The following is a 114626-nucleotide window of genomic DNA, read 5'->3' as shown; positions in this document are numbered from 1 at the left end:
GTGGTCGATGGGCCGGTTGGTGGCGGAGGTGCCGCCCCAGCCGTCGTGGATGGTGCTGGCCCCGAGGTCGAAGCCTCGACCGGCGTAACCTCTGAGTGCCTGCGCGGACGGGCTGTCGTCGTTCGCCACCGAGTTGAAATCCCCGCCCACCACCGTGTTGCCCTGGGACTCGTTGCCCAACAGCTGCCCCAGCCTGTTGATCTGCCCAGGCTGCGGCTTGTCGTCGCCGTGGTTCAGGGTGATGTGCGTGCTGAGCACGTCGAGCTGGTTCCGGTTCGCCTTGAGCAGAGCGTCGACCTTGAGACGGCTCTCGGACCTGGCGTCGGCGTCCCGGTACAACGCGATGGCCATGTTCAGTCGGTCGCGGTCGCTGTCGAGCGTGCCCGAGAACGCCACCAGCACGTCAATCATGACCGACTTGGCCCAGCCATGGGCACCATGGCAGGCCGAGCCCGCCTCCGTGTTGCCGAACAGGGTGGGCGCCGGCGACAGCGAGACGGACGGCGTCAACCGGTTCCCAGTGATCTTCGGCGTCGTATTCAGGGTGGGTACTCCGGAATCACTCCCGCGTAGGGTGTTGATCCCCGCGTCGATCGCGGTCTCCGCCCGTCGCACCTCGTCGGCGAGTTTTTCCAGCTGCGGGTAGTCCACCTTGGTCGTCACGGCTGGAAAGTCTATCAATTTCGCTGGTGTCGGTGGCTCCGCGAACTCCTGCCGGCGCGGGACCCTCCGGGTACTGTTCCCGGAGCCGTCAGTGCGGAGGTGGGGTCATTGCCCGGGCAGCTGAAGACATCGCCGACCGAGGCGGCGGGGCAGGCCATCGCTGGCGTGCTGGCCGACCTGCACGGCGGGCATCATCGTGGGGTGGTGGTCGACTCGCCACCCGGGGCGGGAAAGTCGACGCTGGTGGTGCGGGCGGCGGGGGAGCTGGCCGAGGCGGGCGAGCCGCTGATCGTGATCGCGCAGACCAACGAGCAGGTCGACGACCTGATCGACCGGCTGGCGCAGGCGCGGCCGGAGCTGCCGATCGGGCGGTTGTCGGCTAACGACTACACGGCGACGGACCGGATCAGGAACTATTCGACGGTCCGGGTCGCGGCGAAGGTCGCGGACCTGGGAGCGTCGTCCGTGATCATCGGTACGGCCGCCAAGTGGGCGCTGGTGCCGGAGGGTCGCTGGCCGTGGGCGATCGTGGACGAGGCGTACCAGATGCGCTCGGATGCGCTGCTGCGGGTGGCGGGGCGGTTCGACCGGGCGCTGTTCGTCGGTGATCCGGGGCAGTTGGATCCGTTCTCGACGGTGGAAACCGAGCGGTGGACCGGGCTGACCTGGGACCCGATGCAGTCGGCGGTGGCGGCGCTGCTGCGGCACAACCCGGAGCTGCCGGTACACCGGCTGCCGGTGTCGTGGCGGCTGCCGGCGACGGCGGCCCCGGTGGTGGCGGAGGCGTTCTACCCGTTCACCGGCTTCTCGGCCGGGACGACCGCGGAACAGCGGTCGCTGTCGTTCGCCGCGGCGGGGTTCGGTGGTGGGGCGGTGGACGACGCGCTGGAGATGGCGGCGGCCACCGGGTGGGCGTTGTACGAGCTGCCGGCCCGCTACACGTTGCGGACGGATGGCGAGGCGGCGGCGGCCTGTGCGCGGCTGGCGTTGCGGGTGTTGGAGCGCGGGGCGGTGGCGGTGTCGGAGCGGGCGCCCGGGGGCGCGCCGGTGACCGCCGACCGGATCGCGGTGGGGGCGGCGCACCGGGACCAGGTGGCGGCGATCCGGGCGCGGCTCGGGGCGGCCGGGGCGGGGATCACGGTGGACACCGCCAACCGGTTGCAGGGGCGAGAGTACGACGTGGTGATCGTGCTGCATCCGTTGTCGGGGCGGCGGGACGCGACCGCGTTCCACCTGGAGGCGGGGCGGTTGTGCGTGCTGGTGTCGCGGCACCGGCACGCGTGTGTGGTGGTGGCTCGGGCGGGGATCGCGGAGCTGCTGGACGCGCACCCGTCGACCGAGCCGGTGCACCTGAACGTACCGGTCAGGTTCCCGGACGGCTGGGAGGCGAACCAGTCAGTGCTGGCACACCTTGTCAGTAGCCGAAGCCGTAGCTCCTAACCGTTGCCCAAGATGGACGGTAAGAACGCTGCCGGACCAGCCGCCCCGCAACGGCGGCCACTGGTGAACGCACCGCACTGGGTGATCCACCTACCCACCACCCTCACCGACCACCAGCGGGCCGTCGACCTCCTCACCGCACTACGCACATCCCTCGCACACGTACCCGTACTCGACTTCGGTGAAGCCACCAGAGTTCATGACCTTCATCGCGAACGCCACCGGCGGCGAGGTGCTGGGCAACTTCGTCCGGCGTGACGCGCTTGACGTGACCGCCCGGCAGGAGGATCCGGCCGAGGTGTCGCCGATCGCCGCCATCCTCGGCTTCGACCACCGGGTGACCGCGACGTTCCGGCTGGCGAACCGGGCCACCGAAGAGGCGCGCGACGAGGCCACCCGACTGCCGCAGCCCTTGCTGTAGTTCCCGGCGGTTGATCGGCCCGCCGGCCGACGTCCGGAAGACCGACTCGGGCGGGATGTGCGGCCCAGGTCGCCGCCGAGATCCTGGCCGGCCCGGCACCCGAGAGCCGTCGAGCAGTCGCTGGACTCCGCCACAGCTGAGGTGGGCGATCCTCAGGCCGCGATGTTCCGGGCGGCAGCATAGAGGTCCGGTGGGAGTAGTCTGTCGAGCCGCCACAGCACCCGCATCGGCCGGCTGCCGGTGTGCGAGTCGTAGGTCATCGCCCCGGCGTACAAGTACGCCGGGGCGCCCAGGTCGCCGTCGCGGACCTTGGTTTCCCGGACGAAGAGATGCACCGTCGACCCGCGCTCGACGTGGCGGATGTAGCGCTGTCCGGTCGGTGATGCTACCGAGGTAGTGCTCTGTGACTCCCATTGGAAGAGTTCCTCGGTGATGGCGCGGTCGGCGTACATGGTGGTGGGGGAGTAGTGGCGCTCAGACTTGAGCAGGGTGACGAAAAAGAGATCGGCTTGCTCTCCCGGGACCCACTTCACGCCTTCGCGGAGCTGGGTTGGATTTGGTACCCCGAAACCGGCACAGGCCTCGTCGCGGCTGTAGCGAGCGTGCACTCGTAGCGGGACGGTTGCCGAGACCGGGCCGGTCGTGACGCGGTGGATGCGGTCTTCCAACACCTCAGCAAGCTGACGAAGCTCGTCGCACCGGTCCGGGTGCGCCCAGAGCCGCCGTAATCCATCCTCTTTGCGGTCAAGCGGGATCTTGTTTCCCCAGAGGATGACGTGCAGCAGGTCTGCGAGCCGTCCGGCGCTGCGGCGTCGCCCGGCGGCGACCTGACGAAGCAGGGCGAGCCGGTCCAGGTCGTCCAGGTGCAGCATCCGACCGATCGCGGCGCCAAGTGCGGCATCATCCGGCCCGACAGGGCCACGGCTCAGGCCGGCTCGACGGCGAAGCCCGGTCCACCCGCCGAGACTTCTGCGACGGTAGATGTCATCGGGCTCCACGCCGGTCTCGCGGAGGAAATCGGCGAGGCTGACGTCCCCGAGTTCCCGTAGCTCGGCGGTGAGGCTCGCCGTCGAGTTGGGCAGCGCCGCCCTGAGGTTGGCCAGGATGATGTCCTTCGCTACCCGGTCGAGTTCGATGTGACAGCCGCTGGGCAGGTGGGGGAAGTCGTCGGCGACAGCTTGGGTCAGCGCTCGCCGGCTGACTCCGGTCAGCGCTCGCCATCGGAGGTCGAAGCGGAAGTTGGTGTGCTGCCCGCCGATGAGATCGAGCACGGTGAGGCAGGCTTTGCCTTCGTCGAGGCGCAGTCCTCGACCGAGCTGCTGAAGGAAGATGGTTGCGCTCTCGGTGGGGCGCAGCATCAGGATCGTGTCGACCATTGGCAGGTCGACACCCTCGTTGAACAGGTCCACGGTGAAGAGGACCCGCAACTCGCCACGCCGGAACCGGTCGAGCAACCGCCTGCGCTGATCGGCATCAAGGCGCGAGGTCACGGCTGCGGACGGTACCCCGGATCGACTGAACGACTCGGCCATGTACTCGGCGTGGGCAACGCTCACGCAGAAGCCCAGCGTCCGCATCTGAGCGACGTCGACCTTGTCACGTACCGCCCGCAGGATCTTCGAGACCCGCGCCCGGTTGCCGGTGTAGAGCCGGCTCAGCTCGCTCGGGTCATAGCCCTGGCCGCGCCGCCAGCGCAGCATCGACAGATCCACGTCGTCGTGCAGGCCGAAGTATTGAAACGGTGCGAGGAGTTGTCGTTCGAGCGCCTCCCACAGGTGCAGTTCGACCGCCGTTCGTCCGTCGAACCAGCGGCGCACGTCGCCGCCGTCCGCCCGGTCCGGAGTCGCGGTCAAGCCGAGGAGTTCGCGGGGTTCGAGCCGCTTCAGGACGCGGCCATACGTGGGTGCCTCGGCGTGGTGGAATTCGTCAACGATCACCATGTCGAACCGGTCGGGCGGCAGGTCCTCGTCGCCGAGCCGGTGCAGGGATTGGATCGAGGCGAAGACGTACCGCCAGTCACGTGGCTTCTCACCTGCGACGAGTACCTCGCCGAAGCTGCCCTGACGCAGGACCTGCCGGAAGACCGAGCGGCTCTGCCGAAGGATCTGCTCCTGATGTGCGATGAAGAGCAGGCTGTCGACCTTGCGGCCGTTCCAGAGACGCCGGTAATCCAGGGCGGCGACCACCGTCTTACCGGTGCCGGTGGCCATCACCACCAGGTTGCGGTGGCGACCGTGGACCAGGCGTTCGGCTTCGAGGTCGGAGAGGACCTCTCGCTGGTAGCCGTACGGGTGGACGTCGATGTTCGTGATCTCGATGTCGGTCTCGGCGGTGTCGACCAGGCGTTGACCACGCGGGAGCCGTTGCCGGCGCTCGTGCCGCAGTGCTTGCCGGAGGCGATCGGCGTGCACGGCTGGGTCGTACGCCTCGAAAGCCGGATCGTTCCAGTAGTCGGTGAACGTCGCATCGAAGGTGTCGATGACCTGGGGCTGCTCAAGGCGGGAGACCCGGACGTTCCACTCCAGGCCGTCGACCAGGGCTGTCCGGGACAGGTTCGAGGAGCCGACGTAAGCGGTGACGGCACCACTGTTCCGGCGGAAGAGCCAGGCCTTGGCGTGCAGCCGGGTGGTCTTTGTCTCGTACGACACCTTGATCTCGGCACCCAGCTCAGCGAGCCGATCCACTGCACGCTGGTCAGTAGCGCCGAGGTATGTCGTGGTGATGACGCGGAGGCGACCACCACGAGCAATCAACTCTTGCACGGATCTTTCCAGCAGGCGCACGCCGTACCAGGTGATGAAGGCGCAGAGCAGGTCGACGTGGTCCGCCGAGGCCATCTCTGCGTTGACCTCATGACCGATGCGTGGCTGATGCCGGCCGTTGACCAGGAGGGCGCCGGTCGACAGCGGTGTGGTGGGCCGGACAGGGAAGTGCGGCGCCGCCGGTGGAACCGGAGGGTGGGCGATGGCCGTGAGCAGCTGTTTGTGTGCCTCGGCTAGCTGGTCGTCGTTGCCGGTCGCTTGTGGCTCAAGGTCGGCGATCCTCTCCGCGATGCGGTTGACCATCTCGATCTGTCTGGCAAGTCGGTCGTTCTCGTCACCGCCGACGGCGCATAGCGCTCGTTGAACCAGCCCGGTGATGTGCCGGGCCAGCACGACGTGGGCATCCGCTGGGTCAAGGCTGGCCCGTTCGACCAGTCCGGGGTCGAGGTGTTGGAGCTTGCCGGCGAGCTCGTTGGTGATGAGGCGTTCGTAGATGCCCCGCGCCAGCTCCGTCATCCCGGAGAGGCTAACAACGTCGGGACGAAGCAGAGAGTCGATTCTCTTGTCGATCCCGTCCGTACCCTAACCTCGGCCCTCCGTGGTCCACAGCAGCGGCCCGAGCAGTGACGAGGTGGGCGAGTCCGAGGATCAGCAGTCGACGCGTACCCGGATATGGTGTGACGCCCTGATCGGTGAACCCCGCGCCGGCCCCGGCAGCCGGCGCCGCACCCGGTTCGTCAACCACCCCGGAGCCTGCACGAACTGACCAGGCCCGATCGGATGCGGCGGCCGAGCGGTTGGGCCGTTACCTGCCGTCCGGCGGACGTCGGCTCGCGCGATCCACATCGAACCGCACAGAGCCGTACCACATGTAGCCAAATCAATAACCTCAGGCTGCACCGGACATCCATGTCGAAATGTGTCAGGATAGCCGTACGTGAATGTCTGACCTCTGCGGGAGGATCGGGTGGCGTTCTGGCGCGTCCGGGACCGGATACGCCTCGAAGCGGGGCATGTCCTGGATGTGGCCTCGGGTGGTGACGGCTTCGGCATCCAGTACTGCGAAACGGCGCTCACCGCCAAACGCCCCATGCGAGGCAAGGCCGAGCAGCGGATCCGGTGCGGGCACTGTGGACATGTCATCGTGTTCACGGTCTACTCCGCCGCGCTGACCCGGCGGCATCGTTTCGTCGCCTACGGCCTCGGCGCCGCCCTGCTGGCCGTCGCCGTCCTGGTCTACGGCGTCGGCATCGACGCCGTCGTTTCGGCGACCGGTCCGCTCTGGCCGCTGCTCCTCGCCGTCTCCGAGATCGCGCTGATCGTGCTGGCCCTCGGCTTCCTCGGTTATGCCGCCATGTTCGAGTACGGCGTCCGGTCGCCCCGGATGTGGCGCGGAGGGCCGGCACCGCGCTACTCCCACCTGGCCATGTTCGACCCGCACCTCGGCAACAAGCCGCTGGCCCGCACCGGCCGGGCGAGTTCCACGATCCATCACCAGCACACAGACGACCGTCCGCCCGGGTCAGGGTCGACCTGACCGCACACCCGCCAGTGCGTCGCCGCCCACCGCGATCCACCAGCCATGAGCGGGCGGCCAGCGACGTGTTGTCCGGATCAGACCGAACTGTCGATCACGGTCCCGGCGACGGCCAACCTCGGGGCCGGCCTGCCCGGCGCCACTCTGAGTCGCCGGCTCGGCATGGTCACAGTGCGGGACAGCCGGCCGATCAACCCGAACACCTGGACGGTGACGGTGACGCCGTTCATCACCGGGGCCGGCTCGGCGACGCAGACCATTCCCACCAGCCGGGTGTCGTACTGGTCGGGGCCGGCCGTCCGGCACACCGGGGGTGGCAACCTGGCGCCGGGTCAACCCACCAGTGCGCAGGCGCAGACCCTGACGGTGCCTCGCATCGGCGCTCGCCGGGCATGCGGGAGGCCGAGCGCGTCATCACTGTCGACCAGTGAGGTCCTTGGCAAGGCAGATGGTTCCGTCAACTCCGGCGGGTGATGTCGGCCGATAGCCCTCTTTCTGGTAGAGGTCGATGTTCCGCAGGCTCTTTGCGCCGGTGCACAGGAGGATGCGGCGACACTCGGGGCCGGCGGCGGCCTCGGCGGTACGTAGCAGCCACCGGCCCAGACCTCGGCCGCGCAGGTCGGGCACGACGGCGAGCCGACCCAGGTGCCAGTCGGTGTCGATGCGGCGGGTCCGCACCATGCCCAGCAGCCGGCCGTCGAGCCAGATGCCGGTGGTGTGCCAGCTCCCGAGCCACTCACCCACCTCCTCCAGCGACTCGTGCAGTGCCGGTATGGCCATGGTGTCATTGGCGACAGCCTCTTCCACCCAGCAGCACCGCTGCAGCACGGTGACCTCCGCAGCGTCGTCGGGGGTCAGCCGCCTCGCGTAGGCCCCTGGCAGAAGACCGGACACGGTCCCCGCGGATACGGTCCCGGCTCGCGCGCGTTCGCGCATCGGCCGCAGGGCGTGGGCGAGCCGGACAAGCTCGTCCAGCATGGCCACACCCGCCGCGTCGCGGGCTGCGTCCGGCCGCAGCCGCCCCTCCTCCGCCACCGCATCGCCGATCCGGATCGCGACGGTGGCACCCAACGGGACCATGCGCAGGGTGGTTACCACCTGCTTGGCGTGCTGAACGGAACGGGTACCCGCCGATGTGTTGCCGTAGCTGACAAAGCCGATAGGTTTCCATGCCCACTCGCCGTTGAGGTAGTCCAGCGCGTTCTTCAGGGTCGCCGGCATCCCGTAGTTGTATTCCGGCGTGACCGCGATGAAACCGTCCGCCGCGTCGGCGATGACGCTCCACCGACGGGTGTGCTCGTGCCGGTAGACACCCGACGACGGATGTTCCTCCTCGTCCAGAAACGGCAGGTTCAGGTCACCGAGGGCCACCGGTACGAGCTCGACGCCGAGTTCCGCGGCCCGCGGGGTAACCGCGTCGATCAGCCATCGCCCCATGACGGGGCCGAGGGCGCCCGGACGGGTGCTGCAGATCAGCGCGAGGACGCGAAGCGGTTTCGTTGACATGGAAACGAAGCTTAGATGCTAGATTGATTACATGTCAACGAAGCCGTCGACCGGGGCCGTACGCTGGTTGACCCCCGACGAGGAGCGAGCCTGGCGGGCCTTCCTCCGCGTCATGGTCGCCGTCCGGGCCGGCACCGCGCACGACCTGGCCGCGATCGGCCTTTCCGAGCCCGACTACGAAGTGCTGAGCACGCTGTCGGAGCGTCCCGCGCACACCAGCATGCTGGGGGAACAGGCCGACAAGATGGGCTGGTCGCGCAGCCGGCTCTCCCGGCACGCGACCCGGATGGAAGCACGGGGTCTGTTGCGGCGCACGCCGGACCCGACCGACGGCAGGGGCTGCCTTCTCGTGCTCACCGCGGAAGGTCTGGAAGCTCTGGAGAACGCCGCACCGACCCACGTCGAGTCGGTGCGGCGCCACTTCATCGACCGGCTGGATCCGGAAGACCTCGCCGCCCTCGAACGGATTGCCGGAAAGGTTGGCAGGTCCGAGGTGGTCGCTGATCCCGAGAGCAGCCCATCCGGGCAGCGATCAGCGTGATGATCATGACTGATATCGGTCCAATGCGGTGTCGAGCTGGACCGTCCGGGTCAGGCGCAGAGCCTGTGCCCGGGATGCCCCTGGCGGGCCCTGCCTAGCCTCGGTAGTCATGATCGAGTCGCAGTTTCCCCCGCCCCCACCCGCTGCCAAGCGCCGCAGCGCCAAACGGATCATTCTGCTCGTCGTGGCGATCGTCCTGGCGATCTGCTGCGCGGGCGGTACCGCCATCGGATTTTTGATCTACCGCAGCGTCCAGTCGGCGATGGGGCCGGTCCAGGACGCCGGTGCCCGGTACGTCGCCGACCTGAACGCCGGCAACTGGTCCGCCGCGTACGGGCAGACCTGCGCCGCCACCCGGCGCCTGATGACCGAGCAGGAGTTCATCGAGGCCCAGGAAGCCGCCCCGAAGGCGACCGGATACGAACTGGTCGGCACGAACGTCGGTCACCACAACGGGCGCACGAGGGCGGCGATCAACCTACGGGTCAGCTATCCGGGCGGCGAGGTCAGGGCCGTGCGGGTCCCGTTGGAGCAGGAGGGTGGGCAGTGGCGCCCCTGCCCCTGAGTGGCGAGCCGTGCCAGGCCGGTTAGCCGGGCACGGCACGCTACCGGCCCCGGTCAGCCGACCGGGGCCGGCGTCTTCTCCTCGACCTCGGCCGCGACCGGTGCCTTCGCCTCCACCGCCGCCCGCTTGCGGGCGCGGTGCGCCGCCACGTGAGACCGGGTGGCGCAGCGTTCCGAGCAGAACCGGCGGCAGCAGTTCGACGAGGTGTCCAGATAGACGTTGCCGCAGCGGTCGTCGGCGCAGACCCCGAACCGGGAGCTGCCGTACTCGCAGAGCCAGACCGAGAGGCCCCAGACCGCGCCGGCCAGGAACTCGGCACTCACCGAGGCGCCCCGGCTGGTCACGTGCATGTGCCAGTCCTTGGCGTCGTGCCCGGAGATGCGTGGCTGGACGGGGTAGTTCTCCAGAAGTGAGTTCAGTTCGGTCACGGCGTCGGCGTCCTGTCCCGAGGAACCGAATTCGAAGACGTCTCGCAGGCGTTTTTGTGCCCGGCGGAAGGCGGGGACGTCCCGTTCGGTCACCTCGTCGCGCATCCAGCCGTGCTCATCGGTGAAAACGGCCCGCAGGTCGTCGAGGTCGTCGAGTCGCGCGTTGACTAGATCGACCCCGGTCCGGGCGTACGCGTCGAAGTTCACCCGACAACCGTAGACGACTTACGGCTCCCGTGGCGCGTCCACGTAGTGGGGAAGGAACCGCGCGTAGCCGTCCGTGATCAGGCTCCGGCTCTCCCGTAGCCCGGCACCGGCCGCCTCGCCGGCCACCACCCAACTCCCCAGCACCAGACGATTATCCGAAAACGACGGTAGTGCGCGGAATTGTTGGTAGCACCATCCTTCGTCACCGTAGATCCCCGGATTGGCGATCTCTCCGGAACCGGTGACGATCCGCACCGAACCGCCCTCCCGACCCAACAGTGGCTTGACCACGTACTCGGTCATTCCCCGGGGCGAGTCGAGGTACGCCGGCAGCAGGTAGGGGTGGTCGGGATAGAGCTCCCAGAGCACGGCCAGCAACGCCTTGTTGGAGAGCAGCAGCTTCCAGGCCGGCTCGATCCAGGTGGTCGGGGTACCCGGATCAAGGGCCGACCGGCCGTACGGCTCGGCGAGCATCCACTCCCACGGATAGAGCTTGAAGCAGGTGAGGATCGGCGTGCTCGCCCCGTCCGGGCCGGGCGGGGCGGTGAACCGGCGGCCGTCCCAGCCGATCTGGAGCATCGGCAACAGCTCGGCCTCCAGCCCCGCCTGCCGGGCGGTCTCGGCGAGGTAGCCGGCGGTCATCTGGTCCTCGCCGGTCTCCTCCTCGTCCGACCAGGCGACGTGCACCAGCGGGTCGTGCAGGCCGGCGCCGATCCGCTGCCAGGCCGCGACCAGCCGCTCGTGCACGCTGTTCCACTGGTCCAGCTCGGGGCGGGTCTCCTCCAGCCAGTACCACTGGATCACCGCCGCCTCGACCAGCGCGGTCGGGGTGTCCGCGTTGTACTCCAGCAGCTTCGGCGGCCACGAACCGTCGTACCAGAGGTCGAACCGGCCGTACAGGGTAGGCGGCTGCTCGCGCAGCGACCGGGTGACCGCGTCGGCGGCCCAGGCCGGGATGCCGAACTCGGCGAACCGGTTCTGCGCGACGACATGCTCGGCGGCGGCCACCGACATCCGGTGCAGCTCCTCGGTCGCCTCCTCCAGCCGGAGCACCTCGTCGAGGTCGAAGGCGTAGCAGGCACTCTCGTCCCAGTACGACATGAAGCCGCCGCCCGGCAGCTCGGTGTCGGCGTACACCAGCCCCTGCGCGCGGATCGTCGCCGACCAGTCCGGCCGGGGACGGCAGCTCTCCCGGCGCACCGTCAGCCGCCGCAGGAGGCGAGGTGGGTGCCGAACCCGCCCCGCTCGGGGAGTACGTCCGCGCCGCCGGTGCTCGACCCGGCGGTGGGGCCGTCCGGCACGGTGGCCGGGGCGTACGCCGCCAGGGCGAGCGAGCGGGGCCGCGGCGTACTCCGGCGCGAGTCGCAGTCGTCGTCATCACCGACCTGGTTGCATCCGGAGAGGGTGACGGCGAGGGCGGTGAGCGCGCCCAGTTGCACGCTCGCGGACCGGAGACGGCGTCGCGACAATTTTTCCACGAGATCGTTGTAACCGATCCGCGCCACTGCTGAGCTCCGGTCCCCGGGTACGCGCGGGCGGCTGGCGTTACGCTCGGCTCATGCTCCGATCGGTCATCCTCGCCGCCTCCCGGTCATCCCGGATCGAGCGGCTCGTCGAGACGGCCCCGTTCACCCGGGACGTCGTACGCCGGTTCGTCGCCGGCACCACCACCAACGACGCGCTGCGCGCCACCCGCCAGCTCGTCGCCGACGGCCTCGCGGTCTCCATCGACCACCTGGGCGAGGACACCGTCACCGGAGACCAGGCCACGGCCGTTCGGGACGAGTACCTGGCCCTGCTCGGCGGCCTCGCCGAGGCCGGGCTCACCCCGCCGGCCGAGGTCAGCGTCAAGCTTTCGGCACTGGGGCAGAAGTTCGACGAGCGGCTGGCCCGGGAGCACGCGCAGGCGATCTGCGCCGCCGCCGAGGCGGCCGGCACCACGGTCACCCTGGACATGGAGGACCACACCACCACCGACGCGACCCTGGACACCCTGGCCGAGCTGCGGAAGGACTTTCCGGGTACGGGGGCGGTGCTCCAGGCGTACCTGCGGCGCACCGAGGCGGACTGCCGGGACCTGGCCACCCCGGGATCTCGGGTGCGGCTGTGCAAGGGGGCGTACTCCGAACCCGAGTCGGTGGCGTACCAGTCGGCGCGGGAGGTGGACAGATCGTATGTCCGCTGCCTGAACATCCTGCTCTCCGGCCCGGGGTACCCGATGATCGCCACCCACGACCCACGGTTGATCGCGATCGCCGAGGACCGGTCCCGGTGGTTCGACCGTACGCCGGACCGGTTCGAGTTCCAGCTCCTCTATGGGGTGCGCCCGGACGAGCAGACCCGGCTCGTCGAGGCCGGCCACACCGTGCGCGTCTACCTGCCGTACGGCACCGACTGGTACGGCTACCTGATGCGCCGGCTCGCCGAGCGCCCTGCCAACCTGGCCTTCTTCGCCCGCGCCGTGGCGACGCGGAAGTAGCGCCGCGACGATCTGACAGTAGCGCCGTGGTGATCCGGGGGTAGCGGTGCCCGGCTGGGATCGGTCCACTCGGCCTGGCATCCTCGAACGCCATGGACCTTTCCCGCGCGGTGGCGGCGTTGCGTGCCGCACTCGCCGACTCACCCCGGGCGCAGGGCGATCCCGACCTGGTCGAGCAGATCCTCGCGCTGGTCCGCCCCTCGATCGGGCTTGCCGTTCCGGCCCGGCGCCGCGACGGCGCGGTCGCCGGCTGGTACGGCGGGCTGCCCGGACTGCCGGACGGGGTGCCGTGGCCGCGGCACCGGGGCCGGCCGATGACGCTGCTGGCCCGGCTCGACTGTGCCACCCTGGCACCGCTGCTCGGTCCCGAGTGGACGCTGCCCCGGGACGGGACGCTGCTCTTCTTCGCCGACGAATGGTTCCACGCCGACTTCGGGGCGGGCCCGGGTGACGATGGTTGCGCGGTGCTGCACGTGCCCGTCGACGCGCCGGACCGGGCCGCTCCGGCGGAGGCGGTGCTGATCCCGGCGCTGCCGCTGGTCGCCGCTCCGGTGCTGGCCGCCCCCGACTACTCCGAGCCGGAGCTCGCGGCGGCCTTCTCGACCGACCCGATCCGGGTGATGGGCCTGGTCACCGAGATCCGCGACCGGCTGCCGACCGTGCGGCACAGGTTGCTGGGGTGGCCCGACAGTCCGGTGACGGAACTGGCCGGTCACCGGCTGCTGTTGGCACTGGAGGCCGAACGGGGGACCGCCTGGGGCGAACTGGTCGGTGTCTCGTTCTGGATCGACGGTCCGGACCTGGCGGCGGGACGGTTGTCCCGGGTACGCCGGGTCCTCGACGTGGCCTGAGTCCATTGCCCCCGGCCGGGGGACGCACAGCGCATCCGGCCCGCCGAGGGTCCGATCTGCTGATCGTTGCCCCCGACGGACCGGATGCGTCCGCTCCGTCACCGGCCCGTGGTCTCCGTTGCCGGCCACCCGTCACCGGTCACCTGTGCGCCTCGGGTCACGAGGCTCAGGCGAAGCAGTTCTCGACGGACTCGTCACCGGCGCAGTTGTCCGGCCGGTTCTTGCTGATGACGGTGTCGTCGTCCACCCTCACCCTGGCGTGCTCGGCGAAGAGCCCGCCGCCCTTCTTGGTGGCGTCGTTCTCGACGATCTTGCTCTTCTTCAGTTCGAGCGAACCGCCCTCGACCGCGATGCCGCCGCCGACCGAACGCGCGCCGACGGCGCTGTTCTTGCTGACCTCGGTGTCCCGCACGATCACCTCGGACTTCACGGCGAAGATGCCGCCGCCGTCACCCCGGGTGGTGTTCTTGGTGATCTTGCTTCCGTCCACCGTGAGCAGACCCTTGACGGTGGCGATGCCGCCGCCGTCCTTGGTGCCGAGGTTCTTGCTGACGTGCAGCCCCCGGACCGTGAGGGTGGCGTCCTTGTTGAACAGGCCGCCGCCGACCTTCGCGGTGTTGCCGTTGACCTCGCCGTCCCAGACCTTGGTCCGGGCCGAGACGCTGGCGATACCGCCGCCCTCCGCCGCGTTGTTGTGCTCGAAGGCGCTCTTCGTGATGTCGGCCGCCCCCTGGTAGTTGGCGAGCCCACCGCCGGCCTTGTCGGCGCTGTTGCTGAAGAACTCGGACTTCTCCACGGTGAGGACACCACCGTTGAGGATCCCGCCACCGTTGCCGGCGGAGTTGTTCTCCTCGAACTTGCTCTCCGTGACCGCCAAGTGGCCGTCGTTGAAGATCGCGCCGCCGCCGCCGTCCTTGGCGAGAGCGGTGCTGTCGGAGATCGTGACCCGCTTCACCGTGGCGGTGGCGCCGTGGTCGACCGAGATCGCGCCGCCCTCGTCCGCCCGCCCGTTCTTCAGGAAGACGTCACTCAACTCCAGCTCTCCACCGTCCCGGACGGTGAAGAAGCGGAAGTCCTTGGCGTACGTGTCCCGGGTGATGGTCGCGCCCTCACCCTTGATCTTGATCGGCGTCTTGATCACCGGCAGACCGGAGTTGTCGTGCTTCCGGTCGTGCTTCTTGCCGTTCGGGCTGCCCATCGTCCCCGGCGTACCCGTGGCGCCGTTGGCGGCGTCTGACGGCGCCTTGCCGGTGTCCTTCTGGCCCTTGCCGTCGTGCTTCTCGCCGCTCTTGCCGCTCGCGGTGAGCGTGTAGGTGCACTTCGGCGCGAGCCTGAGGCTGCCGCCGCCCTCGGCGTTGGCGTGTACCAGCGCGGCGATGAGCCTGTCTGGGTCGCACGGTACGGACGTCACCTTCTCGCCCTCGCGCTCGCCTTCGCCCTCGCCTTCGTTCGAGCCGCAGCCCTCGCGGCCCGCCTGGGACCCGCCGTTCCAGCCCGAACCCTCCGAACCCGAGCCCTGCCAGCCCGAGCCGCTCTCACCGCTGCCCTGCGATCCACCGTGCCAGCGCGAGCTGTCGGATCCGGGGGTCTCCCCGGACGAGCCGTTCTCGCCGCCGCCCTGCGGTCCGCCCTGCCAGCCGGAGCCGCCCTGCGATCCGCTCTGCGGTCCGCCCTGCCAGCCGGAGCCGTTGGCGTCCTTGGCCTCCTCGTGCTTCTCCTTGGGGTCCTTGGACTCGCCGGCCGGTCCGGCCTTCGGGTCCTTGGTTGCCGTGGGGCCGGCCTTGGGGTCCTTGGACTCGCCGGCCGGTCCGGCCTTCGGGTCCTTGGTTGCCGTGGGGCCGGCCTTGGGGTCCTTGGACTCGCCGGCCGGTCCGGCCTTCGGGTCCTTGGTTGCCGTGGGGCCGGCCTTGGGGTCCTTGGACTCGCCGGCCGGTCCGGCCTTCGGGTCCTTGGTCGCCGTGGGGCCGGCCTTGGGGTCCTTGGACTCGCCGGCCGGTCCGGCCTTCGGGTCCTTGGTCGCCGTCGGGCCCGCCTTCGGGTCCTTCGACTCCTCGGGCTTCGCCTTCCGGTCCTTCGAGTCGCTCGGCGCGGACTCCGGGGCCTCGGCGTTCTTGTCGCCCTGGCCCTGCCAGCCGCCGCCCGGCTTGCAGTAGTCCTGCCAGTTCCCGCCCTGGGAGTCCTCGCCGCCGTTGTTCCCGCCGTTGTTCGACTCGCCGGCCGGTCCGGCCTTCCGGTCCGCGGGACCTTCGTGCTTGCCCGGGTCCTTGCCGTTGTCGCCGTTGTCGTTGCTGGCGGCGATGACGGACAACTGCCCCAGGTCCACCTCTGCCAGGCCGTTGTCGCTGGCCAGCGTGGCCACCCCGGCCAGACCGGCAGCGCCGGCCACCAGGCTGCCGGCGACGATGCCCCCGGCTAAGAACCACCGGGACCGCCGCCTTTTTGGCCGCGTCGTGGGCTGACCGGGATCCACGTGGCTCCCTTGGAATTCGGACATCAAGCTCCCTGCCTTTCGAATACAAGACACGGCCGCACCATCGGGGGCGCGGAGGGCTACAAATAGGCTGTAGCCACTTAACGTCACCGTACGGTGCTCTTCGGCGCATGGCGGGCCTATATGAAGAAAACCCACGAACAAGTGGAATCAGGCCCAGTCAGCGCCGGAAAAGCGCTAACCGGATAGATGCGGGCCACACAGTGCCAATTACATTCGGGCAGCCGAAAACAGACAGACATTTGGCGGACGTACCGCCCTTACCGTTCGAGTCAACCGCTGAGGGCATAATTCGTACACCGAGCGCATGACACCCAAGTGGTGACGTTGAGGTGGTCACAGCTCGAAAGGGGGCCCAGCAGGGGTCAGGGTTCCCACCGCGGGGATCCTCCGGATGGCGTTCACCGGGTGCGGTGGGAGACTGGGCCGGTGACCACCCCGATCGACGACTACGTCTCGGCGGTCGCTGGCCGGTTGCGCGGTTCGACCCGGTTGCGGGCCGACATGCTGGCCGAGATCCGGGACGCCCTGGTCGACGCCGCCGACGTGCACCGGCACCACGGGCTGAGCGCCCCGGAGGCACAGCGGACGGCCGTCCGGGAATTCGGTTCGGTCGACCGGATCGCGAGGGGTCTGCAGGACCTGCTGGCGGTGGCGCAGGGCCGGCGAACGGCGCTGTTGCTCGTCGGCGTACTCGGTGCCCAGTACGGCATGTCGGAACTGCTCGGCCGGATCGGCGGCTGGCAGCAGTTCTGGGGCGGGGTCGAGCCGGGGACCTGGTACCTGTGGCTGGCCCGGACGATGGACACCTTCGCCGGGCTCGCCCTCGGCACCGCCGTCGTGATGGCGCTGCTGCTGCGCTGGGGACCGCGGCACGTGGAGATCCGTCCGGCGGCGATCCGGCTGATCGCCGTACTCGTCTCGGTGGTGGTCGGGGTGAGCCTGGTCTGCGGCGTGCTGCTCGCCGTCCTGCCGCCGGGGGACGGGGGCGCGCAGGCACTGGTCGGCGGGGCGGGCTGGACGATCTCGTCGGGCCTGCTGCTCGGCTCGGCCCGGCGCAGTTGGCGGGCCGCCGCCGAACCGCCGGAGTCGCGGCCGGCGGGTCGCCTGGTCGGGTCATGGGCAGGTCGCTGAGGCCGGGTTCGCACGGCTGGACGATTGGTCGTACTCTCCGGCGGTGACCGACGGGGAGTACCGCCACCGCCCACCTGCCGACCACGATCCGCAGACCGGCAATCGTCCGGCCGACCACCCGCCCTCCGGGTACCCGCCGTCGGCCGGCCACCAGTCCGATGGTTACCAGCCGGCCGGTTACCAGTCCGATGGTTACCAGCCGGCCGGCCACCAGTCGGGTGGTTACCAGCCGGCCGGCTACCAGTCTGCTGGTTACCAGTCCGGTGGTTACCACCAGGCCGGTGGCTATCAGTCGGGCGGATTCCGACCAGGGCCGGCCGGTTACCCGGCGCGGCCCGGCTATCCGCAGCCCGGTGGGCATCCGATGCCGGGCGGATACCCGGGGTCCGGTGGGTACCCGATGCCGGGCGGCCACCCGGGGACCGCTGGCTATCCGCCGCCGGCCGGACTCGTCTCGCCGCCGCGCCGCCGCCGGTGGCCACTCTGGGTGGCGTTCGGGACCGTCGTGGCCCTGCTGCTCTGTGCCGCCCCGATCGCGATCGGGGCGGCACTGCTCGACGGGATGTCCGGCCCGACCGGCCCGGCCGCCGGCGCTGGCGCGGCGGCCAGCCCGAAGGCTGGCGACCCGTCCTCGGTGACCGTCGACTGGCTCACCGAGCAGATCCGCAGCCGGCTCGACGGGCAGGCGAAGGCGCTGCTCAGCGGCGACGAGAGCGGCTACGTCGGGCTCGCCGAGCCGAACACGGCGATCGCCCGGCAGCTCCGGCGCGACTTCCGGACCCTGCGGGCAATGCGGGTCAGCAAGTGGGAGCCGAAACTGCTGGGCCGGGTGGTCAAACTCGAGACGGCCGGCGAGTGGCGAGCCAACCTGATCGTCGGGCACTGCTTCGTGAGGCCCGGCTGCGAACCGAACGAGATCACCATGGTCACCCGGTGGAAGGACACCGCCGGCCAGCCGCGACTGGCCGCGATCGACACCGACGAGGTTGGCGGGCCGGGGCGGCCACGGCCGTGGGAGAGCGACGAACTTGTCGCCACGATTGGCGAACGCACCCTGGTCGCGGCGCCCCGGGCGTTCCGGGACCGGCTGCCCGACCTGCTGCGCGAGGGGGAGCGGGCGGCCAAGGTCGCCGACCGGTACGCCGCGGACGGCTCGCCGCCGGAACGCTATCTGATCTTCTACGCCGGCCCGAACGAGTGGGACCGCTGGTACGGCGGCGACCGCCCGGAGTGGACCGCCGGATACGCCGTACCGGTCGGCGACGGCCAGTACGACCTGGTGCTCAACTCCAAGGCCGTGGTGCCGGGCCAGTACGCCGACCTGATGCGGCACGAGCTGACCCACGCCTCCTCGCTGGCCGGCGCCGACCAGATCGACGACGACGCCTGGTGGCTGGTGGAGGGGATCGCCGAACAGGCGGCGGCCGGTGGCCGGGCGGCGAGCCGGTACGACAGCCTCGACGACGTCGACCGGCTGGTCAACTCCGGCTGGAACGGCGAGCTGGCGGACGTGGCGCCCGGCGCCGAGTCCGAGGACTGGCACGTCGCCGGCAGCTACGGGGTCGGCTACCTCGCCGTCCGGCATCTCGTCGACCGGTTCGGCGAGAAGGAGCTGCTTTCCTTCTTCAAACTCGTGGTGCACGACGGCCGGTCGGAGGCGGAGGCCTCCCGGGAGGCGTTCGGCCAGGACTGGTCGAAGCTGCACGACGAGTGCGTGGCGTACGTGAAGAAGACCGCTTCCTGACCCAGGCGCCAGCTGAGCGGGCGGGCCGGTGAGCGGGCGCGCCGGCCCGCGCGTCCTGCCGGCCGCGGCGGGTGGCACCTCGTACGATGGCGGCGTGCGTCGCGCCTCTCCGCCGCGCCTGTCCGCAGCACCGCGGCCCCGTCGCTCCGTGTTCTCCGCCATCCTCCTCACCGCCACCGTCCTGTTCGGCCTCTCCGCGGCCTCCTGCGAGTCCGACGACGACCAGCTCGGGCTGGCCAGTGTCGAGCGGGCCGACGTCGCCGAACTGGTCGACGCGCCGGCCAGCGTGACGGCGCGAGCGGCGGCCACCCTGAGCGCCCCCGCCGACGGCACCCTGGCCGAGCTGCGGGTCAGGCCGGGCGCCGTGGTCAAGCCGGGCCGGGTCCTGGCGGTCGTCGACTCGCCCACGGCCCGGGATCGGCTGGTCAAGGCCCGCCGGGCCCTCCGGGCGGCCCGCAGCGCGGGGCGGGGTGTCGGCGGCGGCGCCGACCTGGCCCGGTTGCGCCGGAATACCGACCGTGCGGCGGCGCAGGCGTTCCAGGCTGCCCGGGACGCCGCCGACAAGCTCACCGACCCGGACGCCCGGGCCGCGCTGCTCGCCCAGGTCCGGATCGCGCAGCGGCAGTACGAGGCGGCGGCCGAGAGCGCTGGTGCGGCGGTACGCGCCGTCCAGCGCGGCGTCGCCGGGCTGAACTCGGCGGTACGGGCCCTCGCCGCCGCCCAGCGCCTCCAGGCCGAGCAGGCGTACGACCTGGCCAAGGCAACCGTCGACGCGCTCGTACTGCGGGCGCCGATCGGCGGGGTGGTGCAGCTCGGCGGGCCCGCGTCACCGGCGGCCCCGGGTTCGGCCGAGGCGCTGGCCGGGCTCCTCGGCGCGGCCGGCGGGCTCGGCACGACCGGCGGGCTCGGCACGACCGGTGGGCTCGGCGCACCGGCCGGGGCGTTCGGCGCGGGTAACCCGACGGTGGCCGGCGTCGACGGCGCGGTGCCGGTCGGCGGCCAGGTGAGCGCCGGTACCCCGATCCTGACCGTGGTGGACCTGACCGACCTCGGGCTGGTCGCCGAGGTGGACGAGACCGACGTGCTCCTGGTCGACCCGGGGGTGCCGGCGAGCGTCGAACTGGACGCCGCCACCGGAGCGGAGTATCCGGCCCGGGTCCGTTCGGTCGACGTCCTGCCGACCGCGTCGGCCCGGGGCGGTGTCACATACCGGGTACGGCTCTCGCTCGGTTCCGGGCGCTTCGCCGACGGGCGGGCCGCGCCGGCGCCGCGCCCCGGGATGAGCGCCGTGGTTCGGCTGCGGGTCCGGGAGGCGGTCGGCGCGGTGACCGTACCGGCGGCGGCGGTGCATTCGGCGCAGGGGCGGGACGCGGTCTGGGTGGTCCGGGACGGGATCGCCGAGCAGGTGCCGGTGACGGTCGGGGTGCAGGGCCAGGACCTGGTGCAGATCGTCAGCGGGGTGGAGCCGGGCCAGCAGGTGGTGGTCAGCGGCGCCGACCAGGTGCGCCCCGGAGAGCGGGTACGTTGACCGCCGCGCCGGTGGGCCGTTCCCGCGACGCGGCGGCCGGTGGACCTGCCCGGCGGTGCGGCGACGCGGCGGCCGGTGCCCCGGCCCGGCGGTGCGGGGTGGCGGTGGAGGCGGTCGACCTGGTCCGGACGTACGAGCTGGGCGGGGTCTCGGTGGCCGCGCTGCGCGGCGTCTCGCTGACCATCGCCGCCGGCGACTACGTGGCGGTCGTCGGGCCGTCCGGTTCGGGTAAGTCGACCCTGATGCACCTGCTCGGCGGCCTGGACCGGCCCACCGCCGGCAGGCTGGTGATCGGCGGTCGGGACGTCGCCACGCTGGACGCCGGGGAGCTTGCCACGCTGCGCAACGAGACCATCGGCTTCGTCTTCCAGTCGTTCCACCTGCTGCCCCGGACCTCCGCGCTCGACAACGTCGCGCTGCCGCTGGTCTACCGGGGAATCGGTGGCCGGCGGCGGCGGGAGTTGGCGGCGGCGATGCTGGGCCGGGTCGGCCTCGGGCACCGGCTGGACCACCGGCCCAACCAGCTCTCCGGTGGAGAGCAGCAGCGGGTGGCGATCGCCCGGGCCCTGGTCACCGACCCGGTACTGCTGCTCGCCGACGAGCCGACCGGCAACCTGGACAGCGCGACCGGCGAGTCCGTGCTGACCCTGCTGGAGGAGCTGAACGCCTCCGACGGGGTGGCGCTGGTGCTGGTCACCCACGACCGGGAGGTCGCCGACCGGGCACACCGGCAGGTCACCATGCGGGACGGCGTGATCCTGCCGGCCGACGGGGGCCGCGCGCGGGGACTACCACCCAGGCCGGCGACGGACACCGCGACGGCCGTTCCGGCGACGCGGCGGGGGCCTGAGATAGTAGATCCCGCTCCCAGCGCGGAGCCCCGACGAGCGTCCGGAAGCGACTCGGGGCACCCGTCCGGTGGCTTCGGTGGCGCCACCGAAGCCACCGGACGCCGCGGGTCGAGCGGTGCCGCCTCCGGCGTAGCCGACGAGGCAGCCGGGCAGGCCGAGCGCACACCTGCCGGGCGGGCCGAGGGTAGGACCGGGACGGACGGCTCGGGGAGCGGCTCGTGAGGATTGCCGAGGCGTGGCGGGTCGCGCTGGACGCCCTGGCGGCGAACCGGCTGCGCAGCATGCTCACCATGCTCGGCGTGGTGATCGGGGTGGCCGCCGTGGTGGTGCTGGTCGCGATCGGCACCGGCGCCAAGCGGGAGGTGGAGCAGCAGGTCGAGGGGCTCGGCTCCAACCTGCTCGTGGTGGTGCCCGGCCGGCTCGACTTCGGCGCGGCACCGGCGGTCTCCCGGCTCTCCCTGGCCGACGTCGAGGCGGTCAACCGGGTGGTCGGCGATCCGCGCCGGGTGGCGGTCACGGTCACCTCCGGCGAGACGGTACGCGCCGGCAACCGGTCGGCGTTCACCACGGTGCAGGGCGTACTGGAGACCACGCCCGAGGTCTTCGTCCGAAAGCTGGACCGGGGCAGCTATCTCACGTCATCCGATGTCGACACGAGTCGCCGGGTGGCGGTGCTCGGCGCCACGGTCGCCAGCACCCTCTTCGGCGAACGTGAGCCGGTCGGGCAGCAGGTCGCGATCGCCGGCGTACGGTTCCGGGTGGTCGGGGTCTTCGCCCCGCTCGGCCAGAGCCTCGGGGTGGACCGGGACGACGAGGTGCACATCCCGGTCACCGCCGCGCACCGGCTCTACGGCACCCAGCGGATCGACGGGATCGCGATCAAGGCGCCGGACCGGGCGGAGATCGACGACCTCGGCGCCCGGGTCGTCGCCGAGCTGACCCGGCGGCACCCCGACACCGAGTTCAGCGCGGTGACCCAGGAACAGATCCTCGGCGTACTCGGGGACATCCTCGGGGTGCTGACCGGGGTACTCGCCGCGATCGCCGGCATCTCGTTGCTGGTCGGCGGCGTGGGAGTCTCCAACATCATGCTGGTCTCGGTACGCGAACGGACCCGGGAGATCGGCCTGCGCAAGGCCGTCGGCGCCCGCCCACGGGACATCGGGATCCAGTTCCTGCTGGAGGCGGTGCTGCTGACGGCGCTCGGCGGGGTGCTCGGGATGGGGCTCGGGGTGGGCGCCGCGCTGCTGGTGGCCGCCCTCTCCCCGGTACCGGCGGCCGTCACCTGGTGGTCGCTGGCGCTCTCGTTCGGGGTCTCGGCGGCGGTCGGGATCATTTTCGGCGTGGTGCCGGCGCAGCGGGCCGGGCGGCTGGACCCGGTGGTCGCGCTCCGCGCGGAATGACCCGGATGGGCGGGAACGCCGGTTCCCATCCGTCGACCGTGGCGCCAGGGATGATCAATTGTCCGAAGGGATCGCGCCGGTCACAGCCGCCCCGCTACCGTACTGGTAACACGCGCGTAGCTGCGGCGCGGAAGCATCCCGCCGGGCGGCACGCGCCGGGGATTGGGATGGGTTGGTGAGCCATGGCAGGATCACCACAGCCGGACAGCCGGATGCCGGAGGTCAGGTTCTTGACCGTCGCCGAGGTGGCGATGCTGATGCGGGTCTCGAAGATGACGGTCTACCGGCTGGTGCACTCCGGCGAGCTGACCGCGGTGCGGGTCGGCCGGTCGTTCCGGGTGCCGGAGCATGCCGTGCACGACTACCTGCGGGGTGCCTTTCAGGAGACCGCCTGACGGCGCAACCGCGATGTCGCGACGGTTCCGGAGCGTCCCGGGGCGGTTCACCGTGGGGGCGCTTTGGTCCGGCTGACGGCCGAGGGCTAGTCTGGACCGCGACCGTAGCCACGTGCCGCTATGGGTGTGAGCCCGTCGTGCCGGCCCGGTCCGTTGTCCAGCTCGGTAGCCGGCAGCGCCTTCGGGCGGAGCCGGTCCGATCAGCACGTCGCATCAGAAGGGCTGTCGTATGGGCTCGGTGGTCAAGAAGCGCCGCAAGCGCATGGCCAAGAAGAAGCACCGCAAGCTGCTGCGCAAGACCCGCGTCCAGCGTCGCCGTCTCGGCAAGTGACCCCGGCCGGGCGCCTGCCCGGCCGGCGGTGAGCCGGTCAGCTGTCGACCTTCGGAGGCCCACGTGACGACGTCGAGGCGATCCGGGCCCGGCCCGGATCGTCCCGTGCGGAGCGCGAGGTGACCCCCGGTAGCACCCCCGGTGCGCCGGGGGTCGTCGTGGTGACCGGAGTCAGCCGGTTCCTCGGTGCGCACGTCGCGGCGCGGCTCGTCGCCGACGACCGGATCACCCGGGTCGTCGGTCTCGACGTGCACGAACCAGCGGCCGAAATCGCCGGCCTGCTCGACGGCGTCGAGCGGGTCCGGGCCGACGCCGGCGAGGCGAGCACCATCGTCGAGGAACTCGGCGCCGACGCGGTCGTGCACCTGGCGTTGGTCACCGCCGCCGACCCGCAGCAGGGCGGCCGGGCGGCGATGAAGGAGCAGAACGTCATCGGCACGATGCAGCTGCTCGCCGCCGTCCAACGGGCGCCCCGGCTGCGCAAGCTGGTCGTCCGGTCGTCGACCGCCGCCTACGGGGCGTCGTTCCGGGACCCGGCCGTCTTCACCGAGGACACCGAGCCCCGGGCGGTGCCGCGCGGCGGCTTCGCCCGGGACATTCTGGACATCGAGGGGTACGTCCGCAGCTTCCGGCGTCGCCGTCCCGACGTCACCGCCACCGTGCTGCGCTTCGCGCCGTTCATCGGCTCGATGGCGAACACCACGCTGACCCGATATTTCGCCCAGCCCGTGGTCCCGACCGTGCTCGGCCGCGACCCCCGGCTCCAGTTCGTGCACTTCGACGACGTGCTGGAGGTGCTGCATCGGTCGGTGGTGGAGGAGCATCCCGGGACCTACAACGTCGCCGGGCCGGGAGTGTTGACGCTTTCCCAGGCGATCCGCCGGGCCGGCCGGGTCGCCCTGCCGGTGGTGGAGCCGGGGCTCTCCGGCGCGGCCGGGCTGGCCCGGGTGCTGGGCTTCGCCCGCTACGGCCTCGACCAGGTCGACCTGTTCGTGCACGGCCGGGTGGTCGACACGACCAGACTGACCACCGAGTACGGCTTCACCCCGCGCTCCACCGCCGCCGCCTTCGACGAGTTCATCGCGAGCCGCCGTGACGGGAGGGTGCTCGGGCCGGAGCAGCTTCGCCGGGCCGAGCAGGTGATCCTGGACGGCATCCGGCAGACCCGGGCCACGGTCCGGGACCGGATCAACCAGTTCGGCGCGGTCGAGGGCGCCGGTCCGGGGCCCGCAGCGGAGTCGGACGAGGCCCGGCGGCGGCGGGCAGATGGAGCGGGGCGGTCGATGACCGGCGACGGCGGTGCGCCGATGGAGCGGGGCGGACGATGACCGGCGACGGCGGTGCGCCGGAGCGGCACAACGGGCACCGGCCCGGACCGGCAGGGAGGGCGGTGCCGGACCGGCCGGGAGATGTCTGGGACCGGCGGGTCGCCGCCGGGCTGGCCTTTCTGCGCCGGCGACTCGGTGGGCAGTACGAGGTCGACGAGTTCGGTTTCGATCCCGAGCTGACCGACCAGGTCTTCCATCCGGTGCTACGCCGGCTCTACCGCGACTGGTTCCGTACCGAGGTCTACGGGGTGCACCACCTGCCGGTCGACGGTGCCGGCCTGGTGGTGGGTAACCACTCCGGTACCGTCGCGCTGGACGCGCTGGTGCTGGCGGCCGTGCTGCACGACCAGCACCCGAAGCAGCGCTACCTGCGGCTGCTCGGCGCCGACCTGGTGTTCCGGATGCCGGTCGTCTCCGAGCTGGTCCGCAAGACCGGCGGCACGGTGGCGTGCAACTCGGACGCGGAGCGGCTGCTCGGCCGGGGTGAGCTGGTCGGCGTCTTCCCCGAGGGCTTCAAGGGCATCGGCAAGCTCTACGCGGACCGCTACAAGCTGCAACGGTTCGGTCGGGGCGGCTTTGTCTCCGCCGCACTCCGTACCGGCACCCCGATCATCCCGGTGGCGATCGTCGGTGCCGAGGAGACGTACCCGATGCTCGCCGACATCAAGCCGCTGGCCCGGCTGCTCAAGCTGCCGTACTTTCCGGTGACGCCGACCTTCCCGTGGCTCGGTCCGCTCGGCGCGGTGCCGCTGCCCAGCAAGTGGCTGATCGAGTTCTGCCCGCCGATCTCGACCGACCACCTGGTCGACTCCGCCGACGATCCGCTGGTCGTATTCAACCTCGCCGACCAGGTCCGGGAGACCATCCAGCAGACCCTGCACCGGTTGCTGGAGAAGCGCCCCGACCCGTTCGGCCCCTGAGCCGGCCCGCGAGCCGGAGGCGGTCACAAGGGTCAGCCCCCGGGCCGGAGCGGAGGCGGTCAGCGGGTCAGCCGGCGACGCATCGCCAGCCCCGCCGTCACCGCGCCGGCCACCAGCCCGGCGGCGACGGTCGAGGGTACGGCGATCCGGGCCGCCTTCCGCCCGGTCCGGAAGTCGTGTACAGCCCAGCCGCGGTCCCGGGCGTGCCGCAGCAGCGTGCCGTCCGGGTTGACCGCCACCGCCCGGCCGACGGTGGAGAGCATCGGCAGGTCGTTGGCGGAGTCGCTGTACGCGGCGCACCGCGCCAGGTCCAGCCCCTCCACCGAGGCGAGCTGGACCACCGCGTCCGCCTTGGCCGGCCCGTGCAGCAGGTCGCCGACCAACCGCCCGGTGTACGCCCCGTCGCGGATCTCGGCGACGGTGCCGAGCGCGCCGGTCAGGCCGAGCCGGGCCGCGATGATCCGGCCGATCTCCACCGGGGCGGCGGTGACCAGCCAGACCCGCTGGCCGGCGTCCAGGTGCTGCTGGGCTAGGGCCCGGGTGCCGGCCCAGATCCGCGGAGCCATCAGCTCGTCGAAGATCTCCTCGGTGAGCCGCTCGACGTCCTCGACGCGCCAGCCGGCGACGAAGGCCAGCGCCGCCTCCTTGACCCGGGACATGCTGCCGGGGTGTTCGACGGCGAGTACCCGGAACCGGAGCTGCTGCCAGGCGAACCGGGCGAGGTCTCCGGTGGTGAGGTAGTTGCGGGCCGCCAGGCCGCGGGCGAACCAGTAGATGGAGGCGCCCTGCATCACCGTGTTGTCCACGTCGAAGAAGGCGGCGGCGCCGGGATCGGTCCGGGCAGGGTCCGCCGGTGGGGCGTCCGGTCCGGCGTCGGCCCAGCCGGCGGTGTGACCGTGGTGGTCGGTGCTGACCGTCACCTTGCGGGCCCGAGCCACGCGGGAACCTCCTCGCTACGGGTACACAGCGAGGGTAGCCGGATCGGCCGGGGTGCACCGGGAGTCCGGGACCGCCGTTGCCCGGTCGGGCGGGTGCGGGGGACGGTCAGCCGCCGACCCGGTGCGCGGGTTCGGTGCTGGGGTGGTCGCGTACCGCCGGTGGCTGCTCCTGGCTGGGCGTCGGGCCGGGGGCCGTGGGTGCCGACGAGCGGCCCGGCGCCCGCGGCGCGTCCTCCGGGCTACGGCTGCCGCCGTCTCCCTCGGTCGCGCTGGGCGGCGAGTCCGGTGGCGTACGGTCCGGGCTGCGGTTGACCGGGCAGGACCGGGGCAACGGTCCGATCGAGTCCGCTCGGCCGATCGCGCCGACTCCGCAGGCGAGCGCGGCCCGCAGGCTTTCGGACCGGGTCTGCGCCTTGTCGAGAAGCACCAGCGATTCGTTGGCTCGGCTGCGGGTGGCCCGGGTGGTGTCCTCGAAGAGGCGGACGACCTCCGGGCGTTGCTGGCGCAGGAAACTGTCCACTGCGTCGAGCGCAGCGGGGTCCTGGCGTTGCACGGCCGCGCCGGTCAGCAGTTTGATGCCCTGTCGGGTGTCGGCGTCCATGTCTTCCAGGACGGCGGAGAAGCCGAGATTCTGCCCGCCGACCGCGACCGCCTCGGCGAGCCGGGTACGCGCGAAGTCGAGGTAGAGCTGCCCGCGACTCAGGTCGGAGCTGGCCAGGGCGAGCTGGGCGCGTTCGGTGTGCCGCTTCATGCCGTACAGCGCGTCGCCGGGTACGGCGTTCTCGCTGGCGGCGGACATCCCGGAGACCGCGATCGCGCCGACCGCGACCCCGATGACGATGGCGCCGCGGGCCCGGGCCCGGGTGCGTGGGCCCCGGAAGGCGGGCTGACCGGTCCGGCGGGTGGCGGGTTGACCACCGCCGTCGACGATGGCGTCGTCGGTGGCGGTCGCGCCGATTCCCTCCCGTTCGGCGGTGGCGACGAGCATGGCCCGCAGGCCGGCCCGGAAGTCGGGGTCCACCTCGACGGTGGACCGGACGTTCCGGAGTCGTTCGCCGACGGCCAGGGGCTGCGCCAGGTCGTCGTCGAGCCGGGACCGGACGTGGTGGCGACGGCCTCCGTTGGCCTCGTCGAGCAGCTGCGCGAAGCGCTCGGCGCGTTGGCGGTAGAAGGTCTTCCAACTCACCGCCGACACCTCCCTTCGCTGGTCGCGATGCTGCGGTCGGCGTCGTCCCGCCGTCCGGGGTACGACGGTGGCTGACTTCAGGACCAGGCCACGGTGCCCGAGGCCGGATCGGCTGTCCGACCGACCGGTCGGAGGGATGTCAGGCCAACCACCGGTCGCACCCGGACAAACGGTCGGTGGGGTCCACCGGTTACGGCCCGGCGGCGGGAAATACTACGAAGAGTGAGCGAGGTCACGGAGTGTAGACGATGGCCATGGGAGCGCTTCACGGTTGGAACCCGTCCGGCAGCAACCGGGCCAGGGCCCGTACCGCGCGGTACTGGAGAGCCTTGATCGCGCCCTCGTTCTTGCCCATCGCCTGGGCGGTCTCCGCCACCGAGAAACCCTGTAGGAACCGCAGGACGATGCACTCCTGCTGCTCGGGGTTGAGCTGCTTGACGGCGGTCAGCAGGGCGACATTGGTGATGTGCTCGACGACGGCCGCCTCGGGGCTCCCCTCCGGGCCGCGATCTTCGCGGTCCGCATCTAGAACGTCACCCGTAGTAACTTCCAGGCGGTAGCGGCCGGACTTGAAATGGTCCGCCACCAGGTTCCGGGCGATCGTCACCAGCCAGGCGCCCAGGTCGCGCCCCTGCCAGGTGAAGCTGCCGATCCGCTTGAGTGCGCGCAGAAAGGTGTCCGAGGTGAGGTCCTCGGCGAGCTGCCGGTTGCCGACCCGGAAGTAGACGAACCGGAAGACGGTGTCGACGTACCGGTCGTAGATCAGGCCGAACGCCTCGGGCTCGCCGGCCTGGGCCCGCTCGATCAGTGCCCAGACCTCCCGGGCCGGATCCGACGGGTCGGGCCGGGCCGGATAACCGGTCGGCGAGGTGCCGCCCGAACCGCTGGACTTCTCGGTCGCCGGCACCACCGGCAGCACCGTGGTCTCGGTGTTCGACACGTCGGGGCGGACCGGCGGTGTCGTGGCGCCCGGCTGGGCGGGCATGGCCGGCCGGGCCGGGCTGGCCACCCGGCCGCCCACCGGTCGGGCGTTCCCGCCCGGGGCGTTGTGCCGGGGTGGTGCTTCGTTCGGATGTGGACGGTTCCGGATCCGCTTCGAACCGCCGTCGCCGCGTACCGCAAGGCTCAGCATGTCGTCCATGGACACCCGGAGCCGGTCGAGGCCCTCGGTGAGGGCCAAGCGGGTGTTCCGGGGTGCCCCGCCGGTGTATCCGTAAGTGCTCACTGGACCTCCCCGGCCGACCGAGGCCGCGGGACCGGTTGCCGGGATCCGGCCGCGATGAGGGCCGTGCCCGCGCCGGGGTCGGCGCTATCCGGCACGGCGGTTCCGGGGTGCGCCGTACGACGGCACACGCCCCACAGCTGCTGGTGCAGTGCTCTCACAGGCACGGCGGCCTCCTCGGGCTGAGGGGTGTCGACTCACGGCAAAAGGGGTGAGCCGACCCGAGTGATGATAGGGCCAACGTCACCCATGTGCGGCAAGTCCGTTACACAGAGCCAAAGTATTTTCGAAAGCCACCCGAACGGGGCGCACAGCTTGTGCGTTGTCAGATGCCTGACAGTACGGTGGCAAGGGCTCTGAACAGGGGAAACGTGCAGACACGCCAGTGCGTGACCGGCCTTGGGCGTGCCGCCGCGAGCGTGTTAGAAGCCGTCCACGGTGGTCATCGAGGTCGCCCGTCCTGCCGGGGGCGTCGATATCCGAACCCCGTTACGGCCTGCTGGACCGTACCTCGGGTATCCGGAGAAGTCGAGGGAAGTTCCACGCCGAGAGAACGTCCGCCCCGGCACCGGGTCAGGCTCGGCGACCGTACAGGATGGACCGGTTCACCGCCGCGCTGCGCCGCCGGATCGCCGGGCCGGCCGACGGTCGTCCTGCGGTCACGACTCCCGGCCTGTTTCTCTGTCTCGACCGGGAGCTGGGGCCAATCGGCTGTGCCGGCGCCCGTAGGCCAGGTAGATCGCCACGCCAACGATCAGCCACCCCAACAGCCGCAGCCAGGTGTCGACCGTAAGGGTCGTCATCAGGGCAAAGCTCGTCAGCGCGGACGCCACCGGTATGACCGGCGAGAGCGGCACCCGGAATGGCCGTCGGAGGTCGGGTGAGGTTCGCCGCAGCACGACGACGGCAACTGCTGTTATGAGAAACGCCAGCAACGCGCCCAGGTTGACAAGATCAGCGAGTTCGGCGAGCGGAAGAATTCCCGCGAGTACAGCTACACCGACTGCGATCAACCCGGTAGCGATATAGGGGGTGCGCCAGCGTGGATGAACGGCGCCCATCCGAGCGGGCAGTAATCCGTCACGAGCCATCGTGAATACAACCCGACTCACCGCCACGAGGGACGCCAGAATGACCCCCGTCAGGGCGGCGATAACAGCAATGGAGACAGTTACGGCCATCCACGACGCTCCGACAGCAGAAAAGGCGGCGGCGATCGGCGCATCGGAGTCGACTTTGCTGTAGTTGACCATGCCGACAGTGACGAAGGAAACCCCAACATAGAGGACCATCGCTATGACGATGGTTCCGACGAGTCCCAGCGACAGCGTGCGTGAGGGGTTGCGGGTCTCCTCGGCCAGACTGGCGACGGATTCGAATCCGAGGTATGCGAAGAATACGAGGGCGGTTGCGGTAAGAATACCCACGACGCCAAAAGAGACCGGCTGAACCCCCAAGATCAGCTGAAACAGGGGCTTACCCATTTCCTGGCCCTCGGGCGCGCGAGGTGACGGAACAAAGGGGGTGAGATTGGCCACCCTGACATAAAGGGCGCCAACGACGATTACCAACAGGCAGATGGCAACCTTGACCACAACCAACGTCTTCGTAACGCGTGCGGACGGCCGGATACCAATCATGGCGATCACACCCATTAGGAGCGCGATCGCCGCGGCTCCAATGTTGTGCTTGCTCTCATCGCCGAACCAGGAGCCGGGCAAGTTGAGAAGTTCGGTGAGATAGCCGGACCAACCGCGAGAGACGACGGCCGCTCCCAAGGCGAACTCCAACACAAGAACCCATCCGATAATCCACGCGATCGTTTCGCCTGCGGTGGCATATGCATAGGTGTATGCACTCCCCGCAACAGGCACGCTGGACGCGAGTTCGGCATAGCAAAGGGCGGCGAGGATGGTCACCACGCCGGCAATCGCGAACGAGATGACAACCGCCGGTCCCGCAACCTGCGCTGCAATCCCCGTCAGGGTGAAGAGGCCGGTGCCGACGACGATCCCCACACCAAAGCCGACCAGATCGAGGGCTCCCAACCTACGCCGCAGTTTATGACCGCCGTCGGCGCCGCTCTCCGTTCCCTCCCCAAGCAAATCCTCGATCGGCTTGATCCGCATCCAACGACCCCCGCTCCTACCTGAAGCCTCTCACTGGAGAGATCTTCGCAGCAGGAACGAGGTGGTGAGGCACCAACAGCGGAATATGGTCTGTGGTTTCAGCGTGACTGCTGATGGCTCCGTGGTCAACGGGACGACCGCCTGCTCTCGTTCGGCTGCCACCAGGGCTGGGGAGCACGGGCGCCGCCCGCCTGGGCTGCCGCATCGCCCGGCTGGCTCGCCGGCAGGAGTCCCGCACAGGCCAAATCCGGCGCGTGGGCGGGTGAGGCCATCGTGTCACCTGTTTCTATCACCGCTAAGCGCCTTCCTCATGAAGATCTGATCACAGCAGGTAGAGCGGCATTTCGTGGACGTTTTGCCGCGCCTCGCCCGGGTAGTCGCCGAGTTGGACGGCCAGATGATGAACGCTCCTCCGCGGCTGCGGCACACGTAGACGGCGCTGGGGAGGCAGTCCAGGAGCATCTCGCTCCGTCCGGAGGGTCGAGGGCAGGCGGACACTGACTCAGAATCGGTGGACATGGAGGGTCGGATCGAATGTCAGACGCTTGTGTGGAATTTTTCAGGCGGCTCGAATCTCAGGGACACGAGCCGTTGCTCGCCGACGTTACCGGCACAATGCGCTTCGACGTTCTTTACGAGTCCAGAACCGAGATCTGGTTCATATCAATAACAAGTGGTGACGTGGTGGTGAGGCGCGAGGAGCGAAGCGCTGACTGCATCATTCGCATCGGGCACGAACTTCTTGACCAGATCGTCAGAGGCGAGGCAAATGCCGACGCTCGGTGGCTGCGTAACGAGTTCACAATCCAGGGTAACCCTACATTGCTTGATTATCTGCAACGGATCTTTCCCGACCCGCCTCGCAGTCACGAGACACTGCCAGCCAAGATGACCAAAAGAAGGTGATAGCGCATGCCGGGCGAAGCAATGATACGGATCCTGGACGGCAACACGTTTGTCCTCAGTGACACCCGTGGAGATATCGAGGCGTCGCCCACCTTTCCAACTGGCTTCTTCTCCTTCGACACTCGCTTCCTGTCGACATGGCGACTGACGCTCGACGGCGAAAGTCCCCAACCGCTATCGGTGGACGACGTCCGATACTTCGACGTCCGCTTCTTCCTCGTCACGGGCGGAGCTGGAGAGTACGTCGATGCAAAGACATCAATCATACGTGAACGCATCTTGAGTGGCGGGTTCGACGAGTCGATAACAGTCCTGAACCACAGCCGGTCGCCGATCGACCTAACTCTGCGTGTCGACGCCGGGGCCGATTTTGCAGATCTCTTCGGGGTCAAGGGGTCGCAAGGAGGGAAGGGTAGGGTTCGTGTTCGTGTCGAAGAGGGTGCCCTTCGATTCATCTATCAGAGAGAGACCTTCAGGCGCGAAACGATTATCTCGAGTACTGAACGCTGCGACATCGACGAGCGCGGCTTCACGTTCACAGTTCACGTTGATGGTCACGGTCGCTGGAGTACGCGGTTCCGGGTGCGTGCCCTGGGTTCGGACGGGCGAGAGATCCGAACGAGTCTGCAGAGTACCCGCCCAGGCGTCAAGACTCTGACCCGCGATGAGGTGGATGCGTGGCTTGAAGAAACTCCCCGTCTCATATCGGACAACGAGGTTCTGACGAGAACATACAAGCGAAGTCTGATCGACCTGGCGGCCCTCCGCTTTTCGCCATTGATTTCAGGCGGGAGCACTCTGCCGGCCGCCGGGTTGCCATGGTTCATGACCGTCTTCGGGCGCGACACCATCTTCACGAGCCTTCAGGTGCTGCCCTTCGTTCCCGCGCTCGCTGCGGAGACATTGCTCGAACTGGCGGCCATGCAGGCGCACCATTGGGACGATTTCCGCGACGAGGAGCCTGGAAAGATCGCACACGAGTTCCGGTACGGGGAGACCGCCGCCTTCGAAGAACAGCCGCACACACCGTACTATGGTACGGCGGATGCAACGCCGCTCTACGTCGTGCTGCTTGATGAATACGAGCGATGGAGTGGTGACGCAGATCTTGTTCGTCGGCTGGAGTCGGTAGCGCGTGCCGCCCTAGGTTGGATCGACAATTACGGCGACCTGATGGGGAACGGCTACATCTGGTACCAGAGACGCAACCTGGAAACGGGACTGGAGAATCAGTGCTGGAAGGACTCCCCGGATTCCATCTCATACAAGGATGGCCGCCTGGCTCCCCTACCTCGCGCCACGTGCGAACTACAGGGGTACGCGTATGACGCCAAGATCCGAGGCGCCCGGCTGGCCAGGCAGTTTTGGAACGATCCCGAATACGCCGATCGCCTGGAACGGGAGGCCGAGGAACTCAAACAGCGGTTCAATCGTGACTTCTGGGTCGAAGATGGACAGTTCTACGCCCTCGGGCTCGACCCGGAAGGCAAATCCGTGGACGCGCTCACCTCGAACATGGGTCATCTGCTGTGGAGCGGGATCGTCCCACCGGAGCGCGCCAGGAGGGTGGCTGACCATCTCCTCGGGCCGCGTCTCTTCTCCGGCTGGGGCGTTCGGACTCTTGCAACGACGGAAGGTAGATACAACCCCGTCGGCTATCACGTCGGAACTGTGTGGCCGTTCGACAACTCGATTATTGCCTGGGGGCTTTGGCGTTACGGTTTCAGGAAGGAGGTGGCACGTATCGCAAGCGCCATATTCGATGCCAGTCAGTATTTCGGAGGCCGGCTACCCGAGGCGATCGCCGGCTACGATCGCGACCTGACGGACTATCCCGTCCTGTATCCGACGGCCTGCAGTCCACAGGCCTGGTCCACAGGAACCCCGCTGCTGCTCGTGCGAGCCCTCCTGGGCATGGAGCCGAAAGGAGACACGCTTGCCTGTGACCCATTCCTTCCGGCCGGTTTCACCCAGCTCGGACTGTTGGAGGTTCCAGGTCGCTGGGGTCGAGTGGATATCGTCCACGGCGAGCGGGAGGTACGACCGGCAACGGTGCGAGTGACCTCTCCGCTGTGAGGCGCGTCGGAGGTGTGCCACCCTGGCCGTCCAGGTGCCCGAGCAGGATAGAGTTCGTCGGGTTCCGGCCCCTCTGCGCGATCGGCCGGGTACGCAGATCGGTGATCCGGCGGGAGGGCGGCGCGCGTGACGAGTGAGCCACGGCTGACCTTGATCACCCGGCCCGGCTGCCACCTCTGCGAGGTTGCCAGGGAGGCGATCGACCGGGTGGTGGCGGTGACCGGCGACCGCTGGACCGAGCTGGACGTCACCGGCGATCTCGAACTGGAGCGGGAGTACGGCGACCGGCTGCCGGTGGTGCTGCTCGACGGCCGCGAGCACGGATACTGGCGGGTCGAGGAGGAGCGCCTGCTCCGGGACCTGACCGCCCCCCGCACCTGACCACCCGCTTCGGTCGGGGGGAGGCGCGGGCCCGGTCGGCGGGAGGCGCGAGCCCGGTCGGGGCGGCCGCGTATCGTGCTCGGATGCGTGAGCACCTCGTCTGGGACTGGAACGGCACCCTGCTCGACGACCTGACCCTGGTGGTCGCGGCCACCAACGTGGCGCTGGCCGGTGCCGGCGGGCCCGAGGTGACCGCCGAGGAGCACCGTACGCAGTTCCGCCGGCCGCTCGCCGACTACTACACCGAGGTGCTGGGCCGGGCCGTGGACGCGGAGGAGTTCGGCCGGCTGGACCGGCTCTTCCACGAGGCGTACCGGGTCGGGCTGGCCAGTTGCGCCCTGGCCGCCGACGCCACCGAGGCGATCCGGAGCTGGACCGGTACCCAGTCGCTGCTGTCCATGTGGTTCCACGACGAGCTGGTGCCGGCGGTCGACCGCTACGGGCTGACCGCCCTGTTCCGCCGGGTCGACGGGCTGCGCGGCACCGTCGGCGGTGAGCGCAAGGCCCGCCACCTGGCCTGGCACCTGGCGGAGGCGGGCGTCGAGGGGACCTCGACGGTGTTGATCGGTGACTCGATCGATGACGCCGAGGCGGCCGACTCGGTGGGCGCCCGATGCGTCCTCTACACCGGCGGCTTCACCGATGCGGCCCGACTGCGCGCCGCCGGCTGGCCGGTGGCCGACTCGCTCACCGAGGCCGTCGAGCTCGCCGCGAAGCTGGACTGACTGTGAGCATGGCGGGGTCGGGTCAGCCGCGCAGGTAGGCGAGGACGGCCAGGACCCGGCGGTGCTGCTCCTCGTCCGGCGGCAGGCGCAGCTTGGTGAAGATGTTCCGGACGTGCTTCTCCACCGCGCCGTCGCTGACCACCAGGGTCCGGGCGATGGCGGTGTTCGACCGGCCCTCGGCCATCAGGCCCAGGACCTCCCGTTCGCGTGGGGTCAGCTCCCGCAGCGGGTCGTCTCGGCGGCGCCGGACGAGTAGCTGGCCGACCACCTCCGGGTCGAGCACGGTGCCGCCGCCGGCCACCCGGCGTACCGCGTCGAGGAACTCGTCGATCGCCGCCACCCGGTCCTTGAGCAGGTAGCCGATCCCACCCCCGCCGACGCCGCCGCTGGGCTTGACGGTGGCGAGCAGGTCGTCGGCGTACGACACCTCGACGTACTGGGAGAGGACCAGGATGGGGGTACGGGGTACCCGCTGCCGGGCCTCCACCGCCGCCCGCAGCCCCTCGTCGGTGTGCGAGGGAGGCATCCGGACGTCGACGATCGAGACGTCGGGAAGGTGGGTGACGATGGCCTCGACCAGCGCCGTACCGTCGCCGACCGCGGCCACCACCTCGTGGCCGTGTTCGGTCAGCAGGCGGATCAGGCCCTCCCGGAGGAGTACCGCGTCATCGGCGATCACTACGCGCATGAGGTAGTTGTCTACCACTCCCGTCCCGTCCGGCGGGCATTCCTGCCGGCCGGGCGTGGCCGAGGCGGGTACCGGGGAGGGGCCGTACGGGGCGCCGGAGCGGTTCAGCACGGCAGTTCGGCCCGGATCTCGGTCGGTCCGCCGACCGGGCTGAGCACGGTCAGGGTCCCGTCGTTGGCGCGGACCCGGTCGGCGAGCCCGGCCAGGCCGTGCCCCTTGGAGAGGTGGGCGCCGCCCTCACCGTCGTCGATCACCACGATCCGCAGCGCCCGCTCCTCCCGGGTCACCGTCAGCCAGCACTCGGTGGCCCGGCTGTGCTTGGCGACGTTGGTCAGCGCCTCGGCCACCACGAAGTACGCCGTCGACTCGATCGCCGGGTCGGGCCGGCCCTCCGGGGTGCCGAGCCGGGGGTCGACGGCGAGTTCGACCGGGATCAGCCCGCGGCCGGCGAGCGCCGCCAGGGCGCTGGGCAGGCCCCGGTCGACCAGGATCGGCGGGGCGATGCCCCGGGACAGTGCGCGCAGTTCGGCGAGGGTGTCCCGGGTCTGGGCCAGCGCCTCGCCGAGGGTCTGCCGGGCCGCCTCCGGGTCCGAGTCGAGCTGCTGCTGCGCCCGGCTCAGGTCCATGGCCAGCCGGACCAGCCGCTGCTGCGGCCCGTCGTGGATGTCCCGCTCCAGTCGGCGCAGCGCGGTGGCCTCGGCCGAGACGGCGGCCCGCTTCTGCTCCTCCAGGACGGTGATCCGGTTGCGCATCTCGGCCACCCCGGTGAGCAGCGCACGTCCCAGCCCGGCCTGCATCAGGGCACAGCCCCGGACCACCACCGGCAGGGTGATCAGGAAGAACACCCCGAGCGCGGTGTTCAGCCCGATCCGGGCGGCAGCGGTGTCGCCCAGCCCGAGCAACTGGTGCAGCTGCTCGTCGCCGGGGCTGTGCGGGATAGCCCAGTCGTACGCCCAGTAGAGCGAGCCGCCGATCGCACCGGCCCACCAGACCGCGGTGATCACGAACGTGGCGAGGGCCACCACCAGTCGTACCCAGCCGTGTGCGAGGTCGAGCCAGGACTGGGCGTCGGCGATGGGTACGAAGATCCGCCGCCAGGTGCTGGCACCGGGCTCGGCGCTGCGGTAGTTGGGACGTACCCGGGGTTGCCGCAGCACGGCCGGCATCCGCAGCCGCTCGATGTCGGCGAAGCCCCGGGCCGCGTAGAGGGTGCCGGCCAGGATCGGCAACCCGGTCACCGTCACCGCGAGTCCGGCGCTCAGCGCGACCCCGGCGACGAGCACGACGAAGCTTGCCAGCGCGAGGGGGAGGCCGAGAAACACGTAGCCGGAGTCGATGGCGAGTTGGCGTAGCATGCTGCGGCCGGCGCCGGGTTCGGCGCCGGCGGCCACGCTGGTGGCGGTGGTCGTGGTCATGTTCTCGACGCTAGGCATCGGCGCGGTCGGTCCCCATCCCATCGGCTGGCCTCTTCACGGTAGGGCTGTCCCCACCGGGAACGACATTCGCGTGTCACCGTAGGACAGGTGGTGACCGGGAAATCCGCGGTACATCGCGATTGCTCGATCGGCGAAAAGTGCTGGATGATCGGCCGGTGTGGTAGTGGCGGGTTCGTCAGATAAGTCGGACTTAGGTAATAATCGCCCTGGCGGCCCCGGTGGGTCGAGAAACTGATCTTGTAAGTGGAGGCCCAGGTGAGGCGTTATCGCGGTCTATCAAGATCGCGATTTGTGCGTGTCTTCACAAGCGCCTACTCTGTTACTCCGACGAGCCCTGCTAGCACAGCCGGTCACAGCGGCCGCCAGCGGGTGCACCGGAACGACCCGCCGGTCCGGCTGGTCGAAGATCGCACGGCACGGAGTCGCATGAATCAGCACCGCCCCGCAGACACGCCCGGTCGCGTCGGTGCCGTGCCGGCGCTTCCGGATCTCCCCGAGGCGACGGTCGCCCGGCTCCCGGAATACCTCCGTGCCCTGCACAATCTCGCCGAAACCGGCAACGACACGGTCTCCAGTGAGGCGCTCGCGGCGGCGGCCGGGGTCAACTCGGCGAAGCTGCGCAAGGATCTCTCACAGCTCGGCTCGTACGGCACCCGGGGCGTGGGCTACGACGTCGCCCTGTTGATCGACCAGATCGAGCTCGTGCTCGGGCTCACCCAGTGCCGGGCCGTCGCCCTCGTCGGGGTGGGTAATCTCGGTCACGCCCTCGCCGGGTACGCCGGCTTCGCCGGCCGTGGGTTCCGGATCGCGGCGCTCTTCGACGCCGACCCGGCCCGGCTCGGCGAGGTGATCAACGGACTGGTCGTCCGACACATCGACGAGCTGCCGCGGGTGGCCGCCGAGGAGAGCATCGCGATCGGCGTGATCGCCACCCCGGCGACCGCCGCGCAGAGCGTCACCGACCAACTGGTCGCGGCCGGGGTGACCAGCATCCTCAACTTCGCGCCGTGCGTGCTCGTCGTGCCGGACGGTGTCGACGTCCGCAAGGTCGACCTCGCCATAGAGCTGCAGATCCTCTCCTTCCACGAGCACCGGAAGGCGGCGTTCACCGGGCTGCCGGCGACCGCCGGACCGGGTGCCGCGCTGGGTACGACGAACGGCACCGCCCTGGGCGGTGCCGCCACGGCGGGGCTGACGGCCCTGCCCGGCGGGCTCGCCGCCACCGGCACCACCGAGGCAACGCCCGCCGGGACACTCCGGTCGACGAACGCGGAGGCGGTCAGCTCATGAACCTGCTTGTCGTCGGTGCGTCGCACCGCACCGCGCCGGTGGCCATCCTGGAGCGGCTGGCCGTCGCCGGTACCGAGCTGCCGGAGATCCTCGCCCGGCTGCTCGCCCAGCCGTACGTCGGCGAGGCGGTCGTCGTCTCGACCTGCAACCGGGTCGAGGTCTACGCCGCCGTCACCGGCTTCCACGGCGGGCTGGGGGACATCTGCGCGGTCCTGGCCGGGCACACCGGGGCCGCCCCGGCCGAGCTGGCCAACCACCTCTACGTGCACTACGACGGTGCGGCGGTGGAGCACGCCTTCCGGGTCGCCGCCGGGCTGGACTCGATGGTCGTCGGCGAGGCGCAGATCCTCGGCCAGCTCCGCGACGCCTACCATGCCGCGAGCGAGGCCGAGGCGCCCGGTCGGCTGCTGCACGAGCTGATGCAGCAGGCGCTCCGGGTGGGGAAGCGGGCGCACGCCGAGACCGACATCGACCGGGCCGGGCAGAACGTGGTCAGCGCGGCGCTCGACCTGGCCGCCGCGCACCTCGGCGGTGACGTGGCCGGCCGGCCGGTGCTGGTGGTCGGGGCCGGCTCGATGGGCGCGCTGGCCGTGGCCACCCTCTCCCGGCTGGGCGCCGGCCCGGTGGGGATCAGCAACCGGGGTCACGACCGGGCGCTCCGGCTGGCCGAGGCGTACGGCGCGACGGCGGTGCCGATCGCCGAACTCGAGGACGCCCTTTCCACAGTGGACATAGTAGTCGCCGCCACCGCGTCGATCGAGCCGGTCCTCACCCGGGAGACGGTGGACCGGGCGCTGCGCGGCCGGGCGGCCGACCGGCCCGACCCGCTCGTCCTGCTCGACCTCGCCGTACCCCGGGACATCGAGCCGGCGGTGGCCGAACTGCCGGGCGCCATGGTGATCGACATCGACGGGCTGGCCGCCTCCCAGCCGATCGGCCCGGCCGCCGCCGACACCGCGGCGGTCACCCGGATCGTCGGCTCCGAGGTCGAGTCGTTCCTCACCTGGCTGCGCGGTGCGGACGTCGCGCCGACCGTGGCCGCGCTGCGGGCCCGGGCCGACGAGGTGGTCACCGCCGAGCTGCGCCGGCTCGCCCAGCGCCGGCCGGACCTCACCGACGACCAGCGCGCCGAGGTGAGCCGCACGGTTCACCGGGTGGTGCAGCGGCTGCTGCACTCGCCGACGGTACGGGTCCGGCAACTCGCCGCCGAGCCCGGCGGTGACCAGTACGCCGCCCTGCTCCGGGAACTCTTCGACCTTGAGGTGCCGGTCACCTCGCAGGCGGACACCGTGCCGGAACTGGCCGCTGCCGAACTGGCCGGGGTACCGGCCGGCAACCAGCTGACCGGTCTCGCCGGCCTGCCCGGCTTCGGCGACCTGCCGACGATCGGCGCTCAACGAGACCTCGGCGCCGGCCCGGCCCTGCGCGCCCCGGTGCCCCGACAACAATCCGGAGGAGAACGATGACCGAGGTTCGGGTCGGCACCGGCCGGACCGGTGGCACCGGGTGGATCGAGGTGCCGGCATGACCGCGCTACGGCTCGGCACCCGGGCAAGTGCGCTCGCGCTCGCCCAGTCCCGGACGGTCGCCGAGGCGCTGACGGCGGCGACCGGCCGGCCGGTCGAGCTGGTCGAGGTCGTCACGGCCGGCGACCGCTCCACCGCCCCGGTGCAGCGGTTGGGCGTCGGGGTCTTCGTCTCGGCGCTGCGCGACGCCCTCCTCGCCAGGGAGATCGACTTCGCGGTCCACTCCTACAAGGACCTGCCGACGGCGGGCGAGACCGGGCTGCACGTCGCGGCCGTACCTCCGCGGGAGGATCCGCGCGACGCGCTGGTCACCCGGGACGGCCGTACCCTCACCGAACTGCCGCCGGACGCGACGGTCGGCACCGGGGCGCTGCGCCGGATCGCCCAGTTGCACGCGCTCGGGCTTCCGCTCACAGTGGTGCCGATCCGCGGCAACGTGGACACCCGGATGGGCCGGGTACGCGGCCCATCCGCGGACCTCGACGCGGTGGTGCTGGCCCGGGCCGGGCTGGCCCGGCTGGGCCGCGCGGAGGAGATCAGTGAGACCCTCGATCCGATGCTGATGTTGCCGGCACCCGCCCAGGGGGCGCTGGCGGTGGAGTGCCGGGTGGACGACCCGGAAATGGTCGAGCAACTCGGCCTGCTCGACCACGCACCGACCCGGACCGCGATCACCGCGGAACGGGCGTTTCTGGCCACCCTGGAGGCCGGGTGCAGTGCACCGGTCGCCGGGTACGCCGAAGTCGCCGAGGGCGACGATGGTGAAGAGATCTACCTGCGCGGGGCGGTGATCAGCCCGGACGGCACCCGTGACATCCGGCTGTCCCGCACCGGTACGCCCGCCGAGGCCGCGGAGATCGGTAAGGCGCTCGCCGCCGAACTCCTCGACCTCGGCGCCGACTCGATCCTCGGGGCGCCAAAGGAGTCCGGCGCGAGGACCAAGCATCTTGGAGCTACAGAATGATCGGCACCCGTAAGCCCGCAGGCCGCATCGCGTTCGTCGGGGCCGGACCCGGCGACCCCGGCCTGCTGACCCGCCGGGCGCACGACGCGCTGGTCGACGCCGACCAGGTGGTCTACGACCGCAGCGTGCCCGAGGCCCTGCTCACGGCCGTGAAGGCCGAGGCCAAGGAGGACGCGCAGTTCACCCCGGCCGAGGGGGCCCCGGGTGACGTGGCCAAGGTGCTGCTGTCGGCGGCCCGGTCCGGGCTGACCGCCGTGCACCTGGTCGCCGGCGACCCGTTCGGGCACGACGCGGTGGTCAAGGAGGTGCAGGCGGTGGCGCGTACCGCCGTGCACTTCGAGGTGGTGCCGGGGGTCGGCCAGGCCGAGGGGGTGGCCACCTACGCCGGGGTGCCGCTGTCCGGGATACGCACCGCCGCCGACGTGGACGACGTCACCGCGATGGACTTCGAGGCCCTCGCCGCGGCGGTCGGCCGTGGCTCGCTCGCGCTGGCGGTGGACGCCGGTGACCTGGCGGCGATCCGGGACGGGCTGCTCGCGGTCGGGGTGGACGGCTCCACCGCGGTCGCGGTGACCGGGGACGGCACCGGGGAGACGCAGTACACCACCACCTCGACGGTGGACAGCTTCGTCGCCGCCGCGCTCGGCTTCACCGGCCGGGTGGTGCTCACCCTGGGCGCCGGTGTCCCGCACCGGGACAAGCTGAGCTGGTGGGAGAACCGCCCGCTGTACGGCTGGAAGGTGCTGGTGCCGCGCACCAAGGAGCAGGCCGGGGTGATGAGCGCCCGGCTTCGCGAGTACGGCGCCATCCCGTGCGAGGTGCCGACCATCGCGGTCGAGCCGCCGCGTACCCCGGCCCAGATGGAGCGGGCGGTAAAGGGCCTGGTCGACGGCAGGTACGCCTGGGTGATCTTCACCTCGGTGAACGCCGTCCGGGCGGTCTGGGAGAAGTTCGCCGAGCACGGCCTGGACGCCCGGCACTTCGGCGGCGTCAAGATCGCCTGTATCGGCGACGCGACCGCCGACGCGGTCCGGGCCTTCGGCATCCAGCCCGAGCTGATGCCGTCCGGGGAGCAGTCCTCGGAGGGGCTGCTCGCCGAGTTCTCGCCGCACGACGAGATTCTCGACCCGGTCGGCCGGGTGCTGCTGCCCCGCGCCGACATCGCCACCGAGACCCTGGCGGCCGGGCTGACCGAGCGCGGCTGGGAGGTGGACGACGTCACCGCCTACCGCACGGTGCGGGCGGCCCCGCCGCCGGCCGAGATCCGGGACGCGATCAAGTCCGGCGGCTTCGACGCGGTGCTCTTCACCTCCTCCTCGACCGTGCGCAACCTGGTCGGGATCGCCGGCAAGCCGCACGCCCGGACGGTGGTCGCGGTGATCGGCCCGAAGACGGCGGAGACCGCCACCGAGTTCGGCCTGCGGGTGGACGCGCAGCCGGCGCACGCCTCGGTGCCGGAGCTGGTCGAGGCGCTCGCGTCGTACGCGGTGGAGCTGCGGGAGAAGCTGGCGGCGATGCCGGCCAAGCAGCGCCGGGGCTCGAAGGTCCAGGGGCCGACCGCGCTCCGGTTCCGGTAACCTCTGTCGGATTCGTGTAGCACTATCGGATGTGAGGCCGGCCCGGTCTTCAGGCACCATCGGTGGAGGCGCCGTCGACGGCACAGGGTCGGCGCCGTCGACGGCGCAGGGCCTGGACGGCACAGGGCCGTCGACGGCCCGGCAGACGCCGGGTCGGGTGCCGGCCCGTCGGTCGTGAGGAGTGGTCATGTCGTACCCGGAGATCCGCCCGCGCCGGCTGCGGCGGACCCCGGCGATCCGCCGGCTGGTCGAGGAGACCCGGCTCGCCCCGGCGGAGCTGGTGCTGCCGATGTTCGTCAAGGAAGGGCTGGCCGAGCCGAGGCCGATCGCCTCGATGCCCGGCGTCGTGCAGCACTCCCGGGAGTCGCTGCGCAAGGCGGCGGCCGAGGCGGTGCACGCCGGCGTCGGCGGGATCATGCTTTTCGGCATTCCGATCTCCAAGGACGAGACCGGTTCCGGCGGCGCCGACCCGGACGGCATCCTCAACGTCGCGATCCGGGACGTGGTCGCCGAGGTCGGCGACGCCACCGTGGTGATGAGCGACCTCTGCCTGGACGAGTTCACCTCGCACGGGCACTGCGGGCTGGTCGCTCCGGACGGCACCGTCGACAACGACGCCACCCTGGCCGCGTACGCGGAACTGGGGGTGGCGCAGGCCGAGGCCGGGGCGCACCTGGTGGGGGCGTCCGGGATGATGGACGGTCAGGTCGGGGTGGTCCGCCGGGCGCTGGACGCCGCCGGGCACACCGACACCGGCATCCTGGCGTACGCGGTGAAGTACGCCTCCTCGTTCTACGGACCGTTCCGCGAGGCCGTGGAGTCGTCGTTGCAGGGCGATCGCCGCACCTACCAGCAGGACCCGGCCAACCTGCGTGAGTCGCTCCGGGAGGTACGCCTCGACGTCGCCGAGGGCGCCGACCTGGTGATGGTGAAGCCCGCCCTGCCCTACCTCGACGTGCTGGCCGCGGTCCGGGCCGAGGTGGACGTGCCGGTCGCCGCCTACCAGATCTCCGGGGAGTACGCGATGGTCGAGGCGGCCGCGGCGAACGGCTGGATCGACCGGGACCGGGCGATGATGGAGACGCTGACCTCGATCCGTCGGGCCGGCGCCCAGATCATCCTCACCTACTGGGCCGTCGAGGCGGCCCGGATGCTCCGCACCGGCTACTGAGCCCGCTGCTCGCTGGCCTCATGGTCGACGAGCGGCCCGTCGTCGCCGGGGCCGGGCGTTTCCGCCCGGTGACCCCGCCCGGCCTCAGTTGCCGGCGTCCAGCCGGTGCACCAGCTCCGCCACGTCGACGCCGTACTCGTACCACTCCCGGTCGGCCTGGAACCCGAGGTCGGCGTTGACCGCTCTCATCGCCTCGTTGGTCCGGGCGTTCCAGGTCTGCACCTCGGAGAGTTTGGGCTCGGCCGAGCGCAGTTCGAAGAGCATCCGCGCCTTCATCGCCCGGTCGATGCCGTAACCCTGGTGGTCCTGGCCGACGATGGTGTCGTACTGGTCGGCCCGGGTCGGGTGCTGGGCTGGTACGACGACCTCGGTGAGCCCGGCGACCGCCCCGGTCTTCTCCTCGATCGCCAGCACGATGTACGGCTTCATGCCGCGTCGGTGCAGGCAGTTCAGGCTGTCCCGGAGGCGGTGCGAATCGTACGAACTCGGGCGCAGATCCAGGTCACCGTCGTCAATGTCGCGCATCTCGGCCTTCGCCATCGCGTACGGCTCGATCAACTCGTCCGGCGGCCCGCCCGGGCAGAACTCCAGCCGGTATGCGGAGCCGATTCCCTGGGCCATGTCGCCGAGCGCGTCCCAGTCGACCGTGCCGAGCCGGAGCACGCTGCGGTCCTCCTCGTACTCCCGGGCGAAGCCGAGGGCCTCGTAGAACGCGACCGCGGGCGTGCCGCCGATCACCTCGACGCCCATCGACCGGAAGCCCTCCTGGTACGTCCGCCGGGCCGCCGTGGCGATCAGCTTGCGGCCGATCCCGCGACGCCGGGCCGCCGGATGCACCATCACCTCGAGCACCCCGATGTCACCCAGCAGGAGGACGTGGGTGTGCCCGAGGATGGCCCCGGGTTGCCCGTCGGCCGAGGGCTCGTCCTGGACGATCCAGGAGATGCGGCGTTCGCCGGGCATCACCTCGCAGAGATACTCCCGAAGCATGCCGTTCTCCCACAGGGGATCCTCCGGCAGGTCGGCCGCGAAAACCGCGTTGATCGCGTCCAGGAAGGACTCGATCTCGGCGGCCGGGGCGGTCCGGGGGTCCCACTCGCGCACCATCACCCGTCTAGCTTGCCGTCAACCGCAGCCTGGCGAAAGTGCCCAGTTCTTCAATGTGTCGGGGACATTACGCTAAGTTCGACTGTCCGTGCCGTACTTGTTGGCCGCGTCGAAGACCGATTGGGCATATGGCCGCACGTCATTGTAGGAAAGGATGGCGTTCCACCAGTCGGAGGCGACCGACAGGTTGCGGCCTCCCTTGCACAGATAGTTACCGGCCGCCAGGGCCGCGTCATCGATGCTGTGCGGGTTCTCCACCCCGTCGCCGTCGGCGTCGGCCCCGATCTCCTCCCAGGTGGTCGGGATGAACTGCATCGGTCCGACCGCCCGGTCATAGGTGGCGTCCCGGTCGAGCCGGCCCTGATCGGTGTCCATGATCCGCATGCGGTTGCCCTTGCCGTCCAGCGGCAGGCCGATGATTTCCGGGCTGGCTATTCCGTTCGTGCCGAGAATCGCCCCATTCGCCTGCCCGTGCCCGGATTCGACCTTGCCGATCGCGGCCAGCGTGGTCCAGCGGAGCTGGCAGCCGGGCGTCGTCTGGCCGACCCGCAGCTCGGCGTAGCCGTATGCCTGCAGCGCCGTCGTGGAGATGCCTACCCGGGGTCCGACCTGCCCGGCCCAGCCGGCGAGTACGTCCGAGGGCCGTCCACCGGTCGCGTTCCAGGGCGGCGCCGGCACGCTCGGGGTACCGAACGGCGAAGGGCTCGGCAGCCCCGGGGGCAGCCCGCCCGGATCGACGGGATAGCCGGGAACGGTCGGCGAGGGCGGCGACAGGGTCGACTCGGCGCCCGCCGGCACCGGCTCGGCCTGGCGCGCGGTGGCCGGTACCAGGAACGCGCCCGCCGCGCCGGTCGCCGCGACCAGGGCGAGGAGCAGTAGTGCCGGCAGGGTGAGCCGGCCGCTGGGCCGCCTGGACCAGGCGCGTACCGCCCGGGGTGACGGCCAGCGGGTGACCGCGTGCGCGAACCGGACCCGGATCCGCCGGGTCCGCCTGGCCGGCGCGGCCGCCGGTACGTCGAGATCGACCACCGTCTCGCCCGGCTTGGCGGGGTCGGGTTCGGCGGCGGTTGCCGTCTCCGCACTGTCCTGCTCGGCACCGGTTGCCGGGGGCGGCTGGGTACTGGTGGCCGCCGGCTCGGCGGGTGCGGCGGCCGGCTCCGGCGCGGCCGGCGGGACGGGATCGGCCTCGGCGCGCGGGCGCGGCACGGTGGCCGGTGGCGGATCGAGGTCCGGGTCCGGGGCGGCACCCGAGCTGGCCAGCGGGCCGTCGAATACCGGCGCCGCGGGCCGCGGTGGTCGAGTCGTAGAAGTCTCCTCGTGCTCCGCCACCCGTCGAGTATTACCCATGGACCCTCGAACGTCAGGTCTGGTCGTACGCTGTTGGCATGCCCCGGTACGAGTTCCGTTGCCGCGCCTGCGGCGACACCTTCGAGATGAACCGGCCGATGGCCGAGGCCTCGGCCCCGGCGTCCTGCCCTCGGGGGCACGACGACACGGTCAAGCTACTGTCGACGGTCGCGTTCACCGGTCGCGGCGCGGCCGGTACCACCCCGGCGCCGGCGGCCCCCGGCGGCGGCTGCTGCGGCGGGGGTTGCGGCTGCTGAGGACCTGATCCGCCGGTCCGGACCCCGCCCCCTCGCGACCCCGGACAGTGAGGACGGTTCGTGACCGTGATGTCGGTTTCGTGGCACAGTCCCCGGTTAGCACCTTGGTACGGGGTCGCGCCGTCCGTTTCTACGATGGGCCAACCCGTAAATATGCGGCAGCATGAACGCGACTTCCAGGGGGCGGGAGGTTCCAGGCATGTCAGCACGGATCCACCTGCCTAGCGGGTTGGTGACATTCATGTTCACCGACATCGAGGGCTCCACCCGGCTGGCCCAGATGCTCGGTCCGGGCTACCGTCCGGTGTTGAGCGAGCACCGGCGTCTGCTGCGCGCGACGCTGGCGGCCAGTGACGGGACCGAGCTCTTCACCGAGGGCGACTCGTTCTTCGTCGCGTTCGCCGACGCCTCGTCCGCGCTGGATGCCTCGCTGTCGGCGCAGCGGGCGCTGAACAGCCACGAGTGGCCGACGCCCGAGGCCACCCCCCGGGTCCGGATGGGGCTGCACACCGGGCAGGCCGAACCGCGCGACGGCGAGTACGCCAGCGCCGAGGTGCACCGGGCCGCCCGGATCTCCGCCGCCGCGCACGGTGGCCAGGTGCTCTGCTCCGGCGCGACCGCCAGGCACGCCGCGCCACTGCCGCCGGGCGCCTCCCTGCTCGACCTCGGGCTGCACCGACTGCGCGGCTTCGACGACCGGGAGCGGCTGTTCCAGCTCGTCGCGCCGGGACTGGAGCGCCAGTTCCCCCGCCCGCGCACCGCCGACGCGATCCCGCACAACCTGCCGACCCAGGTCACCTCGTTCGTCGGCCGGCGGGCGGAGCGGGAGGAGCTGGACCAGCTCATCGACTCGCACCGGCTGGTGACGGTGGTCGGTGCCGGCGGGGCCGGCAAGACCCGGCTGGCGGTCGAGCTGGCCGGCGGCGTGGTCGAGTCGTACCCGGACGGGGTCTGGTTCGTGGACATCGCCACCGTCACCGATCCCGGGCTGGTCGCCTTCGCGGTCGCGGCGGTCCTCGGGCTGCGGCCGGAGCCGGGGCGACCGATGCTGGAGACGCTCGTCGAGTTCGCCGTGTCCCGGCGGATGCTGGTCGTGCTCGACACCTGCGACGCCCAGCCGGCCGCCTGCGCCGAGGTGATCTCGCGACTGCTCGCCGGTGGCAGCGGCGTACGCGTGCTGGCCACCAGCCGGGAGTCGCTCGGGCTGCCCGGCGAGGTGATCTGGCGCATCCCGCCGCTCTCCGTCGACCCGGCACCCTGCGGCGGGCCGAGCGAGGCGGTGACCCTGCTGCTCGACCGGACCGCGGCGGCCCGGGGCGGACGCCGGTCCGGTCCGGCCGAGTCGGCCGACCTGCAACGGGTGGTGACCCGACTGGACGGGCTGCCGCTGGCGATCGAGCTGGCCGCGGCCCGGCTGCGGGTACTCTCCGCCAGCCAGCTCGCCGAACGGCTGGACGACGTACTCGGCGCCCTGGACGCCGGCCGGGACGACGTCGAGCCCGCCCCGGTGGCGACGTCCCGCAGCTGGGTCGCCAACCAGGAGGACACGGTGGACCTGGCGGCGGCGGCCCGGGGGGTGGCGCCACCGCTCGGCGTCCGTGCGGCCCAGCGTTCGGCCACCCAACGGCACGTCACGATGCAGGCCACGGTCACCTGGTCGTACCGGACGCTCGGCCCCCGGGCCGCCCGGCTGCTGCGCTGGTTGGCGGTCTTCTCCGGTCCGGTCGACCTGGCCACCGTGGAGTGGCTGCTCGACGACGACCCGCTCGATCCACTGTCGGTGCTGGTGGACAAGTCGATGATCCAGGCCGAGCCGAACGTTGCCGGCAGCACCTACCGGATGCTCGACCCGATCCGGGCGTACGCGGCGCGCCGGCTGGTCGACGCGGGGGAGGAGCAGACCGCCCGGGACCGGCACGTGGCCTGGTCACTGCACGCGTTGCAGCGGGCCTACCTGGGCCCGGACGACCGGCCGGTCACGCTCTCCCTCTACGCGCTCGACCCGCTCGCCGACGAGCTGCGTGCCGCGCTGCGCTGGACCGTCACCGGCGGCGGCGCCCGGCAGGGGCTGCAACTGGCCAGTGGGCTGGACGAGTGGTGGCGGGAGCGGGGGCTGGCCCGGGAGGGGCGGCTGTGGCTGTTCCGGCTCTACGGCCGGATCGCCGAGACCGGCGAGCAGATCCCGGAGGCGGAGCTGGCGGCGGCGTACCACATGCACTCGCAGCATGCCGGCGCGGACGGCGAGTTCGCCGAGGAGCTGCGCTTCTCGCAGCGGGCCGAGTCGGCCGCCCGGCAGGCCGGCGACGCGGGCCTGCTGATCCGGGTACTGGCCGGCCGGGCCGCACCGCTGATCGACATGGGACAGTTCGCCGAGGCCGAGCGGGTGTGCCGGGAGGTGATCGTCGACGCCGAGGCGGAGGGTGTGGCCGGTGAGGCGCTGCTCGCCGTCTACAGCCTGGCCGAGCTGCTCTGGCGTCGGGGTGCCCTGGACGAGGCGGCCGAGCTGCTCGGCGCGGCCCGGCCGGTGGAGGCGAGCTGCCCGACCGAGCGCGGCAAGCGCTCCGTCGACATGCTGCTCGGCATGGTGGCGCTGGCTCGGGGCGATCTGGTCGCCGCGCACGACCACCTGGTCGTCGCGCTGCGGTCCCGGATGAGCTACGGCTATCTGGCCAGGGCCTGCGACACGGTGAACGCGATCGCGGTGCGCTGTGCCGGCGGCGGGGATCCGAGATCGGCGGCCCGACTCTTCGGCGCGGCCCAGCTCACCCGCTCGGCGATGCGCTGCACCCCGGGCACGTTCGGGGCGTACTGGCTCCAGGAGCAGACCTCGCTGCGCAACCGGATGGGCGACGCGGCCTTCGACACCGCGTACGCGGCCGGTGCCGAGCTGACCCTGGAGGAGGCGGCGGCGGTGGCCCTGGAGGTGGAGCACCCCGACCTGGCCGCCGGTTCGATCCGGTTCGCGCCGGTCGAGGCCCCGGCGCCGCGTCCCCGGCCCCGGCACTCCGCCGAGCTGCCCCGGGACGTCCTCGACTGAGGCTGTGCCGCGCCCTCTCAGAGATCAAGATGAGCGGGACGGATCTTCAAAATGGATCACTTGCCTCATCGTGCACGCGGCGCTGACTACTTGATACTTCCTCACGTAGTCGACGTCTAACAGGAAGTGCACATGGACGAATGTCACGAGTCGCGGGATCCGTTCGGTCGTGGCGACGCCATGGAACGTGGTGTCGATGCTGCGGCCGTCTCACCGCCGGGTACGAGCGGCGACCCGGCCCGCGATGCCGAGGAGCCCTACACCCTGACGACGGCTGACGAACCCGAGGTCTACCCGGACGACGCCGACTACGAGCCGCTCTGATCCCCCGTCGGGCCGACACGACGGCACTGCTGGCCGTGTCACCGGCCCCAACCCCCTAGGGAGACCCATCGATGAAACGGCCACGACGAACATCACCGACCGCCGGGCGGCGGCGAAAGATACCTGTCGCGATGGTGCTCGGCCTCGCGCTGGTAGCCACCGCGCTCGCACCAACCGGCACGAGCGCCGCCGCCGCGCCGTCCGCGGAGCCGGCCGGACCGGCTGGCAAGATCGCGGCGTCGCTGCGGAGCACCTTCGAGAAGTCGGCGGGCGACCGGCAGGACTTCTGGATCAGCTTCGGCAGCCGCGCTGACACCAGTGGCGCTCGTGACATCGCCGACTGGGCCGAGCGCGGCGCGTACGTCGTCGATCACCTGAAGAAGGCGGCGACGGCCGCGCAGGCCGACACGATCAAGACGTTGAAGGCCGCCGGTGTCGATTACGAGGCGTTCTGGGTGAGCAACGCGATCCGGATCAATGACGGTGACTACGGGCTCGCGCAGGTGCTGGCGGCCCGGCCCGAGGTCAAGACCGTCTTCGCGCCGGTGACCTACGAGCAGCCTGAGCCGATCGACGAGCGCGTCAGCTCGTCCCGGCTCGGCCTGAACGAGGTGGCCACGGCCGAGTGGGGTGTGCTCAACATCAAGGCCGATGAGGTGTGGCAGCAGTACGGCGTGCGCGGCGACGGCATCGTCGTCGCCAACGTCGACACCGGCGTGCAGTTCGACCACCCCGCCCTGATCAGGAGCTACCGCGGCTACGACGCCGACAAGGGCACGATCGACAACGACTACAACTGGTTCGACCCCGCGACCGGTACGCCCTTCCCCACCGACGATAACGGGCACGGGACACACACCATGGGCACCATGGTCGGCGACGACGGCGCGGCCAACCAGGTCGGCGTCGCGCCCAGCGCCAGGTGGATCGCGGCCCGCGGCTGCGAAGGTAGGACCTGCTCGGACGCCTCGCTGCTGGCGGCCAGCCAGTGGATGCTCGCGCCGACGCGAATCGACGGATCGGGGGCCGACCCGGCGAAACGGCCGCACATCGTCAACAACTCGTGGGGCTCGGAGCATCCGTCGAACGACCCGTTGATGGAGGACGTCCAACGGGCGTGGGCCGACGCCGCCATCTTCGCGGTGTGGTCCAACGGCAACAGCGGGCCCGGCTGCAACACCTCCGGCACGCCGGGAAGCCGCACCATCAACTACTCGACCGGTGCCTACGACTCGAACAACAAGATCGCTTCCTTCTCCTCCCGCGGAACTGGCCAGGACGGTGAGATCAAGCCGAACATCTCCGCGCCCGGCGTCGACGTGCGTTCCGCGTGGCCCGGCAACGAGTACTGGGCGATCAGCGGCACCTCGATGGCCGCACCGCACGTCGCGGGTTCCGTGGCGCTGCTCTGGTCCGCCGAACCCGAGCTGCGCGGGGACCTCGACGCCACCCGCCGGCTGCTCGACGACACCGCCACCGACACGCCGGACAGCCAGTGCGGCGGCACCGACGACGACAACAACGTCTACGGCGAGGGCCGGCTCGACGCGCTGGCGCTGGTCAACGCCGGTGACCCGGCCCCGACCGGGACGATCACCGGCACCATCACCAACGCGGACACCGGCACAGCCGTTCCCTCGGCCCGCATCCAGTTGGTCAACGGCGACCTGGGCCGCTCCGCGCGGACCGGCGCCGACGGCACCTACACCGCCAACATCGCGGCCGGTGACTACCAGGCGACCGTGTCCGCGTTCGGGTTCAAGACCACGACGGTGCCGATCTCGGTCATCGCCGGGCAGACCACCAGCACCGATATCGCGCTGCCCAGGGCGGATGGGTTCACCGTGTCCGGCAAGGTCGTCGACCAGCGGACCGGCATGGGCATCCCGGATGCGAACGTCACCCTCGCGGGGACCCTCTTCGCCGGGGTCACCGCCGCCGACGGCTCGTTCACGGTGCCGAAGGTGCCGGGACCGGCGCGGTACCAGCTCACGGTCGACGCCGGCGCCTGCACCAGGACCACGCACCGCTCGGTCATGGTCGAAGGTGACACGACGGTGCCGACGGTGGAGATGACCCGCGTGCTGGACCAGCCTCGCGCGGATGGGTGGGGAGCGCCGTACGGCTACACCTGCGTCGCCGAGCCCGCGACCTGGGTCAGCGGCACCACACCGGTGACGCTGCCGCCGAGGGACTCCTACGGCTTGCTCGACCTGCCCTTCGAGTTCACCTACTTCGGCGAGCAGTACCGTCGCCTGGGCGTCTCGGCGGATCATGCACACGTGACGTTCCAGCCTGAGCAGAACACCGTCAATTGGGGCACCGCCTTGGTGCAGCCGTACGGTGTGCCGTTCTTCCGGGGCCGGGACGAGGCCATCCTGACCCGTACCGCGGGCACCGCGCCGAACCGGACCTTCACCGTCGAGTGGCGGGACTTCTGGCTCGCCGACTATCCCGAAATAGTTGACCAAATTAGCGTTGCGATGACGCTGCACGAGAACGGCGAGATCGTCTTCGCCTACAAGGACATCGACCCGGAACGCCCGAGGGAGCGCGGGCTTGGCGGCAGCGTGCATATCACCGACCACACCCCGGACGGCCGAGCCGTCTACCGTACGAAGTTGGCGGCCACCAACCTCGACCCGGTGCTGAGTGACACGAAGCAGTTCAGGTTCGAGCTGCCGCCCAACGGGCTCGTGGCCGGGCGCGTGCTCGACAAGACCACCCGCAAGCCGGTGCCCGGCGCGGCCGTCGACCTGCTCAACTCCTCGGGCGGCCGGCTGGTGAGGAAGACGACCGACGACAACGGCGAGTACCGCCTGCAGCTCATGACCGGCCGGAAGTACTCCGTCGCGGTGCACAAGACACCCGGCTACGAGGTCCCCGACCCGGTGGACGTCACCCTGACCACCGACCGGCAGGTAATGCCGCTCACCACCACCCTGCACGGCGGTGGGATGGCATTGTCCGCAAGCGGGGTGACCATCACGCCGAAGCGGCCCGTCACCGTGAGCCTGACCAACAGCGGCGACCGGCCGTTGACCTGGCGGGCCACCACCCACACGGCAGAACCGACCCCCGCACCGGGCAGCATGCTCGCCTCGGTGAGCACCAGCCCTGTCGATCCGATCGGCCTGGTGGCCGTTGACGGCCGCTCGTGGGTCTCGACGTTGGGCGCGCGGAACACCCTCGTCGAGTTGCAGGACGGCCATCCGACCGGCGCCGAGATCGACCTCGCGCCGCTCGCGGCGTCGTACAACATGACCGTGCCGGAGGTCATCCTCTGGGGCAACATGGCATGGATCCCCAGTCGGCACTGGCTGTGCGTGTTCCCGTCGTACCTCCGGCCGGAGTCGATCGCGTGCGTCGACCCGACAACCTCCCAGGTCAAGGCGAAGATCCCGACCGGGATCGGTACGGGCAACCAAATCACCGGCATGGCCTACGATCCCGAGCGCGATCTCTTCTTCGTCCAATTCTCGAGCGGCGGTGTCGAGTCCAGGATGAGGACCATCGCCGGAATCGACCACCCCGAGCCCGGCGCGGTCCAGCGCACCTGCGTGCTGCCCTACCGTACTAATGGTTTCGGCTACAACGTCGCGTCCCGGATGTCCTCCGGCTACATGTACCAGCGCACGGGTGACGTGGTCCGGCGGTTCGATCCCGAAAGCTGCGGAACGATCTCGCAGTTCCCCGCCGGCTACCGGTTACCCGGTGTCGTCAAGTCCGGCGGCGTCGACGCACGCGGCAACCTCCTGTTCTCACACTGGGGCTGGCAAACGATCAGCACGATGCAGACCGACGACCCGAGTAGCCAGGCGTTCCCCTGGCTGCACGTCTCGACCACCTCGGGCTCGCTCAAGCCGCGCAAGAAGGAGAGGATCCAGATCTCCGTCGACTGGGCCGCCGTACCGGCCGACGTCACGAGCGTACGGCTCGTCCTGCGCGGGAACGGAGGCGCCAACACGGCGGTGACCCTGCCGATCACCCTGCAACGCTGACCAGTCCATCCAACGGCGCCCCGGCCCTCGCGGCCGGGGCGCCGTCTACCCGTTCCGCGGGGCCAGGCCGGCCTGAACGACCTGGACCGCCAGTGCCGTGCGGGTGGTGACATCCAGCTTGCGCATCGCCGAGTTGACGTGCCGGGCAACCGTCTTCGGCGACAGGAACAGCTCGTCGGCGATCTGCGGGTTGGTGAGGCCGCGCGCCACCAGCCGGACCACCTCCAGCTCCCGCGGCGAGAGCCGGTCGCCGTAGCTCTGCCGCCCACCCCACCACGGCCGGCGTACCTCCACACCGTTGCGGCGCAGCTCGTTCATCACCCGCACGGCCACACCACGAGCGCCCAGGTCCGACAGTCCCCGGAAGGCGGTGGACAAAAGGGCGGTCCCGGCTTCGGCCTCGCCCGCCGCGAGCAGGCACCCGGCCTGGCGCTCGCGCGCGAGCAGCGCGTCGTACGGTCGCGGCAGTTCGTCCCAGGCAGTGGCGGCGGCGGCGAAGGCGGCGGCGGCGAGCATCGGCTCGCCCCGGCCCTCGGCCAGGATCGCCTCGGCGGTGGCCAGGCCCGCCGATGGTCCCGGCGCGCCGACGCCGCGCAGGTTGCGCGCGAACTCGGTCACCAGCTCGGCGGCCTCGCCGAGCCGACCGGCGGCGACGAGCGCATCCACCCGGACGGGTACCAGGTCGGTCGCCCAGAGCCAGGTCTCCTTGTGCGCTATGAGGTCGATCGGTTCACGCGTCATGGCGAGGGCGTCATCGAGGCGGTCGTCGGCGAGCCAGAGCCGGGCCAGTGCGGCCGCCGGCGCGGCTAGCCACTCCACGGCGGTGCGCCGGCGCATGCCGTCCTGGACGATCTTGAGGTGCTCCTCGGCATCCTTCGTCGCGTCGTTCGCGGCCTCCAGGAGCCCGATGACCAGCATCGCCTCCAGCCTGGCCAGCGGCTGCACGTCCTCACTGCCGGCGAGCCGGCGGGCCCGATCGGCGAGGCCGTCCCACGCGCCGGTGAAGTAGTCCAGGTGCAGTTGATTGACCAGGGCCGTCGTTTCGACCCGCAGATGGCTCCTCCGCGCGGCCAGCTCCAGCGTCACGCGGAGGCGCCGCTCCGCCTCGGCGTACCGCCCCCAACGGATCGCTACATTGCCGATGTTCAGGTTGCCCCGGCTGATCTCCCACCACTCCTCGGCGGTGCCGGCGTCATCCGGGATCTCGGCGGCATCGGCCCATCCGGCCGGGTCGCCCAGCAGAAGTAGCGCGGTCGCCCGCTCGACGGTCATCCGCAGTCGATCGGCCGGCGCCAACGCCGTCATCCCCTCGGCCGCCCGGCGTAGCCACTCGCGGTGTGTCGAGGCGGGCCAGGCGGCACCGCGCGGCCAGCCGAGGGTCAGCATCGCACGGGAGGCCCGCACCGGATCGTGGGTCAGTTGCGTGACCGCCCGCTCCAGCTCCGCCCGGCCCGCGTCGGGTTCCTCCTCCATCAGAATCAGCAGCCGGCCGAGGTGGTAGCGGATCTCCGCCTCCACACGCAGATCGCCGAGTCCGGACGCCAGGATGCGGCGAAGCGTGTCCACGATCTCGCGGTGCCGGGGCATTCCGGTGAAGGACAGGTACGGGAGCTTGTCCAGCAGCCGCACGACCGTGGCGGCCGGCAACTCGGCCAGGGTGATCAGCTCGTGCAGCAACCGGCCGGCCGACGCATCGTCGCCGGAGACCAGCGCGAGGTCGGCGGCCCGCTCGGCGTGCCGGCACCAGCGGCCGGTGTCGCCCGCCTCGCGGAAGTGGCGGGTCAGGCGGGCCTCGGAGGTACCGTCCTCCAGCGCCTCACCGGCTCGCCGGTGCAGGTCACGGCGGAACGGCGGTGGGATCGACTCATAGACCGCCCGCTCGTGCAACGCATGCCGGAACGCCACCAGGCGGCGCTGGTCCTCGGCGAGCAAACCGGAGCCGAGCGACCTGACCAGCCCGGTACGGACACGCTCGGCCGGCAGCCCGGTCACCAGGGCCAGCGTGGCCTCGTCGGCGGGGTCGGCGAGCACGGCGGCCGCCTGGAGCACGGCCAGCGCCTCGGGTTCGAGCCGCGCGATCCGCTCCAGCACGGCGTCCCGGATGGTCGGCGGCACCGCGATGTCGTCGAGGTGTCGGCGGAGCCACTCCCCGCGGCGGTGGGTCAGGTCGGCCCGGTCGTGCATCAGCCGGACCAGCTCCTCGACCGCGAGCGGGACGCCCTCGGTGCGCTCGTAGATGAACTGGGCGAACGCCGGGGACAGCTCCCGGTCTTCGAGCATCGAGGAGACCAGCCGTGCGGTCGCCGCCAGGTCCAAGGCGTCGATCGGCATCCGGTGGTGCGTGGTCCCGGCCGGGACCCGGGAGGACAGCCGGCGCACCAGCGAGTCGTCCGGCAGGTCCTCCGGCCGGTAGGTGAGCACCAGGCTGAGCGCCCGCGACGACCGGGCCGTCAGGAACAGCAGGAACTCCAGCGTGACCTCGTCGGCCCAGTGCACGTCCTCGACGACGAGGACCTCGACTCCCAGCCGGTCGACCAGCTCCGCCAGCGCGCGGAACAGCCGGTGTCGCGCGGCGGTCGTCTCTGCCAGCGGCTCGGGAAGGGGCGGCAGGTCCTCGCCCCACTCGGGGAAGACCGGCCGCAGCGCACCGGCAAGCGCGGAGAGCCCCAGCCCGCGTACGCCAGTGGTGGTCTGCCGCAGCGCGTCCACGATCGGACCGAGCGTGAGCGACTCACGGAACGGCGGGCACGCCGCGACGGGTATCACCCGCCCGTCGGACTCCAACCCGACGAGAAGCTCCCGGAGCAGCCGGCTCTTGCCGATCCCCGCCTCGCCCTCCAGCAGCACCACAGCGGGCGGACCGGACAGCCACAGCCGTAGCTCGGCGATCTCCTGCTCGCGGCCGACCAGTTCCGGCTGCCGGGGTCCGACCCGGCCACCCCTCGGGACAACCCCTTGAGACATCCGCACGACTCCCATCTCTCGACCCGGTGGAAAGATCGTCGGCAGAAACTCCTGGTAGACCTACACCCTGTACGGCCCCGCGTCCAGACCGCCAGCCCGATATTGGACAGCTCGGCGGTCCGGTCCCGTACGCCCGGCCAGGCCCAACCGGTACATCGCTCGATGCCTCACCCGCCGACGCACCGCTGTGCGACCACATCTGAAACGCGCTCGCATCGCCCAGGCGGAAGCAGCCGACGAACTCGTCGAACGAGGTCCGCAGCGGGGCCGGTGTCTCGGAGCTCGTGAAATTTCAGGCCGGTGGGGTGTTCGCCTTCCGCCGGTCAGCGGTGGCCGACGACGTTGACCACCTTGCCGTCCGGGTCGCGGACGAAGAAGCGCCGGACGCCCCACTGCTCGTCGGTGATCGGATGCACGATCTCCGCGCCCGTCGCGCGTACCGCCTCGTAGACCGCGTCGACGTCATCGACTTCCACGCTGAGGTCCGGGTTCACGGGGCCCGTTGCGTCTTCGGTGATGAGGATGACCTGGGCGGTGGGGTTGGCCGGTGAGACCAGGTTGACCACCCAGCCCAGGTTCATCTCTTCCCGGAAGCCCAGGAGCTGGTAGAAACCGCTGCTCGCCACCGGGTCGGCGGTGCTGATGTCGGGGACGGCACGGCGAATCGTCACGCCAGACTCTGGGGGTGCCTGGCGAGGGCGACGAACGCGCGCCAGGCGGTGGTGCCGAAGGTCAGGGCGGGGCCGGTCGGGTCCTTGCTGTCCCGGACCCCGACCACGCCGGGCAGGTTGTCCGCCACCTCGACGCAGGAACCGCCGTTGCCGCCGGAGCGGGTCGACTTGCGCCACCGGGCGCCGGTTAGCTCCATGATTTCGCCACTTCCCTGATCAGTTCGAGCGACGGCCGGAGCGGAAGGGCGTGGTTCCGCACGACCTCCCACATCCTGCTCAGATTAGCAATGTCGTCGGGGCGATCGACGAGCTGTGCTTTGAGCTGGTTGTCGGCATGCCCGAACCGGCGGTTGTCGGGGAGGTCGGCCAGGATGAACTGGCCGGCCATTCCCAGATAGATCCCGGTCGACGCGGGCACCACCTGCACCTGGACATGCTCCAGCTCGGCCAGCTCGATGATCCGCTCGATCTGCTCCCGCAGCACCTCCGGCCGCTCCGGCACCGGTCGGCGCAGCACCGCCTCGTCGATCACCGCGATGAACAGCGGCGGCTTCTCCCGGGTCAGGATCGACTGCCGGGCCAGCCGGGAGGCGACGTGCCGGTCGATCTCCTCGGCGGTGAACCGGCCGCCGGCCAGCGTCGCCCGGGCGTACGCCTCGGTCTGCAACAGCCCGGGCACGTAGGCCGGCTCGAACCAGCGGAGCATGACCGCCTTCCGCTCGATCTCGATCCAGTCCTGCAACCAGATCGGCGCGGCGTCGAGGCCGGCGAGCTTGAGCAGTAGCCGGCTGTACGTGCCGCCGGTGGAGAACGCCCTGTCGATCGCGGCGACGTAATCGGCGGTCGGCGGCCGGTGCCGGGTCTCCACCGAACTGACGTGGGTCGGCGAGAACTTTATGGCGCGTGCCCACTCCTCCTGCGTCGCGCTCCGGGACGTCCGTGCCTCGATCAGCTCCTCGACCAACAAATCGATTGCGGTACCCACTACGCACCCTCCACTCAATTCCGGTCGTCGACTACTCGATCCACTCACGACTACGCGCCGCACGTCGCTGAACTGCGCGAACGTGCCGTGAACCTATCGACCGTAGTCGTATCCACACCAGACTGTCACCAGCGGAACTGCCCGGGGTGGTATTCGGACGGGTGGAACCGCGGCGGGGGCCGCCGGGGTCCTTCCCCTTCCCGAGGCGGCCCCCGCTTCCAGACCGAGCGGAGGAGGTTGCGGGATGCTGCGGCTGCTACGACGTACGACGCCGAATCGGCACCGTCGGGACTGGCGCCGGCTCTGGCGCTACTGTCGGTGTGGGCTGCGCTGGCGGTGCCCGGACCGGGTGGCTCCGGCGCCGCCGACACCGGTCCCGCCACCACCCCCGGCGGCCCGGCCAGCCCGCGCCACGAACCAGCGCCGTGCCTGGGACAGCGCCACCGGTCACCGGGTGGTACGGGCCAGCCAGCCCGTCGGTGCGCGGGTGGGTCGGACGGGCGTCACCCGGCTGCCGAGCGCGCGATGATCGCGGTTCCGCCGGCACGACCGCCGCACCTGCCGCGCCGGCCGATCTGGCTCTGCCGGGCCTGTGCGGCGGAATGGCCGTGCCTCACCGCCCGCGCGCTGCTGGTGATCGAGTACGTCGTGGATCCGGTCGGGCTGTCGGTCTACCTCGCCACCATGCTCCAGGCGGCGTTGCAGGACCACCGGCTGCTCAACCCCGCGCCGGGTCCGGATCCGGCCCGGATGTACGCGCGGTTCCTCGGCTGGGCGAAGCCGCGCCTCGACATTGCCCGCAACCAGCTCGGGGCCGGCGCCGACGGCAATCGGCGCCGGTCCCGGCCGGATCAGGACCGCGAGGCGGGGATCAGCGCAGGCTCACCCCGGCGGCCGCCGCCCGGCGCTCGCCGTCGGCCTTGAGCTTCGCGGCCCTGTCCAGGTCGGCCTGTGCGACGATCACCGAGCCGAACGCGCGTACGGCCTGGTAGTAGGTCCAGGCCAGGCTGTAGCAGGCCGGGCGGACGAAGGCGTTGTACCTGGCGCACGCCCGGCGCAGGTCCTCGTAGAACGCGCTGTCCAGCCGGGCCTTGTTCGGGTCGAACTGGCCGACCGCCTTGTAGTTGCGGTAGCCGAAGTCGTGCCGGTAGCAGGAAAGCTCGAAGTTGAACCCGAGCGGGTTGTCCGGGCTGGACGAGCAGTAGTCGGTGCTCCAGTTGAAGGCGTACTCGGCCCAGGCGGCCTGGTTGGTGCGGGCGGAGTTCCAGGCGTTGTAGCTGCTGGCGCTGGTCTGGGTCCAGCTCGACAGCACCGAGAGCTTCTGTGCGGGGGTCACCGCGGCGGCGGGTGCGGCGGACCCGAAAACCGCCAGCACCGCGAACGTACCGGCGGTCAGGGTGGTGAGCAGGCGACGGGACATGGTGGGTACCTCCGGATAGGAAGGGCTCCCTCGTGGGGCGCCCGGCGGGGCAGAGTTGTCACCGGTAGGCGATCTAGGTGGTGACAGTCTCGGGGCATCGTCGCCCGCCGATCTCTATCCGACCTCTATTTTCATAGGCAGGCGCCAGAACGGACGAATGCTCCGCGGCGTCGTACGCCCCGGAGCATCCGCCCGTCAGTGCCGGCTGGTGCAGTGCCCGGCCGGTTCAGTGCCGGCCGGTTCCGCTCAGCGGAGTACGAACCGCGGCGGGCTGGGCTGGCTCTCGTTGGCCAGCCGGTCCAGCGCGGTCACGTAGTAGCTGTACCGCTGACCCGGCTCGGCCGTGCGGTCCAGCCAGGACTGCACGCCCTTACCGTCGGCCCGGACGGTGCCGACCAGGTTGCCGGCGTCGGCGAAGCCGCACGAGCCGGGCACGTCGATCCCGTCGAACCGGTAGATCGCGTACGAGCTGGCCTGGCCGAACGGCCAGAGCCCGTCGGCCGGCTGCCGCCAGCGCAGCCGTACCCCGTCGGCCTGCCGGGACGCGCCGGTCAGCACCGGGAACATCAGCGGCCTGGCGGCCAGGTGGGGCATGGTCGGGATCAGTGCCGGCCGGGAGTAGTGCGCGGCGGCGTAGATGTCGGTGGCGCCGAGCTTGTTGGCCCGGACCTGCACCGCGCTGAAGTGGATGTTGCCGTCGACCTGCGGATAGTCCCGGTTGAAGGTCAGGTGCCGGGACATCTCGGCCGGGTCCTGCCAGGCTGCCGGCTGGGCCGGCTCGCCGATCTTGTAGTCCGCCTGCCCGATGTAGAGCTGCACCCGGGTGCCGGCGACCACGTCCGCCCACCAGGGGACCAGCTTGGCGTAGTCGGCCACCGCGAGGCCGATGTTCCAGTAGACCTGCGGCACGATGTAGTCGATCCACTCCTCCTTCACCCACTTGCGGGTGTCGGCGAAGTTGGCGTCGTACGACTGGGTGCCGTTGGTCTCCGAGCCGAGCGGGTCGGACGAGGCGTTCCGCCAGATGCCGAACGGGCTGACCCCGAACTTCACCCACGGCTTCGTCGCCTTGATCCGTTGGCTCATCTCCTGGATCAGCAGGTCGATGTTGTGCCGCCGCCAGTCCGCCTTGCTGGCGAAGCCGGCACCGTACTCCTCGAAGGTGGCGTCGTCGGCGAAGTCCTGCCCGGCCGCCGGGTAGGGGTAGAAGTAGTCGTCGAAGTGCACGCCGTCAAGGTCGTACCGCTTGACCGCGTCGAGCATGGCGGTCTGGACGAACTGGCGTACCTCCGGGATGCCGGGGTTGTAGTAGAGCCGGGAGCCGGCCGCGTTGACCGGGTAGGCGACGGCCCACTCCGGGTTCTCCCGGACCGGGTGGCCCGGGGCGAGTTTGTCGATGTCGGCGCCGGCACCGTCCGGCATGGAGATCCGGTACGGGTTGAACCAGGCGTGGAACTCCAGGTTCCGCTTGTGCGACTCGGCGACCAGGTACGCCAGCGGGTCCCAGCCGGGGTCCTGGCCACGCACCCCGGTCAGGAACTCCGACCACGGCTCGTGCGGGGACGGCCAGAACGCGTCGGCGGTCGGCCGGACCTGTACGACCACGGCGTTGTGGTTCAGCCGCTCGGCCAGGTCGAGCCAGCCGGTGTACTCCGCCTTCTGGGCGGCGATCCGGTCCGGCGCGGTGTACGAGGCCTTGGTCGGCCAGTCGATGTTGACGACGCTCGCGATCCACATCGCCCGGAACTGCCGCTTCGGGGTGGCGGGATCGGTCGCGCAGCCGGTGTTGCCGGTGCGGGTGGCTGCGCTGGCGGTGGTGGTGGGTGTGGCGGTTGCGGGTGTGGCGGTGGCGAGCGAACCGAGCAGCGCGGCTGTCAGCCCGGCGGCTACAAGCCGATATGGCTTCATGCGGTGCTTCCCTTCACTGGGGCTCCCCGGGGGCGGGGATGGGCACGGCGGCATCCGGTCGGTGGTTTGTACCGACGCGCTAATGCCGCTGGAAGGAAATTTTCACACCGTCGCCACCGGCGCAACCTTCGATCGACCACCGGCGCTCCGCCGTACGGTCCGGCGCGCCCGCCCGGGGCGTGTCCTGGGACCGGTCGGTACCGCCTCAGTCGCCCTCGGTCAGCGCCGCGACTCCGGCCAGCGCCGCCACCCTGACCAGTGCCTCGATCCGGCCCTGCGCTTCGCCGTCCCGGCCGAGCCGCTCGCCGACGATCCAGACCCACTCGTCCCGGTAATAGTGTGAGATGTCGTGCCGGACCTGCTCGACCCGGAGCCGGAGCGGGTAGCCGCCGTACCGCCAGTCCTCCTGGCGAAGCTGGAGTACCGTCCCGGCAGCCAGATCGGGAACTGCGGGCAGCGTGGTCACGGCACCTCCAGGCGACGGGGAGAGTTGCGGGAGCGCGCGGCTCGGTAGGCGAATGACCGCATCTGTCGTCACAGCGTGCTAATTCGGCGGCACCCAGCGCAATGTATCTAAGCAAAATTTCAACTCGATGCATGGCGGGACGCCCGGCCACAACCCGGCCGGTCGGCCCCGATCCGGGCAGGTGGTCAACCCGGTGCGATGATCCCGGCTATGTTGTGGGCGTGCGGGCGGGGGCGGCGATGAGGCGGGGGCGGCGATGATCCACTTTCCCGCCATCCGCAGGGGCCCCCTGCGGGCGCTGGGCCAGCGGCTCGCCGCCGCGATCGGCCTCGTCCTGCTGATCGTCGCGGTCGTCTATCTCGACCGGGACGGTTACCGTGACCTCAACGAGGACGGGGTCACCCTGCTCGACTCCTTCTACTACGCGGTGGTCTCCCTATCCACCACGGGATACGGCGACATCACGCCGGTGACCGAGGGCGCCCGGCTGATCAACGTCCTGGTGATCACCCCGGCCCGGGTGCTGTTCCTGATCATCCTGGTCGGCACCACCCTGGAAGTCCTGACCGAGCAGTACCGCACCAACCTCCGCTTGACGCGGTGGAGGAGGACAGTGAAGGACCACGTCATCATCTGCGGCTACGGCACCAAGGGCCGTAGCGCGATCTCCGCACTGCTCGAAACCGGCTTCGACAAGCAACGGATCCTCGTCGTCGAGCGCAACCCGGCGATCGTGCGGCAGGCCAACTCGGCCGGACTGGTGGTGGTCGAGGGGAGCGCGACCCGGTCGTCCACGCTCAACGAGGCGCACGTCCGGCACGCGAAATCCGTGATCATCGCGACCGACAGCGACGAGGTCTCCGTACTGGTCACGCTGACCGTGCGGCAGCTCACCGCCGGCCAGGTCCGGATCATCGCCGCCGCCCGGGAGGCGGAGAACGCCCCGCTGCTCCGGCAGAGCGGGGCGCACCACGTCATCGTCTCGTCGGCGACCGCCGGCCGGCTGCTCGGCGTCTCCACCTCGGCCCCGCCGCTGATCGACGTCGTCGAGGACCTGCTCACCCCGGGCCAGGGCATGGCGCTGGCGATGCGCTCGGCCACCCGGGACGAGGTCGGTGTGTCACCGCGCCAGCTGGAGTCCCTGGTCATCGCGCTGGTCCGGCGGGGCAAGGTGGTCTCGCTCGCCGACCAGGCCGCCACCGCCATCGAGACCGGTGACATGCTGGTGTACGTCCGCGACGACCGCTCCAGCAGCGCCACCGCCGACCCGGCCCGCTGACGATCCTCCTAGAGGATCGTCCAGGTGTCACCGCTGCTCAGCAGGCCGGCAAGCTGCTCCTCCGGGGTACCGGTGCTCTTCGCCCGGGCCGCGTCGAGCTGCCCCTGCACCACACCGTCGTAGCTGGGCCGATCGATGTTGCGGAAGATCCCGATCGGGGTGTTGCGCAGGGCGAAGCCGGGCAGCCGGGAAAGCGCGAAGGCGTACGCCGGCTCGTCGACCGTGGCGTCGTGCACGACGATCTCGTCCGCGGGTACGGCGGCGGTCTCCCGGACCTCCAGCCCGAACCCGCCGGGCGGGTGGACCACGCAGAACTGCCCCTCGGACCCGAAGGTGACTGGCTGACCGTGCTCCAGCCGGATCAGGTAGTCGTCCCGGGTGGCCGGCTCCTTCAACTGCTCGAAGGCGCCGTCGTTGAAGATGTTGCAGTTCTGGTAGATCTCCACGAACGCCGAGCCCTGGTGCTCGGCGGCGGCGCGCAGCACCGACTGCAGGTGCTTGCGGTCCGAGTCGATGGTCCGGGCCACGAAGGTCGCCTCGGCGCCGAGGGCCAGCGAGAGCGGGTTGAACGGCGCGTCGGCCGAGCCGACCGGGGTCGACTTGGTGATCTTGCCTACTTCGGAGGTGGGAGAATACTGCCCCTTGGTCAGCCCGTAGATCCGGTTGTTGAAGAGCAGGATCTTGAGGTTGACGTTCCGGCGCAGCGCGTGGATCAGGTGGTTGCCGCCGATCGACAGCGCGTCGCCGTCACCGGTGACCACCCAGACCGACAGGTCCGGCCGGGAGACCGAGAGCCCGGTGGCGATCGCCGGAGCCCGGCCGTGGATCGAGTGCATCCCGTACGTGTTCATGTAGTACGGGAAGCGCGACGAGCAGCCGATGCCGGAGACGAAGACGATCCGCTCCCGGGGAAGCCCCAGCTCGGGCATGAACGACTGGACCGCGGCGAGGATGGCGTAGTCACCGCAGCCGGGGCACCAGCGCACCTCCTGGTCGGACTTGAAGTCCTTGGTGGTGAGTTTGACGGCGACGGGCTCAGGCATTCTTCACGACCTCTTCCAACATGGTCTCCAGCTCGGTGGCGGTGAACGGCAGCCCCCGGACCTGGTTGTATCCGATCGCGTCGACCAGGTAGCGGGCCCGGATCACGTGGGCGAGCTGGCCGAGGTTCATCTCCGGGATCACCACCTTCTCGTAGCGGGCCAGCACCTCGCCGAGGTTGGCCGGCAGCGGCGCGAGGTGCCGCAGGTGCGCCTGCGCCACCGGCAGGCCGCGCTGGCGCAGTCCGCGGCAGGCCGCGCCGATCGGCCCGTACGTCGAGCCCCAGCCGAGCACCAGCACCCGAGCATCCGAGTCCACGCCGTTTGGTGACCCGGTCTCCACCTCGACGTCCGGCACCTCGATCGCCTCGATCCGGGCCGCCCTGGTCCGCACCATGAAGTCGTGGTTCGCCGGGTCGTACGAGATGTCGCCGGTCTTGTCGGCCTTCTCCAGACCGCCGATCCGGTGCTCCAGGCCCGGCGTGCCGGGGATCGCCCACGGCCTGGCCAGCGTGGCCGGGTCGCGCAGGTAGGGGAGGAAGGTCTTGCCGTCCTCGCCGTTCGGCTCGGTGGCGAAGTCGACCCGCAGGTCCGGCAGCGACTCGACGTCCGGCAGCAGCCACGGCTCGGAGCCGTTCGCCACGTAGTTGTCCGAGAGCAGGATCACCGGGGTGCGGTGGGTCAGCGCGATCCGGGCCGCCTCCAGCGCGGCGAAGAAGCAGTCCGATGGCGAGCGCGGGGCGATCACCGCGACCGGCGCCTCGCCGTGCCGGCCGTACAGTGCCATGTTGAGGTCGGCCTGCTCGGTCTTGGTCGGCATGCCGGTGGACGGGCCGGCCCGCTGCACGTCGACGATGACCAACGGCAGCTCCAGGGCAACCGCCAGGGAGATCGTCTCGCCCTTCAGCGCCACACCCGGGCCGGAGGTGGTGGTGACGCCGAGCGCCCCGCCGTACGACGCGCCGAGCGCCGCCCCGATCGCCGCGATCTCGTCCTCGGCCTGCATCGTGGTCACGCCGAACCGCTTGTGCTTGCTCAGCTCGTGCAGGATGTCCGAGGCCGGCGTGATCGGGTACGCCCCGAGGAAGACCGGCAGGCCGGACCGGACACCGGCGGCGACCAGGCCGAGGGAGAGGGCCGCGTTGCCGGTGATGTTCCGGTACGTTCCCGGGTTCATCTTGGCCGGTTTGACCTCGTAGCGGACCGCGAAGTCCTCGGTGGTCTCGCCGAAGTTCCAGCCGGCCTTGAAGGCGGCGGTGTTCGCCGCGACCAGCTCCGGCCGGGCGGCGAACTTGCGCTCCAGGAACCGGATGGTCGACGCGTACGGGCGGGAGTACAGCCAGGAGAGCAGGCCGAGCGCGAACATGTTCTTGGCCCGTTCGGCGTCCTTCTTCGAGACGTCGTGCTCGGCCAGCGCGCCGACGGTCATCGAGGTCAGCGCCACCGGGTGCAGCACGTAGCCGTCCAGCGAGCCGTCGTCGAGCGGGCTGACCTGGTAGCCCACCTTGGCCAGGTTGCGCCGGGTGAACTCGTCGGTGTTGACGATGATGTCGGCCCCGCGCGGCAGGTCGGCCAGGTTGGCCTTCAGCGCGGCGGGGTTCATCGCGACCAGGACGTTGGGGGCGTCCCCCGGGGTCAGGATGTCGTAGTCCGCGAAGTGCACCTGGAAGCTCGACACGCCGGGTAGGGTGCCGGCGGGAGCGCGGATCTCCGCGGGGAAGTTCGGCAGTGTCGAGATGTCGTTGCCCAGTTGAGCGGTCTCCGAGGTGAACCGGTCGCCGGTGAGCTGCATGCCGTCGCCGGAGTCGCCGGCGAACCGGATAACCACCCTATCCAGCTGCTGGACCTGCTTGCTCACTGCTGCACCTCGCTTCGCTCGGCCCGGTAGGACGGACTGAGCTCAGGGGTGACCTCGCCTTGCTCGGCCACGCGTCCTCCTTGAGCGCCGGTGGCGGGTTGGCGGTGCTGAGGGCTCGGCTGTCCGTTCCAGTCCTTCATCGCCCCGCTCCAGTCCTTCATTGCAGAGCCTACGTCGATGGTTAGGTGATCCTTCCCCAAGGTCCGGCACATGGGACGCCGCAATGGCGTCATTGGTATGCTTTCGCCCCACCTGGACGGGGGGTGCCGTTATCCAGATCACCGGAGTCAGACGTCGGGATTCCGCAGGGCGAGAACCCGACACCGGGCGGTAGGCTGCCGCACATGACCGGATACCTCGGGTCGTACGCGACACTGGGGCTGCTGCTGCTCGCCAGCGTACTGGTCTTCGTCGGTGCGTTCGCCGCCAACCGGGTGCTCCGGCCGGCCCGCCCCGCAGACCCGCCGGGCAAGCGGACCAGCTACGAGTGCGGGCTGGATCCGGTCGGCAGCGACTGGGCGCAGATGCAGATCCGCTACTACGTATACGCCTATCTCTACGTGCTGTTCGCCGTCGAGGCGGTCTTCCTCTTCCCCTGGGCGGTCGTCTTCGACCGGCCCGGATTCGGCCTCGTCACGGTGATCGAGATGGCGATCTTCGTCTCCGTGCTCGCCCTCGGCATCCTCTACGCCTGGCGGAAGAACATCCTCCGCTGGACCCGGTGAACCTTTTTCAACCTCCCCTTGCGGTCCGACGGACCGCAAGGTCGGACGCGCTGCATGAGCGCCGCGCGGTTCAGGTTGAAAAAAGTTCAGTGAGCCGGATCAGGCCAGCCCGCGCCGGGACACCGCCGGTGGGCGATCACCCCTGATCGAGGCGACCATGTCGAGCAGCCGCCGGGTCGGCCGTACCTGGTGCGCCCGGAACACCCGGGCACCCAGCCAGGCCGAGATCGCGGTGGCCGCCAGGGTGCCCTCCAGCCGCTCGTCGACCGGCAGGTCGAGGGTCTCCCCGACGAAGTCCTTGTTGGAGAGGGCCACCAGCACCGGCCAGCCGGTGTCGGTGAGCTCGGTCAGCCGTCGGGTGATCTCCAGCGAGTGCCGGGTGTTCTTGCCGAAGTCGTGCGCCGGGTCGATCAGGATGCCGTCCCGGCGTACCCCGAGCCGGACCGCCCGGTCGGCGAGCCCGGTGACCGTGTCGAGGACGTCGGCCAGCACGTCGGGGAAGGTCGCCCGGTGTGGCCGGGTACGCGGCGCCAGGCCGCCCGCGTGCGAGCAGACCAGCCCCGCCCCGGTCGCGGCGGCCACCTCGGCGAGCGCCGGATCGGCACCGGACCAGGTGTCGTTGAGCAGGTCCGCCCCGGCGGCAACCGCCTCGACGGCCACCTCGGCCCGCCAGGTGTCGATCGAGATCACCACCTCGGGGAAGGCGGCCCGGACGGCGGCGATGGTGCCGACGGTACGACGGATCTCCTCGGCCACGTCGACCTCGGCACCCGGTCCGGCCTTCACACCGCCGATGTCGATGATCTCCGCACCCTCGGTCACCGCCCGCTCCACGGCCCGCAGCGCGCTGTCCGCCGCGAAGGTGACGCCCCGGTCGAAGAACGAGTCCGGCGTCCGGTTCACGATCGCCATCACGGCGAGGTCTCCGGGCGCGAACGACCGCCGTCCCAGTCGGAGCGCGTCCGCCATCCACTCCTCCTCCACCGGTTCTCCGCGCTGATCACGCTAGTTGACGGCGATCATCGGCCCTGGCCGAGGGGCCGGACGCCGGGGCCGCCCGAGCACCGGTCTCCGCGCGGACGGCGGCGCGGCACGCGACGACGTCCTGCCCGGCGCCGGCGGGTTCGCCGGCGCCGGCCGGCACAGTTTCACGTTCGTCGAAGAATGACCGGGGTGGCGGGGTCGCCCGACCCGGCTCGCCATGCCACCATCGGCGGATGGGTCAGGTTCTGCTCCTCTTGGTCGTGGCGCTGACCGTCGCGGCGGTGGTCTTCGGGGTGACGGTGCTGGTGACCGGCTCCGATCCGGGGCTGGGCACCGCCGAGCCGGACGGTCGGGCAGTGCCGCTGCCCGGTAACCGGCCGCTGCTGGAGACCGACGTCGGACAGGTCCGGTTCGATCTGGCGCTGAGGGGCTACCGGATGGCACAGGTCGACCAGGCGCTGCGCCGCACCGCCTACGACATCGGCTACAAGGACGAGTTGATCGGCGTGCTCCAGGCAGAGGTGACCGCGCTGCGGGAGGGGCGGCTGGACGACGCCGACGTGCTGCGCCGGGCCCGGGAGGCTGCGCTGGTACCGGTCGGGTCGGCCGGCACCGCGCCGGAGGGCGCGCTCGACGGCTCCTCGGCCCGTGCGCTGGCGGCCGCGGCGACGACCGGCGGGATCGGCGGGCACTCGTCGCCGGTGCCGCCGGTGGACGGGCCGGCCGATGCCGCCGGTGGTACGAGCGGTTCCGGCGAGCGGCCCGGTCCGCCCGAGCCGGCACCGCTCGATTTACCGCAGCGCGCCTTCAGAGCCGATCCGTCCACCCGGTCCGACCCCGCTGCGGCGCAGCCCGCCGCGTCCTCGACTGACGAGCGGGCGGACGAGGGTACGGACGAGCGGGCAGCCGAGCGGGCGGACGACGCCGGGGCGACGGTCCGGGCTCGCTCGGTCCGGGAGGGCGGATCCGTGATCGAGGCCGAGGACGGGGATCTGACCGAACCCGCCGCGTCGGTCCGGCCGGCCGTCGGCGCCGAGCCGGCCGAGCCGACCAGCGTCGAGCCGACCAGCGCCGATGCGACCAGCGCCGAGCCGACCAGCACCGCAGCGACCGGTGACGATCCGACCACCGGGAACGGGGACGACCGGCCGACCCGGGCGGACGCACCAGCCGGGTCGGGCAGTGCGGCGGCTGGGTCGGACGCATCGGCCGGGTCGGGCAGTGCGGCGGCTGGGCCGAGCGAACCGGCGGAGCAACCGGAGCGGGCATGAGCACCGCCGACCCGGGCGGTGCCGACCCGAACGACACCGAGGGGCTCCGGGCGGCCGCTCAGCCGGGCACCGGGGAGGTCACCGCCACGGTTATCGTCGCCGCCCCCGCACCCCGGGTCTTCGCCGCGCTGACCGCCTGGGAACGCCAGGGCGACTGGATCCCGTTCACTCGGGTCCGCCTGCTGGAGGGGGACGGCGGCGAGGGCAGCCTGGTGGAGGCAGTCACCACGGTCGGGCCGGCCGTACTCCGTGACGAGATGCGGGTGGTCCGGGTCGACGCGCCGTACGAGGTGCGGGTGGTGCACTGCGGGCGGCTACTGCGCGGTCCCGGTGTGCTGCGCTGCACCCAGATGGCCCAGGACCGCACCCAGGTGGTCTGGCACGAATGGTTCCACCTGCCCGGTGGCTCGGCCGGCCGGGTGGCCTGGCCGGTGCTCTGGCCCGGCTCCAAGTTCGGCCTCACCCAGGCGCTGAAGCGGTTCGCCCGGCTGGTCGAACGCGGACAACTGCCCTGACCGGCTCGGGACGGGGATGCCTGGCCGGCTCGGCACGGGGATGCCTGGCCGGTGCTCCTGGTCACCTGTGGGTTGTCGGGCGGTTGGCCTACCGTTGACCGCGTGACTGATCTGGTGACCGGCGCCGACGGGCTGGCCCGCTGTGGCTGGGGCGCGAGCACCCCTGACTATGCCGTCTACCACGACGAGGAGTGGGGGCGGCCGCTGCACGGCGACGACGCGCTCTACGAGCGGCTGACGCTGGAGGCGTTCCAGTCCGGACTCTCCTGGCTGACCATTCTGCGTAAGCGGCCGGCGTTCCGGCTCGCCTTCGACGGGTTCCATCTGGAGACCGTGGCCGGCTACGGCGATGCGGAGGTGGCCCGGCTGATGGCCGACGCCGGCATCGTACGGAACCGGGCGAAGATCGACGCGGCGATCGCCAACGCACGGGCCGCGCTCGACCTGCCGGACGGGCTGACCGCGCTGCTCTGGTCCTTCGCCCCGGCCGCCCGGGTGGCCCGGCCCCGGTCCGTCGCGGAGGTGCCGGCGATCACCGCCGAGTCGACCGCGATGGCGAAGGCGCTCCGGAAGCGGGGCTTCCGATTCGTCGGCCCCACCACGGCGTACGCGCTGATGCAGGCGACCGGCATGGTCGACGATCACCTCGACGGTTGCCACGTACGACTCGACGGCCGCCACGTGCCGCCGCCGACCGTCGCCGCCGTGATGGGATAGCGGCCTGACGCTTCCCCACGGCTGAAGCATTCCAGCCACGTCCGACAGTTCCGTGCACCCAGAGAAGGCGACGCCATGCCGACAACCAACGACACCACCTCCGAGCATCCTTTCCTCCCCGTGGCCGGAGCCAGGGGTTTCTCGGGCGGCTCTTGATGAGTGCAGCGGGTGTGGGCCGGAGCTGGGCGGTCGTCATCCCCGGGGAACGCTACGAGGCCGAGCGGCTCTTCCACCACGACACCCTGGAGCTGACCGGTCTCAACGGGGCGCCCCGGCCCGGCCCCGGCGATCCGGTGCTGGTGGTCCGCGACGAGCAGCCGCCGCTGGTGGTGGCGCTCGGCCGGGTGATCGCCACCGATGGTGTCGAGGAGCGGGACCCGGACGATCCGCAGGCCGGACCGGCCTCGCCCGGTCCGCTGGCCGTGGCGTATACCCGGCAGGTCTTCGATGCTCCCGTGCCGGCCGACCGACTCACCCTCCACGGCCCGGTCACCCCGGTCGACCCGGCGGTCTTCGAGGAGTTGGTCGGGCGGGTCGGCCCGGCGCCGGAGCGGCGGAACTACCTGGTCAGCCTGGATCTGCCGATCGAGGCGGGGTCGCCGGCCGAGGCGGTCCGACTGTTCTGGGCGTACGTGCAGGAGCTGGGGCCCCGCGAGCTGCCAGCGTTCGTCGCGCCGTCCGACGACGAGCTGGCGATGCAGGCGTTCGTGCTCGGCGTCGAGGCCAACCAGGATCCCGAGGAGGACGACGACTGAACCGGCCCGACGACTGAACCGGCGACCGGAGTGACCTGAGACGGGTTGTCGGATATCCGACAACCCGCGACGGCGGCGAGCTGCCGTCGCCGCACCGCCGGTGCGGCGTGCCACGCTGCGGCAGGTCGGGTCAGCGGCCCTCGAACGTCGGCCGGCGCTTCTCCAGGAAGGCGCTGGTGGCGGCCCGGTGGTCGGCGGTGGCTCCGCAGATCGCCTGCGCCTGTGCCTCGGCGGCCAGCGCCTCGGAGAGGGTCCCGGCGTCGCCGACCGAGAGCTGCCGCTTGATCGCCCCGTACGCCACCGTCGGTCCGGCGGCCAGCCGGGCCGCCAACTCCTGCGCGGTCTCCAGCACCTGCTCGTCGTCGACGAGCCGATTGAGCAGCCCGAGCCGGTGCGCCTCGTCGGCCGGTACCGGCTCGGCGAGCATCAGCAGTTCGATCGCCTTCGCGTGGCCGACGAGCCGGGGCAGTGACCAGGATGCGCCGGTGTCGCCGGCCAGCCCGACCTTGGCGAAGGCCATCAGGAAGCTCGTGCCGGGACCGCCGATCCGGAAGTCGGCGAGGAGGGCGAGGGAGGCTCCGGCGCCGGCCGCCATGCCGCGTACCGCCGCGATCACCGGCTTGGGCAGCCTGGCCAGCCGGGCGGCGATCGGGTTGTAGTGGGTCCGGACCGTGCCGAGCGGGTCGGTGTTGCCGTCGGCCAGCGTGGCGGCGTGTTCCCGGAGGTCCTGGCCGGCGCAGAAGGCCGATCCGGCGCCGGCGAGCACCACCGCGCGGCAGGAGCGGTCCTGTTCCAGCTCGGCCAGCGTGTCCCGCAGCGCCTCCTTCAGCGCCACGTTCAGCGCGTTCATCGCGGCCGGCCGGTTCAGGGTCAGCGTGACCACGGAGTCGGAGCGGTCGATGAGCAACGGCTCGGTCACGGGTGTCGACCCTTCTGTCGGGGGATTCGGTGGGCACCGTCGAGGCACTGCTCGACGAAGCGGTCGGCGGCTGGGCGCAGTCGCGCGGCGTGCCGGTCGAAGAAGGCGGCGGCGCTGGTCCCCGGCCACCGCTCGGGCAGGAGCGCGGGGGGCAGCTGCGGGTCCCGGAAGAGGAAGGTACGCCATGCGTGCACCAGGCGGAACCGGGCGGCGTACGCGTCCTCGTCACGGCTGCGTACGGTCACCCCGGCCAGCAGTGGCCGCTGCGCGGCGACGAATTCCTGGTACGCGTTGGCGATCTCGTCGAGGTCCCAGGCCCGCCGGACCACTCCCATCGCCCCGGGCGTGCCGGCGGTGTGCGCCGCGGTGAACCGCTCGTAGCGCACCCCGGCCTCGGCCAGCAGGCCGTCCACGTCCTCACCGGGCCGGGTGGCGACCCAGGTCTGCTCGTCGAGCATGCCGTAGCCCAGGTAGCTCAGGTTGGCGGCGAGACGTTGCCGGTCCCGCCGGTTCATGCCCGTTTCAAGCACGATCAGGTCGAATCGGCCGTCCCACCCGATCTTGCCCGTGCGGTAGATCCGGGCCGCCGCCTCGTCGAGTCGGCGGGCCGCTCTCGGGGTGAGCAGGTAGCCCGGTCCGGCGGCCAGTCGGAGCGGGTGCAGCCAGCCCTGCCGGACCATCCGGGAGACCGCGGTGCGGACCGCGGGTGCGGCGATGCCGAGCGGGGAGAGTAGTTTGACCAGCGCGGACACCGGTGCGCGTCCACCCCGGGTGCGGAGGTAGTCGCCGTACAGGTCGAAGAGTGCCGACCGTGCCTGCATGACCGCACATTGTGACACCCCTTCTCAAGATAAGCTAGATGCTGTTACATCAACGCCGGTTCGGTTTGGGTCCGGCGGTGTTCATCAGGGAAAATCGTTGGTCGGCACCGCGGCCTTGGGCGGTGATGCTGACCAAATGGATGTGGGGATAACCCACCGACCCTGATGAAGGTCTGAGGGGAGACAACATGGCGGCGATGAAGCCGCGGACGGGCGACGGTCCGCTGGAAGTCACCAAGGAGGGCCGGGGCATCGTCATGCGGGTTCCGCTGGAGGGTGGTGGCCGGCTCGTCGTCGAGATGACTCCCGACGAGGCCAACGCGCTCGGTGACGCGCTGAAGGCCGCCGCCGGCTAAGTGAACGCCGACTCCTCCGGGCGGTACGTCTCGTCCGGCGGGGTTTCTCACCCTGGGCCACCGGCGGCGCCGCCGGTGGCCCAGGGTCGTCATGTCGGGCGGGGTACCTTCTCCCCGTTCATACAAGATCGTCTGGAGGTGCCGTCGGCGTGCTGTCGATCCGTCTGGTAGTCGACCCGACCGGGTTCGAAACCCTGGCCCTGCCGATCGCGCCCGATCCGGCGCCGGGCAGGCCCACCGACGGGCCGGAGCGGGCAGCTCCGGGCACGACCGACGAGGCCGGCTCGGGCACGACCGACGAGGCCGGCTCGGGCACGACCGACCAGGCCGGCTCGGGTACGGGCCAGGCCGGCTCGGGTCCCGAGGACAGCGCCGGGCCGAGCGTGCGAGCCCTGCCCACCCTCCTCGCCCTGCCGGCCGGGCTGGCGGCCGAGGCGACCGCCCTGCTGCCGCACCTCGATCAGCCCGGGAGCGCCGGCGCCTTGCACCGGTCGATCCGGCCGCAGGGCAGCCCGACCCGGCTGCTGCTGGCCGGGGTGGGCGCCGGCGACGAGGCCGGCTGGCGGTCCGCCGGGGCGGCGATGGTCCGGGCGGCCGCCCGTGAGAGTTCGATCACTATAGCCATTCCGGTCGATGCATCCCGGGATGCGGTACGCGGGCTCGCCGAGGGGATCTGGCTGGCGTCGTACCGGTTCCGGATGCCCGGCGTCGACGGATCCGCCGGCGACCCGCCCCCGCTGACCGAGGTACTGCTCGCCGTCGCCGACCCGGAGCCCTACCGGGCGGCGCTCGACACCGCCCGGGCGGTGGCCGAGGCGACCCGGTTCGCCCGGGACCTGACCAACACACCCTCCTCGCTGAAGACCCCGGCGTGGTTCGTCGACCGGGTGATCGAGGCGGCCGGTGGGCGGGACGGGCTGACCGTCGAGGTCCGGGAGCCGGACCGGCTCGCCGCCGAGGGGTTCGGCGGCATCCTCGCCGTCGGCGGGGGATCGGCACAGGGACCCCGGCTGGTCGAGCTGCGCTGGCGGCCCGAGGGGGCACAGCGGCACGTCGTACTCGTCGGCAAGGGCATCACCTTCGACACCGGCGGCATCTCGATCAAGCCTCGGGACGGCATGAAGCTGATGCGCAAGGACATGGGCGGTGCCGCGGCCGTGGTCGCCACCGCGCTCGGTGCCGCCGCGCTCGGGCTGCCGGTCCGGGTCACCGCGCTCGCCCCACTCGCCGAGAACATGCCGAGCGGCTCGGCGTACCGGCCGGGCGACGTCGTGCGGCACTACAACGGACTGACCAGCGAGAGCACCAACACCGACGCCGAGGGCCGGCTGGTTCTCGCCGACGCGCTCGGCTACGCCGTGGCGCGGCTCGCCCCGGACCTGCTCGTCGACCTCGCCACGCTCACCGGGGCGAACGCGGTCGCGCTCGGCAAGCGGACCGCCGCCCTCTACAGCGACACCGACGAACTGGCCGAGGCGGTACTCGCGGCGGCCGACGCGGCCGGCGAGCGGGCCTGGCGGATGCCGCTGACGGCCGACTACGCCGAGTACCTCGGCAGCGAGATCGCCGACCTCTACAGCGCCCCGAACCAGGGCGCCGGATCGGTCACCGCCGCGCTCTACCTCCGCGAGTTCGTCGGTGACCTGCGGGACCGCTGGGTGCACGTGGACATGTCGGCGCCGTCCTGGTCCGACGGCAACGACGGTGAGCTGGTCAAGGGCGCCACCGGCTGGGGCGTACGCACTCTGCTGCGCTGGCTGGCGACCCAGCCGTGACCGGCCGGTGTCCGGCGGCGGTGCCGTGGCCGGTCAGCGCTTGACCGCGACGAGCAGCCCCTCACCGGTCGGCAGCAGCGCCGGGGTCCACTCCTCGGACTCGCGGACCGCCTTGGCCACCTCCCGGACGGTCACCGTCTCCACGTCCCGGGCGGCCGGGTCGCCGATCCGGCCGGCGGCCAGCGCGCCGTGCAGCGCGAGCACCCCGCCCGGGCGCAGCAGCCGCAGCGCCGCCTCGACACAGGCGCTGTACTCCGCGACCTCCGAGTCGACGAAGATCAGGTCGTAGGCGCCGTCGGCGAGCCGGGGCAACACGTCCAGCGCCCGGCCGGTGATGATCCGGGTACGGCCGGAGGCGAAACCCGCCTCCTGGAAGATACGCCGGGCGATCCGCTGGTGTTCCGTCTCCACGTCGATCGTGGTCAGGATGCCGTCGGGGCGCATGCCGCGGAGCAGCCAGAGGCCGCTGACCCCGGTGCCGGTGCCGATCTCCACGACGGCTCGGGCGCTGCCGGCCGCGGCCAGCAGCCGGAGCGTGGCACCGGTCCCCGGCGTGACGGCGTCGAGTCCGACCTCCCTGGCCAGGCTACGGGCGGTACGCAGGACCAGGTCCTCGGCGACGTACGCTTCGGCGAACTGGAGTGCTTGGGCGGTCGTCGTACTGACTGACCGGGCGACCGTGGCGATGGGGCACCTCCGGGCGGCGAGGGACTCGGCTGGGGATGGAACCTGGGACGGGATCTGGGACGAGGGCTCGGTTGCGCTGTGGGTCGGGGCCGTACCGGGATTTCCGGCGGGGCGGAGCTTGCGGGCGGCGGGTCGGCGGGGCGACGGTGGAACGGTGGAGGTGGGACGGCGGACCGGGGCGGGGTTGCGGGTATGAGCCTAAGGGTGGCGGTACGTGATCGGCAGGCGCGTACCTCGGACGGTCGCCGCTGCCTCCGAGCAACGATGACCGGTCTTCGGCCATCCGTGCGATCCTGGAAGCGGAACCCGGACGCCGCGGCCGGAACCGGTCGCTCCGGCCCGCGCGGCGCCCGGCTTCGGGGACGGACTGTGGGAGGCAGCGAACGTGACGGACGGCTGGAACTGGCGCCAGCCCGATGGGACGGCAAGGCCGGGGAATCCCGGGCCGCCGACGCCCCCGACGGTCGGGCCGGCGACGCCCGGATCGACCGTCGACCCGGGATCGTCCCCGTGGTGGTCTGACGCGCTGCGCGACCCGTGGCGGAACCCGGCCACCCCGGTGGCGGTGGTGGTGCAGGCGACACCGGCCTCGGGTACGGGTGCCGAACCCGAGCCGGTGACCGACCCGGACACCGGCCGGGGCGGACTGACCCGGGTCTTCCTGGTTTCGTTGGTCACCGCGCTGTTGGCCGGCGCGCTGGGCGGTTCCCTCGGGTACGCCTTCGCCGTGCGGGGCGGTGTCACCGGTACGACCGCACTCGGCTCGACCGCCGGAGAGCCACCGGTCACGGCCCGGCGTCCACCCGACTCGCTGGCCGGTGTCGCGGCCCGGCTGCTGCCCAGCGTCGTGACGGTACGGGTAAGCGGCAACGGCGGCATCGGTCTCGGTTCCGGGTTCGTGGTCACCCAGGACGGCTACGTGATCACCAACGACCACGTGGTCGGAGTCGGCACCGACACCGCGACGGTGGTGTTCAACGACGGCTCCACCGCACCCGCCGAGGTGGTCGGGAAGGATCCCGAGGCGGACATCGCCGTGATCAAGGTGTCCCGGACCGGTCTCAAGCCGGTGGAGTTCGGCGACTCGGACGGCGTGGCGGTCGGCGACCCGGTGCTCGCCTTCGGCACGCCGCTGTCGCTGGCCAACACCGTCACCGCCGGCATCATCAGCGCCCTGGACCGGACCTTCCGGCAGGGTGAGACGGGTGGGCAGGTGCGTTACTACGCGGCCATCCAGACCGACGCCGCGGTGAACCGCGGCAACTCCGGCGGTCCACTGGTCGATGGCGGTGGGCGGGTGATCGGGGTGAACTCGGTGATCCAGACGCCGGCCGCCGACGAGGAGACCGCCGGCAACGTCGGCCTGGCCTTCGCGATCCCGATCAACCAGGCAAAGCGGTTGGCTCAGGAGATCATCGACACCGGCAGGGCGCGCCGGACCGTGATCGGCGCGTCGGTCGGCGGCACCCGATCCGGCGCGTCGGGCGGGGTGCGGATCTCCGCCGTCGAGCCGAGCGGGCCGGCCGCCGCCGCCGGCTTGCGCGCCGGTGACGTGCTGCTCAGGCTCGACGGCAAGCCGCTGGAGGAACCGAGCGATCTGATCGCGCTGGTCCGCAAGTACGCACCGGGCTCGGTGGTGAACGTCGAGTACCGGCGCGGGTCGGAGCGGCAGGCCGCCTCGGTGACCCTGGCCGCCGACGCGAAGTAGCGGTCCGGTCGCCGACGCGAAGTAGCGGTCGGCTCCCCCTCCCACGGCCGGCGGTGGCGTGCGTACTCTTGCCGTGGGCGGGACGAGGAGGCGAGCGCGTGTTCGAGAACCTGAACTGGTGGGAGATCGGTACGCTGCTGCTGGTCGCACTCCTGATCTTCGGCGACCGGCTGCCGGCCGTGATCAGCGACGGCCTCCGGATGCTGCGCAACCTGCGCAACATGGCCCGCAACGCCACCGGTGACCTGAGCCGCGAGCTGGGCACCGACATCCAGCTCGAGGACCTGCACCCGAAGGCGTTCATCCGCAAGCACCTGCTGAGCGAGGAGGACGAGCAGGCGATCCGGAAGCCGCTGGAGGGGACGTTCGAGAAGCTCCGCTCCGACCTGACCGACGTACGCCGGGAGGTCGACGACGTGGCGGCCTCGGCGGACATCCGCCCCTCCACCGCCGGCTCGACCGGTGGCGTCACCGCCTCGACCCCGGGTACCGGCGGCGACGTACCGCCGGCCCAGCGCCACGCCTTCGACGTCGACGCCACCTGACCCCCCGCGCGCCGCGGTCGGCCGGGGCGGGGTCAGCGACCGGAGGGACGTAGCCCGAGAGGCTTGCCGAGCAGCGACTCCCGACGTACGGCGAGCCGGTCGGCCACCGCGGCCAGCGCCCTGGCGGCCGGCGCATCCGGCTCGGCGAGCACCACCGGGTCACCGGCGTCGCCCGCCTCGCGGACCCGGGTGTCGAGCGGGATCTGACCCAGCAGCGGCACCTGTGCGCCGATAACCCTGGTCAGCGACTCGGCGACCGTCGCGCCACCGCCGGAGCCGAAGACCTCCATCCGGGAGCCGTCCGGCAGGTCCAGCCACGACATGTTCTCCACCACCCCGACCAGCCGCTGGTGGGTCTGCAGGGCGATCCCGCCGGCCCGCTCGGCCACCTCGGCCGCTGCCGTCTGTGGCGTGGTCACCACCAGGATCTCCGCGTTGGGCAGCAACTGGGCCAGCGAGATGGCCACGTCGCCGGTGCCCGGCGGCAGGTCCAGCAGCAGGACGTCGAGGTCGCCCCAGTAGACGTCGGCGAGGAACTGCTGCAACGCGCGGTGCAGCATCGGGCCCCGCCAGACCACCGCCGCGTTGCCGTCGGTGAACATGCCGATCGAGATCACCTTCACCCCGTGCGCCTGGGGCGGCATGATCATGTCTTCGACCCGGGTCGGCCGGCCCTCGACGCCGAGCATCCGGGGCACGGAGTGGCCGTAGATGTCCGCGTCGACGACGCCCACCGAGAGCCCCTTGGCGGCGAGCGCGGCGGCCAGGTTGACGGTGACACTCGACTTGCCGACCCCGCCCTTGCCGCTGGCCACGGCGTAGACCCGGGTCCGGGAACCGGGCTGGGCGAACGGGATCACCGGCTCCTGGCTCTGCCCGCCGCCGCGCAGCCGGGCCTGGAGGGCCTGCCGCTGCTCCGGGCTCATCACGCCGAAGTCGATGGTGACTCCGGTCACCCCGGGCACCGCGCCGACCGCCGCGGTGATGTCGGTGCGCAGTTTGTCCCGCAGCGGACAGCCGGCGACGGTGAGCAGCAACTCCACCCGTACCGTGCCGTCGGCGGCGACCACGGCGGAGCGCACCATGCCGAGGTCGGTGATCGGCCGGCGGATCTCCGGGTCGTCAACGGTGGCGAGCGCGGCGTGCACCGCCTCCTCGACGGCGTTCGTGGGCCGGATGGCGGAGCCGGTGCCGGAGGCGGCGGCCCCCTGGCCGGGAACGGTTGGCGCAGACATATTCGCCATGCTACGTCGCCGAGCGGGCCGACCGGCTGGCCCACCCGGACGGACGCCCGGCCCGGCGGCGTCCAACCGACGAGAGGGAATCGCACGACGTGGGCGGCAAGTCGGACGTTCAGCCCTGGGTGGGGACATTGGCGATTTGGCGGGTAGACGCCGTACCCGCCCGGGTGCGACGATCGTTGAAGTTCGCCGCGCGCCTAGCCCCTTGAGGCGCGCGGCGTTTCTCTGGTCCGACGTCCTGCGGTGCACGCTGCGGTGCTCTGCGCTGCCGTCGGGTTTGCGATGCGGTGCTCTGTGCTGCCGTCGCCTTCCGGTGCGGTGCTTGGTCGCCCGCCAGCCGCTCCGCCAGGCGCCGCGCTCCCGCTCCGCCGACCGCAGCACGGCCGGCCGGTCAGCGGCGCCGGACCCGGTGCAACCGGAACGGCCGGCGGGTCGGCCGGACCGCGGTGGCCTCGCGTGGCGGGGCGGCGAGCGAGTCGTCCGGCAGGGTCTCTCCGGCGGCCAGCGGCGGCCCGGCCGGGGTCAGCCGGCTGAGCACAGAGCCGGCCCGCCATCGCTCGGCCAGGTCCGCCGGGCTGCCGGAGGCGTTGAGCCGCTTGGCCGCCACCTGGGGGGCCACCGTCGCCCACTGCTCGCTCTCCGGTGCGACCCGGGACACCTCTGCCGACCAGGTGACGATCCGCCCACCGTGGTCGCCGCGCAGCGTCACCGTCGCAGTGTCCGCCTCGGCGAGTCCGGGCGCGGACTGCTCACCGGGACCGCTCACCACGTACAGCCCGCCGTCGAGTGGGACGCACCACAGCGCGACCGGTGGCCGGTCACCGACCGCCACCCAGGCCACGGCGGCCTTTTTCACCGCCTCCGCCACCAGCGGTGAGACCGGGGTCACCTGCTCGTCCGTCACACCCCGCATCCTGCCTCACCCGGGACCGGCACGGAACCCGACGTCGAGGCGGAGCGGGGGTACGTCGAGCAGCCCGAGAACCTCGGTCAGCGAGCTGAGTGCCGGGCCGGTCCAGCCATGGTCCGGGTTGAAGACCAGGTGCGCGTCGAGGTCGGCGGCGGCCAGCCGGATCGCGGTCATCCCGGCTCGGGTGGCGCCGGTGAGTTCCTGGCTGCCGCCGTCGCCGACGTAGAGGCAGTCGCCCGGAGCGAGGCCCAGCCGGTGGCAGGCGGCGAGATAGATCGCCGGATCGGGCTTGCAGACACCCACCTGTACCGAGAAGACCCCCGCGTCGAGCAGAGGCGCGACCGGCAGGCGCGGCAGGAGGGCCGGAAGTTCGTGGGTACAGTCGCTGACCAGCGCGGTACGGGCACCCCGACGCCGTACGGCGCGCAGTACCGTCACCGCCTCGGGACGGAGCCGGGTGTCGGCGCGTACCGCCGCGACCCGGGCCTCGACGGCGGCGCGCAGGTCGGCGGCTGAGGGTCGGACGCCGGTCTGCGCGCAGATCCAGCGCATGGTGTCGGTGGCGTCGCCGAGCGCCCCGGTGGCGCGCAGGTAGAAGGACCGGTCGAGCACCTCGACCAGCGCCTCCACGGCACAGCCGAGCAGCGCGGCGACCACCGCGTGCTGCCGGCCCCGCCGGTTGGCACAGGTGAGGGTGCCGAAGAAGTCGAAGATCACGGCCCGGTACGCGGGTAGGCGGCGCCCCGGCTGCGCCACGACGCGGTCGCCAAGCGGTGCCCCGCCCGGGTCCGGCCGATCCGGTCCTGCTGGCTCGTCCGGGCCGGAGCCGTCCGCGGTGGAGTCGCTCGCGGTGAGGTTGGCCGGGGTGAGGTGGTCCGGGGTGGGGTGGTGGTCCGGGGCGGGTGTGTCCGGGGTGGGGTGGTGGTCCGGGGTGAGGTTGGCCGGGGCGGGACGGTGTTCTGTCGGGGAGGGGAACCGGTATGTGGGCATGGGGGAGCAGCCTCCGAACCGGATGGAGCCAGGCGGATCGGACGATGGTAACGACTTGTCGATCAGTCGGTGGCCCCCAGTGACATGTGAGGATTTCTCCGTGCCCGCCGTCGCATCGTCGCCCCGGACCTCGGTCGACCCGCTGAGCATCGGCGCGGTCACCGTGGCCATCGCGGCGGTCTCGTCGTCCGCGCCGCTGATCGCGTTCGCCGCCGCCCCCGCACTGGCCATCGCCTTCTGGCGCAACTTCCTCGCGGTCGGCGCGCTCGGGCCGGTCGCGGTCTTCCGGCGCCGGGCCGAGTTCCGGGCACTGGCCAGCGGCGCCGGCCGGCGGGACGCGGGCTACTGCGTACTCGCCGGTCTCGCCCTCGCGATGCACTTCGCCACCTGGATGCCGAGCGCCCAGCTGACCTCGGTGGCCGCCGCCACCGCACTGGTGGTCACCCAGCCGGTCTGGCAGGGGCTGATCGCGCTCGGCCAGGGCCGGCGGCTCTCCACGGTCGCCTGGCTCGGCATCGGGCTGGCGGTGGCCGGCGCGATCTGGGCGGTCGGCGCCGACTTCGGGGTCTCCGGTCGGGCCGTCGCTGGTGACCTGCTCGCGGTCGCCGGTGGGATGGCGGCGGCGGTCTACACCGCCCTCGGCGAACGGGTCCGGAACACCATCAGCACCGTTGGCTACACCACCATCTGTTACGGGGTCTGCGCGGCGGCACTACTGCTGGTCTGCCTGGCCGGGGGCGTACGCCTCGGCGGCTACGACGCCGGCACCTGGCTCGCCGTACTCGGGCTGGTGGTGGGGGCGCAACTGCTCGGGCACTCGATGTTCAACTACGCGTTGCGCCGGATCTCGGCGACCACGATCAGCGTGCTCTTCCTGCTCGAAGCGCCGGGTGCCGCGCTGCTCGCCTGGGCCTGGCTGGGGCAGGCGCCCCGGACGGCCGCCCTGCCCGGGCTGCTCCTGCTGCTGGCCGGGGTCGCCGTCGTACTACACGGCGAGGCGCGGGCCGGCCGGCGTCCGGGCACCGGGACGCAGGCGGAACCGCTACCCGCGCCACCGGAGGCGGGGCCCCTGCCGGAGAGCGAGCCGCCCCGGCAGAGCGGGCCACGCTCCGGCAGGGGCACACCGGATCGGCGGAACTGACCTCCGCCGGGACAGCCTCAGGTGCTCGCCGTGGTCGCGAAGAGCACGCCCATGAAGACCAGGTAGCCGAGGAAGAAGAGCAGGCCGAGGGCGACCATCGCGACGGAGACCCAGCCGAGTACCAGGCCGGCGGTGGCGAAGCCGCCGCCCTCCTCGCCGCTCGCCTCGATCTCGGTACGCGCCTTCTTCGACAGATAGATCGCGACCACGCCGACCAGTTGGCAGCTGAACAGGGCGACGATCCCGGTGACCAAGGCGGCGATCGCCATCCCGTTCGTCGGGCGACGGGCCACGTAGGGGTAGCCGGGATAGCCGGGATAGCCCGGCGTCCAACCCGGCTGCGCCGCGCCGGCCTGCCCCGGGTACTGGCCGGGGTCGACGGCCGGCTGCGCGGCGGCGTCCGGGGCGCTGGTGGGCTCGGACGGGTTACCGGTGCTGCCTGGGTTCACGGCGTCTCCTGCTGGTCCGGGTGCTCGGTAGCCGGGTGTCGTAAATGCTCAGTAGCCGCTGTCGTACGACGGCGACGGTTGGTTGGCCAACCAGACGAAGAAGACCACGATGGCGATGGTGGCCAGGACCGCGATAGCGGTGGAGATCCAGCCGACGATGATGCCGGCCTTGGCGAATCCCTCGCCGCCCTCGCCGCGCTCGCGGATCTGCTTGCTGGCGACGTGCCCAAGGATCGCTCCGACGGCACCGAGGTAGCCGCCGAACCCGTAGGCGCAGAGCCCGATCGCACCGACGATGGCGACCACCATCGCGGCGATGGAGAGGCCGTTCGTCGACGGGCCCGGGGTGACGACCGGATAGCCGACCGGCGGATAGCCCGGAGGCATCACCGGCTGGCCGCTGATCGGATCGGTGCCGGCCGGGTACGCCTGGGTCGGGTAGCCGGGGTCGGCCGGATATCCCGGCTGGTGGGGCTGGTGAGGGTTGTCCGCCTGCACCGTGGGGTCCTGGTAGATGGGCTGGTAGCCCGGATCGGGGTAGCCCCCGGGTTGGGCCGGTGGTTGGGCCGGTGGTTGTGCCTGCCAGGACGGATCGCTGGAGTAGGCACTCTGCTGGGGGTCGGTCATTCGAGGTCTCTCACTTCGTCCGTTCGGATGCGTCGCCAGGGTAGTCGGCGTCCGCCAGCCAGGTGTCCCCGCGTCCGGCCTGGCGGGGCGGCCGACGAACCGGGGCCGGTCCCGCCGGACGTGTGGTCGGCGCTGCCACGGCGGTGCGGCGTTGCCCGTATCGGCTGGAACCGGCAGGATCGCGGGCATGGTATTCGACGCGCGTGCCGGGGACAGATCCGGTAATCGGCCTCGTCGGGACGCCACGCGCCCCGCGCTGGCCCGCCGGCCCCGTACCGGCTCGCAGGGCACGGTCTCGCAGAGCATCGACCCGGGCCGGCCGACAGCGCCGGTCGGTGACGCCGAACCGGTGACGATGCGCCTGGACGGGCGGGTGGCGCTGGTCACCGGCGCCGGCAGTCCGGACGGGATCGGGTACGCGACCGCCCGCCGGCTCTGCGCGCTCGGTGCCCGGGTGGCGATCGTCTCGACCACCCGCCGCATCCACGAGCGGGCCACCGAGCTGGGCGCGACGGGCTTCGTCGCCGACCTCACCGACGAAGCCGAGGTCGGCGCGCTGGCCGACGCCATCGTCGAGCAGCTCGGCGAGGTGGAGGTGCTGGTCAACAACGCCGGACTGGCGAGCCGGGCGAGTCCCGAGATCCTCCGGCCGGTCGCCCAGTTGAGCTACGACGAGTGGCACCGGGAGATCGAACGCAACCTGAGCACGGCGTTCCTGTGCAGCCGGGCGTTCAGCGGCGGCATGGCCGAACGGGGCTGGGGACGGATCGTGAACCTCGCCGCCACCGCCGGCCCGGTCAACGCGCTGCCCACCGAGGCCGCGTACGCGGCTGCCAAGGCCGGCGTCGTCGGGCTGACCAGGGCACTGGCGATGGAGATGATCGCCGACGGGGTCACCGTCAACGCGGTGGCGCCGGGGACCATCTACACCGCGGCGTCCACGATGACCGAACTGAAGCAGGGGCTCGGTACCCCGGTCGGCCGCCCCGGCACCCCGGACGAGGTCGCCGCGGCGATCGCCTTCCTGTGCTCGCCGGCCGCCTCGTACATCACCGGCCAGATGCTGGTGGTGGATGGCGGCAACAGCGTGCGGGAGGCGGAGTACCGGTAGCCGGGCCGCCGTCCGCGAGCGGTCCGGCGATCCGGGCCCGCCGTCGTCGCCACGGCCCCTCGATCAGTACGCGCCGCCGTCGCCCTCCGCGCCGGCCCAGCTCACCAGGGCCAGCCAGCCGCAGCAGCCGATCAGGTAGAGCGCGGTGAAGATGTAGCTGAGCACCAGTCCCCAGGTGGCCAGCTGGCCGCCCTGTTCGCCGGTACTGCGGATCTGGCGTCGGGCCAGGTGCCCGAGCACGATGCCGGCCGGCGCGAAGACAAAGGCGAAGACGAGGGAGAGGATCGCCAGCAGATTGATGCCGGGCTGTCGGCCCGGCTGACCGTAGTGGCCGGGCCCGCCCGGGGCACCGGGCTGGCTCGGCTGACCGTGGTGGCCGTACTGGCCCTGGTAGCCGTACTGGCCTGGTTGGCCCTGGTGGCCGTACTGGGCGTGGTAACCGGGTTGGTCCTGGTAACCGGGCTGCTCGGGTTGGCCGGGATAGCCGTACTGACCGGGATAGCCGTACTGGCCGGAGTAACCCGGCGGGTCCGGGTAGCCGCCGTACTGGCCGGGCTGGTCAGCGCGTTCGCCAGAGCCGGATGGGGGCCCTGTCGGGGAACCCTGCGGATCCTGCGGTTCACCGGGCCCTGGGTTGTTCATCGGTGTTCCCCTCCTTACCGGGGGAACGCTACCCTTCGGCGCCGCCTTTCATGGCAAATGTCCGGGATGGCGCGCGGCGAGTGGTGCCGGAGCAGCGGCACACCGGGCTCCGGCGGGACCCTCAGGTACGCCGGGAGAGTCCGCCGGTGGCGCGCTCCACCGCGAGGCAGCGGTCCTCGACGTAGTCGATGCCGGCCTCCTCGGCGATTCGCCGGGCCTCGGCCGAGACGATGCCGAGTTGCAGCCAGACCGCCGGGGCGCCGATCGCGACCGCGTCGCGGACCACCTGCACGGCGTCCTCGGCCGGCCGGAACACGTCGACCAGGTCGACCGGATGCGGGATCTCGGCAAGGGAACGGTAGACCCGCTCCCCGAAGAGTTCGTCCGCCTTCGGGTTGACCGGGATGATCCGCCAGCCGTGCCGCTGCATCTGCGCGGGAACGCTGTGTGCCGGCTTGGCCGGGTCGCGGGATGCCCCGACCACGGCGATCACCCGGGCGTCGGCCAGGATCTGTTGAGGGCTACGCACCTCCCGAGACTAGTGCGGTGGGCACCGACATTCCACCGTGTCCCGGCGGGCCGGGCCGCTGATCAGAGCAGGGTGAGCTGTTCGACCGCGGGCGCCGGGGTCGGCACCCGGCGGGCCTCGCCCGGCTCGCCACGGTGCAGGCCGTACCGGCGGGCCGCCATCCGGACCCGGCCGGTCAGCTCGCGCTGGTATGCCTGCGGCAGGTAGGAGCCCCGCCCGAAGAGGGTCCGGTAACGGGGCACCAGGTGCGGGAACTCCCGGGCCAGCCAGCCCGCGTACCACTCCCGGGCGCCGGGACGCAGGTGCAGCGGCAGCGGGGTGACGCTCACCGCGCCGGCCGCCGCGACCGCGGCCACCGTCTCCTCGATCGACTCGTCGCCGTCGGTCAGCCCGGGCAGGATCGGGGCCATCAGCACCCCGACCGGAAAGCCGGCGTCGGTCAGCCGGCGTACCGCGTCGAGCCGGCGTCGCGGGCTGGGCGTGCCGGACTCGACGGAGCGCCACATCCGCTCGTCGACGAAACCGATCGACATCGAGACGCCGACCCGGGTCACCGTGGCCGCCTCCTGGAGCAGGGGCAGGTCGCGCAGGATCAGGGTGCCCTTGGTCAGGATCGAGAACGGGTTGGCGAAGTCGCGCAGCGCCGCCAGGATCGGCGGCATCAGCCGGTAGCGACCCTCGGCCCGCTGGTAGCAGTCGACGTTGGTGCCCATCGCGATGTGCTCGCCCGACCACTTCGGTGCCGCCAGCTCGCGGCGGACCAACTCGCCCGCGTTGACCTTGACGACCACCTTGCTGTCGAAGTCGCGACCCGCGTCCAGGTCGAGATAGGTATGTGTGCCACGGGCGAAGCAGTTGTGGCTGACCACCCCGTTGGCGACGAAGTCGCCGGTGCCGGTGGTGATGTCGTAGAGCTGGAGCTCCCGGTCGAGCGGCTCGATCCGGCGGATCCGCAGCGCCGCCCGGCTGCCGAGGATCGTCCCGTCGAGCCCGCCGACGGGGATGTCGGCGGGACCGGGGGTGGCCCGGCCGGTGCCGACCAGGCTGTCGGTGATCGCCAGGTAGGGCCGGGGAGGTTCGCCGGGCAGCGCGGCGACGACGTGCTTCCAGCCGCGCGGGGTGAGGAACCGGTGGTCGCCGCTGGCGGTCAGCTCGGTGCCGTCCGCCAGGACGATCCGGTACGCCGGCTTCACCGTCGACCAGTGCGCCAGCACCTCGGTCCGGACGTAGCGCCGGTGGTTGCCCTGCGCGACCGTGCCGTAGATCTGGTCGCCGATCCGCAGCTCGGCCAGGGCCCGGGTGCGCCCGTCGGCGAGCAGGATCGCGGTGTCGCCGGCCAGGCAGTAGGCGCAGGCGTGGCTGCACCCGCGGTAGGGGTTGATCGTCCACTGGAACGGCACCCGCGAGGCGCCGGGCACCCGGTTGATGATCGACCTGGCATGCACCTCGTAGAACGTCATCCCGGCGAAGCCCGGGGTGTCGAAGGTGCGGACGGTCGCGCCGGGCAGCGCCAGCGGCAGGGGTGGAGCCGCCGGCGCCGCCCCCGGAGGGGTACCGCTGTCGGGGGGAGCCGACGTCAGGTTTTCCCAGCGCATGGCCATTATTCGAACATACGTACGAGTCGCTGTGCAACTCGCCGCGCCGGGCTTACCGGCCGGCGGGCGGTCCGCTGCTCTCCCGGCGGACCAGCTCCGCGGCGACGTGTTCGATCTGTGGGGTGTTCAGCGGCTCGGGAGGTTGCAGCGCGAGGGTCATGGCCCGGGCTCCCATGTCGGCGAGGGGCAGCCGGATCGTGGTGAGCGCGGGCGTCACGTCCCGGGCGATCGGCATGTCGTCGAAGCCGACCACACTGATCTGGCCCGGTACGTCGATGTTCCGGGACCTCAGCAGCGCGAGGACGCCGATCGCCATCGAGTCGTTCAGCGCGACGACGGCGGTGACCTCGGGGTGGGTCTCCAGCAGCGTGGCGGTGGCGGTGACACCGCCCGAGCGGTCGAAGTCGGCGTAGACGATCTGCCGTGCGGTGAGCTTCTGGCCGTGTTCCCGGGCGGCCCGGCGCAGCCCGGCGAGCCGGTCGGTGGTGGTGGTCAGGCGTCGGGGCCCGGCGACGACCCCGATCCGGGTGTGCCCGAGGCCGTACAGTTCGGCGCCGATCAGGTAGCCGCCGGCCTCGTTGGCCGGGATGACCGCGTGTCCGCTGTGCTCGTGCCGGCCGATCACCGCGACGTGCCCACCGGTGGACTGGTAGACCCGCAGCTTGGCGTCGAGGGTGTTGGTGAACTGCTCGTCGTGGTAACCGGAGCCGGCCAGGATGATCGCGGCCGCCTGGTTGGCTCGGAGCAGCTCGACGTACTCCAGTTCCTTGTCCGGGTCGCGGTAGGTGTTGCAGATGATGACCAGCCGGCCGTGCTCGGTGGCCACCCGTTGCAGCCCTCGGGTGATCTCCGAGAAGTACGGGTCGGAGACGTCGTGCACGATCACGCCGACCGCGCTGCGATGGCTACGGGCGAGCTGCTGGGCGTGCGCGTTCGGGACGTACTGCAGTTCCTCGACCGCCGCCAGCACCCGCTCGCGGAGCGCGTCGGTCACCGGCTTGGGACTGCCGTTGATGATCCTCGACGCGGTGGCGGGTGACACGCCGGCCCGCCGTGCGACATCCGCCAGAGTGGCCATCGACTGCGTCCTTCCCCGACCGCCCGGTGGCCGGTTGCAGGTGAGAATAGCGCGGCGCGACCCGGGAGATTCGCGGCCGTCGAGGGGCGGGGTGACCCGGGCGGCTGAAGATCACCGGCGGGCCGGCAGGCTCTTGCCCGAATCGGAAAGGAGTCGGTAGCGTAATCCGGGAAAGCGCTTACCGACGTACGGCGTGCTCCACCGCGACCATCGCGCGCCAGGACGACCCCACCGCACCACGTACCCCCGCGCGCTCGACGAGTGGCACCCGCGGATCAGCCAGCCTTGAGGAGGCGACGTACATGGGCCGCACCACGATCGGCATCGTGCTCAACGGCGTGACCGGCCGGATGGGCTACCGGCAGCACCTGGTCCGGTCACTGCTCGCCATCCGGGAGCAGGGCGGGCTGGCACTGCCCGACGGTCGCCGGCTCTGGCCGGAACCGATCCTGGTCGGCCGCAGTGAGATCAAGCTCCAGGAGATCGCCCGGCGGCACGGGCTCACCGAGTGGAGCACCGACCTGCCCGCCGCGCTGGCCCGTCCGGACGTGCAGGTCTACTTCGACGCGCAGGTCACCGCCCAGCGGGAGAAGGCGCTGAGGCTGGCGATCGAGGCCGGCAAGCACATCTACACCGAGAAGCCGACCGCCGAGGACCTCTCCGGGGCGATCGAGCTGGCCCGGCTCGCCGACGCCGCCGGGATCAAGCACGGCGTCGTGCAGGACAAGCTCTTCCTGCCCGGCCTGCGCAAGCTCGACCGCCTGGTCAAGGGCGGCTTCTTCGGTCGCATCCTCTCGGTGCGCGGCGAGTTCGGCTACTGGGTCTTCGAGGGCGACTGGCAGCCGGCCCAGCGGCCGTCCTGGAACTACCGGGCTGCCGACGGCGGCGGCATCACCGTCGACATGTTCCCGCACTGGCACTACGTGCTGGAACAGATCTTCGGCCGGGTCGCGGCGGTGACCGCGCACGTCACCACGCACATCCCGCAGCGCTGGGACGAGGCCGGCGAGCGCTACGACGCCACCGCCGACGACGCCGCGTACGGCATCTTCGAGATCGAGCGGCCCGGACAGTCCGGTCGGATCGTGGCCCAGATCAACTCCTCCTGGTCCGTCCGGGTCTACCGGGACGAACTGGTCGAGTTCCAGGTCGACGGCACCGAGGGCAGTGCGGTGGCCGGGCTGCGCAACTGCCGGATCCAGCATCGTGGCTCCACGCCCAAGCCGGTGTGGAATCCGGACCTGCCGGCGACCGAGGACTTCCGGTCACAGTGGCAGGTCGTACCGGACAACGAGGAGTTCGACAACGGCTTCAAGGCGCAGTGGGAGCTGTTCCTCCGGCACGTCGTCGCCGACGAGCCGTACAGCTGGGACCTGTGGGCGGGCGCCCGGGGCGTGCAGCTCGCTGAGCTGGGACTCGCCTCCGCCCGGGACGGCCGGCGCATCGAGATCCCGGCCCTCGACGGCGAACCCACCAAATGAGCGCGGTCCCGGCGCGGTTCTCGTTCAACCAGGCCACCGCCAAGTACTGGCCGATCCCGGAGCTGGTCGACGGCTGCCTGGCGGTCGGGGTGACCCAGGTCGGGCTCTGGCGGGAGGAGACCCTCGCACACGGCCTGGAGAAGACCGCCACGCTGATGCGCGAGTCCGGGCTCGCGGTCACCTCGCTGTGCCGGGGTGGTTTCTTCCAGACCCCCGACTGGTACGACGAGAACCGCCGCGCGATCGACGAGGCCGCCACCCTCGGGGCGCCGGTACTGGTGCTGGTCTCCGGCGGCCTGCCGGACGGCAGCCGGGACCTGGACGCGGCCCGCGCGCACGTCGGCGAGGCGATCGGCGAGTTGGTGCCGCACGCCCGCGCCGCCGGGGTACGGCTGGCGATCGAGCCGCTGCACCCGATGTACTGCTCCGACCGCTGCGTCGTGTCCACCCTTGGCCAGGCGCTGGACCTGGCCGCGCCGCATCCCGCCGAGACGGTCGGGGTGGTGGTGGACACCTACCACCTCTGGTGGGACGACCGGGTCTGGGCGCAGATCGTCCGGGCCGGCCGGGAGGAGCGGATCGCCTGCTTCCAGGTCGCCGACTGGGCCACCCCGCTGCCCGAGGGGGTGCTGCTCGGCCGGGCGCTGCCGGGCGACGGCCGCGTGGAACTGCGCCGGTTCCGGGAGGCGGTGGACGCCGCCGGCTACCGGGGGCCGATCGAGGTCGAGGTCTTCAACGCCGAGGTGTGGGCCCGGCCCGGCCCGGAGGTCCTCGACCGCACGCTGGCGGGTTATCTCGCCCACGTGGATTAGTCGGCACCGTCGCGCCGGAGGAGACTGGTGGCATGGACCAGCCCACCTTCGTGTACGACGGCGACTGCGCCTTCTGCACCACCTGCGCCGAGTTCATCGGGCGGCGGATCCCGACCGGGGCCAGGGTGCTGCCCTGGCAGTTCGCCGACCTCGACGCGCTCGGGCTGACCGCCGCGCAGTGCGAGGAGGCGGTCTGGTGGGTCGGCACCGACGGCGTACGCGCGGCCGGGCCGGACGCGATCGCTCGGCTGCTCGGCGCGAGCCGCCCCGGCTGGCGGCTGCTCGGCGCCGGCCTTCGACTGCCCCCGGTACGCCTGCTCGCCTGGCCGGCGTACCGCTGGGTTGCCCGCAACCGGCACCGGCTGCCGGGCGGTACGGCGGCCTGCTCGCTGCCGCAGGCGACCCGGGACCGGCTCTACGGCGCGGCCGGCGAGGGCGCGGCCGGCGGCTCCGTCGGGAGCGGTTCGGCGTCCTGACCGTGCAGGTGGGCGCCGGCCCGGTGGTCACCGTCACCGCGTTGGACACCTCGGCGGACGAGCCGGCGCAGCCGTTCGACCGGGCGTAGCCGCTCCAGCGGCAGGAAGCTGGTCATCGCCACCAGGTGCGGGGCGAACGAGATCGTGATGGTGGCGATGGTGACCAGGTGGAACGAGTAGAAGAACCCGACCACGGCCTGCCGCCAGCGCGGTGACACCACGAACACCAGCGGGCTGAGCAGCTCGAACGCGATGATCCCGAACTGTGCCGCGATCAGCAGGTACGGCACCTGGGCGATCAGGTCGGCCAGCTCGGTGCCGCGCCGGATGATCGCCCGGGCCAGTACCGAGCCGGTCATCCACTCCAGCCCGCCGAACCGGAGCTTCGCCCAGGCGGCGAGGAAGTAGGTGCAGACCACCGCGATCTGGGTGACCCGCAGCGCCCAGCCGGCCGCCTCGCTTTCGGTGCGGTCCCCGTGCCGGGCCCGGCCCACCGTCGGCAGCACGGCGAGCGCCACCAGGAAGGCGAACCGGTCGTGGTCCACCTTCCCGTAGCTCATCGCGATGACCATCCACTCGAAATAGAGCGCGAAGACGGCCCAGCCGAGTGCCCGGGGCGCCCGCCCGGTCGCGGCGGCGAGCGCGAGCAGCAGCAGCGCCCAGAAGATGAGGTTGACCAGCGGCGGGGTCGGGGTGGGCAACGGGAGCAGCCGGCCCACGAAGAGCGGCTGGTACAACTCGCCGGGGATGCTGGCCTTGTCGCGGATCCAGGGGGTGAAGACCAGCAGGTCCGCGGCGACGAAGAGGTAGACCAGGGTACGGAAGGCGGCCACCCGGCCCCGGGGGACCGGCTCGGTCAGCCAGCCCGACACGGCGGCGCCGATCCGTCGCGACGTGTTCACGGGGCCGCCTGCCACCGGACCACCGTCTCGTCGACGGCGTTGCCGGTCGGCCGGCCGTCGGTGACGCCGTGCCAACGGATCACGATGCGTACCTCGACGATCGGCGGTGCGTCCGGGTGCCGTTGCGCGTACGCGTCGGCGACCCGGCGCAGCAGGGTGGGGTCGGCCTCGTACCGGCCCTGCTGGCCCTCGATCTCGGCACGGCGGATGCCGGTGCTCTGCTCGCCGAGCCCGACCACCGCGCCCGTGGCGTCGACCCCCTCGATCCGGGTGTCCGGGGCGGGGTCGTCCGGCGGGTTGGAGCCGGCGTACATCCGGAAGGGGCCGAACGGGAAGTGGTCGTCCTGGCCCCAGAGGGTGCCGGCGAGCAGCACCGCGCCGGCCAGCAGGGTGAGGCCCACCCGGATGTTCCGGCTTCGCCTCGGCAACGCGTCCATCGGTTCGAGACCTTACGCGCTGGCCGCAAGTCCCGGGACCGTCGGTTCGGCCGCCCAGGCGCCGACGGGTCACGGGGACGGCTCCGGCCGGACACCCGGGTTCGGTGTCCGGCCGGAGCGCGGTCGTGCTACGTGATGCTCGTCGAGGAAGGCTCAGTGGCTGTGTTCGGCGAGCTGCTTGCGTACGTCGTCCATGTCCAGCGCCTGCACCTGCTCGATCAGCGACTCCAGCGCCGACTCCGGCAGGGCACCCGGCTGGGCGAAGACGATCACGCCGTCCCGGATCGCCATGATCGTGGGGATGGACCGGATATCGAACTTGGCGGCGATCTCCTGCTGCGCCTCGGTGTCCACCTTGCCGAAGACGATCTCCTGGTGCTTCTCCGAGGAGCGCTCGTAGACCGGAGCGAACCGCTTACACGGGCCGCACCAGTCCGCCCAGAAGTCCACCAGCACGATGCCCGGTTGTTCGGTCACCTCGTCGAAGTTGGCTGTGGTCAGCTCAACGGTCGCCATTGATCACTCCGATCACCGCAATTTGGCCTACGACTGGGAAACCCACCCGGCCCTCTCAGAATTCCCCGGTGGGGCGGATCGAAACGGTCCTCGTGCGGCGGCTCACGTTCCGCTTCGGGCATCGACACCTATTGGTTGGCCGGCTGCCCGCGGAGTGAAACAAGGTTGACACAGTCTAGTTACCGACAGTTATGGGAGCGTTTCCAAGCCTTCCGCTGGCCACTCCGGGTGTGATCCGGAAATCTGCCGGTTGGCAAGCGGAAACAGGTGACATAACGGATACCCGGGCGAGCGGATCTGCTCACGTTCCGTAACATTACAAAAAGGTAACTGTGACCCCCATCTCGTGTCGGACTCTTCTGTCAACCGGGTCGGGTCGGGCAGAATCTTCCCCATCAGAGCGTGGGCGGCGGGTGCCGGGGAGGGCCCCGCCGCTCATTGCGTCCGGGGTCGGTTTCGCCACCCGGCGCCACCCGGCAAACGCTTCCGGATTCCAGATTTCGACCCATGACGCGGCCGTGCTCGCCGCGCGGAACGCCAACATCGCCGGCCTAGGTTCCGTGCCCGGACCATATGGCCGGTCGCGTGACGGCAGGGCCGACACCGGTACCACCACTTTTCGGGTGGAACCGGGCCTTCTGCCTATCGGCGGCTTATGCTGGCCCGGGAGGCGCCATGAGTCACACCGGATCTCCGGACTCGCCCGGTGCCACGCACGGTGCCTGGCGAGCCACCATCACCGGCTACCCGCCCGACGACTGGCAGCTGCTCGTCCGGCTACCCGGCCGGGTGATCGTCGCGGCCTCGTCGGCTCGGCCGGACAACCCGGTCCGGGCGGTCACCGAGGGACTGGCGGGCCTGGACGGGATCGCCGCCGGGCGGTCGTTCGACAGCGAACTGGTCCGGGCGGTGGTCGCCGCCATCTACGCGGAGTCCGACGACGGCCACTCCGGGCCGGTTCGTACCGGGCAGCCCGACGATGGGCTCGCCGATCTGCTCCGGTCCTGCCGGGCCGCGGTCGAGACACTGGCCCGGCACGCCGATCCGGCCGACTCGGCCGCCTACCGGCAGTGGGTGCAGTCGGTCGCGGCCCGGGTCTGCCGGGCGGCCGGTACCGACGGCCGGCCCCGACCGTTCGGCGATCCGGTGGATCCGGACCAGCGCCGGGTACTGGACCAGCTCGGCGAGGCGCTGGGACTGCGCTCCACCGGCTGACCGCCGGTGCGTACCCTCGGCAACCGTGGAGGGTGTCGAGGTCGAGCCGGCGGTCGTCGAGGTCGAGCCGGAGGTCGGAGTCGGGCCGTGGCCGGGCGAGCCGCCCACCGATCCCCGGTACGACCCGGAACTGCTGCGCCACGGCGACCGGCGCAACGTCGTCGACGGGTACCGCTACTGGCGGCGGGAGGCGATCGTCGCCGACCTGGACCTGCGCCGGCACGACTTCCACGTGGCGATCGAGAACTGGCAGCACGACTTCAACATCGGCACCGTGGTCCGGAACGCCAACGCCTTCCTCGCCGCCGAGGTGCACGTGGTGGGGCGACGGCGGTGGAACCGGCGGGGTGCGATGGTGACCGACCGCTACCAGCACGTCCGGCACCACGAGACGATCGAGGCGTTCCTGGCCTGGTGTCGCGGCACCGACCTGCCGGTGATCGGCATCGACAACCTGCCCGGGTCCCGGCCGCTGGAGAGCGCGGTGCTGCCGCGCCGCTGCGTACTGCTGTTCGGTCAGGAGGGTCCGGGGCTCTCCGAGCCTGCCCGGCTCGCCTGCCCGGCGGTCTACTCCATCGCCCAGTACGGCTCGACCCGGTCGATCAACGCCGGAGTGGCCAGCGGGATCGCCATGCATGCCTGGATCCGCGCCTACGGCGCCCAGCCGCCGGACAGTCCCGGCTGACCTGGGCGGAGGCGTCCCGACCGTACGCGGAACGACCGAAAAGGCCGGTTCGCCTTGACTCGGCGCACCGGTGCGGGGACTGTAGTTCTCGTGGGTGTCGCGGTCAGCTGTCCACGGTGCGGCGGTCCGGTCCGACCACCGGACCTGATGCACACTGCCTGGCGGTGTCAGGACTGCGGTCCGGTCGCCCCGCTGCACGTCGCGGAGCACATCGGGCCGGAGATCGTCGCCAGCGCCGTCGACCACATCGTCGAGCAGCGCGGCTCCGCAGAGCTGTCGGGCGCCTCGGGCGCGCGGGCCGGCTCCCCGATGCCGCTCTGGTGCCCCTGGCCGCTCCCGCAGGGCTGGATGATGACCGGGGTCGGCTGGGCCGGTGACGATCGTGGCGGCGTACGCGCGACCGTGGTGGCCTGCACCGGGCCGGAGCCGCTCGGCGGCGGCCCCGCCGACCTGGTGCTGGTCGCCGAGGAGCCCGGCGTCGGCCTGGGCACCCGGCTGGCCGGCGCCACCGGCGTCGACCCGGGGCCGCAACTCGCCGAGGCGCTGACCGAGCCCGGCCCAGGGTCCGCCGGAAGGGTCGCGCACGCCAAGATCCGGGCCGGCGGGCACCCGACTCCACTTTGGTCGGTCAAATCTCCGACAGACCGGAGTGCCTACGCCGGTGAAGCTCGGGGGATCTGGCTCTATGCGATAGCCTGGCCGGCGAGTGCGGGTTACCTCCTCGCGGAAGACGTCGAACTGCACGACCTGACCGAGTGGACACCCCCCGAGCTCGTGTACGGTGCTCCGTCCCCCTACCTGCACGGGAGGGTCTGATATGGCCAGCCAGGCTGGGGCGGAGGGCGTATGTGGATTATTTCCCACAGGACACCCGACTGATACTCTGGGTTTTGCCGGGGTTCGCAACCCGGTGCCGCACGGAGGGATGGCCCGCCATGGTTAAAAAGGTCCTCACCTGGGGCGGTATCGCCTTCCTGGTTTTCTTCATCGCCTACCAGCCCTCCTCCGCCGCCGACGTCTTCAAGTCGCTCGGCGGCAGCCTGCTGGACGTTGCCCAGGGCTTCGGCGACTTCTTCACCGACCTCGTCGCTTAACCGTCCATGGGCAATCCGTCGGGTGAACCCCCCGAGCCCGAGGACGACGACGAACGCCGACGGCGCGATCGGGACACCGAGCCGATCCCCCGGGTCCAACCCGACGACGGGCCGGCGTTCGGCACCGGCCCGGGCTACTCCGACGGGCCCTCCTATTCGGACGGGCCTGCCTACGCGGACGACATCGGCTACGGCGAGGGCCGGGCCGGCACCCGGGGTTGGGTCCGGGATCCGGACCAGGGCCCGGAGATCTCCGAGGAGGAACTCGCCGGCCTCCGGGTCGACGCCTCGGGGATGCCGCTGGGCCCGCGCCGGGTCCTGCCGCTGGAGGACGAGCCGACCTCGCTGGTGGCCCGCTACCTCTTCCCGACCGAGCGCTACCGGGGCGAGTGGAAGCGGCACAAGATCTACCTCGCCACCCCGCTGCTCGTCGGGCTGCTCGCCACCTTCGTGCTCGGCTACCTCTCCGGCTTTCTCGCCGGCCAGGAGGTCGGCGCACTGACCACCGTCGCGGTGCTGATCTGGCTCGGCATCATGGGCTGGGTCGCCTGGAGGGTGGCGGACTGGTATTTCGACCGGTTCATCCTGACCAACAAGCGGGTGATGGTGGTCAACGGGATCATCACCCGCCAGGTTGCGATGATGCCGCTGCTGCGGGTCACCGACATGAAATACGAGCAGTCCCCGCTCGGCCGCGCCCTCAACTACGGCACCTTCGTACTGGAGTCGGCCGGTCAGGAACAGGCGCTCCGGGAGATCAAGTATCTTCCCAACCCCAACGAGCTCTACCTGCGCGTCGTCGAGGAGATGTACGAGCCGCAGGCGGTCGAGGCCCGGCTGGGCAAGGAGGCCGAGGAGGCCAGTGCCGACGACGGCGCCTGACGCCCGGCCCGGCATCTCCTGCCCGAACATCGGGCTGACTCGCACCTTTCCGCCGTAGACCTGCGGGTACGGCTTGTGGCAGCCTTTCCAATTGGCACCGGCGGGGGGAGGCGGCAGTGGCGCCGAAGCACTCGGTGGACGAGGAGTTCCGCGAGTTCGTCGCGGCCCGCTCGGCGGCCCTGCTGCGTACGGCGTACCTGTTGGCCGGGGACTGGGCGACCGCCGAGGACCTGTTGCAGACCGCGTTGACCAAGACGTACCTGGCCTGGAAGCGGCTCGGTGAGATCGAGGCGGTCGAGCCGTACGCCCGAAGAGTCCTGATCAACACGGCAACCAGCTGGTGGCGGCGGCGCTGGCACGGCGAGCGCCCCACCGAGGTGCTGCCCGAGCGACCCGCACCGGACCAGATCGAGGAGCAGCTCGAACGCGACCGGTTGTGGCGACACGTCCGTACCCTGCCGGTTCGGCAGCGGGCCGTGCTGGTGCTCCGGTTCTACGAGGATCTTTCCGAGGCACAGACGGCCGCGCTGCTCGACATCTCGCCCGGCACGGTGAAGAGCCAGACCTCCCGGGCCCTCGCCACGCTCCGGCGCCGGCTCGGCGGCGAGGCCGGTAGCGGGGCGCCGCAGGGCGAGGAGGGGCTGGCCTCGGCACCCGTCGCGGAGGCCGGCGCCGACGGTGGTCGCTTCGCACCCGCCCAGCAGGCGTTCGGCCAACCTCCTGGCACCCTGCCGGAGCTGCCCAGACCGCGCCAGGTCGGCGCCCGGCGGCCGGCCGCGCTGGCGGTGCCGGCCCCGCCCGTTCCGGCGGTCGGAGCGGAAGCGTGACGGCCGTGCTGGAAGATGCGCTGCGCGACATGTTCGCCGCCCAGGTCGAGACACCGCCGGTGGCCGACGACCCGGCCGGCACCGTGATCCGGCGGGGCCGGGTCAGCCGCCGGCGCCGGGCCGTCGGCTCGCTGGTCGCGGTCGCGGCCGCGCTGGTGCTGGTCACCGCCGGCGCCGCATCGCTCGGCCGCTGGCTGCCACACCGGCCGTCGGCCGGGACCGCCGCCGGCTTCGACGTGGACTCGCTCGCCGAGGTGACGGTCGGGCCGGTGGAGCCGCCGACCCCCGGCCGGGACACCAGGGTCGGGCTCGACATCCGCAGCGGTGCACAGCTCTGGACCACCGACGGCCGGCGGCTGAGCCTGGCCGGCGTCGGCGAGGTGACCCGGATCTACCGGGTGCCCGGCGGCTGGGTGTACGCCGGGGCCAAGCAGGTCAGGTTCCTCCGACCCGACGGCACCTCGGTGGCGCTCAGCGGCGAGAACGACCGGTGGGCGTTGAGCACCGACGGCGACCGGTTGGCCTTCCAGCTCGACACGACGCTGTACCTCGCCCGGGTCGGCGCGACCGGGCTCGCCCTGATGGGCGACGTCGAGGTGCCGGCCGGCACCTGGCCGGTCGCGGTCACCGCCGACCGGGTGGTGGTCTCCGACGGATCCCGCGGCTACGGCCTCGTCGACCTGGCCGGGCGGGGTCGGACGTCGCCCCGCAACGCCGACGTGACCGCGATCTACGGTGTACGCGGCGACGGCCTGATCGGGCTGGTCCGAGCGGCGAACGGCACCGGACGCTGCCTGGCCAGGCTTGCCACGACCAACGGGAAACTGCAACCGGTACGTACCGGCGGGTGCGGGTTCGGCCTGGGCTCCGAGGTGTCCGACGGCGCGCTCGCCCCGGGCGGCCGCTGGCTCGCCGAGCGGCGCGGTGCCGAGGTCGTGCTCGTCGACGTCGACCGGGCACTGGACGGCGGGCGGACCACGCTCTCCTGCCCGGCCGCCGGTGCCGGGCCGCCGGTCTGGGCCGACGACCGGACGGTGGTCACCGGAGGGGACGGCGAGCAGGTCGTCCGCTGCCGTACCGACGGCGCCGAGGAGACCGTACCGCTGCCCGACGGCGTGTCGCAGGACTGGCAGCTCGTGCCGACGCTGACCGCATTGGCCGGCGGCCGGTAACCTCGGCCCGGTGACGTCCCGTCAGCCCGAGGCGCCCGACACCGGTCGCCGGCTCCGGATCGACCTGCATGCCCACTCGACCGCCAGCGACGGCACCTACACCCCCGAGGAACTCGTCCGAGCCGCCCGGGCGACCGGACTCGACGTGCTGGCCATCACCGACCACGACACCACCGGAGGCTGGGAGCGGGCCGCCGCCGCCCGGCCGCCGGGGCTCGCCCTGGTCCGGGGCGCCGAACTCTCCTGCCGCTGGTACGGCACCGAGCCGCCGATCCCGCTGCACCTGCTCGGCTACCTCTTCGACCCGGAGTCGCCGGAGTTGGCCGCCGAACTGGCCCGGGTTCGCGCCGCCCGGGAGGTACGGGCCGAACGGATCGTCAAACTGCTGCGGGCCGACGGCATCGACGTCGACTGGGCGGAGATCCGGGCCGCTGCCGGCGGCGGCACGGTGGGCCGGCCGCACATCGCGCGGGCGCTGATCCGGGCCGGCCTGGTGGCGACGACCGCCGAGGCGTTCACCCCGAACTGGCTCGGCGAGCGCTACCGACTGCCCAAGGACGACATCGAGGTGTTCCGGGCGGTCCGGCTGGTGCGGCAGGCCGGCGGGGTGCCGGTGATGGCACATCCGCGGGCGACCCGCCGGGGGCGGATCGTGCCCGACTCGCTGATCGTCGAGCTGGCCGCGGCCGGGCTCGCCGGGCTGGAGGCGGAGCACGAGGACCACTCCCCGGCCGAACGGGACGCCGTACGGGCCCTCGCCGCCGAGCTGGGACTGCTGATCACCGGCTCCTCCGACTTCCACGGCGCGCACAAGACCGTGCGGCTCGGCGCGCACACCACCGAGGTCGGGGCGTACCAGCGGATCCTTGCCGCGGCCACCGGGGTCGGCGTACTCACCGACCCGGACTGACCTCGGCCGCCCCCTCCCGGCGCCCGGCTAACGTGATCACGTGAACATGAAGCTGCTCGGCGAGGTCCTGCTGACCCTGCTGGTGATCACAGACCCGCCGGGCATGGTGCCGATCTTCCTCGCCCTGACCGGCCAGATGCCGGCCCGGGACCGGGTGCGCGCCGCGTGGCAGGCGGTGGCGCTCGCCCTGGGGGTGATCGTCGTGTTCGCGGTCGCCGGCCAGACCCTGCTGGACTACCTGCACATCGACCTACCGGCGTTGCAGGGCGCCGGTGGACTGCTGTTGCTGCTGGTCGCGCTGGAGTTGCTCACCGGAAAGGCCGACGACCCCGGCCAACAGAGCACCTCCAACATCGCGCTGGTGCCCCTCGGTACGCCCCTGCTGGCCGGTCCCGGCGCGATCGTCGCCACCATGCTCTTCGTGCAGCGGGCCGAGGGTACGGCGGATTACCTGGCGATCGCGGTCGGCATCGTCGCGGTGATGGTCGCGGTCTGGCTCATTCTGCGCTTCTCCGGGATCGTGGTCCGGGTGCTCCGACCGGCCGGGATCGAGGTGCTGACCCGGATCGCCGGGCTGCTGCTCGCCGCGATCGCGGTGCAGTTGATCGCCGACGCGGTCGCCGCCTTCGTCACCGCACACCTCGGTACCTCCTGACCGGCCCTTCCCGCTGCTCTGCCCGTCCGGACGCCTGCCCTCCCCGATGCTCGCAGCTTTCCCGATGCCGCCGTTCCCGGTGGGGCCTCTTCGGCTCGTGGTCCGGCGGCGCCGGAGTGTCGGACCGGCATGGCAGGATCGGGGCGTGCGAAGGCCATCGTCCGCTGGCAGAAGTCAATCGTCCGCCGGCAACCAGACTCCTCGACCGCGCGGCGCCCAGCCGGAGCAGTTGGGATTCGAGGGGATGCCCGAGCGCCTCTTCGTCTGCACGCCGAGCCGGCTCGGCGCGTACACGGACTGCCCTCGCCGCTACCGCTACTCCTATGTCGACCGGCCCGCGCCGCCCAAGGGGCCGCCCTGGGCGCACAACTCGCTCGGCGCGAGTGTGCACACCGCACTGCGCAACTGGTATGCGTCGGCCCCCGACCGTCGCCGCCCGGAGGCGCTGCCGACCCTGCTCAAGGGCACCTGGGTCCGGGAGGGCTACCGCGACGAGGAGCAGGAGCGGGCGGTCTTCCGCCGGGCCCTGGAGTGGCTGGAGTCCTACGTGGAGACGCTCGACCCCGCCGACGAGCCGGTGGGGGTGGAGCGGGTGGTCGCGGTCAAGACCGCCGTGCTGGCCTTCAACGGCCGCGCCGACCGGATCGACGCACGTCCAGGCCCGGACGGCCCGGAGCTGGTGATCGTCGACTACAAGACCGGGCGGAGCGGTCTCGACGCCGACGACGCCCGTGGCTCCCAGGCGCTCGCGCTCTACGCCTACGCCGCCGAGCGGGTCTTCCGGAAGCCCTGCCGCCGGGTCGAGTTGCACCACCTGCCGACCCGGACGGTGGCGGGGCACGACCACACCGAGGAGTCGCTAGCCCGGCAACTCGGCCGGGCCGAGGACACGGCGCGGGACATCATCGCCGCCGAGCGGGCGGTCGCCGACGGCACCGACCCGGACGAGGCCTTCCCGGTCGCGCCCGGCATCCGGTGCGGCTGGTGCGACTACCGCCGCAGTTGCCCGGCCGGCGCGGACGCCCCCGACCGCGAACCCTGGTCGGCGGTGGAGCGGGCACTCGCACCCGCCGACCCGGGCGGCCCCGCCGGAGCGGCCTGACGCGCGGGTGGCGGATCAGCCGTGGGTGGCGGGATCAGTCGTCGGTGGCACGGCGTGACTGGCAACTCGGGCAGAGGCCCCAGTAGGTGACCTCGGCCTCGTCGACCTCGAAGCCGTACGCGGTCACCGGCGCCAGGCAGGGTGCCGGGCCGACCGCGCAGTCCACGTCGGCGATCTCGCCACAGCCCCGGCAGACGACATGGTGGTGGTTGTCGCCGGCCCGCGCCTCGTAGCGGGCGGGCGATCCGGCCGGCTCGATCCGGCGGGAGAGCCCCGCCCGGGACAGCGCACCGAGCACGTCGTAGATCGCCTGGGTGGAGACCGAGTCGAGCCGTTCCCGGACCCGCTGGGTGATCTCGTCCACCTCCAGGTGCCCGCCGGCCGCCAACACCTCAAGAACGGCGAGGCGCGGCCGGGTGACCCGAAGGCCCCTCGACCGGAGCAGTTCCTCGCCAGTCATTCCACTATCACAGCACGTCGATGGGACCCCAACAAGGCGGACGCGGGCCTATCGTGGCCACCGCCACAGGCGTACGGCGTCGCGCCGGTGATGGAACCGGCGTGAACCGGTCCGGCTCGATCCTCGTGTACCGGGGTAGGTCGCGGATGTCGTGACCGAATTTTCGTACCCTCAGGGTCTCCCGTCGGGAGAGGCAGAAGGAGGCGTCGGTGTTCAGGGAAGTCATGGGTCTCCCCGCACACGTGCTGTTGGTGCACGCGGCCGTCGTCTTCGTGCCGCTGCTCGCGTTGGTCTCCACCGGGTACGCCGTACTGGCCCGGTCCCGGTTCCGCAGCCGGCTCGACTGGGCGGCGGCGGTACTGGCGGTGGCGGCACCGGCCTCCGCCTTCTTCGCGATGCGGTCCGGCGAGGAACTGCAGAAGGTGCTGATCGCCAAGAACTACGGCCCGGAGATCCTTCAGAAGGTGGTGGAGCACCAGGGCTACGGCGAGTTGACGTTCCGGTGGAGTCTCGCCCTCGGCGTGGTGACGCTCGCGCTCCTCGCCGTCACCGGCACCCGGGCCCGGGCCCGGTCCGTGCCCGGTTGGCTGGGCCTGCTGCTCGGCGCGGTCGTGGTGGTGCTCGCCGCGGTGAACGTCTGGTACGTCTACCTCACCGGGGACACCGGCGCCGAGGCGGTCTGGCAGGGCGTCGTCTGACCCCACCCATCCGGCGACCCGACCGGCGCGTCCGGTCGTTCAGGACGCGTTCGGTCGGTCAGAACAACGCCCGCGAGCAGAGCAGGCACATCAGCACCAGCACCACCGCGCCGCCCACCAGGCCGATGCCGTAGGTCAGCGTCCGCGCGTTCCCCTCCTCGGCGTCCAGGGCGAGGTGGTCCTGGGCCGGCAGCGGTCGTGGCGGTGCCGGCTGTACGTGCAGCGGTGGACGCCAGCCCGGCGGTGGAGCACTGCTCGGCGGCGGGCCGGGGTAGTGGATCTCGGGTCGTACCGGTGGCGGCGCCGGGGACGCCGCGGCGGACTCCGGGGAGTCGGCGGGCGGCCCGGTGGGTCGACGCCAGAAGGCGTCATCGGCGGAGTTTCCGCTCTGCGTCGTCACGCTGTCCGACGCTACCAACCCGAGTGGTTTCCGGCGCCTCGCCGGCAGTCACCGGCGGATCTGTCGACCTGCCGACCCGGTACGCTTGCCGGGTGTCGGGGACGGAGAAGCAGCACGCCACGAGGGTCGGGCGGGACGGTGATCGGCCGGTCTCGCTGACCGGTGACCGCCCGGTGTTGCCGGAGCAGTCCGTGGACGACACCGACCGGGGCTGGGGCGAGCGGCCGGATTCCAACGACGAACGGCTGTTGGCCGAGCGCCCACCACACTGGGACTGATCGGCGGAGACTGGACTGGCCGGCCGGCGACTGGGCGGTGTGCGCCACCGCGCCTGGGACGGCGACGGGCTGCGGTGTGGCGGTGGCTACGAACGAACGATGATGGCGAAGCGGGTCGATTCCGGCATCCCGACCGCGCGGTGGGCCTGATCGGGGCGGAGCGCCAGGTAGATGGCGCTGGCCGCGCCGTCGGTCTGGCCGGGGCCGAGCACGTCGAGCACCAGTGCCCGGGTCGCCAGGACGGTCGGCTTCGGTGCCCTGCCCGCCTGGTCACCGCCGGCTGCCGCGAGAAGATCCACCCGGGCTCCCGGTCGGGCCACGGTCAGCGCGGCCGGCTCGGCAAGCCGGATCGGTACCCCCACCGTCCCCGCCGGCACCGGCACCCCCGAGCCGCCGCCCGGGGTCGCCGAGCCCTCTGGCCCAGCCGGCAACCCGCTGGGCCGGGTCGCCGGTCCGGTCCCGGGCGTCCGAGTCGCACCGCCCGGCCAGGGCGTCCGAGTCGCACCGCCCGGCCAGGGCGTCCGAGTCGCACCGCCCGGCCCGGGAGACGGCGGTCCGTCGGACCGGCCGGAGCCGGCCACGTCCGCGGCGGTGCCGACCCGGCCGGGGGAGCCGGCGACCGGGACGGGACAGGACGCTGCCGGCTGGCGCAGGTAGAGCGCGCCGAGCGCGAGCGCCAGCAGGGCGGCGACCAGCATCCAGCGGAGTGTCGAGCCGGCACGCGGACGTGACCAGCGGGTCGGGCTCAGCGTGGCATCGCCACGGGTGGGCGTACGGTCGAGCGCCACGGCGAACCTCCTCGGCCCGGCGGCGCCGGTGGAGTCGGCGTCGTCCGGTGCGCAGCAGGCTAGGCGAGGGCACTCCGAAGCGGCGGCAGACGATTCAGACCCTGTGGATAACTCGGAGGGGTGTGGATAACTTGAAGGCCGGGTCGGCCCGGTGAGCCGGCGCCGCCAGCACCGTCGGAGGTGCTCAGGTCGTGCTGGTCGAGGAGGCGGAGGTCGCCTTCGGCTTGCTGCCGGACCCGCTCGACGTCCCGTGGACCGAGCCGGATCCTCCGCCGCCGTTGGCGGAGCCGGACGTGCCGCCGTTGGCCGAGCCCGAGCCCGAGCCCGAGTCGCCGCCGGAGCCGGTCGTCGCGGAGTCGCTCTTCTTCGACGCGTCGGACTTGGGTGCCGCGGAGCCGTCACCACCCTCCGAACTGTTGCTTCGGGAGTCGGTCCGGTAGAAGCCAGAGCCCTTGAACACGATGCCGACGGAGTTGAAGAGCTTGCGCAGGCGACCCTCGCACGCCGGGCACTCGGTCAACGGCTCGTCGGTGAAGGACTGCACCGCCTCGAGCTGGTTGCCGCACTCGGTGCAGGCGTACTGGTAGGTGGGCACGGTCCCCTCCGGATCTTGCAAGCCAGTTGGCACTCGACGTATCCGAGTGCCAATGGTGCGGCATCGTACCCGCTTTCGTCCAGCCGAGGTCTCCGGGCCGACTCTGCGACACCCCGACCGCCGAGCCGTCAACCGGACCCCACGGATTGGAGGCCACCGGTGGGGGTGAGCACGGCCCGTACCGGACGGTCGTGAGCTGCCGCCGGAACCGAATCGATCAACTCGCCGTCGTGCAACAGCGCCACCGTGAGGGCACCGGGAGCGGCCCGGGCCAGGGCGCGGTCGTACGAGCCGCCGCCGCGACCGAGCCGGATGCCGCGCCGGTCCACGGCGACTGCCGGTACGACGACCAGCTCGGCGGAGCTGATCGCCGCACGACCGAGCCGACCGGTGACCGGCTCCCGCAACCCCCGGCCGGCCGCGACCAGGCAGCCCGGTCCGGCGTACGGTGCCCAGTCCAGGTCGAGGTCCGAGCGGAGCACCGGCAGCAGGAGTCGCCCGCCGGGGCCCAGCGCGTCGGCCAGCGCGTCCGGCAAGCCGGCCCCACCCGGCTCGCTGCCGACCGGCACGTAACCGGTGATCAGGTGGGGTCGTACCCGCCGGATCAGGGTGCGGAGTTCGGTCCGGACGCGCTCGGCGGCGGCCAGTCGGGCCGGCGCCGGCAGCGCCCGGCGCCGGGCCAGCATCGTGAGCCGGAGCGCGGTCTTGCGCGGGCCAGCATCTCCATCCGAAAAATCCGGCACGTAACACTCCCGGGGGCAGGCCGGTTAACCATTGGGGTTGGGCCAGCATCGCAGCATCGCAGCATCGGGTGCGGAGTTTCCGGGGGGACGAGTGACGCTGCGTGGACGCTTGACCACCACCTTCCTAGCCATCGTGGTCGGGCCGGTGCTGGTCGGCGCGCTCTCTGTCGCCGGTACGGTCGCCACGGCAGGTCGCCATCGGGCCGAGCACCGGCTCAACCTCGCCGCCGACGCCGTCCGTACGACGGTCGGCGCGATCTGCCAACAGTTGCGCGCCACCGCCGGCGCGCTGGCCGTACTCTCCGATCCGGCCAGCCGGACCGGCGCGGCGGGTGAGGTGGTGACGCGGGGACTGGCGGACGCGGTCCTGATCACCGGTCCGGGCGGCGCGGTCGACTTCGTCACCCCGGCGGCACCGGCTCGGCCCTGGGCGTCCTGCTCAGGCCCGGCCGGCACCGGACCGGCGCCACGCGCCCTGACGGCCCGGGTGGACCTGCGGGACGGCTCGGGGGCGGTGACCGGTGGGGTCTGGGCGGCGCAGACCCTCGACGCGGCGTTCGTCCGCCGGCTCGCCACCGCCAGCGGAACCGCGGTGACGCTGCTGCGGGACGTACCCGGACCGGCCGCGACCTCGCCGGGACCGCCGTCGTCGGATTCCGTCGCCTCCCCGACGGATACCGCACCGACGGGTCCCGCACCGACGGATACCGCAGCGACGGGTCCCGCAGCGACGGGTCCCGCAGCGACGGGTCCCGCAGCGACGGATACCGGGGCCGCTGGCAGTGGTCCGTCCGCCGTCGGGAGTCCGGACGGCGGACGGCAGGGGGCCGAGTCGCCGAGTACCGAGTCGAACGGCTCCCGGGCGGCCGTGCTCGCCGCCGCCCGGCGGATCTCCGGAGACACGATCGTCCAGGCGGACGGAGGCCGGTACGTCCGCCGGGTCGGTCCGGCTCCCGACCAACCGCTGCCGCTCGTGCTGTCGGCGCCCCGCGATCCGCCGGCGGCCCGGTACGGACCCCTCGCGATCGTCGTACTGCTCGCCGGGGTGTTCGCGGTACTGGCCGCCAGCCGGCTGGCCCGGTCGACCACCCGGCCACTGGCCGAGCTGGCCCGGGCCGCCGACCGGGTCGCCGAGGGGGACCTGGCGACCCGGGTGCCGGTCCGGGCACCGGACGAGGTCGGCCGGCTCGCCGACAGTTTCAACCGGATGACCCGGGAGGCGGAGTCCTACCTACGGGCGCTGGTGACCAGCCGGCACCAGCTGCGCGAGCAGCTCGCCGTGCTCGGCGACACCCTGGCCAGCTCGCACGACCTGCACCGGGTCCTCCGATTGCTGCTCCGGGCCGCGATGACGGCGACCGGGGCCCGGGCCGGGGCGGTGCTGCTGCTCGACCCGAGGACCGGGGTCCTGGTCGCTCAGTGTGCCGAGGGTCTCGACCGGCGCGGCATCGGGCTCGGTCGGGCGGCGTCCACCAGCGGCCCGGTGGGCGAGGGACCGGAACATCCGGCCGACGACCGGCAGCGGCACGGCGAGCCGCCGGCGCTGCGGATACCGCTCGGCAAGGGACTGCTCGGCACGGTCGCGGCCACCGGCGAGCCGCGCCGGGGTCGGCTGGACCGGGACGGGCCACGTCTCTACGGTCGTGAGCCGCGCTGCCGAACGTACGTCGCGGTGCCGCTCCCGTCCTCCGGCGCCAACGGCCAGGTGCCGTATCCGGGGGTGGAGCCGGCGAGTGCCACGCCGCCGCTGCGCCCGGCCACCTCCGCCGGCTGGCCGGGTACGGCCTCGGGGTCGGGCAGCGGCCCTCCGAAGTTGACGCTCGGGATGGGCCGGACACCGGCCGGCGGACGTACCGCGGCCGGGGTACTCGCCCTCTACGACCGGCTCGGGTCGGACGAGTTCGACGACGTCGACCTGGTCACGCTCGGCAACTTCGCCGACCACGCGGCGGCGGCGCTGGAGAACGTCCGAATGCACGAGGAGGCGCAGCGGCTGTCGCTGACGGACCCGCTTACCGGGCTCTGGAACTACCGCTATCTGAAGGAATCGGTCCGGCGGGAGATCGAACGGGCCAGCCGGTTCGGCCGGATGCTCAGCGTGCTCGCCCTCGACCTCGACCGCTTCAAGGAGGTCAACGACACGTACGGGCACGCGGCCGGGGACGCGGTGCTCGCCGAGTTCGCCCAGCGGATCCGGGGTGCGATGCGGGAGGTGGATCTCGCGTTCCGCCAGGGCGGTGAGGAGTTCGTGGTGCTGCTGCCGGAGACGGACGCCCGGGGCGCGGCGACGGTGGCGGAGCGGCTGGGCGCGGCCGTCCGGGAGACTCCGATGGCGATCCGGCCCCGGCCCGGCGCGGTCGCCCCGGTCCGGGCCCTGGTCCCGGTCACCGTGTCGATCGGCGTCGCCGTCTATCCCGACCACGCCGCCACCGGACCGCAGTTGCTGGTGGCGGCCGACGAGGCGCTCTACGCGGCGAAGGCGGCGGGCCGGGACACCTACCAGATGGCCACGGCCGGCGGCCGGCCCACCGTCGAGGAGATTCCGGTCCGGGCCGGCGCGGCGACGCCGGACGACGGCCTTCCCTGGGCGGGTGGCCGGCCCGGGCCCGGCGGGTCCGGCGGGGCCGGCGGCTGGCCGGGTCGGGCGCGTCCGGGCGGGGACGGACCGGTCCGGGCGGGGCGTCCGGGCGGGGACGGACCGGCCCGGGCGGGGCGTCCGGGCGGGGACGGACCGGCCCGAGCGGGGCGCCCGGGCGGGGACGGACCGGTTACCGCGGAGGGCGGCCCGGACGGCGCGTTATCCGGGCCACAACCGCCGCGCCAGGGCCGTGGCCGATAGTCTCGCGACATGCCGGAGAACGCAGCTACCCCAGCCAACTCCTCGACGCCGACGGCCGGACGACGGGCGGTGAAGGCCGTCATCCCGGCCGCCGGCCTGGCGACCCGGTTCCTGCCCGCCACCAAGGTGGTGCCGAAGGAACTACTGCCGGTCGTCGACCGTCCGGTGTTGCAGTACATCGTCGAGGAGGCTGCCCAGGCCGGTATCGACGACGTACTGCTGATCACCGGCCGGGGCAAGACCGCGATGGTCGACCACTTCGACCGCCGGCCGGACCTGGAGGCCCGGTTGGAGGAGAAGGGCGACCCGAAGCTGCTGGAGGCGGTGCGGGGGCCCGGGGAACTGGCGCAGATCTACACCTGCCGGCAGCCGGAACAGCTCGGCCTGGGCCACGCCGTCGGGTACGCCGAGACGCACGTCGGGGACCAGCCGTTCGCGGTCCTGCTCGGCGACGAGTTCGTGAACCTCGCCGAGCCGCTGCTACCGGCGATGCTGGACCTGCAGGCCCGGACCGGCGGCATTGTGCTGGCCTTCTTCGAGGTGCCGCCGGACGAGACCAAGCGGTACGGCATCGCCTCGGTGGCGCCGGCGGACCGGAGCCTCTCCGACCTCGGCGAGGTGGTCGAGGTGACCGGGCTGGTGGAGAAGCCGAAGCCGGAGGACGCGCCGAGCAACCTCGCGGTGCTCGGCCGGTACGTGCTGCCGAGCTCGATCTTCGAGGCGATCGGGCGTACCGGGAAGGGAAGCGGCGGGGAGATCCAACTCACCGACGCGATGGGTCTGCTGCTCAAGGAGGGTATGCCGGTGCACGCGATCATCTACCGTGGCACCCGCTACGACACCGGCATGCCGCTGGGCTACCTGCAGACCGTGGTGCAACTGGCCTGCGAGCGTGAGGATCTCGGTGCGGAGTTCCGGCAGTGGCTGGGCGAGTTCGTCGCCTCCGACGCCGGCCGCCGCACATGACGCCCTTCTGCGAGGTGACGGTGTGACAGCGACGGCCGATGCCGAGGCGGCCGCCAACGAGCTGACGCCGCTCGCCGACTACCTGGGCAGCGTGCTGCGCAGGTTGCGGGCGCTTCCCCCGCTCGACCTCGACCTCACCCAGGCGTACGGCAACGTGCTCGCCGAGGACGTCGTGGCGCCGCACGCCTATCCGGCCTTCGACCAGGCGGCCATCGACGGGTACGCGGCGCGCTGGGAGGACATCTCGGGCGCGGGGCGTACCGGTGGCGCGGCCGGCGGCTACGGCCCGAGCCGGCTCGGCGACCCCCGCCCGGTCCGGCTCAACGTCGTCGGCGACCTCGGCGCGGCGAGTTGGCGGCCGGTCCGGCTGACCCCGGGCGCCTGCTTCTCGGTGGCGGCCGGTTCGCCGCTGCCGATCGCCGCCGACGTGGTGGTGCCGGTGGAGTGGACCGACCAGGGCATGGCGGCGGTGGAGATCTTCCGGACCCCGAAGCGCGGCTACGGGCTGCGCCGGGCCGGTGAGGAGCTGCCGGCCGGTACCCTGCTGGCCCGCTCCGGCTCGTACATCTCGCCGGCCCTGGTCGCGGTCTTCGCGGCGACCGGCATCGGGCACGTGGTGGTCCGGCCGAGCCCCCGGGTGGTGATCGTGGCGACCGGCGACGAGTTGGTCGACGTCGGCCGGGCCAGCCAGCCGGGGCAGGTGGTGGACATAAACTCGCACGCCTTGACGGCGGCAGCGGCCGAGGTGGGCGCGCTGGCGTACCGGGTGGGCATCTGCGACGACGATCCCGAGGGGCTGCGCGGGCTGCTGGAGGACCAGACGCTCCGGGCCGACCTGATCATCACGACGGGCGGTACCGGTGCCGGCCCGGGTGACATGATCCGCCGCGTACTGTCCCGTCGGGACGGTGGCCGGGCCAGCCCGGTGACCTTCATGGAGGTCGCCCTCTATCCCGGAAGCGCCCTCGGGTTCGGTACGGTCGGAGCCGAGGAGGTACCGGTGGTCTGTCTACCCGGTGAGCCCGGTGCGGCACTGATCGGCTTCGAGGTGCTGGCGAGGCCGGCGATCCAGTTGCTGGCCGGCGCCGAGCCGGTGTTCCGGCCCAGCGTCCGGGCACACCTGCTGGAGACCGTTTCCTCGCCGTCCGGGCTGCGGGAGTTCCGGCCGGCGCACGTGGCCGAGCGGCGCGGCGGCGGCTACACCGTGCAGCCGCTGCGCGGTGGGCCCTACACGCTCTCCGGGCTGGCCGAGGCGAACGGCCTGATGGTGCTCGGCGAGCGGGTCACCAGCGCGGCGGCCGGCTCCACCGTGGACGTGCTACTGCTGGACCGGCGCAGGTGACCGGGCTGCCACCCTGGCAGGGCGGTGCCGGCGACGGCGCCAGGGTGTTGACGAGGAGGCGTGGGTTGCCGACGGGAAACCGGGCGTGAACCTTGCCGCGACCCCGGGCTGGCCGGTCGTACTCCGGGACGGTGCGGTGCTGCTGCGCCCGTACCGGCGGTCGGACGCGGGGGCCTGGTCCGAGGTGCGCTGCGCCAACCAGGCCTGGCTGGCGCCATGGGAGTCCTCCCCGCCGGGCCGGTGGGACGAGATGAACTCGCGGATCGCGTTCCGCTGGGTCTACCGGGACCAGCGCAGACAGGCGCGTCGCGGCGAGGCCATGCCGTTCGCGGTCTGCCTGGTCGAGGGCGCCCGGGAGCGCCTGGTCGGGCATCTCAACCTGGGCAACATCGTGCGGCGGGCGTTCTGCTCGGCGTACGTCGGCTACTGGGTGGACGGTCGGGTGGCCGGGCGCGGCGTGATCCCGACCGCGATGGCGCTCGCCGTGGACCACGCGTTCGGGCCGGCCGGGCTGCACCGGATCGAGGTGAACATCCGGCCGGAGAACGGCCCGTCCCGGCGGGTGGTGGAGAAGCTGGGCTTCCGCGAGGAGGCGTACCACCCGCGCTACATGCACATCGACGGCGCCTGGCGTGACCACATCGGGTACGCGATGACCAGCGAGGAGGTCGCCCGGGAGGGTGGCCTGCTGGCCCGCTGGCACCGGGTGCGCGCCGCCGCGTCCTAAAGCGGTGTCGCCGGGGCGTCGTCGACAGCTCCGCGCAGTCCGGCCCGCCGGGGATCTCGTGCCGGATGCGGGCCGGGGTACCGCATGTTGATCTCCTTCGTCGCTGGTCGGCCGGCGCGCCGCACGATTTTCCTGGTCTGTCCCCGTAACCTGAAGTAATCGGGACGTGCGGCAACGTCGGACGGACCCGCGTCGGCTCCGGGAGCTGATCCGCGCCTGCCGTGGACGCGCCCGGCGGTGCGGGAGAGGCTCGTCCGGTCGGTTGCCCGAGGTGGGTGACGGGAGGGATGAGGGTGCCGGCCTCGGTGCTCCTCGCCGTCCTCGCCGCAGCCGGTCTGCTCGCCCTCGCGCCGGCACTGGTCCGCCGGTACGACGCCACGGAGCGGCTGGCCGCGGAGCGGGCGCAGTCGACGGCGCGGGTGCTCCAGCGCCGCCGACGGCGACGCAGCGTCCCGGGGCGGCAGCCGGTAAATCCACCCCGCACTCGAATCGTCACCCTGCGCACTGGTGTTCCCCCTGCCGACCTGGCCACCGCCCAGCCGGTCTCGCCGGCCGCCAGCCCCGGCACGCCGGTCTCCGGGCCGCCGGTCTCCGGGCCGCCGGGGAACGGTCGGCGCAGCCGTCGACTGCGCTCGGTGCCCCGCAACCCGGGCCCCGCCCGGCGTCGTTCACCGCCCGCCCGGCACACCCCGGCCGTCTACCGGAGGCGCCGGGTCTTCGTCGCCCTGCTCCTGCTCAACTTCGTCGAGCTGGTCGGGGTGGTGCTGGTCAGCCCCGGCTTCTGGATCGGCTTCGCGACCACCGCGACACTGCTGGGCGCGTACCTCGTACACCTGCGGAGCCGGGCCGTCGCCGAGCGCCGGCGGCGGCGCGTGCAGGCTCGCGAGGCGGCCTGGCTGGCCGCCCGGCAGGCGGAGGTCCGGCGTGCCCAGGCCCGCCGGGCGCAGGCTCGCCGGGCGGCGCAGCGCCGCCTGGCCGCCCAGCGGGAAGCGGTACGCCGGGCCGCGCTGGGGATGAACCGGGCGACCGACCTTCCTCCGGCGGCCAGCGGGGGCGGCCGGGCGGCGGGTTCCGTCTCCTACCGGCGGGCCGGCGGGCTGCGCGGCCGACCCTACGAGGCCGGGGGACGGTGAGCGGCTCCCGGTGACGTCGGCGGGGCTGGTTCGCGCCCGGGGCGGCCGACCTGTTAGCCTTGGCGCCGGCCTGCCGGTTCGTCGGCTTGGTCAAGGGGCTGTGGCGCAGACCGGTAGCGCACCTCGTTCGCATCGAGGGGGTCAGGGGTTCAAATCCCCTCAGCTCCACCACAAAGCAGCAGGTCAGGGGCGGGTTCTCGGGAGATCGAGAGTTCGCCCTTGATCATTTGTCCGTCTGGCGTCGTCGGACGGAGCCCCAGTTCGTGGCACGTGGCGGACGATCTCAAGCCGAACGGGTGAGGTGGGCGACCGGGGCGGCCTGGCTGGAACATCACGTTGCGGCAGTCGCGACGGTGGCCCCGTGTCCAGGCTCAAGCTGTAGAAGCGGAGTTCGGTATCCCGCGGTAGCCCGAAGCGGCTACGCCACGCTTCCGACGAGGCGTACCGGCCGACGGCCGCGGCATTGGTTCGTCGCGAGAGCCGTTGCCGACGGAGGGCATTGCGTCCGTCGCAACGCCCTTTGCATCCACTTTCCACCCGGCTTCCACGCGGCCCGTTGATCGTGGGCTCACGAGGGCGCACCGTGCGCCTTCGGTGCGACCTTCGGGTCGTGCCCGCTGATGAGAGGAAGGCGGAGTATGTACAAGTTGGTCGAGAGAGCGGGGTCGAGGCTCCTGGGACTGTTCGTCCCGGAGGTCGAAGCGTCCGCCGCCGCCTGCGGCTGGAAGTACTTCAGCTCCTGCTGGCAGTGCGGCTACGGGGCGTGCGACGCGTACTGCTGCGACGGGTCGGGTTGCTCGACGATCCTCTGCTACTGAGCCGCGTGCCGTAGGGCTCGCCCGTGGCAGCCCAGGGTCCGGTCGGCGCCCGGCAGGGGCCGGAGGCTGCCCGGGTACCACCTTGGTATCCGGGCGGACCGGCACCGCGGTCGGGGGTCGCCCGGGCCCGCTGCGTTGCGCCGCCCGATTCAGGTGACAGGGGCCGGGGCACCGCCGGGCGGCGACCCGGTGCCAATCTTCCACTAAGGATGTGCGATGCCTTACCTGGCGATAGGAATCCGCTGCCTGATCGGAGTTGTGTTCCTCGGCTCGATCGTCGGCAAGCTGACCGGGAGGGACGCCTTCGAGGCGTTCGTGGCGTCGACGGCGCGGCTATCGGCGTTGCCCGACCGTTTCGTCAGGCCGCTGGCGCTCGGGGTGGTGGGCGCCGAGGCGGCGGTGTGCGTGCTGGTCACCGCGCCGTCGCCCGCCGCCGTGCTCGGGCTCGGGCTCGCGGCGGGGCTGCTGGTGGCGTTCGCCGTCGGCGTCCTTGCGGCGATCGTACGGGGCGAACGCACCCCGTGCCGGTGCTTCGGGGCCTCAACCCTGCCACTGGGCCCGTCACACGTCGTCCGGAACATCGCGCTTGCGCTGGTCGCCGTCCTTGGCGCGACGATCGGGACAGCCACCACGCCCGCGCAACTGCCCGGCGGCGTGCTCGCCGCACTCAGCGCCGTGGTCCTCGGCGGAGTGCTCACCCGGCTGGACGACATCGTCGGACTCTTCCGTCCCCCTGCCCAGGAGGCCGCGGACGTCGCCCGTGGTCTCATCCTCAGTCATTCCAGGAGCCGACATGCCCTTCCTGATCGCAGCACTGGTCATCACCGGTCTGCTCTGCGTACTGAACCTGATTCTCACCCTCGGGGTGATCAAACGACTGCGTGAGCACACCGAACTTCTCTCCACCATCGCCCAGGGGCCACCGGCCATCGAGGTGGGCCAGGTGGTCGGCGAGTTCGAGACCACCACCGTCGACCATGAGGCGTTGACCCGCGACGCACTGACCGGCGATACGCTCGTGGCCTTCTTCTCGCCCACCTGTGGGCCGTGCAAGGAGAAGCTGCCGAAGTTCGTCGAGCACGTACGCGCGCTGCCGGGACGCGACCGCTCGCTGGCCGTCGTGGTCGGCGACCGTGACCAGGCACAGGCGTTCGTCGCGGATCTGCGGCCGGTGACCC

The 114626-nt window shown here is 71.7% G+C and carries 106 protein-coding genes, 1 tRNA gene and 6 pseudogenes (2 of these 113 only partly in view); 67 read left to right on the top strand and 46 right to left on the bottom strand.

All coding sequences use genetic code 11. The features are described 5' to 3' along the window. Positions 1 to 663, bottom strand: the 5' portion of a protein-coding gene (locus tag EV371_RS31015; RefSeq protein ID WP_130465176.1) for an endonuclease/exonuclease/phosphatase family protein. The gene continues 105 nt to the left of window position 1, outside the view; the window shows 663 of its 768 coding nt (coding positions 1-663); its start codon is at positions 661 to 663; the stop codon falls past the left edge of the window. Between the two features lie 108 nt (positions 664 to 771). Between EV371_RS31015 and EV371_RS31010 the strand changes: the two genes are divergently transcribed. Together EV371_RS31010 and EV371_RS31005 are read left to right on the top strand one after the other, a co-directional pair. Continuing rightward, positions 772 to 2103 carry an AAA domain-containing protein gene (locus EV371_RS31010; protein WP_486484863.1) on the top strand — a complete coding sequence of 444 codons (1332 nt, stop codon included), beginning with the start codon at positions 772 to 774 and terminating at the stop codon, positions 2101 to 2103. Positions 2104 to 2284: 181 nt separating this feature from the next. Continuing rightward, positions 2285 to 2524 carry a hypothetical protein gene (locus tag EV371_RS31005; RefSeq protein ID WP_130465175.1) on the top strand — a complete coding sequence of 80 codons (240 nt, stop codon included), beginning with the start codon at positions 2285 to 2287 and terminating at the stop codon, positions 2522 to 2524. Positions 2525 to 2676: 152 nt separating this feature from the next. On the opposite strand, the gene EV371_RS31000 is transcribed toward EV371_RS31005, so the two are convergent. After that, entirely contained in the window at positions 2677 to 5802 is a 3126-nt protein-coding gene (locus EV371_RS31000; protein ID WP_130465174.1) for a DUF3427 domain-containing protein, read from the bottom strand. An 82-nt stretch (positions 5803 to 5884) separates the two neighbouring features. Between EV371_RS31000 and EV371_RS33635 the strand changes: the two genes are divergently transcribed. Next, positions 5885 to 6052, top strand: a complete 168-nt coding sequence (locus EV371_RS33635; protein ID WP_165436879.1) for a hypothetical protein — start codon at positions 5885 to 5887, stop codon at positions 6050 to 6052. 201 nt (positions 6053 to 6253) lie between these two features. Next, on the top strand, positions 6254 to 6823 hold the full coding sequence (locus tag EV371_RS30995; protein WP_130465173.1) for a hypothetical protein: 570 nt from the start codon (positions 6254 to 6256) through the stop codon (positions 6821 to 6823). 77 nt (positions 6824 to 6900) lie between these two features. Here the strand turns inward: EV371_RS30995 and EV371_RS30990 are convergent, their stop codons facing one another. Both EV371_RS30990 and EV371_RS30985 read right to left on the bottom strand, forming a co-directional pair. Next, the gene (locus tag EV371_RS30990) at positions 6901 to 7131 is read right to left on the bottom strand and encodes a hypothetical protein (RefSeq protein ID WP_130465172.1); all 231 of its coding nucleotides are present in this window, start codon (positions 7129 to 7131) and stop codon (positions 6901 to 6903) included. Positions 7132 to 7237: 106 nt separating this feature from the next. Next, positions 7238 to 8329, bottom strand: coding sequence for a GNAT family N-acetyltransferase (locus tag EV371_RS30985; RefSeq protein ID WP_130465171.1), 1092 nt, complete (start codon positions 8327 to 8329; stop codon positions 7238 to 7240). A gap of 31 nt (positions 8330 to 8360) precedes the next feature. Here EV371_RS30985 and EV371_RS30980 point away from each other — a divergent pair, with 31 nt between their 5' ends. Together EV371_RS30980 and EV371_RS30975 are read left to right on the top strand one after the other, a co-directional pair. After that, positions 8361 to 8870, top strand: a complete 510-nt coding sequence (locus tag EV371_RS30980; RefSeq protein ID WP_130465170.1) for a MarR family transcriptional regulator — start codon at positions 8361 to 8363, stop codon at positions 8868 to 8870. A 109-nt stretch (positions 8871 to 8979) separates the two neighbouring features. Continuing rightward, positions 8980 to 9435, top strand: coding sequence for an Rv0361 family membrane protein (locus EV371_RS30975; RefSeq protein ID WP_130465169.1), 456 nt, complete (start codon positions 8980 to 8982; stop codon positions 9433 to 9435). 53 nt (positions 9436 to 9488) lie between these two features. Here EV371_RS30975 and EV371_RS30970 read toward each other — a convergent pair whose 3' ends face one another. The 3 genes from EV371_RS30970 to EV371_RS30960 are packed head-to-tail and all read right to left on the bottom strand — an operon-like array spanning position 9489 to position 11548. Beyond that, positions 9489 to 10070 carry a CGNR zinc finger domain-containing protein gene (locus EV371_RS30970; protein WP_130465168.1) on the bottom strand — a complete coding sequence of 194 codons (582 nt, stop codon included), beginning with the start codon at positions 10068 to 10070 and terminating at the stop codon, positions 9489 to 9491. An 18-nt stretch (positions 10071 to 10088) separates the two neighbouring features. Then, positions 10089 to 11270, bottom strand: coding sequence for a glutathionylspermidine synthase family protein (locus EV371_RS30965; protein ID WP_130465167.1), 1182 nt, complete (start codon positions 11268 to 11270; stop codon positions 10089 to 10091). A 2-nt stretch (positions 11271 to 11272) separates the two neighbouring features. Next, the gene (locus EV371_RS30960) at positions 11273 to 11548 is read right to left on the bottom strand and encodes a hypothetical protein (protein WP_349337892.1); all 276 of its coding nucleotides are present in this window, start codon (positions 11546 to 11548) and stop codon (positions 11273 to 11275) included. An 80-nt stretch (positions 11549 to 11628) separates the two neighbouring features. On the opposite strand from EV371_RS30960, the gene EV371_RS30955 reads away from it, so the two are divergent. Next, positions 11629 to 12549, top strand: coding sequence for a proline dehydrogenase family protein (locus EV371_RS30955; RefSeq protein WP_130465166.1), 921 nt, complete (start codon positions 11629 to 11631; stop codon positions 12547 to 12549). 92 nt (positions 12550 to 12641) lie between these two features. Further along, the gene (locus tag EV371_RS30950) at positions 12642 to 13400 is read left to right on the top strand and encodes a DUF1963 domain-containing protein (RefSeq protein ID WP_130465165.1); all 759 of its coding nucleotides are present in this window, start codon (positions 12642 to 12644) and stop codon (positions 13398 to 13400) included. A gap of 166 nt (positions 13401 to 13566) precedes the next feature. Here the strand turns inward: EV371_RS30950 and EV371_RS30945 are convergent, their stop codons facing one another. Further along, positions 13567 to 15894 carry a YML083C domain-containing protein gene (locus EV371_RS30945; protein WP_130465164.1) on the bottom strand — a complete coding sequence of 776 codons (2328 nt, stop codon included), beginning with the start codon at positions 15892 to 15894 and terminating at the stop codon, positions 13567 to 13569. Positions 15895 to 16320: 426 nt separating this feature from the next. Between EV371_RS30945 and EV371_RS30940 the strand changes: the two genes are divergently transcribed. From EV371_RS30940 to EV371_RS30900, 9 genes and pseudogenes are all read left to right on the top strand, one after another. Further along, a complete protein-coding gene (locus EV371_RS30940; protein ID WP_130465163.1) occupies positions 16321 to 17025 on the top strand; it encodes a permease prefix domain 1-containing protein in 705 nt (234 codons plus the stop codon). Between the two features lie 43 nt (positions 17026 to 17068). Then, on the top strand, positions 17069 to 18769 hold the full coding sequence (locus tag EV371_RS30935; protein ID WP_130465162.1) for a hypothetical protein: 1701 nt from the start codon (positions 17069 to 17071) through the stop codon (positions 18767 to 18769). A gap of 55 nt (positions 18770 to 18824) precedes the next feature. After that, entirely contained in the window at positions 18825 to 20297 is a 1473-nt protein-coding gene (locus EV371_RS30930) for an efflux RND transporter periplasmic adaptor subunit (RefSeq protein WP_486484991.1), read from the top strand. A 98-nt stretch (positions 20298 to 20395) separates the two neighbouring features. Next, positions 20396 to 21068 (top strand): annotated as a pseudogene (locus EV371_RS30925) (ABC transporter ATP-binding protein); the annotation flags it as partial. Between the two features lie 298 nt (positions 21069 to 21366). After that, the gene (locus EV371_RS30920) at positions 21367 to 22551 is read left to right on the top strand and encodes an ABC transporter permease (protein ID WP_130465160.1); all 1185 of its coding nucleotides are present in this window, start codon (positions 21367 to 21369) and stop codon (positions 22549 to 22551) included. Between the two features lie 182 nt (positions 22552 to 22733). Further along, the gene (locus EV371_RS30915; protein ID WP_130465159.1) at positions 22734 to 22946 is read left to right on the top strand and encodes an excisionase family DNA-binding protein; all 213 of its coding nucleotides are present in this window, start codon (positions 22734 to 22736) and stop codon (positions 22944 to 22946) included. 229 nt (positions 22947 to 23175) lie between these two features. Next, positions 23176 to 23277, top strand: a complete 102-nt coding sequence (locus EV371_RS30910) for a 30S ribosomal protein bS22 (protein ID WP_007465623.1) — start codon at positions 23176 to 23178, stop codon at positions 23275 to 23277. Between the two features lie 119 nt (positions 23278 to 23396). Further along, positions 23397 to 24464 (top strand): annotated as a pseudogene (locus EV371_RS30905) (NAD-dependent epimerase/dehydratase family protein); the annotation flags it as partial. A 137-nt stretch (positions 24465 to 24601) separates the two neighbouring features. Further along, the gene (locus tag EV371_RS30900; RefSeq protein WP_130465157.1) at positions 24602 to 25525 is read left to right on the top strand and encodes a 1-acyl-sn-glycerol-3-phosphate acyltransferase; all 924 of its coding nucleotides are present in this window, start codon (positions 24602 to 24604) and stop codon (positions 25523 to 25525) included. Between the two features lie 59 nt (positions 25526 to 25584). Here EV371_RS30900 and EV371_RS30895 read toward each other — a convergent pair whose 3' ends face one another. The 4 genes and pseudogenes from EV371_RS30895 to EV371_RS30880 all read right to left on the bottom strand — a co-directional run bounded on the left by EV371_RS30895 (position 25585) and on the right by EV371_RS30880 (position 31000). Next, positions 25585 to 26463 (bottom strand): HAD-IB family hydrolase, encoded by an 879-nt coding sequence (locus tag EV371_RS30895; protein WP_130465156.1) that lies wholly within the window; start codon positions 26461 to 26463, stop codon positions 25585 to 25587. 304 nt (positions 26464 to 26767) lie between these two features. Next, positions 26768 to 27658: pseudogene (locus tag EV371_RS30890) on the bottom strand (DUF5667 domain-containing protein); the annotation flags it as partial. A gap of 256 nt (positions 27659 to 27914) precedes the next feature. After that, complete coding sequence (locus tag EV371_RS30885; RefSeq protein WP_207230846.1) at positions 27915 to 28781, bottom strand: ECF subfamily RNA polymerase sigma factor, BldN family; 867 nt, start codon at positions 28779 to 28781, stop codon at positions 27915 to 27917. Between the two features lie 749 nt (positions 28782 to 29530). Then, a complete protein-coding gene (locus EV371_RS30880; protein ID WP_130465154.1) occupies positions 29531 to 31000 on the bottom strand; it encodes an amino acid permease in 1470 nt (489 codons plus the stop codon). 534 nt (positions 31001 to 31534) lie between these two features. On the opposite strand from EV371_RS30880, the gene EV371_RS30875 reads away from it, so the two are divergent. The 4 genes from EV371_RS30875 (at position 31535) to EV371_RS30860 (ending at position 35088) form a co-directional block, all read left to right on the top strand. Further along, positions 31535 to 31906: an SCP2 sterol-binding domain-containing protein gene (locus EV371_RS30875; RefSeq protein ID WP_130465153.1), complete on the top strand. Its 372-nt coding sequence runs from the start codon at positions 31535 to 31537 to the stop codon at positions 31904 to 31906. A gap of 6 nt (positions 31907 to 31912) precedes the next feature. Beyond that, positions 31913 to 33982 carry a glycogen debranching N-terminal domain-containing protein gene (locus EV371_RS30870; RefSeq protein WP_130465152.1) on the top strand — a complete coding sequence of 690 codons (2070 nt, stop codon included), beginning with the start codon at positions 31913 to 31915 and terminating at the stop codon, positions 33980 to 33982. 126 nt (positions 33983 to 34108) lie between these two features. After that, positions 34109 to 34363, top strand: coding sequence for a glutaredoxin family protein (locus tag EV371_RS30865; protein ID WP_130465151.1), 255 nt, complete (start codon positions 34109 to 34111; stop codon positions 34361 to 34363). 83 nt (positions 34364 to 34446) lie between these two features. Further along, positions 34447 to 35088: an HAD hydrolase-like protein gene (locus EV371_RS30860; protein WP_130465150.1), complete on the top strand. Its 642-nt coding sequence runs from the start codon at positions 34447 to 34449 to the stop codon at positions 35086 to 35088. 22 nt (positions 35089 to 35110) lie between these two features. Here EV371_RS30860 and EV371_RS30855 read toward each other — a convergent pair whose 3' ends face one another. After that, on the bottom strand, positions 35111 to 35776 hold the full coding sequence (locus tag EV371_RS30855; RefSeq protein WP_130465149.1) for a LuxR C-terminal-related transcriptional regulator: 666 nt from the start codon (positions 35774 to 35776) through the stop codon (positions 35111 to 35113). 104 nt (positions 35777 to 35880) lie between these two features. Continuing rightward, positions 35881 to 37191 carry a sensor histidine kinase gene (locus EV371_RS30850; RefSeq protein WP_486484862.1) on the bottom strand — a complete coding sequence of 437 codons (1311 nt, stop codon included), beginning with the start codon at positions 37189 to 37191 and terminating at the stop codon, positions 35881 to 35883. Between the two features lie 447 nt (positions 37192 to 37638). Here EV371_RS30850 and EV371_RS30845 point away from each other — a divergent pair, with 447 nt between their 5' ends. The 5 genes and pseudogenes from EV371_RS30845 (at position 37639) to hemB (ending at position 43740) form a co-directional block, all read left to right on the top strand. Further along, positions 37639 to 38502, top strand: a complete 864-nt coding sequence (locus tag EV371_RS30845; protein WP_130465147.1) for a redox-sensing transcriptional repressor Rex — start codon at positions 37639 to 37641, stop codon at positions 38500 to 38502. After that, a pseudogene (locus EV371_RS30840) lies at positions 38499 to 39818 on the top strand (glutamyl-tRNA reductase); the annotation flags it as partial. The gene EV371_RS30845 and the pseudogene EV371_RS30840, both read left to right, overlap by 4 nt. 208 nt (positions 39819 to 40026) lie before the next feature. After that, positions 40027 to 40992, top strand: a complete 966-nt coding sequence (hemC, locus tag EV371_RS30835; RefSeq protein ID WP_130465145.1) for a hydroxymethylbilane synthase — start codon at positions 40027 to 40029, stop codon at positions 40990 to 40992. After that, on the top strand, positions 40989 to 42569 hold the full coding sequence (locus EV371_RS30830; RefSeq protein ID WP_130465144.1) for a uroporphyrinogen-III synthase: 1581 nt from the start codon (positions 40989 to 40991) through the stop codon (positions 42567 to 42569). The genes hemC and EV371_RS30830 overlap by 4 nt, the downstream gene beginning before the upstream one ends. Before the next feature lie 187 nt (positions 42570 to 42756). Beyond that, entirely contained in the window at positions 42757 to 43740 is a 984-nt protein-coding gene (gene hemB, locus EV371_RS30825) for a porphobilinogen synthase (RefSeq protein WP_130465143.1), read from the top strand. An 84-nt stretch (positions 43741 to 43824) separates the two neighbouring features. Here the strand turns inward: hemB and EV371_RS30820 are convergent, their stop codons facing one another. Both EV371_RS30820 and EV371_RS30815 read right to left on the bottom strand, forming a co-directional pair. Beyond that, the gene (locus EV371_RS30820; protein ID WP_130466337.1) at positions 43825 to 44847 is read right to left on the bottom strand and encodes a GNAT family N-acetyltransferase; all 1023 of its coding nucleotides are present in this window, start codon (positions 44845 to 44847) and stop codon (positions 43825 to 43827) included. Positions 44848 to 44919: 72 nt separating this feature from the next. After that, on the bottom strand, positions 44920 to 46194 hold the full coding sequence (locus EV371_RS30815) for a lytic transglycosylase domain-containing protein (protein WP_486484861.1): 1275 nt from the start codon (positions 46192 to 46194) through the stop codon (positions 44920 to 44922). A 38-nt stretch (positions 46195 to 46232) separates the two neighbouring features. Between EV371_RS30815 and EV371_RS30810 the strand changes: the two genes are divergently transcribed. From EV371_RS30810 to EV371_RS30800, 4 genes are all read left to right on the top strand, one after another. Then, on the top strand, positions 46233 to 46451 hold the full coding sequence (locus tag EV371_RS30810) for an FmdB family zinc ribbon protein (protein ID WP_130465141.1): 219 nt from the start codon (positions 46233 to 46235) through the stop codon (positions 46449 to 46451). A gap of 199 nt (positions 46452 to 46650) precedes the next feature. Then, complete coding sequence (locus EV371_RS30805; RefSeq protein ID WP_130465140.1) at positions 46651 to 49488, top strand: winged helix-turn-helix domain-containing protein; 2838 nt, start codon at positions 46651 to 46653, stop codon at positions 49486 to 49488. Positions 49489 to 49668: 180 nt separating this feature from the next. After that, complete coding sequence (locus tag EV371_RS33630) at positions 49669 to 49812, top strand: hypothetical protein (RefSeq protein WP_165436877.1); 144 nt, start codon at positions 49669 to 49671, stop codon at positions 49810 to 49812. 131 nt (positions 49813 to 49943) lie between these two features. Further along, positions 49944 to 53813, top strand: a complete 3870-nt coding sequence (locus EV371_RS30800) for a S8 family serine peptidase (protein ID WP_130465139.1) — start codon at positions 49944 to 49946, stop codon at positions 53811 to 53813. Positions 53814 to 53858: 45 nt separating this feature from the next. Here EV371_RS30800 and EV371_RS30795 read toward each other — a convergent pair whose 3' ends face one another. The 4 genes from EV371_RS30795 to EV371_RS30780 all read right to left on the bottom strand — a co-directional run bounded on the left by EV371_RS30795 (position 53859) and on the right by EV371_RS30780 (position 58433). Next, on the bottom strand, positions 53859 to 56777 hold the full coding sequence (locus EV371_RS30795; protein WP_165436876.1) for a helix-turn-helix transcriptional regulator: 2919 nt from the start codon (positions 56775 to 56777) through the stop codon (positions 53859 to 53861). A 323-nt stretch (positions 56778 to 57100) separates the two neighbouring features. Then, entirely contained in the window at positions 57101 to 57448 is a 348-nt protein-coding gene (locus EV371_RS30790; RefSeq protein ID WP_130465137.1) for a VOC family protein, read from the bottom strand. Then, complete coding sequence (locus EV371_RS30785) at positions 57445 to 57645, bottom strand: DUF397 domain-containing protein (RefSeq protein WP_130465136.1); 201 nt, start codon at positions 57643 to 57645, stop codon at positions 57445 to 57447. The genes EV371_RS30790 and EV371_RS30785 overlap by 4 nt, the downstream gene beginning before the upstream one ends. After that, positions 57636 to 58433 (bottom strand): Scr1 family TA system antitoxin-like transcriptional regulator, encoded by a 798-nt coding sequence (locus tag EV371_RS30780; protein ID WP_130465135.1) that lies wholly within the window; start codon positions 58431 to 58433, stop codon positions 57636 to 57638. The genes EV371_RS30785 and EV371_RS30780 overlap by 10 nt, the downstream gene beginning before the upstream one ends. Positions 58434 to 58958: 525 nt before the next feature. Between EV371_RS30780 and EV371_RS34815 the strand changes: the two genes are divergently transcribed. Then, entirely contained in the window at positions 58959 to 59357 is a 399-nt protein-coding gene (locus EV371_RS34815; RefSeq protein WP_486484860.1) for a hypothetical protein, read from the top strand. Here the strand turns inward: EV371_RS34815 and EV371_RS30770 are convergent. The 3 genes from EV371_RS30770 to EV371_RS30760 all read right to left on the bottom strand — a co-directional run bounded on the left by EV371_RS30770 (position 59305) and on the right by EV371_RS30760 (position 62227). Continuing rightward, complete coding sequence (locus EV371_RS30770) at positions 59305 to 59853, bottom strand: phospholipase (protein ID WP_130465134.1); 549 nt, start codon at positions 59851 to 59853, stop codon at positions 59305 to 59307. The two genes, EV371_RS34815 and EV371_RS30770, sit on opposite strands and share 53 nt — an antisense overlap. Positions 59854 to 60099: 246 nt before the next feature. Then, positions 60100 to 61761 carry a family 10 glycosylhydrolase gene (locus EV371_RS30765; RefSeq protein ID WP_130465133.1) on the bottom strand — a complete coding sequence of 554 codons (1662 nt, stop codon included), beginning with the start codon at positions 61759 to 61761 and terminating at the stop codon, positions 60100 to 60102. 205 nt (positions 61762 to 61966) lie between these two features. After that, the gene (locus EV371_RS30760) at positions 61967 to 62227 is read right to left on the bottom strand and encodes a hypothetical protein (RefSeq protein WP_130465132.1); all 261 of its coding nucleotides are present in this window, start codon (positions 62225 to 62227) and stop codon (positions 61967 to 61969) included. Between the two features lie 256 nt (positions 62228 to 62483). Here EV371_RS30760 and EV371_RS30755 point away from each other — a divergent pair, with 256 nt between their 5' ends. After that, positions 62484 to 63506, top strand: a complete 1023-nt coding sequence (locus EV371_RS30755) for an NAD-binding protein (RefSeq protein ID WP_130465131.1) — start codon at positions 62484 to 62486, stop codon at positions 63504 to 63506. An 8-nt stretch (positions 63507 to 63514) separates the two neighbouring features. On the opposite strand, the gene EV371_RS30750 is transcribed toward EV371_RS30755, so the two are convergent. Beyond that, positions 63515 to 64549 carry a 2-oxoacid:ferredoxin oxidoreductase subunit beta gene (locus EV371_RS30750; protein ID WP_130465130.1) on the bottom strand — a complete coding sequence of 345 codons (1035 nt, stop codon included), beginning with the start codon at positions 64547 to 64549 and terminating at the stop codon, positions 63515 to 63517. Continuing rightward, positions 64542 to 66404, bottom strand: a complete 1863-nt coding sequence (locus EV371_RS30745) for a 2-oxoacid:acceptor oxidoreductase subunit alpha (protein ID WP_130465129.1) — start codon at positions 66402 to 66404, stop codon at positions 64542 to 64544. The genes EV371_RS30750 and EV371_RS30745 overlap by 8 nt, the downstream gene beginning before the upstream one ends. 344 nt (positions 66405 to 66748) lie before the next feature. Between EV371_RS30745 and ndhC the strand changes: the two genes are divergently transcribed. Beyond that, on the top strand, positions 66749 to 67129 hold the full coding sequence (gene ndhC / locus EV371_RS30740) for an NADH-quinone oxidoreductase subunit A (protein WP_130465128.1): 381 nt from the start codon (positions 66749 to 66751) through the stop codon (positions 67127 to 67129). 99 nt (positions 67130 to 67228) lie between these two features. Here the strand turns inward: ndhC and folP are convergent, their stop codons facing one another. Next, on the bottom strand, positions 67229 to 68098 hold the full coding sequence (gene folP, locus EV371_RS30735; RefSeq protein ID WP_130465127.1) for a dihydropteroate synthase: 870 nt from the start codon (positions 68096 to 68098) through the stop codon (positions 67229 to 67231). A 248-nt stretch (positions 68099 to 68346) separates the two neighbouring features. On the opposite strand from folP, the pseudogene EV371_RS34810 reads away from it, so the two are divergent. The 4 genes and pseudogenes from EV371_RS34810 to EV371_RS30715 all read left to right on the top strand — a co-directional run. Continuing rightward, positions 68347 to 68955 (top strand): annotated as a pseudogene (locus EV371_RS34810) (DivIVA domain-containing protein); the annotation flags it as partial. A gap of 425 nt (positions 68956 to 69380) precedes the next feature. Further along, positions 69381 to 69899, top strand: coding sequence for an SRPBCC family protein (locus tag EV371_RS30725; protein WP_130465126.1), 519 nt, complete (start codon positions 69381 to 69383; stop codon positions 69897 to 69899). 102 nt (positions 69900 to 70001) lie between these two features. After that, positions 70002 to 70616 carry a DNA-3-methyladenine glycosylase I gene (locus EV371_RS30720; RefSeq protein WP_130465125.1) on the top strand — a complete coding sequence of 205 codons (615 nt, stop codon included), beginning with the start codon at positions 70002 to 70004 and terminating at the stop codon, positions 70614 to 70616. Positions 70617 to 70771: 155 nt separating this feature from the next. Further along, the gene (locus EV371_RS30715; RefSeq protein WP_130465124.1) at positions 70772 to 71371 is read left to right on the top strand and encodes a hypothetical protein; all 600 of its coding nucleotides are present in this window, start codon (positions 70772 to 70774) and stop codon (positions 71369 to 71371) included. A gap of 130 nt (positions 71372 to 71501) precedes the next feature. Here EV371_RS30715 and EV371_RS30710 read toward each other — a convergent pair whose 3' ends face one another. Both EV371_RS30710 and EV371_RS30705 read right to left on the bottom strand, forming a co-directional pair. Further along, positions 71502 to 72290, bottom strand: coding sequence for an enoyl-CoA hydratase-related protein (locus EV371_RS30710; RefSeq protein ID WP_130465123.1), 789 nt, complete (start codon positions 72288 to 72290; stop codon positions 71502 to 71504). Next, positions 72287 to 73111: a PaaX family transcriptional regulator C-terminal domain-containing protein gene (locus EV371_RS30705; RefSeq protein WP_130465122.1), complete on the bottom strand. Its 825-nt coding sequence runs from the start codon at positions 73109 to 73111 to the stop codon at positions 72287 to 72289. Before EV371_RS30705 ends, EV371_RS30710 begins: the two co-directional genes overlap by 4 nt. 188 nt (positions 73112 to 73299) lie before the next feature. Between EV371_RS30705 and EV371_RS30700 the strand changes: the two genes are divergently transcribed. Then, positions 73300 to 73467 (top strand): DUF3117 domain-containing protein, encoded by a 168-nt coding sequence (locus tag EV371_RS30700; protein WP_007455245.1) that lies wholly within the window; start codon positions 73300 to 73302, stop codon positions 73465 to 73467. 383 nt (positions 73468 to 73850) lie between these two features. Then, entirely contained in the window at positions 73851 to 75242 is a 1392-nt protein-coding gene (locus EV371_RS30690; RefSeq protein WP_130465120.1) for a M17 family metallopeptidase, read from the top strand. Positions 75243 to 75275: 33 nt separating this feature from the next. Here the strand turns inward: EV371_RS30690 and EV371_RS30685 are convergent, their stop codons facing one another. Further along, positions 75276 to 75851, bottom strand: coding sequence for a class I SAM-dependent methyltransferase (locus tag EV371_RS30685; RefSeq protein WP_130465119.1), 576 nt, complete (start codon positions 75849 to 75851; stop codon positions 75276 to 75278). 463 nt (positions 75852 to 76314) lie between these two features. Between EV371_RS30685 and EV371_RS30680 the strand changes: the two genes are divergently transcribed. Together EV371_RS30680 and EV371_RS30675 are read left to right on the top strand one after the other, a co-directional pair. Next, positions 76315 to 77637 (top strand): trypsin-like peptidase domain-containing protein, encoded by a 1323-nt coding sequence (locus EV371_RS30680; RefSeq protein WP_130465118.1) that lies wholly within the window; start codon positions 76315 to 76317, stop codon positions 77635 to 77637. Positions 77638 to 77735: 98 nt separating this feature from the next. Further along, positions 77736 to 78182, top strand: a complete 447-nt coding sequence (locus EV371_RS30675; protein WP_130465117.1) for a twin-arginine translocase TatA/TatE family subunit — start codon at positions 77736 to 77738, stop codon at positions 78180 to 78182. Between the two features lie 32 nt (positions 78183 to 78214). Here the strand turns inward: EV371_RS30675 and EV371_RS30670 are convergent, their stop codons facing one another. From EV371_RS30670 to EV371_RS30660, 3 genes are all read right to left on the bottom strand, one after another. Further along, complete coding sequence (locus tag EV371_RS30670; RefSeq protein ID WP_130465116.1) at positions 78215 to 79417, bottom strand: Mrp/NBP35 family ATP-binding protein; 1203 nt, start codon at positions 79415 to 79417, stop codon at positions 78215 to 78217. A 397-nt stretch (positions 79418 to 79814) separates the two neighbouring features. After that, on the bottom strand, positions 79815 to 80336 hold the full coding sequence (locus EV371_RS30665) for a hypothetical protein (RefSeq protein WP_130465115.1): 522 nt from the start codon (positions 80334 to 80336) through the stop codon (positions 79815 to 79817). A gap of 6 nt (positions 80337 to 80342) precedes the next feature. After that, positions 80343 to 81323, bottom strand: a complete 981-nt coding sequence (locus tag EV371_RS30660) for an HAD-IA family hydrolase (RefSeq protein WP_207230653.1) — start codon at positions 81321 to 81323, stop codon at positions 80343 to 80345. A gap of 100 nt (positions 81324 to 81423) precedes the next feature. On the opposite strand from EV371_RS30660, the pseudogene EV371_RS30655 reads away from it, so the two are divergent. Next, positions 81424 to 82374, top strand: a pseudogene (locus EV371_RS30655) (DMT family transporter); the annotation flags it as partial. A gap of 107 nt (positions 82375 to 82481) precedes the next feature. Here EV371_RS30655 and EV371_RS30650 read toward each other — a convergent pair. Both EV371_RS30650 and EV371_RS30645 read right to left on the bottom strand, forming a co-directional pair. Further along, a complete protein-coding gene (locus EV371_RS30650; RefSeq protein ID WP_130465113.1) occupies positions 82482 to 82913 on the bottom strand; it encodes a DUF4190 domain-containing protein in 432 nt (143 codons plus the stop codon). 48 nt (positions 82914 to 82961) lie between these two features. After that, positions 82962 to 83540 carry a DUF4190 domain-containing protein gene (locus EV371_RS30645; RefSeq protein ID WP_130465112.1) on the bottom strand — a complete coding sequence of 193 codons (579 nt, stop codon included), beginning with the start codon at positions 83538 to 83540 and terminating at the stop codon, positions 82962 to 82964. Positions 83541 to 83796: 256 nt separating this feature from the next. On the opposite strand from EV371_RS30645, the gene EV371_RS30640 reads away from it, so the two are divergent. Then, positions 83797 to 84651 carry an SDR family NAD(P)-dependent oxidoreductase gene (locus EV371_RS30640; protein WP_486484990.1) on the top strand — a complete coding sequence of 285 codons (855 nt, stop codon included), beginning with the start codon at positions 83797 to 83799 and terminating at the stop codon, positions 84649 to 84651. Positions 84652 to 84714: 63 nt separating this feature from the next. Here EV371_RS30640 and EV371_RS34805 read toward each other — a convergent pair whose 3' ends face one another. The 4 genes from EV371_RS34805 to EV371_RS30620 all read right to left on the bottom strand — a co-directional run bounded on the left by EV371_RS34805 (position 84715) and on the right by EV371_RS30620 (position 88495). Next, the gene (locus tag EV371_RS34805) at positions 84715 to 85293 is read right to left on the bottom strand and encodes a DUF4190 domain-containing protein (RefSeq protein WP_486484859.1); all 579 of its coding nucleotides are present in this window, start codon (positions 85291 to 85293) and stop codon (positions 84715 to 84717) included. A gap of 121 nt (positions 85294 to 85414) precedes the next feature. Next, positions 85415 to 85822, bottom strand: a complete 408-nt coding sequence (locus EV371_RS30630; RefSeq protein ID WP_130465110.1) for a CoA-binding protein — start codon at positions 85820 to 85822, stop codon at positions 85415 to 85417. Between the two features lie 62 nt (positions 85823 to 85884). After that, the gene (locus EV371_RS30625) at positions 85885 to 87417 is read right to left on the bottom strand and encodes an Rv2578c family radical SAM protein (RefSeq protein ID WP_130466334.1); all 1533 of its coding nucleotides are present in this window, start codon (positions 87415 to 87417) and stop codon (positions 85885 to 85887) included. Positions 87418 to 87469: 52 nt separating this feature from the next. Then, positions 87470 to 88495 carry a LacI family DNA-binding transcriptional regulator gene (locus EV371_RS30620; RefSeq protein ID WP_130465109.1) on the bottom strand — a complete coding sequence of 342 codons (1026 nt, stop codon included), beginning with the start codon at positions 88493 to 88495 and terminating at the stop codon, positions 87470 to 87472. Between the two features lie 302 nt (positions 88496 to 88797). On the opposite strand from EV371_RS30620, the gene EV371_RS30615 reads away from it, so the two are divergent. Genes EV371_RS30615 through EV371_RS30605 form a run of 3 tightly spaced genes read left to right on the top strand, consistent with a single transcriptional unit; the run spans position 88798 to position 91264 of the window. After that, positions 88798 to 89976 (top strand): Gfo/Idh/MocA family protein, encoded by a 1179-nt coding sequence (locus tag EV371_RS30615; protein ID WP_130465108.1) that lies wholly within the window; start codon positions 88798 to 88800, stop codon positions 89974 to 89976. Then, positions 89973 to 90788, top strand: coding sequence for a sugar phosphate isomerase/epimerase family protein (locus EV371_RS30610; RefSeq protein WP_130465107.1), 816 nt, complete (start codon positions 89973 to 89975; stop codon positions 90786 to 90788). The genes EV371_RS30615 and EV371_RS30610 overlap by 4 nt, the downstream gene beginning before the upstream one ends. A 32-nt stretch (positions 90789 to 90820) precedes the next feature. Next, positions 90821 to 91264 carry a thiol-disulfide oxidoreductase DCC family protein gene (locus EV371_RS30605; protein WP_130465106.1) on the top strand — a complete coding sequence of 148 codons (444 nt, stop codon included), beginning with the start codon at positions 90821 to 90823 and terminating at the stop codon, positions 91262 to 91264. Here the strand turns inward: EV371_RS30605 and EV371_RS30600 are convergent. The 3 genes from EV371_RS30600 to trxA form a co-directional block, all read right to left on the bottom strand. Further along, positions 91204 to 92166 (bottom strand): MFS transporter permease, encoded by a 963-nt coding sequence (locus EV371_RS30600; RefSeq protein ID WP_349337929.1) that lies wholly within the window; start codon positions 92164 to 92166, stop codon positions 91204 to 91206. The genes EV371_RS30605 and EV371_RS30600 overlap by 61 nt on opposite strands. Further along, on the bottom strand, positions 92163 to 92603 hold the full coding sequence (locus EV371_RS30595) for a hypothetical protein (protein ID WP_130465105.1): 441 nt from the start codon (positions 92601 to 92603) through the stop codon (positions 92163 to 92165). Before EV371_RS30595 ends, EV371_RS30600 begins: the two co-directional genes overlap by 4 nt. A 153-nt stretch (positions 92604 to 92756) precedes the next feature. Beyond that, entirely contained in the window at positions 92757 to 93119 is a 363-nt protein-coding gene (gene trxA / locus EV371_RS30590) for a thioredoxin (protein ID WP_107257700.1), read from the bottom strand. Between the two features lie 675 nt (positions 93120 to 93794). Between trxA and EV371_RS30585 the strand changes: the two genes are divergently transcribed. From EV371_RS30585 to EV371_RS30545, 10 genes are all read left to right on the top strand, one after another. Continuing rightward, positions 93795 to 94334 carry a hypothetical protein gene (locus tag EV371_RS30585; protein ID WP_130465104.1) on the top strand — a complete coding sequence of 180 codons (540 nt, stop codon included), beginning with the start codon at positions 93795 to 93797 and terminating at the stop codon, positions 94332 to 94334. Between the two features lie 25 nt (positions 94335 to 94359). Continuing rightward, positions 94360 to 95019 carry a TrmH family RNA methyltransferase gene (locus tag EV371_RS30580; RefSeq protein WP_130465103.1) on the top strand — a complete coding sequence of 220 codons (660 nt, stop codon included), beginning with the start codon at positions 94360 to 94362 and terminating at the stop codon, positions 95017 to 95019. A gap of 90 nt (positions 95020 to 95109) precedes the next feature. Continuing rightward, the gene (locus EV371_RS30575; protein WP_349337930.1) at positions 95110 to 95835 is read left to right on the top strand and encodes a DUF6758 family protein; all 726 of its coding nucleotides are present in this window, start codon (positions 95110 to 95112) and stop codon (positions 95833 to 95835) included. Positions 95836 to 95954: 119 nt separating this feature from the next. Next, entirely contained in the window at positions 95955 to 96113 is a 159-nt protein-coding gene (locus EV371_RS33625; RefSeq protein ID WP_165436875.1) for a hypothetical protein, read from the top strand. Between the two features lie 6 nt (positions 96114 to 96119). Further along, positions 96120 to 96995 (top strand): PH domain-containing protein, encoded by an 876-nt coding sequence (locus EV371_RS30570; RefSeq protein WP_130465101.1) that lies wholly within the window; start codon positions 96120 to 96122, stop codon positions 96993 to 96995. 116 nt (positions 96996 to 97111) lie between these two features. Beyond that, on the top strand, positions 97112 to 97822 hold the full coding sequence (locus tag EV371_RS30565; RefSeq protein ID WP_130465100.1) for a SigE family RNA polymerase sigma factor: 711 nt from the start codon (positions 97112 to 97114) through the stop codon (positions 97820 to 97822). Next, on the top strand, positions 97819 to 98994 hold the full coding sequence (locus tag EV371_RS30560) for a hypothetical protein (protein ID WP_130465099.1): 1176 nt from the start codon (positions 97819 to 97821) through the stop codon (positions 98992 to 98994). Before EV371_RS30565 ends, EV371_RS30560 begins: the two co-directional genes overlap by 4 nt. Before the next feature lie 10 nt (positions 98995 to 99004). Beyond that, positions 99005 to 99904, top strand: coding sequence for a PHP domain-containing protein (locus tag EV371_RS30555; RefSeq protein WP_130465098.1), 900 nt, complete (start codon positions 99005 to 99007; stop codon positions 99902 to 99904). Positions 99905 to 99944: 40 nt separating this feature from the next. Continuing rightward, entirely contained in the window at positions 99945 to 100559 is a 615-nt protein-coding gene (locus tag EV371_RS30550; RefSeq protein WP_130465097.1) for a MarC family protein, read from the top strand. A gap of 145 nt (positions 100560 to 100704) precedes the next feature. After that, positions 100705 to 101661 (top strand): RecB family exonuclease, encoded by a 957-nt coding sequence (locus EV371_RS30545; protein ID WP_486484858.1) that lies wholly within the window; start codon positions 100705 to 100707, stop codon positions 101659 to 101661. A 34-nt stretch (positions 101662 to 101695) separates the two neighbouring features. On the opposite strand, the gene EV371_RS30540 is transcribed toward EV371_RS30545, so the two are convergent. Continuing rightward, entirely contained in the window at positions 101696 to 102121 is a 426-nt protein-coding gene (locus EV371_RS30540) for a transcriptional repressor (protein WP_130465095.1), read from the bottom strand. A gap of 209 nt (positions 102122 to 102330) precedes the next feature. Between EV371_RS30540 and EV371_RS30535 the strand changes: the two genes are divergently transcribed. Continuing rightward, on the top strand, positions 102331 to 102819 hold the full coding sequence (locus EV371_RS30535; protein ID WP_130465094.1) for a DUF2231 domain-containing protein: 489 nt from the start codon (positions 102331 to 102333) through the stop codon (positions 102817 to 102819). A gap of 58 nt (positions 102820 to 102877) precedes the next feature. Here EV371_RS30535 and EV371_RS30530 read toward each other — a convergent pair whose 3' ends face one another. Next, positions 102878 to 103219, bottom strand: coding sequence for a hypothetical protein (locus EV371_RS30530; RefSeq protein WP_130465093.1), 342 nt, complete (start codon positions 103217 to 103219; stop codon positions 102878 to 102880). Positions 103220 to 103311: 92 nt separating this feature from the next. Here EV371_RS30530 and EV371_RS30525 point away from each other — a divergent pair, with 92 nt between their 5' ends. Continuing rightward, a complete protein-coding gene (locus tag EV371_RS30525) occupies positions 103312 to 103497 on the top strand; it encodes a hypothetical protein (RefSeq protein ID WP_130465092.1) in 186 nt (61 codons plus the stop codon). Positions 103498 to 103583: 86 nt separating this feature from the next. On the opposite strand, the gene EV371_RS30520 is transcribed toward EV371_RS30525, so the two are convergent. The 3 genes from EV371_RS30520 to EV371_RS30510 form a co-directional block, all read right to left on the bottom strand. Then, positions 103584 to 104285: a hypothetical protein gene (locus EV371_RS30520; RefSeq protein WP_130465091.1), complete on the bottom strand. Its 702-nt coding sequence runs from the start codon at positions 104283 to 104285 to the stop codon at positions 103584 to 103586. Between the two features lie 184 nt (positions 104286 to 104469). Further along, positions 104470 to 104880, bottom strand: a complete 411-nt coding sequence (locus tag EV371_RS30515; protein ID WP_130465090.1) for an FmdB family zinc ribbon protein — start codon at positions 104878 to 104880, stop codon at positions 104470 to 104472. 128 nt (positions 104881 to 105008) lie between these two features. Then, positions 105009 to 105623, bottom strand: coding sequence for a 5-formyltetrahydrofolate cyclo-ligase (locus tag EV371_RS30510; protein WP_130465089.1), 615 nt, complete (start codon positions 105621 to 105623; stop codon positions 105009 to 105011). 109 nt (positions 105624 to 105732) lie between these two features. Between EV371_RS30510 and EV371_RS30505 the strand changes: the two genes are divergently transcribed. The 9 genes from EV371_RS30505 to EV371_RS30470 form a co-directional block, all read left to right on the top strand. Next, entirely contained in the window at positions 105733 to 108462 is a 2730-nt protein-coding gene (locus tag EV371_RS30505; RefSeq protein WP_486484857.1) for a diguanylate cyclase, read from the top strand. Positions 108463 to 108471: 9 nt separating this feature from the next. Then, positions 108472 to 109428, top strand: a complete 957-nt coding sequence (locus EV371_RS30500; RefSeq protein ID WP_130465088.1) for a sugar phosphate nucleotidyltransferase — start codon at positions 108472 to 108474, stop codon at positions 109426 to 109428. 22 nt (positions 109429 to 109450) lie between these two features. Then, a complete protein-coding gene (locus EV371_RS30495) occupies positions 109451 to 110770 on the top strand; it encodes a molybdopterin molybdotransferase MoeA (protein WP_130465087.1) in 1320 nt (439 codons plus the stop codon). 85 nt (positions 110771 to 110855) lie between these two features. Continuing rightward, positions 110856 to 111497: a GNAT family N-acetyltransferase gene (locus EV371_RS30490; protein ID WP_130465086.1), complete on the top strand. Its 642-nt coding sequence runs from the start codon at positions 110856 to 110858 to the stop codon at positions 111495 to 111497. 287 nt (positions 111498 to 111784) lie between these two features. Beyond that, entirely contained in the window at positions 111785 to 112630 is an 846-nt protein-coding gene (gene sepX, locus EV371_RS30485; RefSeq protein WP_207230652.1) for a divisome protein SepX/GlpR, read from the top strand. Between the two features lie 94 nt (positions 112631 to 112724). After that, positions 112725 to 112801, top strand: a tRNA-Ala gene (locus EV371_RS30480). Between the two features lie 476 nt (positions 112802 to 113277). Beyond that, positions 113278 to 113448 carry a hypothetical protein gene (locus EV371_RS33620; RefSeq protein ID WP_165436874.1) on the top strand — a complete coding sequence of 57 codons (171 nt, stop codon included), beginning with the start codon at positions 113278 to 113280 and terminating at the stop codon, positions 113446 to 113448. A gap of 216 nt (positions 113449 to 113664) precedes the next feature. Continuing rightward, entirely contained in the window at positions 113665 to 114333 is a 669-nt protein-coding gene (locus tag EV371_RS30475) for a MauE/DoxX family redox-associated membrane protein (RefSeq protein WP_130465085.1), read from the top strand. Continuing rightward, positions 114242 to 114626, top strand: partial view of a redoxin domain-containing protein gene (locus EV371_RS30470; protein WP_130465084.1) — the 5' portion only. Its footprint extends 158 nt past the window's final position; the window shows 385 of its 543 coding nt (coding positions 1-385); the start codon lies at positions 114242 to 114244; the stop codon falls past the right edge of the window. The genes EV371_RS30475 and EV371_RS30470 overlap by 92 nt, the downstream gene beginning before the upstream one ends.

Source organism: Plantactinospora sp. CNZ321, assembly GCF_004217235.1.
Note: the sequence above shows the minus strand (reverse complement) of the source record. Positions and strands in the feature narration are given on the sequence as shown.

Coding starts and splice junctions, on each gene's coding strand:
- EV371_RS30475 (WP_130465085.1), top strand. CDS start 113,665: ATGCCTTACCTGGCGATAGGAATCCGCTGCCTGATCGGAGTTGTGTTC.
- EV371_RS33630 (WP_165436877.1), top strand. CDS start 49,669: ATGGAACGTGGTGTCGATGCTGCGGCCGTCTCACCGCCGGGTACGAGC.
- EV371_RS30605 (WP_130465106.1), top strand. CDS start 90,821: ATGGACCAGCCCACCTTCGTGTACGACGGCGACTGCGCCTTCTGCACC.
- EV371_RS30755 (WP_130465131.1), top strand. CDS start 62,484: ATGATCCACTTTCCCGCCATCCGCAGGGGCCCCCTGCGGGCGCTGGGC.
- EV371_RS30950 (WP_130465165.1), top strand. CDS start 12,642: ATGGACCTTTCCCGCGCGGTGGCGGCGTTGCGTGCCGCACTCGCCGAC.
- EV371_RS30785 (WP_130465136.1), bottom strand. CDS start 57,645: ATGGAGCTAACCGGCGCCCGGTGGCGCAAGTCGACCCGCTCCGGCGGC.
- EV371_RS34815 (WP_486484860.1), top strand. CDS start 58,959: ATGATCGCGGTTCCGCCGGCACGACCGCCGCACCTGCCGCGCCGGCCG.
- EV371_RS30885 (WP_207230846.1), bottom strand. CDS start 28,781: ATGCTGAGCCTTGCGGTACGCGGCGACGGCGGTTCGAAGCGGATCCGG.
- EV371_RS34805 (WP_486484859.1), bottom strand. CDS start 85,293: ATGAACAACCCAGGGCCCGGTGAACCGCAGGATCCGCAGGGTTCCCCG.
- EV371_RS30870 (WP_130465152.1), top strand. CDS start 31,913: ATGCCGGGCGAAGCAATGATACGGATCCTGGACGGCAACACGTTTGTC.
- EV371_RS30855 (WP_130465149.1), bottom strand. CDS start 35,776: ATGCGCGTAGTGATCGCCGATGACGCGGTACTCCTCCGGGAGGGCCTG.
- ndhC (WP_130465128.1), top strand. CDS start 66,749: ATGACCGGATACCTCGGGTCGTACGCGACACTGGGGCTGCTGCTGCTC.
- EV371_RS30625 (WP_130466334.1), bottom strand. CDS start 87,417: ATGCGCTGGGAAAACCTGACGTCGGCTCCCCCCGACAGCGGTACCCCT.
- EV371_RS30875 (WP_130465153.1), top strand. CDS start 31,535: ATGTCAGACGCTTGTGTGGAATTTTTCAGGCGGCTCGAATCTCAGGGA.
- hemC (WP_130465145.1), top strand. CDS start 40,027: ATGACCGCGCTACGGCTCGGCACCCGGGCAAGTGCGCTCGCGCTCGCC.
- sepX (WP_207230652.1), top strand. CDS start 111,785: ATGAGGGTGCCGGCCTCGGTGCTCCTCGCCGTCCTCGCCGCAGCCGGT.
- EV371_RS30725 (WP_130465126.1), top strand. CDS start 69,381: ATGAGCACCGCCGACCCGGGCGGTGCCGACCCGAACGACACCGAGGGG.
- EV371_RS30595 (WP_130465105.1), bottom strand. CDS start 92,603: ATGGACGCGTTGCCGAGGCGAAGCCGGAACATCCGGGTGGGCCTCACC.
- EV371_RS30945 (WP_130465164.1), bottom strand. CDS start 15,894: ATGTCCGAATTCCAAGGGAGCCACGTGGATCCCGGTCAGCCCACGACG.
- EV371_RS30765 (WP_130465133.1), bottom strand. CDS start 61,761: ATGAAGCCATATCGGCTTGTAGCCGCCGGGCTGACAGCCGCGCTGCTC.
- EV371_RS30980 (WP_130465170.1), top strand. CDS start 8,361: ATGTCAACGAAGCCGTCGACCGGGGCCGTACGCTGGTTGACCCCCGAC.
- EV371_RS30845 (WP_130465147.1), top strand. CDS start 37,639: ATGAATCAGCACCGCCCCGCAGACACGCCCGGTCGCGTCGGTGCCGTG.
- EV371_RS30585 (WP_130465104.1), top strand. CDS start 93,795: ATGAGTCACACCGGATCTCCGGACTCGCCCGGTGCCACGCACGGTGCC.
- EV371_RS30700 (WP_007455245.1), top strand. CDS start 73,300: ATGGCGGCGATGAAGCCGCGGACGGGCGACGGTCCGCTGGAAGTCACC.
- EV371_RS30795 (WP_165436876.1), bottom strand. CDS start 56,777: ATGTCTCAAGGGGTTGTCCCGAGGGGTGGCCGGGTCGGACCCCGGCAG.
- EV371_RS30570 (WP_130465101.1), top strand. CDS start 96,120: ATGGGCAATCCGTCGGGTGAACCCCCCGAGCCCGAGGACGACGACGAA.
- EV371_RS30615 (WP_130465108.1), top strand. CDS start 88,798: ATGGGCCGCACCACGATCGGCATCGTGCTCAACGGCGTGACCGGCCGG.
- EV371_RS30880 (WP_130465154.1), bottom strand. CDS start 31,000: ATGCGGATCAAGCCGATCGAGGATTTGCTTGGGGAGGGAACGGAGAGC.
- EV371_RS30805 (WP_130465140.1), top strand. CDS start 46,651: ATGTCAGCACGGATCCACCTGCCTAGCGGGTTGGTGACATTCATGTTC.
- EV371_RS30715 (WP_130465124.1), top strand. CDS start 70,772: ATGAGTGCAGCGGGTGTGGGCCGGAGCTGGGCGGTCGTCATCCCCGGG.
- EV371_RS30985 (WP_130465171.1), bottom strand. CDS start 8,329: ATGTCAACGAAACCGCTTCGCGTCCTCGCGCTGATCTGCAGCACCCGT.
- EV371_RS30915 (WP_130465159.1), top strand. CDS start 22,734: ATGGCAGGATCACCACAGCCGGACAGCCGGATGCCGGAGGTCAGGTTC.
- EV371_RS30900 (WP_130465157.1), top strand. CDS start 24,602: ATGACCGGCGACGGCGGTGCGCCGGAGCGGCACAACGGGCACCGGCCC.
- EV371_RS30910 (WP_007465623.1), top strand. CDS start 23,176: ATGGGCTCGGTGGTCAAGAAGCGCCGCAAGCGCATGGCCAAGAAGAAG.
- EV371_RS30665 (WP_130465115.1), bottom strand. CDS start 80,336: ATGCGGGGTGTGACGGACGAGCAGGTGACCCCGGTCTCACCGCTGGTG.
- EV371_RS30955 (WP_130465166.1), top strand. CDS start 11,629: ATGCTCCGATCGGTCATCCTCGCCGCCTCCCGGTCATCCCGGATCGAG.
- EV371_RS30820 (WP_130466337.1), bottom strand. CDS start 44,847: ATGGTGCGCGAGTGGGACCCCCGGACCGCCCCGGCCGCCGAGATCGAG.
- folP (WP_130465127.1), bottom strand. CDS start 68,098: ATGGCGGACGCGCTCCGACTGGGACGGCGGTCGTTCGCGCCCGGAGAC.
- EV371_RS30705 (WP_130465122.1), bottom strand. CDS start 73,111: ATGCAGGCACGGTCGGCACTCTTCGACCTGTACGGCGACTACCTCCGC.
- EV371_RS30975 (WP_130465169.1), top strand. CDS start 8,980: ATGATCGAGTCGCAGTTTCCCCCGCCCCCACCCGCTGCCAAGCGCCGC.
- EV371_RS30800 (WP_130465139.1), top strand. CDS start 49,944: ATGGTGCTCGGCCTCGCGCTGGTAGCCACCGCGCTCGCACCAACCGGC.
- EV371_RS30620 (WP_130465109.1), bottom strand. CDS start 88,495: ATGGCCACTCTGGCGGATGTCGCACGGCGGGCCGGCGTGTCACCCGCC.
- EV371_RS30540 (WP_130465095.1), bottom strand. CDS start 102,121: ATGACTGGCGAGGAACTGCTCCGGTCGAGGGGCCTTCGGGTCACCCGG.
- EV371_RS30645 (WP_130465112.1), bottom strand. CDS start 83,540: ATGACCGACCCCCAGCAGAGTGCCTACTCCAGCGATCCGTCCTGGCAG.
- hemB (WP_130465143.1), top strand. CDS start 42,757: ATGTCGTACCCGGAGATCCGCCCGCGCCGGCTGCGGCGGACCCCGGCG.
- trxA (WP_107257700.1), bottom strand. CDS start 93,119: ATGGCGACCGTTGAGCTGACCACAGCCAACTTCGACGAGGTGACCGAA.
- EV371_RS30770 (WP_130465134.1), bottom strand. CDS start 59,853: ATGTCCCGTCGCCTGCTCACCACCCTGACCGCCGGTACGTTCGCGGTG.
- EV371_RS30660 (WP_207230653.1), bottom strand. CDS start 81,323: ATGCCCACATACCGGTTCCCCTCCCCGACAGAACACCGTCCCGCCCCG.
- EV371_RS30610 (WP_130465107.1), top strand. CDS start 89,973: ATGAGCGCGGTCCCGGCGCGGTTCTCGTTCAACCAGGCCACCGCCAAG.
- EV371_RS30670 (WP_130465116.1), bottom strand. CDS start 79,417: ATGTCTGCGCCAACCGTTCCCGGCCAGGGGGCCGCCGCCTCCGGCACC.
- EV371_RS30810 (WP_130465141.1), top strand. CDS start 46,233: ATGCCCCGGTACGAGTTCCGTTGCCGCGCCTGCGGCGACACCTTCGAG.
- EV371_RS30500 (WP_130465088.1), top strand. CDS start 108,472: ATGCCGGAGAACGCAGCTACCCCAGCCAACTCCTCGACGCCGACGGCC.
- EV371_RS30750 (WP_130465130.1), bottom strand. CDS start 64,549: ATGCCTGAGCCCGTCGCCGTCAAACTCACCACCAAGGACTTCAAGTCC.
- EV371_RS30830 (WP_130465144.1), top strand. CDS start 40,989: ATGATCGGCACCCGTAAGCCCGCAGGCCGCATCGCGTTCGTCGGGGCC.
- EV371_RS30850 (WP_486484862.1), bottom strand. CDS start 37,191: ATGACCACGACCACCGCCACCAGCGTGGCCGCCGGCGCCGAACCCGGC.
- EV371_RS30860 (WP_130465150.1), top strand. CDS start 34,447: ATGCGTGAGCACCTCGTCTGGGACTGGAACGGCACCCTGCTCGACGAC.
- EV371_RS33625 (WP_165436875.1), top strand. CDS start 95,955: ATGGTTAAAAAGGTCCTCACCTGGGGCGGTATCGCCTTCCTGGTTTTC.
- EV371_RS30815 (WP_486484861.1), bottom strand. CDS start 46,194: ATGGGTAATACTCGACGGGTGGCGGAGCACGAGGAGACTTCTACGACT.
- EV371_RS31000 (WP_130465174.1), bottom strand. CDS start 5,802: ATGACGGAGCTGGCGCGGGGCATCTACGAACGCCTCATCACCAACGAG.